This is a genomic window from Ruegeria sp. F12 (genome assembly GCF_056533885.1).
The window spans coordinates 288,357-370,754 of record NZ_JBQFOV010000004.1 but is presented as its reverse complement, the minus strand read 5'-3'; the positions used below and the strand labels follow the sequence as shown (position 1 = coordinate 370,754).

At 57.8% G+C, this 82,398-nt stretch carries 78 protein-coding genes, 2 tRNA genes and 2 pseudogenes (1 of these 82 cut by a window edge); 32 read left to right on the top strand and 50 right to left on the bottom strand.

Going from position 1 to position 82,398, the window contains the following annotated elements; translation table 11 throughout:
* Together ACR0CA_RS08385 and ACR0CA_RS08380 are read left to right on the top strand one after the other, a co-directional pair.
* Positions 1-104: pseudogene (locus tag ACR0CA_RS08385) on the top strand (2-hydroxyhepta-2,4-diene-1,7-dioate isomerase); the annotation flags it as partial.
* Between the two features lie 187 nt (positions 105-291).
* Positions 292-969, top strand: coding sequence for a GntR family transcriptional regulator (locus tag ACR0CA_RS08380; protein WP_170773079.1), 678 nt, complete (start codon positions 292-294; stop codon positions 967-969).
* Positions 970-971: 2 nt separating this feature from the next.
* On the opposite strand, the gene ACR0CA_RS08375 is transcribed toward ACR0CA_RS08380, so the two are convergent.
* The 7 genes from ACR0CA_RS08375 to ACR0CA_RS08345 all read right to left on the bottom strand — a co-directional run bounded on the left by ACR0CA_RS08375 (position 972) and on the right by ACR0CA_RS08345 (position 8,742).
* Positions 972-1,928 carry an ABC transporter ATP-binding protein gene (locus ACR0CA_RS08375; RefSeq protein WP_480878316.1) on the bottom strand — a complete coding sequence of 319 codons (957 nt, stop codon included), beginning with the start codon at positions 1,926-1,928 and terminating at the stop codon, positions 972-974.
* Positions 1,925-2,902, bottom strand: a complete 978-nt coding sequence (locus ACR0CA_RS08370) for an ABC transporter ATP-binding protein (protein WP_480898258.1) — start codon at positions 2,900-2,902, stop codon at positions 1,925-1,927. The genes ACR0CA_RS08375 and ACR0CA_RS08370 overlap by 4 nt, the downstream gene beginning before the upstream one ends.
* A gap of 4 nt (positions 2,903-2,906) precedes the next feature.
* Positions 2,907-3,809: an ABC transporter permease subunit gene (locus ACR0CA_RS08365; protein ID WP_170785567.1), complete on the bottom strand. Its 903-nt coding sequence runs from the start codon at positions 3,807-3,809 to the stop codon at positions 2,907-2,909.
* Complete coding sequence (locus ACR0CA_RS08360) at positions 3,809-4,816, bottom strand: ABC transporter permease subunit (protein ID WP_170789827.1); 1,008 nt, start codon at positions 4,814-4,816, stop codon at positions 3,809-3,811. The genes ACR0CA_RS08365 and ACR0CA_RS08360 overlap by 1 nt, the downstream gene beginning before the upstream one ends.
* On the bottom strand, positions 4,816-5,910 hold the full coding sequence (locus tag ACR0CA_RS08355) for a M24 family metallopeptidase (RefSeq protein WP_480898255.1): 1,095 nt from the start codon (positions 5,908-5,910) through the stop codon (positions 4,816-4,818). The genes ACR0CA_RS08360 and ACR0CA_RS08355 overlap by 1 nt, the downstream gene beginning before the upstream one ends.
* 67 nt (positions 5,911-5,977) lie before the next feature.
* Complete coding sequence (locus ACR0CA_RS08350; protein WP_480898252.1) at positions 5,978-7,561, bottom strand: ABC transporter substrate-binding protein; 1,584 nt, start codon at positions 7,559-7,561, stop codon at positions 5,978-5,980.
* 260 nt (positions 7,562-7,821) lie between these two features.
* Complete coding sequence (locus tag ACR0CA_RS08345) at positions 7,822-8,742, bottom strand: LysR family transcriptional regulator (RefSeq protein ID WP_480898250.1); 921 nt, start codon at positions 8,740-8,742, stop codon at positions 7,822-7,824.
* 341 nt (positions 8,743-9,083) lie between these two features.
* Here ACR0CA_RS08345 and ACR0CA_RS08340 point away from each other — a divergent pair, with 341 nt between their 5' ends.
* The 5 genes from ACR0CA_RS08340 (at position 9,084) to ACR0CA_RS08320 (ending at position 18,601) form a co-directional block, all read left to right on the top strand.
* A complete protein-coding gene (locus tag ACR0CA_RS08340; RefSeq protein ID WP_480898248.1) occupies positions 9,084-13,271 on the top strand; it encodes a beta strand repeat-containing protein in 4,188 nt (1,395 codons plus the stop codon).
* Positions 13,272-13,332: 61 nt separating this feature from the next.
* Positions 13,333-15,090: a type I secretion system permease/ATPase gene (locus ACR0CA_RS08335; protein ID WP_480898247.1), complete on the top strand. Its 1,758-nt coding sequence runs from the start codon at positions 13,333-13,335 to the stop codon at positions 15,088-15,090.
* On the top strand, positions 15,087-16,457 hold the full coding sequence (locus ACR0CA_RS08330) for an HlyD family type I secretion periplasmic adaptor subunit (protein ID WP_480898244.1): 1,371 nt from the start codon (positions 15,087-15,089) through the stop codon (positions 16,455-16,457). Before ACR0CA_RS08335 ends, ACR0CA_RS08330 begins: the two co-directional genes overlap by 4 nt.
* A 134-nt stretch (positions 16,458-16,591) precedes the next feature.
* On the top strand, positions 16,592-17,353 hold the full coding sequence (locus tag ACR0CA_RS08325; protein WP_480505890.1) for an HAD-IIB family hydrolase: 762 nt from the start codon (positions 16,592-16,594) through the stop codon (positions 17,351-17,353).
* Positions 17,354-17,371: 18 nt separating this feature from the next.
* Positions 17,372-18,601, top strand: a complete 1,230-nt coding sequence (locus ACR0CA_RS08320) for a glycosyltransferase family protein (protein WP_480898242.1) — start codon at positions 17,372-17,374, stop codon at positions 18,599-18,601.
* On the opposite strand, the gene ACR0CA_RS08315 is transcribed toward ACR0CA_RS08320, so the two are convergent.
* Positions 18,585-20,321, bottom strand: a complete 1,737-nt coding sequence (locus tag ACR0CA_RS08315; protein ID WP_480898272.1) for a sugar phosphorylase — start codon at positions 20,319-20,321, stop codon at positions 18,585-18,587. The genes ACR0CA_RS08320 and ACR0CA_RS08315 overlap by 17 nt on opposite strands.
* 131 nt (positions 20,322-20,452) lie before the next feature.
* Positions 20,453-21,073 carry a TetR/AcrR family transcriptional regulator gene (locus ACR0CA_RS08310; protein WP_170773104.1) on the bottom strand — a complete coding sequence of 207 codons (621 nt, stop codon included), beginning with the start codon at positions 21,071-21,073 and terminating at the stop codon, positions 20,453-20,455.
* A gap of 192 nt (positions 21,074-21,265) precedes the next feature.
* Between ACR0CA_RS08310 and ACR0CA_RS08305 the strand changes: the two genes are divergently transcribed.
* From ACR0CA_RS08305 to ACR0CA_RS08290, 4 genes are all read left to right on the top strand, one after another.
* Positions 21,266-22,195, top strand: coding sequence for an AEC family transporter (locus ACR0CA_RS08305; protein WP_170789836.1), 930 nt, complete (start codon positions 21,266-21,268; stop codon positions 22,193-22,195).
* Positions 22,196-22,300: 105 nt separating this feature from the next.
* Positions 22,301-23,134 carry an S-formylglutathione hydrolase gene (fghA, locus tag ACR0CA_RS08300; protein WP_480898240.1) on the top strand — a complete coding sequence of 278 codons (834 nt, stop codon included), beginning with the start codon at positions 22,301-22,303 and terminating at the stop codon, positions 23,132-23,134.
* 3 nt (positions 23,135-23,137) lie between these two features.
* A complete protein-coding gene (gene sthA / locus ACR0CA_RS08295; RefSeq protein WP_170785590.1) occupies positions 23,138-24,586 on the top strand; it encodes a Si-specific NAD(P)(+) transhydrogenase in 1,449 nt (482 codons plus the stop codon).
* A complete protein-coding gene (locus tag ACR0CA_RS08290) occupies positions 24,583-25,038 on the top strand; it encodes a YaiI/YqxD family protein (protein ID WP_480859297.1) in 456 nt (151 codons plus the stop codon). Before sthA ends, ACR0CA_RS08290 begins: the two co-directional genes overlap by 4 nt.
* A gap of 89 nt (positions 25,039-25,127) precedes the next feature.
* Here ACR0CA_RS08290 and ACR0CA_RS08285 read toward each other — a convergent pair whose 3' ends face one another.
* Positions 25,128-26,363, bottom strand: a complete 1,236-nt coding sequence (locus ACR0CA_RS08285) for an MFS transporter (protein WP_480878289.1) — start codon at positions 26,361-26,363, stop codon at positions 25,128-25,130.
* 147 nt (positions 26,364-26,510) lie between these two features.
* Here ACR0CA_RS08285 and zapE point away from each other — a divergent pair, with 147 nt between their 5' ends.
* A complete protein-coding gene (gene zapE / locus ACR0CA_RS08280) occupies positions 26,511-27,569 on the top strand; it encodes a cell division protein ZapE (protein WP_480551092.1) in 1,059 nt (352 codons plus the stop codon).
* Positions 27,570-27,645: 76 nt separating this feature from the next.
* On the opposite strand, the gene ACR0CA_RS08275 is transcribed toward zapE, so the two are convergent.
* Genes ACR0CA_RS08275 through ACR0CA_RS08260 form a run of 4 tightly spaced genes read right to left on the bottom strand, consistent with a single transcriptional unit; the run spans position 27,646 to position 33,896 of the window.
* Entirely contained in the window at positions 27,646-28,920 is a 1,275-nt protein-coding gene (locus ACR0CA_RS08275; RefSeq protein WP_480898236.1) for a bifunctional folylpolyglutamate synthase/dihydrofolate synthase, read from the bottom strand.
* On the bottom strand, positions 28,917-29,849 hold the full coding sequence (gene accD / locus ACR0CA_RS08270) for an acetyl-CoA carboxylase, carboxyltransferase subunit beta (RefSeq protein ID WP_170773120.1): 933 nt from the start codon (positions 29,847-29,849) through the stop codon (positions 28,917-28,919). Before accD ends, ACR0CA_RS08275 begins: the two co-directional genes overlap by 4 nt.
* 59 nt (positions 29,850-29,908) lie before the next feature.
* Complete coding sequence (locus tag ACR0CA_RS08265) at positions 29,909-30,811, bottom strand: CPBP family intramembrane glutamic endopeptidase (protein ID WP_170773123.1); 903 nt, start codon at positions 30,809-30,811, stop codon at positions 29,909-29,911.
* Entirely contained in the window at positions 30,798-33,896 is a 3,099-nt protein-coding gene (locus ACR0CA_RS08260) for an ABC transporter transmembrane domain-containing protein (protein WP_480898233.1), read from the bottom strand. Before ACR0CA_RS08260 ends, ACR0CA_RS08265 begins: the two co-directional genes overlap by 14 nt.
* Positions 33,897-34,140: 244 nt before the next feature.
* On the opposite strand from ACR0CA_RS08260, the gene ACR0CA_RS08255 reads away from it, so the two are divergent.
* From ACR0CA_RS08255 to ACR0CA_RS08245, 3 genes are all read left to right on the top strand, one after another.
* Positions 34,141-34,899, top strand: a complete 759-nt coding sequence (locus ACR0CA_RS08255; RefSeq protein WP_480898231.1) for a DUF6478 family protein — start codon at positions 34,141-34,143, stop codon at positions 34,897-34,899.
* Between the two features lie 10 nt (positions 34,900-34,909).
* Complete coding sequence (locus tag ACR0CA_RS08250; protein WP_170785606.1) at positions 34,910-35,269, top strand: hypothetical protein; 360 nt, start codon at positions 34,910-34,912, stop codon at positions 35,267-35,269.
* 77 nt (positions 35,270-35,346) lie between these two features.
* Positions 35,347-36,873 (top strand): MFS transporter, encoded by a 1,527-nt coding sequence (locus ACR0CA_RS08245; protein WP_480505869.1) that lies wholly within the window; start codon positions 35,347-35,349, stop codon positions 36,871-36,873.
* A gap of 39 nt (positions 36,874-36,912) precedes the next feature.
* Here ACR0CA_RS08245 and ACR0CA_RS08240 read toward each other — a convergent pair whose 3' ends face one another.
* The 7 genes from ACR0CA_RS08240 to ACR0CA_RS08210 all read right to left on the bottom strand — a co-directional run bounded on the left by ACR0CA_RS08240 (position 36,913) and on the right by ACR0CA_RS08210 (position 44,265).
* The gene (locus ACR0CA_RS08240; RefSeq protein ID WP_170789846.1) at positions 36,913-38,253 is read right to left on the bottom strand and encodes a S41 family peptidase; all 1,341 of its coding nucleotides are present in this window, start codon (positions 38,251-38,253) and stop codon (positions 36,913-36,915) included.
* A 6-nt stretch (positions 38,254-38,259) separates the two neighbouring features.
* Complete coding sequence (locus ACR0CA_RS08235; protein ID WP_480898225.1) at positions 38,260-39,390, bottom strand: murein hydrolase activator EnvC family protein; 1,131 nt, start codon at positions 39,388-39,390, stop codon at positions 38,260-38,262.
* Positions 39,387-40,904 (bottom strand): 2,3-bisphosphoglycerate-independent phosphoglycerate mutase, encoded by a 1,518-nt coding sequence (gene gpmI, locus ACR0CA_RS08230; protein WP_480898224.1) that lies wholly within the window; start codon positions 40,902-40,904, stop codon positions 39,387-39,389. Before gpmI ends, ACR0CA_RS08235 begins: the two co-directional genes overlap by 4 nt.
* Positions 40,905-40,993: 89 nt before the next feature.
* Positions 40,994-42,667, bottom strand: a complete 1,674-nt coding sequence (locus tag ACR0CA_RS08225) for a sulfatase-like hydrolase/transferase (protein WP_480898222.1) — start codon at positions 42,665-42,667, stop codon at positions 40,994-40,996.
* A 65-nt stretch (positions 42,668-42,732) separates the two neighbouring features.
* On the bottom strand, positions 42,733-42,975 hold the full coding sequence (gene nqrM / locus ACR0CA_RS08220; protein WP_170356551.1) for a (Na+)-NQR maturation NqrM: 243 nt from the start codon (positions 42,973-42,975) through the stop codon (positions 42,733-42,735).
* Between the two features lie 12 nt (positions 42,976-42,987).
* Complete coding sequence (locus ACR0CA_RS08215) at positions 42,988-44,013, bottom strand: FAD:protein FMN transferase (protein ID WP_480898219.1); 1,026 nt, start codon at positions 44,011-44,013, stop codon at positions 42,988-42,990.
* Between the two features lie 66 nt (positions 44,014-44,079).
* Positions 44,080-44,265 (bottom strand): hypothetical protein, encoded by a 186-nt coding sequence (locus ACR0CA_RS08210; RefSeq protein ID WP_170773143.1) that lies wholly within the window; start codon positions 44,263-44,265, stop codon positions 44,080-44,082.
* 110 nt (positions 44,266-44,375) lie between these two features.
* Between ACR0CA_RS08210 and ACR0CA_RS08205 the strand changes: the two genes are divergently transcribed.
* From ACR0CA_RS08205 to tviB, 3 genes are all read left to right on the top strand, one after another.
* Entirely contained in the window at positions 44,376-44,900 is a 525-nt protein-coding gene (locus ACR0CA_RS08205; protein ID WP_480898217.1) for a CBS domain-containing protein, read from the top strand.
* Between the two features lie 86 nt (positions 44,901-44,986).
* Positions 44,987-46,000, top strand: coding sequence for a GDP-mannose 4,6-dehydratase (locus ACR0CA_RS08200; protein WP_480898215.1), 1,014 nt, complete (start codon positions 44,987-44,989; stop codon positions 45,998-46,000).
* Between the two features lie 5 nt (positions 46,001-46,005).
* Entirely contained in the window at positions 46,006-47,289 is a 1,284-nt protein-coding gene (tviB, locus tag ACR0CA_RS08195) for a Vi polysaccharide biosynthesis UDP-N-acetylglucosamine C-6 dehydrogenase TviB (protein ID WP_480898212.1), read from the top strand.
* A gap of 36 nt (positions 47,290-47,325) precedes the next feature.
* Here tviB and nqrF read toward each other — a convergent pair whose 3' ends face one another.
* Genes nqrF through ACR0CA_RS08165 form a run of 6 tightly spaced genes read right to left on the bottom strand, consistent with a single transcriptional unit; the run spans position 47,326 to position 53,186 of the window.
* Positions 47,326-48,549: an NADH:ubiquinone reductase (Na(+)-transporting) subunit F gene (gene nqrF, locus ACR0CA_RS08190; RefSeq protein ID WP_170789852.1), complete on the bottom strand. Its 1,224-nt coding sequence runs from the start codon at positions 48,547-48,549 to the stop codon at positions 47,326-47,328.
* A gap of 10 nt (positions 48,550-48,559) precedes the next feature.
* Positions 48,560-49,168, bottom strand: a complete 609-nt coding sequence (nqrE, locus tag ACR0CA_RS08185) for an NADH:ubiquinone reductase (Na(+)-transporting) subunit E (protein ID WP_050603817.1) — start codon at positions 49,166-49,168, stop codon at positions 48,560-48,562.
* Positions 49,168-49,821, bottom strand: a complete 654-nt coding sequence (locus ACR0CA_RS08180; RefSeq protein ID WP_117873115.1) for an NADH:ubiquinone reductase (Na(+)-transporting) subunit D — start codon at positions 49,819-49,821, stop codon at positions 49,168-49,170. The genes nqrE and ACR0CA_RS08180 overlap by 1 nt, the downstream gene beginning before the upstream one ends.
* A complete protein-coding gene (locus tag ACR0CA_RS08175) occupies positions 49,821-50,636 on the bottom strand; it encodes a Na(+)-translocating NADH-quinone reductase subunit C (protein ID WP_480551114.1) in 816 nt (271 codons plus the stop codon). Before ACR0CA_RS08175 ends, ACR0CA_RS08180 begins: the two co-directional genes overlap by 1 nt.
* Positions 50,629-51,837, bottom strand: coding sequence for an NADH:ubiquinone reductase (Na(+)-transporting) subunit B (locus ACR0CA_RS08170; protein ID WP_170356560.1), 1,209 nt, complete (start codon positions 51,835-51,837; stop codon positions 50,629-50,631). The genes ACR0CA_RS08175 and ACR0CA_RS08170 overlap by 8 nt, the downstream gene beginning before the upstream one ends.
* Before the next feature lie 5 nt (positions 51,838-51,842).
* Positions 51,843-53,186 carry a Na(+)-translocating NADH-quinone reductase subunit A gene (locus ACR0CA_RS08165; RefSeq protein ID WP_480898210.1) on the bottom strand — a complete coding sequence of 448 codons (1,344 nt, stop codon included), beginning with the start codon at positions 53,184-53,186 and terminating at the stop codon, positions 51,843-51,845.
* A 288-nt stretch (positions 53,187-53,474) separates the two neighbouring features.
* Between ACR0CA_RS08165 and ACR0CA_RS08160 the strand changes: the two genes are divergently transcribed.
* The 8 genes from ACR0CA_RS08160 (at position 53,475) to ACR0CA_RS08125 (ending at position 59,342) form a co-directional block, all read left to right on the top strand.
* A complete protein-coding gene (locus ACR0CA_RS08160; RefSeq protein WP_480898208.1) occupies positions 53,475-54,590 on the top strand; it encodes a THUMP domain-containing class I SAM-dependent RNA methyltransferase in 1,116 nt (371 codons plus the stop codon).
* An 88-nt stretch (positions 54,591-54,678) separates the two neighbouring features.
* A tRNA-Pro gene (locus ACR0CA_RS08155) sits at positions 54,679-54,755 on the top strand.
* A gap of 222 nt (positions 54,756-54,977) precedes the next feature.
* A complete protein-coding gene (locus ACR0CA_RS08150; RefSeq protein WP_480898206.1) occupies positions 54,978-55,754 on the top strand; it encodes a helix-turn-helix domain-containing protein in 777 nt (258 codons plus the stop codon).
* Positions 55,755-55,773: 19 nt separating this feature from the next.
* Complete coding sequence (locus ACR0CA_RS08145; RefSeq protein WP_480898205.1) at positions 55,774-56,202, top strand: plasmid mobilization protein; 429 nt, start codon at positions 55,774-55,776, stop codon at positions 56,200-56,202.
* On the top strand, positions 56,196-57,758 hold the full coding sequence (locus ACR0CA_RS08140; RefSeq protein WP_170789858.1) for a relaxase family protein: 1,563 nt from the start codon (positions 56,196-56,198) through the stop codon (positions 57,756-57,758). Before ACR0CA_RS08145 ends, ACR0CA_RS08140 begins: the two co-directional genes overlap by 7 nt.
* Entirely contained in the window at positions 57,742-58,068 is a 327-nt protein-coding gene (locus ACR0CA_RS08135; RefSeq protein ID WP_480591108.1) for a hypothetical protein, read from the top strand. Before ACR0CA_RS08140 ends, ACR0CA_RS08135 begins: the two co-directional genes overlap by 17 nt.
* A 192-nt stretch (positions 58,069-58,260) precedes the next feature.
* Positions 58,261-58,722, top strand: a complete 462-nt coding sequence (locus ACR0CA_RS08130; protein ID WP_170759965.1) for a helix-turn-helix domain-containing protein — start codon at positions 58,261-58,263, stop codon at positions 58,720-58,722.
* Complete coding sequence (locus ACR0CA_RS08125; RefSeq protein WP_311201794.1) at positions 58,719-59,342, top strand: mobile mystery protein B; 624 nt, start codon at positions 58,719-58,721, stop codon at positions 59,340-59,342. The genes ACR0CA_RS08130 and ACR0CA_RS08125 overlap by 4 nt, the downstream gene beginning before the upstream one ends.
* Positions 59,343-59,558: 216 nt before the next feature.
* On the opposite strand, the gene ACR0CA_RS08120 is transcribed toward ACR0CA_RS08125, so the two are convergent.
* The gene (locus tag ACR0CA_RS08120) at positions 59,559-59,777 is read right to left on the bottom strand and encodes a GDCCVxC domain-containing (seleno)protein (RefSeq protein ID WP_237217120.1); all 219 of its coding nucleotides are present in this window, start codon (positions 59,775-59,777) and stop codon (positions 59,559-59,561) included.
* Between the two features lie 4 nt (positions 59,778-59,781).
* Positions 59,782-60,105, bottom strand: coding sequence for a hypothetical protein (locus ACR0CA_RS08115; RefSeq protein ID WP_170499188.1), 324 nt, complete (start codon positions 60,103-60,105; stop codon positions 59,782-59,784).
* A gap of 98 nt (positions 60,106-60,203) precedes the next feature.
* Between ACR0CA_RS08115 and ACR0CA_RS08110 the strand changes: the two genes are divergently transcribed.
* The 3 genes from ACR0CA_RS08110 (at position 60,204) to ACR0CA_RS08100 (ending at position 62,386) form a co-directional block, all read left to right on the top strand.
* Positions 60,204-60,593 carry a MerR family transcriptional regulator gene (locus tag ACR0CA_RS08110; RefSeq protein ID WP_170499190.1) on the top strand — a complete coding sequence of 130 codons (390 nt, stop codon included), beginning with the start codon at positions 60,204-60,206 and terminating at the stop codon, positions 60,591-60,593.
* Positions 60,594-61,093: 500 nt separating this feature from the next.
* Positions 61,094-61,300: a cold-shock protein gene (locus ACR0CA_RS08105; RefSeq protein ID WP_170430361.1), complete on the top strand. Its 207-nt coding sequence runs from the start codon at positions 61,094-61,096 to the stop codon at positions 61,298-61,300.
* A 72-nt stretch (positions 61,301-61,372) separates the two neighbouring features.
* Complete coding sequence (locus tag ACR0CA_RS08100) at positions 61,373-62,386, top strand: fatty acid desaturase (RefSeq protein WP_480898203.1); 1,014 nt, start codon at positions 61,373-61,375, stop codon at positions 62,384-62,386.
* On the opposite strand, the gene ACR0CA_RS08095 is transcribed toward ACR0CA_RS08100, so the two are convergent.
* The 10 genes and pseudogenes from ACR0CA_RS08095 to ACR0CA_RS08050 all read right to left on the bottom strand — a co-directional run bounded on the left by ACR0CA_RS08095 (position 62,378) and on the right by ACR0CA_RS08050 (position 71,764).
* On the bottom strand, positions 62,378-62,626 hold the full coding sequence (locus ACR0CA_RS08095; RefSeq protein WP_170452343.1) for a ParB N-terminal domain-containing protein: 249 nt from the start codon (positions 62,624-62,626) through the stop codon (positions 62,378-62,380). The genes ACR0CA_RS08100 and ACR0CA_RS08095 overlap by 9 nt on opposite strands.
* 73 nt (positions 62,627-62,699) lie before the next feature.
* The gene (locus ACR0CA_RS08090; RefSeq protein WP_480898200.1) at positions 62,700-63,389 is read right to left on the bottom strand and encodes a hypothetical protein; all 690 of its coding nucleotides are present in this window, start codon (positions 63,387-63,389) and stop codon (positions 62,700-62,702) included.
* Positions 63,390-65,104: 1,715 nt separating this feature from the next.
* Positions 65,105-65,305 (bottom strand): annotated as a pseudogene (locus ACR0CA_RS08085) (tyrosine-type recombinase/integrase); the annotation flags it as partial.
* 388 nt (positions 65,306-65,693) lie between these two features.
* The gene (locus ACR0CA_RS08080; protein ID WP_170759974.1) at positions 65,694-66,266 is read right to left on the bottom strand and encodes a hypothetical protein; all 573 of its coding nucleotides are present in this window, start codon (positions 66,264-66,266) and stop codon (positions 65,694-65,696) included.
* A gap of 379 nt (positions 66,267-66,645) precedes the next feature.
* Positions 66,646-67,767 (bottom strand): alanine/ornithine racemase family PLP-dependent enzyme, encoded by a 1,122-nt coding sequence (locus ACR0CA_RS08075; RefSeq protein WP_170772343.1) that lies wholly within the window; start codon positions 67,765-67,767, stop codon positions 66,646-66,648.
* A complete protein-coding gene (locus ACR0CA_RS08070) occupies positions 67,764-68,963 on the bottom strand; it encodes an N-acetyltransferase DgcN family protein (protein ID WP_480898197.1) in 1,200 nt (399 codons plus the stop codon). Before ACR0CA_RS08070 ends, ACR0CA_RS08075 begins: the two co-directional genes overlap by 4 nt.
* Before the next feature lie 93 nt (positions 68,964-69,056).
* Positions 69,057-69,821: a hypothetical protein gene (locus ACR0CA_RS08065; RefSeq protein ID WP_480778810.1), complete on the bottom strand. Its 765-nt coding sequence runs from the start codon at positions 69,819-69,821 to the stop codon at positions 69,057-69,059.
* Positions 69,822-69,900: 79 nt separating this feature from the next.
* A complete protein-coding gene (locus ACR0CA_RS08060) occupies positions 69,901-70,254 on the bottom strand; it encodes a hypothetical protein (RefSeq protein ID WP_170329075.1) in 354 nt (117 codons plus the stop codon).
* A gap of 3 nt (positions 70,255-70,257) precedes the next feature.
* Complete coding sequence (locus ACR0CA_RS08055; RefSeq protein WP_170329073.1) at positions 70,258-70,566, bottom strand: hypothetical protein; 309 nt, start codon at positions 70,564-70,566, stop codon at positions 70,258-70,260.
* 445 nt (positions 70,567-71,011) lie between these two features.
* Positions 71,012-71,764, bottom strand: a complete 753-nt coding sequence (locus ACR0CA_RS08050; protein ID WP_480898194.1) for a Crp/Fnr family transcriptional regulator — start codon at positions 71,762-71,764, stop codon at positions 71,012-71,014.
* A gap of 135 nt (positions 71,765-71,899) precedes the next feature.
* Between ACR0CA_RS08050 and ACR0CA_RS08045 the strand changes: the two genes are divergently transcribed.
* The gene (locus tag ACR0CA_RS08045; protein ID WP_480898192.1) at positions 71,900-72,133 is read left to right on the top strand and encodes a hypothetical protein; all 234 of its coding nucleotides are present in this window, start codon (positions 71,900-71,902) and stop codon (positions 72,131-72,133) included.
* 538 nt (positions 72,134-72,671) lie between these two features.
* Here the strand turns inward: ACR0CA_RS08045 and ACR0CA_RS08040 are convergent.
* Genes ACR0CA_RS08040 through ACR0CA_RS08030 form a run of 3 tightly spaced genes read right to left on the bottom strand, consistent with a single transcriptional unit; the run spans position 72,672 to position 73,894 of the window.
* Positions 72,672-72,878 (bottom strand): midas domain-containing protein, encoded by a 207-nt coding sequence (locus tag ACR0CA_RS08040; protein ID WP_170759983.1) that lies wholly within the window; start codon positions 72,876-72,878, stop codon positions 72,672-72,674.
* Between the two features lie 6 nt (positions 72,879-72,884).
* Complete coding sequence (locus ACR0CA_RS08035; RefSeq protein ID WP_480898190.1) at positions 72,885-73,460, bottom strand: hypothetical protein; 576 nt, start codon at positions 73,458-73,460, stop codon at positions 72,885-72,887.
* A complete protein-coding gene (locus ACR0CA_RS08030) occupies positions 73,460-73,894 on the bottom strand; it encodes a helix-turn-helix domain-containing protein (RefSeq protein WP_170417167.1) in 435 nt (144 codons plus the stop codon). Before ACR0CA_RS08030 ends, ACR0CA_RS08035 begins: the two co-directional genes overlap by 1 nt.
* A 358-nt stretch (positions 73,895-74,252) precedes the next feature.
* On the opposite strand from ACR0CA_RS08030, the gene ACR0CA_RS08025 reads away from it, so the two are divergent.
* A complete protein-coding gene (locus ACR0CA_RS08025; protein WP_170670437.1) occupies positions 74,253-75,347 on the top strand; it encodes a site-specific integrase in 1,095 nt (364 codons plus the stop codon).
* An 82-nt stretch (positions 75,348-75,429) separates the two neighbouring features.
* Positions 75,430-75,493: transfer RNA gene (locus ACR0CA_RS08020), tRNA-Ser, on the top strand.
* 151 nt (positions 75,494-75,644) lie between these two features.
* Here the strand turns inward: ACR0CA_RS08020 and ACR0CA_RS08015 are convergent.
* The 8 genes from ACR0CA_RS08015 to ACR0CA_RS07980 form a co-directional block, all read right to left on the bottom strand.
* On the bottom strand, positions 75,645-76,487 hold the full coding sequence (locus ACR0CA_RS08015; protein WP_480898189.1) for a hypothetical protein: 843 nt from the start codon (positions 76,485-76,487) through the stop codon (positions 75,645-75,647).
* Between the two features lie 42 nt (positions 76,488-76,529).
* Positions 76,530-78,413 (bottom strand): DEAD/DEAH box helicase, encoded by a 1,884-nt coding sequence (locus tag ACR0CA_RS08010; protein WP_480898187.1) that lies wholly within the window; start codon positions 78,411-78,413, stop codon positions 76,530-76,532.
* Positions 78,414-78,635: 222 nt separating this feature from the next.
* A complete protein-coding gene (locus ACR0CA_RS08005; RefSeq protein ID WP_480898185.1) occupies positions 78,636-78,764 on the bottom strand; it encodes a hypothetical protein in 129 nt (42 codons plus the stop codon).
* A gap of 120 nt (positions 78,765-78,884) precedes the next feature.
* Positions 78,885-79,643 carry a methyltransferase domain-containing protein gene (locus tag ACR0CA_RS08000; protein WP_480898183.1) on the bottom strand — a complete coding sequence of 253 codons (759 nt, stop codon included), beginning with the start codon at positions 79,641-79,643 and terminating at the stop codon, positions 78,885-78,887.
* On the bottom strand, positions 79,640-80,254 hold the full coding sequence (locus ACR0CA_RS07995) for a pimeloyl-ACP methyl esterase BioG family protein (RefSeq protein ID WP_480898181.1): 615 nt from the start codon (positions 80,252-80,254) through the stop codon (positions 79,640-79,642). Before ACR0CA_RS07995 ends, ACR0CA_RS08000 begins: the two co-directional genes overlap by 4 nt.
* Positions 80,251-81,537, bottom strand: a complete 1,287-nt coding sequence (bioA, locus tag ACR0CA_RS07990) for an adenosylmethionine--8-amino-7-oxononanoate transaminase (RefSeq protein WP_480898180.1) — start codon at positions 81,535-81,537, stop codon at positions 80,251-80,253. Before bioA ends, ACR0CA_RS07995 begins: the two co-directional genes overlap by 4 nt.
* Complete coding sequence (bioD, locus tag ACR0CA_RS07985) at positions 81,534-82,154, bottom strand: dethiobiotin synthase (protein WP_480898179.1); 621 nt, start codon at positions 82,152-82,154, stop codon at positions 81,534-81,536. Before bioD ends, bioA begins: the two co-directional genes overlap by 4 nt.
* Positions 82,151-82,398: the 3' portion of an 8-amino-7-oxononanoate synthase gene (locus tag ACR0CA_RS07980; RefSeq protein WP_480898177.1), read on the bottom strand. It continues 886 nt past the right edge of the window; 248 of the gene's 1,134 nt are visible here — the last part of the coding sequence; its start codon lies beyond the right edge, outside the window; the stop codon is at positions 82,151-82,153. The genes bioD and ACR0CA_RS07980 overlap by 4 nt, the downstream gene beginning before the upstream one ends.

Sequence of the window (82,398 nt, the reverse complement as noted above, 5' to 3'; positions counted from 1 at the left end):
TTGGGATGGGACAGAACCCGCAAACCTATCTGAAGCCCGGCGACAAGATGGAGTTGGGGATCGAAGGACTGGGCGTGCAACGGCAGGATGTTGTTCAGGGCTAACCCTGGCACCAAATCACTTACCAATGGACCCCAGATCGCATCAGCAGTCTGGGGTTTTATTTTAATGGCTGCATCAACCGAATGTCAGGTCAGCTTGGGTGCGCAAAATACTCATTCGCTAAGGCCTTGGAAATCTCGCCTCCAGTTTGTACTTTGGATACAAAATGCACTGCCCGAGATGAACACAATGCCAAGCACCCGCGCGATCCCACGGCAAAGCCTGCCAGATGTCATTACCAATGACTTGCGCGAGCGAATCCTCAGCGGCGAGATGGCCGAGGGTGAGACCATCCGCCAAGAAGCGCTGGCCGAGGACTATGATGTCTCGCGTATGCCGATCCGCGAGGCGCTCAAGCGGTTGGATGCCGAAGGGCTGGTACAATTGACCAACAATCGCGGCGCTGCCGTGACCACGCACTCGCTGGACGAAATCGCCGAGATATTCGACCTACGCGTGTTGCTCGAAGTTGACCTGTTCCGCCGCGCGATCCCACTTATGACCGAAGCCGATTTCGCCATATGCGAAAGGTTGCTGGATGAGATGGAGAAATCCTACGAAGCCTACGATGTCGGGCGCTGGGGCGGTCTGAACTATGAATATCATAAGGCGCTTTATGCAGCGGCAGGGCGCGGGCTTACCAATGACATTCTGCAACGGGTCAATGTGCAATCGGATCGCTATGTCCGTATGCATCTAAGCGTCATGGAACAGCGCGAACCCGCCAAGCGTGATCATGGCGAGTTGCTGGCCCTTGCCCGCGCGCGCGATGTGGAAGCTGGGTGCGATCTGCTAACCCGGCACATCCAACGCACCAAAGACCAGTTGCTGGCCATGGTCACGGCAACGCGAAACCCCGAAGACTAGGGTCAGTCCAGCGGATGCAGACAGGCCACGCGATGGGCTTCGCCTGACAGATCGGGCGGGGCTGCGCGGCATTCATCTGTTGCGAGCCAACATCTTTGCGCAAATGCGCAGCCTTTGGGGATGTTCATGGGTGAGGGCAACTCGCCCTCCAGCTTGATCCGTTCCTTGCGCGCCTCAGGGTCCGCGCGCGGCGTGGTCGATAACAGCGCCTTGGAATAGGGATGACGGGGGGCGGCGAACAGTTGGTCTTTCGTGGCGTGCTCGACCGCGCGGCCCAGATACATAACGATCACATCATCGGCGAAGTGTTTAACCACCGACAGGTCATGCGAGATGAACAGATAGGCAAGGTTCAGGCGCTCTTGCAATTCGACCAGAAGGTTCAGGATTTGCGACTGGATCGACACGTCCAAGGCCGAGACCGGCTCGTCCAGCACCAGTACTTTGGGGTTCAGCATCAGCGCGCGTGCAATTGCGATCCGCTGACGTTGACCGCCCGAGAACATGTGCGGATAGCGGTCATAGTGTTCCGACCGCAGCCCGACCAGATCAATCATCTCGCGCGCCCGTGCTTCGCGGTCGGCGGCAGACATGTCAGGGCGGTTGATGATCAGCGGCTCCTGCAGAATTTGCCCAATCCGCTGGCGTGGGTTCAATGAGCCATAGGGGTCCTGAAACACGATCTGCACCGTATCGCGCATCTGCGCCCATTTCGACGGCGTGATATCGACCCCGTCAATGGACAACGTGCCCGAGGTCGGCTCTTCGATCATCGTAACGACGCGCGCCAGAGTGGACTTGCCACAGCCCGACTCGCCGACGATCGCCAGTGTCTTGCCCGGTTGCAGCGCGAAGTCGACGCCGGACAGGGCTTTGACCGTAGCCGATTTCGACAACAACCCGCCCTTGACCTCATAGTGTCGCGCCAGCGCGTTTGCCTGAACGATAGGAGCTGTCATGCCATTTCTCCGGCTGCAATTCTTTCGACATGGTGACACCGCGCCTTGCCGAACAAATCGCTATGCGGTGTGGGCGGGATGGCCTGACAGGTGCCATCGGCGAACTGACAGCGTGGGCTGAACAGACAGCCTTTGGGGCGGTCGAACTGCCCCGGCACCACACCCGGAATCGTCGGCAACATTTTAGAGGTCGCCCGTTCCGGCAGTGCGCTTAGCAACGCAGAGGTATAGGGGTGGCGCGGGGTGCGGAACAGATCTTTGACCGGTTGTTCCTCGACCTTCTGACCGGCGTATTGCACCTGCACGCGTTCGGCGGTTTCGGCCACCACGCCCATATCGTGGGTAATCAGCACCAAACCCATCCCCTGTTCATCGCGCAGCCGCACCAGAAGGTCCAGAATCTGCGCCTGAATGGTGACGTCCAGCGCTGTCGTCGGCTCATCAGCGATCAGTAGCTTGGGGTTGCAGGCAATCGCCATGGCGATCATGACCCGCTGGTTCATACCGCCTGACATTTGGTGCGGAAAGGTATTCAACCGGCTTTCCGGCGCGGGAATGCCGACCTGATCAAACAGCTCGATCGCGCGTTGGTGACGATCCTTGCGGTTCAGGCCCAGATGGATACGCAGCGCTTCTTTGATCTGGAAGCCCACAGTAAAACAGGGGTTCAGCGACGACATCGGCTCCTGAAAGATCATGGCGATGTCCTTGCCGATGATCTTGCGCCGGTCACGAGCCGAAATTTTGGTCAGGTCGATGCCTTCGAAACTCAGCTGGTCGGCGGTGATTGTAGCGGTCCAAGGCAACAGCCCCATCAGAGCCAGCATCGACACGGATTTGCCCGAGCCGCTTTCGCCGACGATGGCCATCAGCTCGCCCCGGTCGACAGAGAGGTCCACCCCGTCCACGGCACGGAACTTGCCCGAGGCGGTAGCGAATTCGACAGTGAGGTTTCGGATATCCAACAAACTCATATCGTCAGCTCCGCTTCAGTTTCGGATCCAGCGCGTCGCGCAGGCCGTCGCCCATCAGGTTGATCGCCAGCACCGTGACCAGAATGGCAAGGCCGGGGAAGGTGACGACCCACCAAGCGCGCAGAATGAACTCGCGCGCCTCGGCCAGCATGGTGCCCCATTCCGGCGTGGGAGGCTGCGCGCCCATCCCCAGAAATCCAAGCGCGGCAGCGTCCAGAATGGCGGTCGAGAAAGACAATGCCGCCTGCACTATGATAGGGGCCAGACAGTTAGGCAGCACAGTCTTGAACATCAGCCGCGCCTTGCCCGCGCCCGCCACACGGGCCGAGGTCACATAATCTTTCTGCCGCTCAGACAGAACCGAAGCTCGGGTCAGGCGCACGTAATGCGGCTGAAAAACGATGGCGATGGCGATCATCGCATTGGTCAGCGACGGCCCAAGAATAGCCACCAGCACCAGCGCCAACAGCAGCGAGGGGAAGGACAGGATGATATCCATCACCCGCATGATCAGCGTATCGACCCATTTCGGCGCAAAGCCGGACAAAAGCCCGATGATCACGCCGCCCGTCACGGCCACACAGACAACAACGATGCCCACAAAGAAGGAATAGCGTGATCCCATGATCAGCCGCGACAGCATATCCCGCCCCAACGGATCGGTGCCCAGCGGAAAGGCCCAGCTGCCGCCCTCTTGCCACGCGGGGGGTTGCAGGATGTGGTCGCGGAACTGCTCAGTCGGGTCGTAGGGCGCCAGCAAAGGCGCAAAGGCCGCGCAGATTACGAAGGCCATGAACACATACAACCCGATCACCGCGCCGCGGTTTTCGCTGAAATAGAACCAGAATTCGCGCAGGGCGCTTGGGCGGTCCTCGGTCTTGGGGGTGGTTGCGGAAAGCTCGGCCATCACCGTCTCCGGATTTTGGGGTTGATGATGCCGTAAAGGACATCGACCAGCAGGTTCACCAGCATCACGATCACAGCGATCATCAGTAGCCCGCCCTGCACCACCGGGTAGTCGCGGCGGAAAATACTGTCGACCATCCACTTGCCGATTCCCGGCCAGCTAAAGATTGTCTCGGTCAGGATCGCACCGGCCAGCAGCGTGCCGACCGACAGGCCGATCACTGTTATCACCGGGATCAGAGCGTTGCGCAGCGCATGCAGCCCGTTGATCCGCGTGGGTGAAAGGCCCTTGGCGCGGGCGGTGCGAATGTAATCCTCGCCCAAAACTTCCAACATGGCCGAGCGAGTCTGGCGCGCGATCACCGCCAGCGGGATGGTGCCCAGTACGATGGTCGGCAGGATCAAGTGACGCACGGCTGACGTAAACGCCCCCTCCTGCCCTGACAGCAGGCTGTCGATCAGCATGAACCCGGTCACGCTGGGGAAGTAATACAGCAGGTCGATCCGCCCCGATACCGGCGTCCAACCCAGATTGCCCGAGAACACGATGATCAGCAGCAGGGCCCACCAGAAGATCGGCATCGAATAGCCAACCAAAGCCGAGGACATCAACGCGCGGTCAAAGAACCTGCCTCGGTTCACGGCTGCAATCACACCCGCAGGTAAGCCCAGAGCCACCGCAAAGATCATTGCGCAGATCGACAGTTCCAGCGTGGCGGGGAACAGGGCAAAGAACTCATCCCAGACCGGTTTCTTAGTGACAAAGCTTTCGCCCAAGTCGCCATGCATAACGCCGACCAGATAGTCCCAGTATTGCTGCAGCACCGGTTTGTCGAAGCCCAGCTTGACCACCATCTCTTGATAGCGTTCTTCAGTCATACCGCGTTCTCCGGCCATGACGATGATGGGATCGCCGGGCAGCACCCGGATGAACATGAAGGAAATCAGCGTCACGCCCAGAAATGTCGGAACGAACATTCCAAGGCGCGAAAGGAAGTAGCCAAACATCAGCGACCTATGATTGTGAGATCTTTGGGAAAGCGGGTCAGTGACCGGCAGCCATCCTGCGTCACCAGAACATCATCTTCGATCCGAACACCAAAATTTCCAAGGTCATAAAGCCCCGGCTCATTGGTCCAGACCATGCCCGGCAGGATGGCCTGATGGTTTCCACGCATGATATAGGGCGCTTCATGTACGTCGCGGCCCAGCCCGTGCCCGGTCTTGGTGCGGATACGGTCAGCATAGGGCGATGCCTCAAGTACTCGGGTGACAACATCGTCGATGCCATGCGCCGTCATGCCTGGGCGACAGGCGTTGAACCCTTCGAGGTTGGCCCGCAGGACGGTGTCGTAGACATCCCTGCCCTCGTCCGAAACTTCGTCCACAAAGAACGTACGGGTGATATCGGCGGCAAAGCCGTGTTTGCGCGCGCCAAAATCGAACAACAACGCATCGCCGGGTTTGATCTGGTAATCCGCTCGCGCCTTGCCATGCGGTTGGGCCGAATTGTCACCAGCCGCCACAATTGGTGCGAACGCCAACGAGGCCGCACCCTCGGCGAACAGTGCCTGAATCAGCGCCTGTTCGATCTGTTTTTCCGTCTGTCCGACGCGCACATCGGCTATCACACGCTCCAGCGCGCGTTCCGAGATATCAATGGCAGCTTGCAGTGCCGCGATATCGTCATCGGTCTTTATGATCCGCAAGCCCGAGATTTCGCGTTCGGCATCCACAATGCGCAGATCAGGTAGCGCGTTGGTGAAAGCCTTCGACACAAAGACCCGCATCACCTGCCCTTCGACAGCCAGCGATGTCAGCGGCATATGCGCAGCCAAAGCAGCAAAAGCGCTGTCATAGCCCGTCTGGTCCATCCAATCGAACACGGCACCGTCAAAGCCGACCAGCGCCCAGGTGCCAAGCTCCAGATTGGGGACAATCGCGGCGGGACTACCTTGGGCCGGGACAACGACCACAAAGGGTCGCTCGTGGCTCATGAAGGGTTTCCCCAACGCGCGGGTGAAATTGGGACCGGGCACGAGGGCCACGGCATCGACTGACATGTCCGTTGCCAGTTGACGGTACTCGGACAAATCCGGCATAGGGGCCGACCTCCAAAAAAGAAAACCGGAGCCGTCATACGGGCGGCTCCGATCCGTGAGTGATGATTTATTCGACGCTGACGCCGTAGAAGATGTGACCGCCCAGCGGGTGGACCTTGTAGCCCTGCACTTCGTTGCGCATCGGCATGTAAACGACCGAGTGTGCGATGGTGGCCCAGGGGGCTTGCTCTTTGAAGATGACCTGCGCCTCTTCATACAGCTTGGTGCGCTCGGCCTGATCGGTGGTCTGCTTGGCCTTCAGGATCAGATCTTCGAAAGGCTCGTGGCACCATTGTGCACGGTTCGAGGCTTCGCGGCCGTCACAGCCCAGCAGCACGGCCAGGAAGTTGTCCGGGTCGCCGTTGTCACCGGTCCAACCCAGCAGCACAGCTCCGTCGCGGTTCAGCTCTTTTGAGCGCGACAGGTACTCGCCCCATTCATAGGAGACGATCTCGACATCCACGCCGACCTTGGCGAAATCTGCCTGGATCAGCTCGGCCATGCGGCGGGCGTTCGGGTTATAGGGGCGTTGAACCGGCATCGCCCAGACTTTCATCGACAGATCGCTGACGCCTTCGGCTTCCAGCATCGCCTTGGCCGCTTCGGGATCATAGGCATCGTCGGTGATGGCCTCGTTATACCCCCACATGGTCGGCGGGATCGGATTCTTGGCCGCTTGCCCCGAACCTTGGAACACAACGTCGATGATCGACTGCTTGTCGATCGCCATGTTCAGCGCTTTGCGCACCTTCGGGTTGTCGAACGGCTCCATCGTGGTGTTGTAAGCCAGATAACCCACGTTCAGGCCTTCTTGCTCCATCATGTTGATGTCAGCGTCATCCTGCATCGCCTGAATGTCGGCGGGGTTCGGATAAGGCATGATGTGGCATTCACCCGCCTTCAGCTTTTGATAACGGACCGACGCATCAGGCGTAATCGCAAAGATCAGATTGCTCACATCCGCCGGTGCTTTCCAGTAATTAGCGTTCTGCGCATAGCGGATCACGGCGTCTTTCTGATAGGCCACGAATGAGAACGGGCCGGTGCCGATAGGCGCGGTGTTCAGCTTTTCAGGTGTGCCCGCTTCCATCATCGCATCGGCATATTCAGCCGACAGGATCGAGGCAAAGTCCATCGCCATGTTTGCGACAAAAGGCGCCTCGGGTTTGGACAGCGTGAATTTCACCGTGTAGTCGTCGATCTTTTCTATGGACTCGACCAGATCGGGCATACCCATGCCCTGGAAATATTCCCACGTACCGCCAGACACCTGATTATATGGGTGGCCTTCATCCTTCTGGCGCATGAACGAGAAGATCACGTCATCGGCGTTGAAGTCGCGGGTTGGGGTGAATTCGTCATTCGAGTGGAATTTGACGCCCTGACGCAGCTTGAACGTATATTCCAAACCGTCATCGCTTGCCTCGACGCTTTCGGCCAAGCCTGGGATCACATTGGTGGTGCCGGTCTCAAATTCCAGCAGGCGGTTGTAGATCGGGTGCGAGGACGCATCAAAGGTGGTGCCAGCGGTGAACAGCGCCGGGTCAAAACCTTCGGGCGAGCCTTCCGAGCAATAGACCAACGTATTTGCCTGTGCCGCAGCGCTGGACAACGCAATCGCTGCGGTTGCGGCCAAAAACTTAAGTTTCATGAGTTTCTCCCAGTAAATATTGCTTGGTTTTCGCTTAGCGCTTTTTTGTCAGAACACTCTTTGGCAACGCTTGCCGTCGCGAAATCACTGTTCAATGTATCCAAAATACAAAATCCATTGTCAACAAAGTTAACGAGTCCGCGAGCGCGTGCATACGCAAAGACAGCCATCCGGCGTGGGACGGCCCGGTTCTGTTCCTAGCTTTGAGGGGAATCAGTCGCGCCGACTTTGATACAGCGCAAGTTTTCGGATTTCCGCGATCACATCTGGAATGTTGGGGCCACACCGACCGGAGGCTGTTCCAGAACGAACGCCCCGATCCGATCCAAAAGCGGCCGTCTTGGACAACCCGGACGGGTCGCCGCGCCTAGATCGCGCAGGTTGCCCGGCGCGTCAAAGGGGATAAAGCACAAAGGCCAGCGGTCGCGTTTGAATTGCTCGGCCGCCAGGGCCGACACGATTGTACAATCGTCGGAATGACAAATATGCCGACAGATCGTCTCGAACCGCAGCGCGCTTAGGTCGAACCGCTTACTGGCGCGGTTTGCCGGGTCGATCTTGGGAAGACGGTTTTCCAGCTCATAGCCGAAACTATGCGGCAGGCGGATGAAATCGTGACGCGGCACTTCCTCAGGCGCAATCGATGGCAGGGTGCAAAGCGGATGCCCCTCGCGCACCGCAAGAAACAACGGCTCGGACCAGATCGACGTGAACTCCAGCGTCTCGGTGTTGTTGACCTTGGCGACCAGTGCAAGATCCAATGTGTGATCTTCTACCATGCGCAACATGTTATGCGGCAGGTCCTCGATCATCGTCACACGCATGTTCGGGAACAGGGCGCTGAACAGGTCCGAGAAATACTGCGTCAGATAAGGGGCCAGCGTCGGCGTCATCCCGATAGTGTAGGGAACCGCCTCGGGGTCGCGGAACTGGGTCGCCGTATCGCGGATCTTTTGCGCATCGTTCAGAACACGTTCGGCAATGCGCAGAACTTGTAGACCACAGGCTGTCGGACGCACTTCGTTATTGAGGCGCAGAAACAGTTCCGCTCCCAACTCTTGCTCAAGTTTCTTGACCTGATTGGACAATGCGGGTTGCGAGACATTGCAGGCCGCGGCGGCCTGACTGAACTGGCCATGTTTGGCGATGGCCAAGACATATTCCAAATCTCTGAAATTCATATTCGCAAACTATAAAAACCGAGTCGCACCCCTGCGGGCCGACCAATTCTTACCCCAATGCTACCCCTCGTGTATGAAAACACGATCACGTCTGGTCACATAAGTGTCAACTGTCGCAACCGAATAGTTTACCGAAGTGATCTGATTTCGGCTAAGTCATTGTTTTTAATCCAATCGACGCTGAAAATCTTCACGAATAACGTGAGTATTTGCGTTGGTTATACCCCCAATTCGAAGGATGAATTTTAGCTGACCGGCACGGCTGGCTACCCCTTTGATACGCGGAACGCCCATCGCAGCGAGCGATCTGCAAAACGAAACAATTTTTGACGGAGTATCCAATGCTGTCCCAACTTCTAAGCAGCCTTCGCGCACGTCTCTTGACGACGTCCACGCTGGCGCAAGAGACCTCTCGTGATGGTCAGACTCTAATTAACAACTTCGCGCAAAGCACCGTGGTTGATGACACCCCGGCTTTTGTACTGGCAAATGACTTTTCGCGTTTGCTGAACTTTGGTGAAATCATCACCAACAACGCAGTTGCCGCTGTTCAAGCCCAAGGCCAGGACGTCGACATCTTCAACTTCGCCACCGGCCGTATCGAAGCCAACAACGGCCCTGACGCGCTGGCAACCGGTGTTCAGGTCACAGGCAGCGCCTCGATCCGCAACTTTGGCGAGATCTTGGGCGAATTCAACGGCGTGCAATTTGCTGGCGCCGAAAGCTCGGGCAGCCTCGACAACTTTGCAGGCGGCGTGATCAGCTCGGACAGCCGGGCTGTGGACATTCAGGGCCAGGGAATCGACGTTCGCAACTTTGGTGACATCATCGGCACCGGCGATCAGCGCAACGGCACCATCTACACCAACTCGACCGCCGAGGACGTCTCGATCTCGAACTTCACGGGCGGCACCGTTGACGCAGGTGAAGGCAACCAGGGCGCAGGTGTATCGCTGCAGGTGGGTGACGAGGTCGGCGATCGTGTCGAAACCGACATCTTCAACGGCTTTGGCGCAACCATTCAGGGTCGCGGTCAGGCAGCATCGAACACATCGCTGGCCGGCGACGGCATCCGCGTCGACAACGGCGCCGAGGGCACCATCCTGGAAACCGAAATCGTCAACAGCGGCCTGATTACGTCGGAAAGCACCCAAGGCACTGCCGGTGGTATCCGCATCGCCGACGGCGCCAACACCGAAGGCGAAATCCTGAACACCTCGACCGGGGTGATCGAAGGTGCCGCGAACGGTCTGTATATCGGCCAGGGTGAACATGATCTTGACGTTCTGAACTTCGGCACCATCCAATCCGACAGCCGCGCCGTAAACATCGATGGCACAGGGGTTAACTTGATCAACGGTGGCGACATTCTGGGCACCGACGATCAGCGCAACGGCACCGTCTATGCCGATGGCACCGCCGATGATTTCTCGGTCAACAACCTCGTAACCGGGACCATCGACGCGGGCGAGCACAACCAAGGCTCGGGCTTTGGTGTTGAAATCGGTGACGCACCAGACGGCGTGACCTCGTTCACGCTGGACAACGCCGGTACGATCCAGGGTCGCGGCAACGCCGCAGCGGGCACAAACGCAGCCGGTGACGGCGTGCGGATCGGCAATGTCGGCAACATCGGCACCACCGATGCGGTCATCAACAACACCGGCACCATCGACTCGGAAGGCGCAAACGGTACCGTCGCTGGCGTACGTTTTGTAAACGGCGTCTCGTTCCAAGGTGAGTTCAACAACTCGGGCGATATCTCGGGCGTGCAGAATGGTGTCTATTTCGGCAACCCGGTCAACGGTGAGGGCGCAGATCACACCGGTGGTGTGTTCAACAACCTGGAAGGCGGAACCATCTCGTCCGACAGCCGCGCGTTCAACATTGATGGCATCGGTCTGGAAGTGAACAACGCCGGTGACATCCTTGGCACCGACAATCAGCGCAACGGCACAGTCTATGCTGATGGCACTGCGCAGGACTTTACCTTTAACAACCTTTCGACCGGTGTGGTCGATGCGGGCGAAGGCAATGAAAGTTCGGGCTTTGGCGCTGAGATTGCAGGCGAGAACAGCTTTGAGCTGAACAACGAAGGCACCATCCAGGGTCGCGGCAACGCGGCGGCAGGCACCAATGGCGCCGGAGACGGCATCCGTATTGGCAATGTCGGCAACACGGGCACGTTCTCGGGAACCATCACCAACTCGGGCACCGTTGCATCCGAAGGTGCAAACGGCACCGTCGGTGCGTTCCGTGCGGTGAACAACGTCAACTTCCAAGGTCAGCTGATCAACGAAGAAGGCGGTCTGTTCGAAGGCGGCCAGAACGGTGTGTACTTTGGCACAGGTGATCACACAGGCGGCTCGTTCGTCAACCGTGGCACTGTGACATCGGACAGCCGTGCGGTGAATATCGACGGGATCGGTCTGGATGTTGTCAACGAAGGCGAAATCCTGGGCACTGGCGATCAGCGCAACGGCACAGTCTATGCCGATGGCACTGCTGACAACTACAGCTTCACCAACTCGGGTCTGGTCGATGCAGGCGAAGGCAATAACGGTTCCGCCGTTTCGTTGCAAACCGGCGACGAGTCGGGGGACATCGTGTCCGCAGCAGTCATCAACGAAGGTACGCTGCAAGGTCGTGGCGATGCGCTGGAAGGCAACCAGGTCGGTGACGGTCTGCGCCTGTTCACCAGCCAGGACGACGCCTCTTTCGCGGGTGTTGTGGTCAACGAAGGCCTGATCGCCGGTTCCGAGGACTCGGACGCCGCAGCAGGTATCCGCGTTGATGGCGGCCTGAACCTGGTTGGCGCGATCCTGAACGAAGGCGAAATCCGCGGCACGGTCAATGCGATCGACGCATCGGATGCAGGCTTCGTGACCATCGTCAACGACGACGAAGGCGTGATCAACGGCAACGTTCTGCTGAGCGACGGCGACGACATCTTTGTCGACCTGGGCACCACCAACGGTGATATCTCGGGCGGCGCAGGAGATGACGTTCTGATCGCAGGCGACGCAGACAACGTCATCACCGGCGGTCTGGGCAATGACTTCATCGACGGTGGCGAAGGCATCGACACAGCCGATTTCTCGGATCTGGATGTCGCGGTCGAAGTCAGCCTGGATGCAAACGGCAATGGCACTGCCACCCGTGACACAGGCTTTAACGTCACCGTCACCGACGCGGTTGTTGCAGCACCGGATCAGTTCGGATCGTCCATCACCAACGGCGCCGAGTTCGTGGAGCAGGCAGTCCAGGGCAACCTGTACTACAACATCCACACATCGGACTTCCCGGCTGGTGAAATTCGCGGGCAACTGCTGGTTGACAGCGACGTGACCGAGAATGGCATCCGTACTGTCACGCTGAGCGGTGGTCTGGACGCCTCGCAGGAGCCTGGTCCTACATCCGACAGCGAAGCGACCGGTCAGGCGACCCTCGTCGTCACTCAAAACTTGGAAACCGGTGAAGTCACCTATTCCAGCGAGTTGAGCGTGACGGGCCTGAACGAAGCTGATCTGTTGACTCCGATCCCGGGTGTTGTCTCGGCTGTGCACTTGCACAATGCACCTGCTGGTCAGAACGGCCCGGTCGTGCAGGACACGCTGGTAGATGCTGGTGCAACGCTGGATACCGAAGCCACTGGTGGCACAGGTGTCATCGGCGAGGACGTCATCGACAACCAGATCGAAGTGGACATCCTGCGCTCGATCGAGCGGGTTGTCGGCTCGGATGACAGCGACACGATCGACGTCTCCAGCTTTGACGGTGTAACCGTTGATCTGGACCTCAGCGGTCCTTCGCCGAACCCTGCTGGCAGCGGTGATGAAGGTCCGCAGGACGGTGCCATCATCCAGAATGGCCAGATAGTCGCCGAAGTTGATGACTTCGAAAACGTTGTAGGCTCGGACGGGGATGACCTGATCCTTGGCAACAACGAGTTCAACATCCTCGACGGTGGTGCCGGCAATGACGCGATCCATTCCTTCGGAGGTGCCGACGTGATCATCGGTGGCGAAGGGATCGACACCGCGCTGTTCACTGCAGGGCCGGGCGTTGTTCTGGATCTGGATGAAGAAGGCAACGGCGTTGCACAGGTCAATGCACCCGATGGTGCAATCCTGGATCAGGTGTTTGGGTTTGAAAACATCAACGGCTCGAACAACGCTGGCAGCCCGAATGGTGGCGACGACATCCTGTCGGGCAACTCGGGGTCCAACACCCTAAACGGTCAGGCCGGCGACGATGTGCTGAACGGTGAGGGTGGCGATGACATCCTGATCGGTGGCGCAGGCAACGACACCTTCGTCTTCGAAGGCAACTTCGGCAACGACGTCATTCAGGACTTCGAAGTCGGTCTGGACCAGCTCCAGTTCGGCGAATTCGGACCCGACTTCGACGGCAGTGTCAGCGTTGCACAAGATGGCGACGACGCGGTCATCACCTTCGGCAGTGAAGGGTCCGTCCGCCTCGCCGGTGTCAACAGCACCGACCTGAACGACGACGACTTTGTCGCGTAACTGACCAACTGCGGGGCGGCCTTGGGTCGCCCCGTTCTTCAAACCGGAAAGGGTCAAAGAAATGTTCAAGCAAGCCAATCCCGTCAAAACTGCCTGGGGGTCACTGCGCAAGGGTTTTGTTGCGGTCGCCTTCTTCAGCCTGTTTCTGAACCTGCTTATGCTGGCCGGGCCGCTTTACATGCTACAGGTCTATGACCGTGTTCTGACCAGCCAGAACGTCGACACACTGATCGCTCTGTCCGTTCTTCTGGTTGGTGTTTTCATTGTAATCGCCTGCCTTGACCTGATGCGGATGCGCATCCTGGGCCGTCTGGCCGCCCGGTTCGAGCTGACCGTGGGTGCCCCCGTCCTCAGCGCTGCGATGCGCCGCCGAGTGCAGGGCGAAAGCGACGCCGGCGAGCATCTGGTCGAGGATGTCAACGGCTTCCGCGAGTTCATCTCGGGCACGACCCTGATCGCCTTTTTCGACGCCCCCTGGATCCCGATCTATTTGATGGTGCTGTATGTTCTGCACCCACTGCTGGGCCTGCTGGGTCTGGTCGGCGCGCTGACCCTGACCATCATGGCATTGATCAACAACTCGCGCGCCCGCGGCCCGATGGAGCAAGCCTCGCAGGCGCGTGGACGTTCTGACGCGCTGTTCAACATCAGCGACAAGAACGCCGAACTTGTGCATGCGCTGGGAATGAAGTCAGACCTGATGCGCCGTTGGACTGCCTTGCAAGCCGATGCGCACCAGTACAAGACGCGCGCCTCGGACCGTGTGGCCAGCTTCTCGGTACTGTCCAAAACAATCCGTATGGGCCTGCAATCAGCCATACTGGGTCTGGGTGCCGCACTGGCCATCACCGGGGAATCCACCGCCGGTGTGATGATCGCTGCAACCATCGTTCTGGCCCGCGCTTTGTCGCCTATCGACCAGTTGATCGGCCAGTGGCGCACCTTCCTGGCCGCGCGCGGTTCCTATGCCAAGATCAAGAAACTGACCGAGGATTATGCGGAAGCGCCGACCAATCTGAACCTGCCACGCGCATTCAAATCGCTGGACGTCAAAATCGCGCAGGCTGGTCCGCCGCGTGCGATGAACGCCACGGTCCGCGGTATCGATTTCAGCCTGCAACCGGGTGACGTGCTGGCTGTGATCGGACATAGCGGATCGGGGAAGACCACGCTGGGCAAGATGCTGGCCGGGATCTGGTTCCCGCAGCGCGGCGAGGTTCTGCTGGATGGAAGCCCGCTATCGAAATGGAACAACGAAGACCTCGGCAAACAGATCGGCTATCTGCCGCAGGATGTCGAGCTGTTCGACGGAACGATCCGCGAAAACATCGGCCGCTTCTCGATCGCCATCGACGACGCCGAAGTTCTGCGTGCCGCCCGCGAGGCCGGTGTGCACGAGCTGATAAGCTCGCTGCCCGACGGCTATGAAACGCGCATCGGCAAGGGCTTTTTCCTGTCCGGTGGTCAACGCCAGCGTCTGGCCCTGGCCCGCGCGCTCTATGGTGATCCGTTCGTTCTGGTTCTGGACGAACCGAACTCGGACTTGGATGCCGAAGGCGAACAGGCTCTGCGTGACGCTATTCTGGCCGCGCAAGCCCGCCGAGCGATCTCGATCGTGATGACGCACCGTCCGGCCACCCTGCAAACCGCCAACAAGGTCATGGTGCTGCGCGACGGTAACCAGACCCAATTCGGCGACAAAGACGACGTGCTGAAGGTTAACCGGCGCAACGTTCTTGATACCCCCAATCAACCCGGCGCTGCGACCCCGTCGCCACGCCCTGCAAATGAAATTCAGATCAGCGGAGCAGCCCAATGACAAACTTGGTTCCCCACTCCCAATCCTACGGTGCAGTTGCCTTTCACGAGGCGCAGCTGAAGGAAATCAACGACACCACATCAAATATCGGACGCTATATCCTGTTCGGCGTCTTCACCCTGATGGCCTTTGTCGGCGGCAGCGCCTATTGGGCCCTGGCCTCGAAACTGGACGGCGCAGTAGTTGCCCCTGCCTCGTTCGTGGTCGAAGGCGACCGCAAAACGGTCGAGCATCTGGATGGCGGCATCATTCACGCAATCCTCGTCACGGATGGCGAGTTTGTGCGGGCCGGGCAACCCCTCGTGCGGCTCGACAGCACCGAGATCGACGTCGATCTTAGCGTGCAGGGCAGCCAGTTGGGCGAGCTTTCAGTACGCCGCGCCCGTCTGCTGGCACAGATGAGCGGCCAAGGTCACTTCGACGAAGCTGCCGCATTTGCGGGTTTTCAGGAAGACATGGAGCGCCTGCATTGGGTCTCGCCCTATCTGACGCAGAAACAACTCTTCGATGCCGAGGCCCGCGCCCGCAACACCGAAGCCCAAATCAACGCGCAGCGCGTGTCGGGTCTGCGTGCCCAGATCGCGGGTTTGAATGAGCAACGCCAAAGCACCCAAAACCAGATCGAGATCACCAAAGGTGAGCTGACCAATCTGGAATCCCTGTTGGCCAAAGGTCTGGTTGCTGTCACCCGTGTCAGCGCGCGCCGGATCGAGTTGGAGCGTCTTAATGGTGTCGATGCCTCGCTGCGCACGCAAATCGCGCAAGCCGAAAACCAGATGCAGGAACTGGAATTGTCGCTGATCAGCCAGCAGAAACTGCGTGATGAGGTCATCGCCGGAGAACTGGCCGTAGTCGAAGCCCAGCTTGATCTGGTCCGTCCGCAATTTGCAGGAACGCTGGCCCGTCTGAACCGCACGCAGGTTCTGGCCCCGACCAGCGGCCGTGTGGTGAACCTGGCGGTATCAACAACCGGTGGTGTGATCCGACCCGGTGAGCCGATCATGGACATCGTGCCCGCCGATCAGGCCCTGATCGTCGAAGCCCGCGTCAAGACCGGTGACATCGACAAGCTGCATATCGGGCAAACCACGCGTATCCGCCTGTCCGCTTTCGCGCAGGCCGATGTCCCCGAAGCCAATGGTCAGATCTTCGACATTTCAGCCGACGCGCTGGAAGACGACCGCACAGGCGAGGCTTACTACAAAGCCCGCGTCAAATTGGACGCCGATCAGCCGCAGGCGATCGCGGCACTGGATCTGGTGCCGGGAATGCCCGCCGATCTGTTTGTGAATACCGGCGAACGGGCAGTCTTTACCTACCTGTCGCAACCTATCAGCGACCGGTTGGCCAAAACGTTTATCGAGTGACCTGGGTACCCCCGCGCCTATTTTTTAGGCGCGGGTTGTTCTTTTGGCGCATTTATCACCGCTATACATTTACTTCGCTGGGGCATGGTTTTCTAATTTCACGATATGAAACTCTGCACGACCCCTCCCCGGCCATGACACGCGCGCCTGATTTATTGGTTTTTTCCGATCTCGACGGGACGCTGCTGGATCATCACGACTATAGCTGGGCAGCCGCCAAACCCGGGCTTCAGCGCCTGTCTTATCTGAAGGCCGGTCTGGTCTTGGCCAGCAGCAAAACCGCGGCTGAAATTCTGCCTCTGCAACAGGAACTCGGGCTTGTCGGGATGCCCGCCATCGTTGAAAACGGCTCGGGCGTTCTATGGCCGGACCAGCCCAATAGCGGCGAAACCTGTTATGCCAAGCTGCGCGCAAGTCTCGCAGAACTGCCCAAGGGATTTGAAGGCTTCGGGGATATGTCCGATAGCGAGATCGCCAATTTGACGGGCCTCGACCCCCAGCAGGCGTCGCTTGCCCGACAGCGTCGGTTTAGCGAGCCGGGCCTGTGGACTGGCTCCACTTCAGGCCTTGAAGCATTCCTTGCTGCCGCGCAGGAACACGGATTGCACGCGCGTCAGGGTGGGCGATTTCTGACCTTGTCGTTTGGCTCGACCAAAGCGGACGCGATGCGCGAGGTTATCAGCCACTTTACCCCTCGTCTGACGATCGCTTTGGGGGATGCTCCGAATGACCGTGAGATGCTGGAGCTGGCCGATCACGGCGTGGTCGTGCACAACCCCCACAGCGTTGGGATATCGCAGTTTCCGTCCGATACCGAAGCCCGCATTCTCAGAACAAAACAGGCAGGTCCACAAGGTTGGTCGGACGCGATTTTGGCGCTGACCCGGGATCTTTGACAAAACGAGGCGCACGACATGGCCGATTTTCACCAGAACGGAAACATCACCACCCTGCATAACTTGCGCAGCAGGCCCGCTGGCCAGTTGGCCCATGAAATCTCGGTCTTTGCCGAGACGCGCAAGATCACTCTGATCCTGCCCTGCCTCTATTCAGAGTTGGCAGGTCCCGCATTGGCCGGGATTTTGCACGAACTGGCGCAAGTGCCCTATCTGCACCGCGTCATCATTGGATTGGATCAAGCGGATGAGACGCAATATCGCCACGCGCGGGCGTTCTTTGCCGATCTGCCGCAAAACCATGCCGTCATCTGGAATGACAGCCCCCGCCTGACTGCGTTGCAGGCGCATCTGCAAGAACTGGGACTGGCGCCGCAAGAGCCGGGCAAGGGCAAGAATGTTTGGTCCTGCATAGGGTATCTGCTGGCTTGCGCCGACAGTTCGGTGATGGCGATCCATGATTGCGATATCGTGACCTATGACCGGCAAATGCTGGATCGTCTGGTCTATCCGGTCGTGAACCCAACCTTTCCGTTCCAGATGGCCAAGGGCTTTTATCCGCGCATCGGGAACGGAAAGCTGAACGGCCGCGTCACGCGCCTGCTGGTTAGCCCGCTGCTGATCGCGCTTAAAAAGGTGATCGGGGATCGCGACTACCTCGATTACCTGCGCAGTTTCCGCTATCCGCTGTCGGGCGAGTTCGCCATCCGCACGCCCACCCTGCCCGACCTGCGCATTCCATCCGATTGGGGGCTAGAGATCGGCGTATTGTCTGAAGCGTGGCGTAATCTGGCCCCGAAATCCGTCTGTCAGGTCGAGATTGCCGACAATTACGACCACAAACATCAAGACCTTTCGCCCGAGGACGCAAATCGCGGCCTGTCGCGTATGTCCACCGATATCTGCAAGGCGATCTTCCGCAAACTGGCCGCCGATGGCACCGTGTTTACGCCCAATACGTTCCGCACGCTCAAGGCGACCTACTATCGCTCGGCGCTGGATCTGCTCGAGGGTTACTATACCGATGCCAAGATGAACGGGCTGGAACTGGACCGCCACAAGGAAGAGAAGTCCATCGAGCTGTTCGCCGAAAACATCATTCGCGCCGGGCAGGTGTTTCTGGACAACCCGCATGAGACGCCGTTCATCCCTACATGGAACCGAGTGCATTCGGCCGACCCCGAGTTTCTGCTGCGTCTCAAGGCCGCCGTATCCGACGATCTGGACGAATTCAGCCCGCGTTCGTGATCCAGCGGCACTGATACGGAGCCAGAACAATATCCGGGCCGTTGGTGGCTAGGATTTCGCCGGTCAATGCGTCGGTCCAGACCTCTTCGGCGATCATATTGATCTCGGCGGGGCTGACATGGACCAATTCAGCCGAGACATTGTGCAGCGCAAAGATCGATTGGCTGCGATCCAGACTCTGCCGCCAGATGCCAAAGACGCGATCATCCAGCCGCAGGGTAAACTGCGTGGCGTTGGGGTGAAAGGCCGGTTGCTGCGACCGCAGGTGCAGACGTTTGGACAGCGCTGACAATACCAGCGCCTGATTTGACCCCGGATCGGCCAGACGTGCCAACAAATCGGGATAGTGCCAGCGATGCCGGTTGATCGCCCGGTTCATGCAGCGTCGTTCGACCGCCTCGTGATCATTGGGCGTGGCCAGCAGAGAATGGATGTAGAAGGCCGGTATCCCTTCCAAAGACATCACGATGGTCTGCGAACAGATGAACCGTGCCAGATGATATTGATCGGACCCGTGGAACGTCTCGGACATAGCGTCGAAGTAACCGCAGTTAAGCTCATAGGGTTCCTCGCGCCCGTCGGGCAGCGCGCGCATCGAAACCAATCCGCCGATCCGGCGCACCGTGTCGATCATTCGGTCCTTTTCCTCGGGGGGCAAAACGCCCTCGGCGGGGCGCATCCCGATGCCGTCATGGCTGGCGGTGAAGTTTAGATAGGCGCAGCCCAGCTGCGCGGGTGGCATCGCGGCCTGCCATTCACGCAGATATTGCGCCGTACCTGATTGCATCGCATGCAGGATCAAAGGCGGCAGAGGGAAGTTATAAACCGCGTGCGCCTCGTTCCGGTTGCCGAAATAGCTGAGGTTTTCAGTCCGCGGCACGTTGGTTTCCGTAAGCAGAACCAGCGTTTCGGTGGCATAGTCGCACAACAGTCGCAACAATTGCACGATGGCGTGCGTTTGCGGCAGGTGGATGCAATTCGTTCCGATCTCTTTCCACACGAACGCCACCGCATCCAGTCGCAGTATACGCACGCCCTTGTCGATGTGCAGGCGGATGATCCGCAGCATCTCGATCAGAACCTCGGGGTTCGAGAAATCCAGATCGACCTGATCGTGGCTGAAAGTGCACCAAACGTATTTCTCGCCCTCGCTGGTATCGACTTGCCGCAACAACGGCGTGGTGCGAGGACGGACAACCGCAGACAGATCATCCTCGGGTGAAGCTTCGAAAAAGAACCGGTTATGTGGCGGTTTACCCTGCAGATAATTTGTGAACCACATACCCTGACTTGAGACATGGTTCAGCACAAGATCGGACATCAGGTGGAAATCACTGGCAATCCGAGTGATGTCCGGCCAACCTCCCAGCTGCGTACTGACGCTGTAATAATCCGATACGGCGAACCCATCATCGGAGGTGAATGGAAAGAACGGCAGGATATGAACGCCGTTGACCACCCCGTTCAGGTGACGGATCAGAAAATCATGCAGCAGATCAAGCGGCTTGTGCACTTGATCTTCGATCGAATTGCCGTAGGTGATCAGAACGCTGTCTTTCTCGGACCAAAGACCATTGCCCGGCTTGCGTCCTTGTTTGCGACGATGTGTGCCGGTTGGCCAGAACGCCTCGGACACGCGCTTCGCAATGTCCGGCACGTCCTTGTCAGGGTAGATCTGCGCGATAAGCTCAGCCAGCCGGCGCGAGAAACTGGAATTCACACTGGTCAAAAGTTCCGGGCCTTAGGTTTCATACACCCGATGGTTCGCTATTATTCCGGCGCAGTCAAACCCAGCCTTGAGGCGACGCGCAGAGCCACGTCCCAATGCCTAAAGTTTAACCAAATCCCGACCTATCGAACCCCGTAATTTGCCATGAACATGTCGACCGCCTGCAAGGCGACCGCATCTATTTCGTCCTGCGAAAACTGGTTCTGAATTCCAAAAACGGCCCGCGCCCAGATCCGCACCTTACACAACTCCGAGAACTGCTCGGCCGCGAGTTGCACATCCTCAATCGCCAATTCGCCGTTTTTGACTGCCAGTTGCAGATACTCCGCAATGTGGCCGGTACCGCGTTTCGGCCCGGCCTCAAAAAACGCGCGGCCCAGTTCCGGGAACCTGTCGCGCTCGGCCACGCAAATACGGAAAACCTGTTGCGCAAAATCAGATACAAGAAATGCGGTCAACTGTTTGGCCGTGATCAACAGAACGTCGCGCACCGGCAGCGTATCGTCCACCATCGACACGACGTGTTCGGCCATGAGGGTACATTCTGTCTGCGCAACTTCCATGAATAACAGACGTTTATCAGGGAAATAGCTGTAAAGCGTCGCCTTTGACACCCCGGCCGCGCGCGCGATGTCGTCAACACTTGCGCCTTCGAACCCATCCGCCATGAACACCTCGCGCGCACCGCGCAATACCTGATCGAACTTGCGTCCGGTGCGCAAAATGGCGGCTGGTTCTGACATGCTCACTCCGTTGATGAAGAGGTTAAAGTTTATAAACCGTTTAGTTCAGACACAACGATTCGCACAAAATGATGCCGCCGAAACCCTACAAAACCTGTAATTTTGTCTAGACGTATTCAACGTGGTCTTTGATCCCCATGACCATACATACGCGGCCTTGTCGTTCTGCCAAACCGTGCTAACACTTCGGCCATGGTCGATATCTTTTTGCGCACCCTGCCTTTTTTCGCGATCATCGGCCTGGGATACTGGGCCGGTCGCACCCGCTTTTTTACCGAAGAGGCGACGGCCTATCTGACAAAATTCGTGTTCTATTTCGCCCTGTCGGCGATGCTGTTTCGGTTTGCCGCCACTCTGCCTTTCGCCGAGATTTTCAACGCGCGCCTTGTCATCGGCTATCTTATTGGCACGGTGGCCGTCTACGGACTGGCCACTTGCGTCGCTTGGCTGCGCGGGCTCGACATTCCAACCGCCGCGGTCGAAGCACAGTGCGCGGCTATCGGCAACGTGGGGTTTCTGGGCCTTCCGATGCTCGCGCTTCTGTTCACCGAGGCCGCGATCGGCCCCGTCATGCTGGTGCTGACCGTTGATCTGGTGGTGTTCTCGTCGCTGATCGTGATCCTGATCAATGCAGGTCGCGACGGGCGGTTGGCCCCGGCCACGTTCAAACTAATCGGACTGGGTCTGGTAAAAAACCCGATGATCGTGTCCATCTCGGCCGGAATGCTGTGGTCCGCCATGCAGTTTCCTGTCCCAGCGCCATTGAATGACTTTCTGACCATTCTTGGCGGTGCAGCCACACCCGGCGCGCTTTTCGCCATCGGGGCGTCGCTGGCCTCCAAATCCGCCGAACGGGTTCAGGTCGCCGGGTGGTTGAGTTTTTGCAAACTGGTGGTTCATCCCGCCTGTGTGGCGGTGGCCTTGCTGTGGATCATGCCAATTGCCGCCTTTCCGGCCTCGGTGGCCATTGCCGCCGCTGCGCTGCCGGTCGCCGGAAATGTCTATATGCTGGCCGCGCATTATAACGTCGCCCCTCATCGGGCATCGGCGGCTATCCTTCTGTCGACCGCCGCAAGTATCCTGACCGTTCCACTGGTCATCGCGTGGGTCAGCACGCCCTGATCATCACCTTTCCGAAAAATGCGCGCACCCAGTGTCCACCGCACTTTACGTGCGGCTTTTGGGCGGTTAGCCATGGCGCAACCCCAATGTAAGGACACAAGCCAGATGGAAACCGTTTCGGAAAACACCTGCTTCGGAGGCGTACAGGGCGTCTACCGCCATGCCTCGACCGCTTGCCAATGCGACATGACCTTTGGCCTGTTTCTGCCTGCCGAGGCCAAGGACGGCCCAGTTCCAGTCCTGTGGTATCTTTCGGGCCTGACCTGCACCCATGAAAACGCGATGACCAAAGCGGGCGCGCAGGCGTGGGCGGCAGAACAAGGGATTGCGGTTGTGTTTCCCGACACCTCTCCGCGTGGTGAGGGCGTGGCCGATCACGAGGACTACGATCTGGGCCAAGGTGCGGGCTTTTACGTGAACGCGACCCAAACCCCCTGGGCCCCGCATTTCAACATGTGGGATTACGTGGCCGAGGAACTACCCGCCCTGCTGGCTGAAAACTTTGCCATAGACATGGAGCGTCAGGCCATCTCCGGCCATTCGATGGGCGGTCATGGCGCGCTGACGCTGGCAATGAACCTGCCGGGGCGCTATCGCTCAGTCTCGGCTTTTGCGCCGATCTCGAACCCGACGGGGGCCGATTGGGGTCGCAAGCAGTTGAGCGCCTATCTAGGTGATGATGAGGCCGCATGGACCAAACATGACGCCTCGCTGATGATGAAGGAAAAAGGCTTTGACGGCCCCATCCTGATCGACACCGGGGCCAGCGATCAATTCATGGACCTGCTGCGCCCCGAGGCGCTGGCGCAGGCGATTGCTGAGCGTCGCCAACAGGCAACCTTCCGGCTACAACCGGGTTATGACCATTCGTATTTCTTTGTGTCGACCTTCATGGAAGATCATATCAACTTCCACGCCGAGGCGCTGTACGGAGACTAACGCATGAGCGATTTCGACTACGACCTGATCATCATCGGGTCTGGCCCTTCGGGGCGGGCGGCTGCGATTCAGGCAGGCAAACTGCAACGCCGGGTGCTGGTGATCGACCGCAAAGACCGCTTGGGCGGCGTTTCGGTTCACACCGGTACGATCCCGTCGAAGACCCTGCGGGAAACCGTGCTGAACCTCTCGGGCTGGCGCGAGCGCAGTTTCTATGGGCGGTCCTATCGGGTGAAAGACCAAATCCGGGCCGAGGACCTCAAGGCCCGGTTGCACATGACGCTGGATCACGAGGTCGATGTTCTGGAACACCAGTTCAACCGCAACCACGTGGAAACGCTGAACGGTCTGGCGAAATTCGTCGGCCCGCATGAGATCGAGGTTGCAACGGATGCGGGCAAGACGACCCGGCTGACAGCCGCCAAGTTCCTGATCGCCACCGGAACCAAGACCTACCGGCCCGATTATGTGCCCTTCAACGGCAAGACCGTGGTGGACGGCGACGATTTTCTTGAAATGGACGAGATCCCCCGGTCGCTCTGCGTGATCGGCGCGGGCGTGATCGGGGTGGAATATGCCACCATGTTCTCGGCGCTGGATGTGCGGGTCACGTTGATCGAGCCGCGCGAGACCTTTCTGGACTTCATCGACAGCCGGTTGATCCACGATTTCACCCATCAGATCCGCGAAAACGGCGTGGACTTGCGGTTGGGTTCGGCGGTCGAAAAGATCGAGGATGCCGGCGGCCATGTGGAAGTCACGCTGGACAATGGCCGCCACGTGCGGGCAGAGATGCTGTTGTTTGCCGCCGGGCGCATGGGCGCGACATCGGCCCTGAACCTGTCGGCGGTGGGTCTGGAGACAGATCACCGCAACCGGATCACGGTGGATCGCAAGACTTATCAAACCGCTGTGCCGCATATATATGCGACGGGCGACGTGATCGGGCATCCCTCTCTGGCATCCACATCTCTACAGCAAGGTCGCGTCGCGGCCTGTCATGCGCTGGAGACCCCAACCCTGCCGGAAAGCCCGTGGTACCCCTACGGCATCTACTCCGTCCCCGAGATTTCTACCTGCGGCATGTCCGAGGAAGAGCTTCAAGAACGCGGTATCCCCTATGAGGTCGGCGTGGCGCGGTTCCGCGAAACCTCGCGCGGGCACATCATGGGACTGGAGCACGGGATGCTGAAGATGCTGTTCTCGCTGAAGACCCGCCGGGTGCTGGGGGTGCAGATCGTCGGTGAAGGCGCAACCGAGCTGATCCACATCGCGCAGGCCGTGCTGAACCTGAAGGGCACCGTGGACTATTTTGTGCAGAACACATTCAACTATCCGACACTGGCCGAAGCCTATAAAATCGCCGGGCTGGATGCGTTCAACCGAATGCCCATTCCCGAAGAGTTCAAGGTCAAGAAAAAACCCGCAGCGAAACAGGCGAAAAAGGCGTGACCACGCTTTATATCGATGCCGATGCCTGCCCGGTAAAAGCCGAGGCCGAACGTGTGGCGACCCGGCACAAGGTACCGATGGCACTGGTGTCAAATGGGGGTTTGCGCCCCTCGGCCAATCCTTTGGTACAGGTTGTGGTCGTATCTGAGGGCGCGGACGAGGCGGACAAGTGGATAGCCGAGCGCTGCGGTGTCGGCGATGTGGTGGTGACGTCCGACATCCCGCTGGCCGCGAAATGCGTCGACGCCGGTGCTCGGGTTCTCCGCCCCAATGGCGAGGCCTTCACCGCCGCCAATATCGGCCAGCAACTGGCGATGCGCGATCTGATGGCCGACCTGCGTGCGGCCAATCCGCTGGGCGCTGGTGGCGGAGGGAAACCGTTCAACAGGGCCGACCGATCCCGGTTTCTGGACGCTTTGGAACGGGAGTTACGCGCGGCACAAAGGGCGTAGCGCTCCCGCCCGTCGAAGCCGCATCAAAGATGCGTCACCTCCGGTTGGGCCGGGCAGCGCGTGTCGCGCTGCGGGTTTTAAGGCCATGGTCACGCTGGAACAGGGGTACGGTTTTCGCGGATGGGCAGGTGAACGATTGCGCTGAAAGCACCGATGGCAACGCCGATCCACCAGACCATCGTGTAGTCGCCATAAGCGTCATACATGCGGCCCCCCAACCAAATGCCCAAAAAACTACCAATCTGGTGACTGAAAAAGATGATCCCGTAGAGCGTACCCATATACCGCAACCCATAAAGATGAGCGACCAGCCCTGATGTCAGCGGGATTGTGGCCAGCCATAGCGACCCCATGACCAGAGAAAAGACGATGACAGAGATCGGTGTAATCGGAAAGACGATGAAGACAGCGGCCGCAAGTGTCCGCGCCGTGTAGACCCCGGCCAACAGATATTTCTTGGGAAAGCGGCTACCCGCCCAACCCGCTACCAGTGTGCCGCCTATATTAGCCAGACCGATCAGAGAAATCGACACAGCCCCCAGCGCCGATGTTGTCGTGATCCCGACGGCGTGCAGTACTCCTCCTGGTTGGATCGGCCCACACATCTCAGTCACGAAGGCGGGGAAATGGGCGGTGATGAAACCCAATTGGTAGCCACAGCTAAAAAAGCCTAGAAAAATGAGCGCGTAAGATGGGTCTCGGAAAGCGCGCGCCAGGATTTCACCCATGCTGTCCTGCAACTCGGCCTTGGTGGCCGCTTGCGGCGCGCGCATGAAAGGCAAGGTCAGGACAAGGGCCAGAATAAGCAGCGCAAAGATGATGAAAACCTGCTGCCAGGGCAGAAAGCTCAGCATCCATTCGGCTGCGGGGGCGCCAAGGACCTGTCCAAAACTGCCCGCTGCCGTCACGATAGCCAGAGACATCGAGCGGTTCTGATCCGAAGACGCCCGCCCGACAACAGCCAGGATTACACCAAACCCGGTTCCGGCAATGCCAAAACCTACAAGCCAAGCGTATAGTTGATGTTCGAACGGTGTCACCGACCACGCGGTCAGGACCATGCCCGCGGCATAAGTCAACGCTCCAAGAACAATCGCGCGCCTGTCACCAATTTTTTCCGCAAGCGCACCAAAGATCGGCTGGCCGATCCCCCAGGCCAGGTTCTGAATCGCAATCGCCATCGAGAAGTCGGTGCGCAACCAGCCGAATTCGTCGGCGATCGGAATCTGGAACACCCCGAACGACGCGCGTACGGCAAAGCTAACCGTGATGATGATGCAGCCAACGATCAGGATCGGGTTCAGCAGGCGTTCGTATTGCGGCATTGGGCCCTCGGACGGTTCGGTCCAAGGACGGTAGAGGAAATCTTGACGTGGTCAATTCAGGAGTTTTGGGACTTCGGATCAGCAAAATTGATGCGTCGCGGGAATGGCCGCTTTTCAACGGGCTGCGCGGCGGGTATGCCTCGGAATATGACGGATTTGATTTCGCTTTACGAGGCACGCATTGCCGATGGCAGCCTGACCCGAGACGATGCGCAAGAGGCTGTTCTTCCTCATTTCGAACGTATCCGTCAGGCTCTGGCCGCCCCGGTTAAACGCGGATTTTTCCGCAAGGCCCCACCTGCACCGCAGGGGTTGTATCTGTGGGGCGGCGTTGGGCGCGGCAAGTCGATGCTGATGGACATGTTTGTCGATGCGCTCGAGGATATTCCCGCACGACGCGTTCATTTTCATGCCTTCATGCAGGAAATCCATGCCGGGATGCACAAAGCCCGCGCCGATGGGGTCGAGGATGCGTTGGCCCCGGTGGCCGATGCGGTTGTGAAATCCGTCCGCCTGCTGGCTTTTGATGAGATGCAGATCACCGATATCACCGATGCAATGATTGTGGGACGTCTGTTCGACCTGCTGCATGCGGGCGGGGTGGCGGTGATCACGACCTCGAACAGGCACCCGGACGATTTGTATAAGGATGGCCTGAACCGGCAGCTGTTCCTGCCGTTCATCGCGCATATCAAGGAACAGCTTCAGGTGTGGGAGTTGGTCTCGCCCACCGACTATCGCCAGAACCGTTTGGAAGGAGCGCCGGTCTATTTCACCCCGATTGGACCTGAGGCGCGGCAGAGCGTTCGGGCTGTGTGGCAGGACTTGTCCGGGGGTCAGGCTGATCCCTTGGTTTTGCAGGTCAATGGTCGCGCGGTCGAGCTACCGGCGTTTCGGAATGGGGTGGCGCGCGCCAGCTTCTACGATCTATGCGGGCGGATGTTGGGGCCTGCGGATTATCTGGCCATTGCAGAAGCCATCAAAGTGCTTGTGTTGGAGGACATTCCCCGCCTGTCGCGCAACAATTTTAACGAGGCGAAACGCTTTGTGACGTTGATTGACGCGCTTTACGAGGCGAAGGTGCGATTGATTTGCTCGGCGGCCGCGGAACCTGAGATGTTGTATGTCGAGGGTGAAGGGACGTTTGAATTTGAACGGACTGCCTCGCGTCTACGTGAGATGCAAGCACAAGATTGGGGGACATAGGGGGCTCTGCCCCCGACGCGCTTTGCGCGCCTCCCCCGGGATATTTTTGGCCAGATGAAGCGGCACGGATCGGGAGTTAGCCGTTTTCGCGTAGGATGTGACCAGCCAGATAGAGCGAGCCGCAGATCAGGACGCGGGCTTGCGGGTCATCCGTGACGATGGCGGTTAAAGCATCCATGACACTGTTTGCAGTAGTGGCCGGCAGATTGACTTTGGCGGCCGCGGATGCGGTGTCTTCGGCGCTAAGCGTGGCGGCTTCTCCCGGTATGGAAACGGCAGTCAGGCTTTGGGCCTGTGCGGCCAGTGGAGCCAGGTATCCGGTGACGTCCTTGGTGTTGAGCATCCCGCAGATCATATGGGTGGGGCATTTAGGCAGTTTCGCCAGCACATCGGCCAAGGCGATCCCGGCGGCGGCGTTGTGGCCTCCGTCCAGCCATAGCTCTGCTTGGGGAGCGGCATCAACGAGCGGGCCGGTTTTCAGGCGCTGCATCCGGGCTGGCCATTCGGCGCGGGTGACGGCGGCCTCATAGGCGTCATCGCCCAGGTTCAGGTGGCGCAGGACCGCCAGCGCGGCACCTGCGTTCTGGATCTGGTGCGCGCCCAACAGGTTTGGCAGAGGCAGGTCGCGCAGACCCGTTTCGTCCTGATAGATCAGGCGTCCGTTTTCCTCGTGTACATGCCAGTGCTGGCCGTAAACCAGCAGCGGCGCGCCAAGACGGGCGGCGGTGTATTCTATGACCTCGAGCGCTTCATCGGGTTGGGGTCCGACGATGCAGGGCACGCCGGGTTTGATGATCCCGGCCTTTTCCGCCGCGATCTTGCCCAGCGTATTGCCAAGGAACTGTTCGTGGTCGATGGACACGGGCGTGATCACCGTAACTGCGGGTTCGTGGATCACATTGGTGGCGTCTAGACGCCCGCCAAGACCCACTTCGAGCAGAGTGTAATGGGCCCGTGTGCGCGCAAAAGCCAGAAGGGCGGCGCAGGTCGTGATCTCGAAATAAGTGATGTTTTCGCCGTTATTGGCGGCGTAACACTCGTCGAGCACCTCGGTCAGGGCCGGTTCCGAGATCAGCTCTCCGGCCAAGCGGATACGTTCGTGGAACCGGGCCAGATGCGGCGAGGTATAGGCATGCGCCGACAGCCCTGCTCCTTCGAGCCCTGCGCGGATCATCGCCTGGGTTGAGCCTTTGCCGTTGGTCCCGGCGATATGGATCGCCGGGGGCAGCATTTCTTGCGGGTTATCCAGCGCGGCCAGCAGACGCCACACCCGATCCAAGGTCAGGTCAATGATCTTGGGATGCAGTGCCATCATCCGGTCGAGGATGACGTCAGAAGACGGTGAGGTCATTTTTCGTCCGCAGGTTCAGCCAGTGCTTCGGGCTGTGCTTCTTCCGGAGCTGGCGCGGGCAGATCGCCTTTCACTGCCGGCGGCTGGTTCAGCAGCATCCGGGTGATGGTGATCAACTCGTCCCGCATTTCGGTGCGCTTGGTGACGCGGTCCAGCATACCGTGATCCAGCAGATACTCAGCGCGCTGAAAGCCTTCTGGCAGTTTTTCACGGATGGTTTGTTCGATCACGCGCGGCCCGGCAAAACAGATCAGCGCGTTGGGTTCGGAAATGTGCACGTCACCCAACATTGCATAGGACGCGGTGACGCCACCGGTGGTCGGGTGAGTTAGGACGACGATATAAGGCAGACCCGCCTCTTTCAGCATCTCGACCGCCACAGTCGTGCGCGGCATTTGCATCAGGCTGAGGATGCCTTCCTGCATCCGCGCACCCCCAGCAGCAGAAAACAGGATCAACGGGCGTTTCAGCTTCACAGCCTCTTGCGCGGCGGCGATGATGGCGTTGCCAACATACATGCCCATCGAACCGCCCATGAAGGAAAAGTCCTGCGCCGCAGCGATGATCGGAGTACGGCCGATTTCACCAGCAGCGACCAGCATCGCCTCTTTCTCGCCGGTCTTTTTCTGCGCCGCCTTCATGCGGTCGGGGTATTTCTTCTGATCGCGGAACTGCAGCGGGTCGTCTTTGGGCGCAGGGACCTCTACCTCGGTAAAGATACCGCCGTCGAACAGGTGAGCAAAGCGTTCCCGTGGGGTGATCGCCATGTGATGATCGCATTGGGTGCAAACATTCTGGTTTGCCGCCAGTTCGCGGTGAAACAACATCGTTCCGCATTCATCGCATTTGTGCCAAAGGTTTTCGGGAACCTCGCGGCGCGAAAAGATCGAATTGATCCGGGGGCGGACGTAGTTTGTGATCCAGTTCATGTCGGAACCTTGCTAATGCGGCTTTGACGTCAAATAAGGCGCAACGGAAAGAAATGCAATCAACGCCTGAGTGCCAGGCGCGCGGTCAGCCAACTGACGGTCATGATGGCGAAATCCACGTAAAGCCATTGCCGCAATATACCGGTATCGGACATGTCGTAAGGCAGGTGGAAAAGGGCAAGGCCGCTTAGGCTGTCGGGCAACGATATGAACAGCAACGCCACGGTATTGTTGAAGAAATGGAGTGCTATCGCAGGGCCCAACGTGCCTGAGCGCGCGGTGAGATCAGCCGCGAAAACGCCAAACATGATAGACCAAAGCGCAATCAGCCCGGCGTTCCCTTCGGCGGTACCGGGGGCGTAGTGGCCTATTCCGAACAGCAAAGATGGGACGAGTATCCACACCGCAGGCGACCGGAATCGCGCAGCGAGGGCTTGTTGCATATAGCCGCGAAACAAAAACTCTTCTGCGCTGGTTTGAATCAGAACTGCACCTAAAGACAGGGGCAGAAACAACAGCCATGTCGACAAGGCCAGATTCGGAACGAAAGCGGCCCCCATATCATATGGCGGCAACACCGTGATGACGACACCAAGCACCACCAATGCGCGCAAGACGACCCAGAACTGTGCAACACTTTGACCTAGTGGGCCCAAAACAGACGCGAGCGACCTTTGGTGAAGACGGCGGACCGCCAGTCGAACGCCCAATGTCACAAAGGCGAAACTGCTCAGCAGAACCAACATGGACAACGGTGAGGAACCGGACAAAAACGCCTCGGCCCATTCGTAGGACCCTATAGCTGAAATGACGATCAGAAGCGCCAGATTCAGGGCAATGACAACGGCTGCGACGATGCCCAACCCCGCCAACAGACGCCAAATCTCAGCGCGCGCCCGAGCCGGGGCCACAAGCTGTTCATGCGACCCGTAGCGGGGCGAGCTGATCTCAGGCACGTTCATTTACGCTCTCGGGCTGGCCGGGATCTTCCAGGAAGATGGTTGGGTCCTTGGTCTCGTTCACCCGGTTGGCCAGTGAGGTCAGATACCCGGCAACAGTTTCAAGCAACTGAACGGCAACACCCGCGTCGCTGTCGACCACGGCGCGGAACTCTTCGGCACCAATGCGCAGGAAGGAACACTCCTCCAGCGCCACAAGGTCCAACTGACGGGGGTCCCGAGTGATGATGGACAAATCCCCGATCAGACGGCCCGGTTCAATAACCGAAACCTGCCGCGAGGTGCCGCCCTCAATGGGCCATTCCAGGCTGGCTCGGCCCGAGATGCAAAGATAGGCCGCATCCGGTGCCTGACCGCATGAAAAGATGACCTGACCAGCCGTGGCATGGTACCATTGCGCCGAAAAAGCCAGCAGGCGCTGGTTGCGGCCATCCATGCCGGCGAACAGCTCGGTCGAGGATATGATCTTGAGCTTGCGGCTGAGATCTTCAGTCGTGTCCACCTCGTCCAGGGTTCGCGTCTTGGAGACGCCGTCGATACGGCCATCCTTGATCTCGACAAACAGGTCGTAAGCCTCGGGATGGGCAAAGTGATCTTCCATGAAGATCATGATCGAGTCAGGCAACAGCTCTCGCAGTTTCAACCGCGTCCGCAGTCGGCTTTCGGAATCGTGGCTGGCCAGCGCCTTGTCCAAGATTAAGACATCGGGCCGCTTGATTCCAGCGCGCGAAAAGGCGGCGCGCTCTTGAAACACCGTCGGCAGGTTGTTTCCGCCCAGCCCCGAGGGCAAGTCATAGATGATCGCCGCCGCACGACGGCGCAGACCGGCCTCGTTCAAGATATCGGCCACCACATCCTCGATCTCATCCGCATGCGCGCCCGCCATCAACGAGATACGGCCAAAGAGCGCATTCTCAATGACCGTCATACGCTCGATATAGGCGTCAGGCGTGACGGGGATGAACATGCCCTTCAGATGCGCGCGCAGACGGTCCGCCTGTCCGCTGCGGATGGCCAGAATTTTCTCTTTGTATTCGTCGGGGAAATCGGGGCCAATCTGTTCCGCCGTTAACAGGAAAGGAACGGTCAACAGCAGCGCGCGTTCTTGATCGGTGATCCCGGCCTCACCCTTCAGCTTGCGCCGTTCCTCGATATCCAGCAGGCGGTAATACATGTCCTTGGTCATGCCCAACCTCAGGAATAGCGGGTGATCGGTGCCATCCCGTCCGAACGTTCGGTTCAGTGTCTTCAGCACCGCGCTGGAGATCCCCATCGCGTCGTCATCCAAATCATGTGCCCGCAACATCGACATGAACCGCCGGTCGCCCGCCAGAATATCGGGCGAAATATCATGCGACGGCGCGGCGTAAAGCAGGTTGCCCCCCAATGGAACCGCCGGGTTGAACAGATCCGGGTCGAAGCGGTAGACATACCGGTCCAGCCCCTTTTCCTGTAACCGCTCGGCCACGCGGCCGCGCAGATCGACAATTTCACGCGCCAACGACGGGTGCTGCACCGGATCGAACTGAGACCGCAACGTCCGACGGAACATGAACTCGTCAATGCCCATGGATTCGACCAGCTGGAACCACCAGTCCCGGATGTCGTCGATATCCTCCAACCCGGCCAGCGCGGGATCGATCCACTCGTCCGACAGGGAATCTACCGGGTTTCCGGCGCGTTCCGCTTCGATCTGCCAACGTGTCGGCGCTTTTTGGGCCTCTTCTGCATGTTTCGGACGGGTGCGCAGGGGCATCAGCAGATTGTCCCCCAAGGTCCCGTCGAACAGATAGGGCCGCGAATAGGCATAGCCTATCCGGGCCGCGATCACCGCCTGATGCAACCCTTGCAGATCGTGCCCGCCAATGGTCACATCGCCTTGCACCGGAAGCAACTCGCGCGTGAGGACCTGAGCCAACGCACTGCGCTCGGCCGCGTTCGAAGATTGGATCGCAACCCGCGCGCCCTTGGGGATCGTCAGGTCGATATCTTCAAGGATCGTTTTGCCGTCATCGTCGCGGACTGTCACGTTGCGCAACTGAATTACGCCCGTAAGGTGTGGAATCGTCTCTGGCTCGCCCACGAACAGGTTTTCTGGAATCATATTGTCCGGCGCGAACCGCTCGGTCACGATTTCCCAGCGCAGAGACATATCCTGCACCTGATTGTAATAAGTCAGCAAATCCTTCCACGGGCCGCTCAGATCCTTGTAGGCCCCCAGCGCCGCAACCAGCGCGCCCACCGTAACCTCTCCTTTGATCGCCAGATAGCCGCCAACCGAATAGAACAGGAACGGCGTCATCTGAGTGATCAGATTGTTGAGAAATTTCATGAAGAATTTCTTGTTGTAGATCTTGAACCGGATCTCGAACAAGGTGCCCAACCGATGACTGAACAGCGCCAGACGATATCGCCAGCCCCCATTGGTGCGTAGATCACTGATGCCCGCGGCACTTTCGCCGATTTCCGAACTCAGATGACGCACCTCCTGGATGCGGTCCTTGTTCAGCAGGTTGATCTGCCGTTGCAGCTTGGGAATGATCCACGCTTGCAGCGGGATCAGCGCGATGCTGGCCAATCCGAACCAAACGCTTTGCATAAACAGAAAGGTGACGATGGTCATCATCTGCCCGAACTGGAACACCGGCTGGGCAATCGCATCGCCCATCAACCCTCCCATCGGCTCTGCCTCGGAGGTGATCATCGACACCAGCTCACCCTGGCTGGTGGTCTGGAAATAGGATTTTGGGAAGCGCATGGTACGGTGGATCAGTGTAAACCGCAGCCGACGCAGCATCCGTTCGGCCAGAATGCCCTTCATCGTGTTGATGCGCATCTTCATCAGCCCGCTGATGATCACCGTCAGCAAGAACGCGCAGCACAGAATCAAGAGATACTGGACCTGTGTGAACGAGATCCCCAGCACCGTCACCGTATCGCTGGGCGCACCGATGGCATCGTTGATGATCTGCTTGGGCAACTCCAACGAGGCGTAGAGAAACGGGAAGGACAGAACCGTCAGCACCAACAGCACAACCTGTTGTTTCTTCGAATACTTCCAAATGAACGAAAAAAGAGTGGGTTCCATACCCCGGCCTTGCCTCAAGTTTTTTGATACGCGCTTTTTCGGATGATCTACAGCAATCAGGTGCCGGACGGTACGCATTGGTCCACGCGATTGCAAGAACGGCCCTGCGGGTATCAGATCGCAACCCGCCTGCCCAGCCGAAACCCGACTGTTCCGTCGGAATTAACGCGATATTTCCGGGTTTCGGCTTTATCCTAACCACCGTCATTGACTAAACAGTGGTCAACAAAAGATGACGGGGACCATGGGCAAATTTCTGGATCGCTATATTTTCCGCAAGGTGCAGGCCCGTTGGCGGCAGGCCGCACAGATGGCCGGGCACACACCCCCCGCCGAGTTGCGCCACCAGCGAGACGAAGCGCGCAAGCTGCGCGCCGATCTGGACCGGTTGATCCATGCGGCGGATGGCCGTTTGACGCGGCCCCTGATCGGATCAAACCAATTCGCCAAACCCCTTGGCACAGATTGGAGCTGGCGCCCCGACCTCTGGCGCGAACCGCTGTCGCGCAGCGGGCTGGCCTCGGCCCCGCGCAGAACACCGTTGGACGGTCAGACTACCTTGTTTCACGACTGCGCGCTGTCGGAAATCAGCCTGCGCCAGACGCGCAACCGGCGCGACAATGATCTGGCACCCTTTGGGCTCAGTCTCGAGGTGTTCGAATTCGCAGGCTCCTTTCTGTCCCTGTCCGTCGCGTTGCCCGCAGATGCCGCGCAGGGTCTGACCAAGCAGCACCTGATACGGGTCGATGCGCAGATCGAGGCGGAACGCGATACACACGGAATGGCCCGTTTGAACATCCAGCACGGCCCCAATACCGAACAGGTTCTCAGGGAGTTAGACCCAAACCGAACAGGCGGGGTCGATTTCGATTTGGCCCACCTCCCCCTGAACGAGCGGCGGATCGACAAGATCTGGCTAGATCTCATCTTTGACGCCCCGACGATGAACCGCATTTTTGTGCGCGAACTGACCTTCTGCCGCCACCATCGCGCCGATTTATGAGGCCCATATCATGACGCACCCCATCCTGACGCCGCTCAGACTGGAAAACGGAATCTGGCAAGGGCTGATCACATCCTCAGCCGAGCCGCACGTCTCAGTTCACTACCGGGATGAGGTGTTGGACGGCGTAACTCTGACCGCCTCGCCCGATGGCTGGGCGCTGGCTATTCCCGTCCCGAACTCGGCTCTGTCGGACGGGGTGCACAGCTTTGTCATCCTAGATCGGGACAGTTCGGAAAAACTGGGCGATTTCACCATCATTGCAGGGGTTCCTGCGGCGGACGATCTGCGGGCCGAGATTGACCTGCTGCGCGCGGAACTGGACCTTCTGAAACGCGCCTTTCGCCGGTCGCAACAGTCCGATACCTGACGCCTGCGACCCAAGCCCCTATCTTTCCAGCGTTTTCCGTGCATCATGAACCGATAGGCGATTGGTGGAGTATTGGTATGGACCGGACGAGTATTATCAAGGTCATCGCCCTGATGGTGACAGGGTTTGGCATCGGGATCGACTTTACCGGCGCCTTGATACTGGTCCCCGCGATCGAAAACAGCTTTGACGCGGACATCACCTCGACCCAATGGGTGTTAAACATCTACGCCCTGTTCTTTGCCATGACCATGGTGGCCGGAGGCCGGATGGGGGACATGTTCGGCCACCGCAAAATGATGCTGATCGGGCTGTCGATCTTTCTGTTTTCTTCGGTCATGTGTTTTCTGTCCCCCAGCCTCGATTTCCTGATCCTCTCGCGCGCCTTGCAAGGTATCGGCGCAGGTTGTGTTTGGCCTTGCGCGCTGGCCTTTGGCGCCACCAAGATCGCCAAGCCTGAACAGCGGGCCTTGGTCATGGGCATGATCTTGGCGGGTGTCACCAGTGGCAATGTGTTTGGTCCCTTGATCAGCGGCGCAGCGGTCAGTTTCGGTGATTGGAGGCTGTTCTTCCTGGCCAATGTCATATTCTCGACCATCTCGATGATTACGGCACTGATCCTGATGGAGCGTGAAAAACAGCACAAACAGGGTGAGCATCTGGACATCGCCGGAATGGTTCTATTGTCCTTGGCGGTCCTGCTGCTGCTTTACGGACTGGATGTGGGCGCGGATTGGGGTTGGGCCTCCCCGCCACTGCTGATGGTGTTCTTCGTCAGCGCCGTGCTGTTCCTGTCTTTCCCCATAATCGAAAAGCGTGTGAAAGAGCCGCTGCTGCTGCCCCAAATGATGCAGAACCGAGAGTTTCTGATCACGCTGGGTCTGAACATGTTCAACGTCTCAGCCGCCTTTGTCGGGCTGCTGTATTTCCCGCAATATATGCAGAAGGTTCTGGGCTGGTCGGTCTTTCATTCAGCGCTTGGGCTGGCCCCGCTGACTTTACTGTTGGCGATCGGGTCGATCGTTTCTGGGACGCTTTATAACGACTTCGGGCCGAAGCGGCTGTTGTTCTGGGGCTATCTCATTGCCACCGTAGGGGCGCTCAGCATCGTGGTGATGCCTGCAGGGCTGGGCTATTTCCAGATCCTGCCCGGCATGGCCATGATCGGGCTGGGCGCAACGCTGACAGTGGGGCCATCGGGTACGGCTGCGGTCAGTGCGGTCAAACCCGAACGCGCCGGGCTTGTTGGCGGGTTAAGCTTCATGACCCATCTCGTCTATGGTGCCATCTCAGTCGCGTTCGCCACCGCGATCATGTATGCCACCAGCCTCTCCAGCCTTGGCAAACAGCTTGCGGTGGATGGCATCAAAATGTCCGATGCGGATCAAAGGGCCATCAACGGCGGCACGCTGACTACCGATTCCGCCAAAACCGTGATGGCCAAGCTGACCCCGACAGAGGCCGAACAGGTGAAAACCGCTATCGCATCGGCGTTTGACAGCGGCATGAACATGGCCTTTGTCTTCGCCGCCATCTCGGTCTCGGTCGGTATGATCCTCGCGACGATGCTGGATGAAGAGAAGCTGCGGAAGGTCGAAAGCTAAGTTCATAAGAAAAGGGCCGCCCTGGAGCGGCCCTTCGATTTACTGGGACGGGCCGTTGGGCCGGAAGGCCGACAGACCTTTGAGGATGTCGATGGCATAGGCCAATTGGTAATCCTCTTCCCGCAATTCGGCGGTTTCTTCAGCCTTGGCGCGGTCTTCCTCGATCTGACGGATCTCATCCTCGCTGAGGCTGTCATTGTTCAGGCTGCCACGCAGATCGGCCTCGGACCGGGTGCGGGGGTTTGTTTCCTCTTCCTCGGTATCCGCAGCGCGACGCGGTTGTTCCACAATAATGTCCGGGCTGACCCCAAGCGCCTGGATCGAGCGTCCCGACGGCGTGTAATAGCGTGACGTCGTCAGACGCATCGCACCATCCCCGCGCAGCGGCATGACCGTCTGGACCGAGCCTTTGCCAAAACTCTTCGTGCCCACGACAATCGCCCGGCGATGGTCTTGCAGCGCACCCGCCACGATTTCCGAGGCTGAGGCCGACCCGCCATTGATCAGCACCACGATCGGCTTGCCTTCGGCCAGATCGCCGGCGGTGGCGTTGAACCGCTCACCCTCGCCCGGGTCACGACCACGGGTTGAAACGATTTCGCCCTCGTTCAGGAATGCGTCTGAAACCTTGATCGCCTGCGTCAGCAGACCACCGGGGTTGTTGCGCAGGTCCAGAACAACGCCGTTGACCTTGTCGATGCCGCCGATCTCTTCGATCTGCTCGTTCAGGCCCTCTTGCAGATTGGGGAAGGTTTGGTCGTTGAACGTCGTCACACGCAGAACGACACTGGTACCTTCGGTCCGGGCGCGCACGGCAGTCAGCTTGATCGTGTCGCGGACAATGGTGATGTCAAAAGGCTCCTGCTCGCCCTCACGAACTACGGTGATCACGATTTCCGAGCCCACCGGCCCACGCATCAGATCGACCGCCTTGTCCAGCGTCAGGCCCAGAATGCTTTCGCCATCCACATGGGTGATGAAATCGCCCGCTTCGATCCCGGCCTCATCAGCCGGCGTGTCGTCGATGGGTGAGACCACTTTGACATAACCTTCTTCCTGCGTAACCTCGATCCCCAGCCCGCCAAACTCACCGCGCGTCTGAACACGCATCTGCTCTGCATCGCTAGGCGACAGGTAGCTGGAATGGGGATCAAGCGAGGTCAGCATTCCGTCAATCGCCGCTTCGATCAGATCTTCGGGCTCAACCTCTTCGACATATTGCGAACGGATACGCTCGAAAATGTCCCCAAAAAGGTCAAGCTGCTGATAAACGCTCGCCTTGTTCTCGGCCTCTTGCGCCAGCAAGGGGCCTGCAATCTGAGTGGTTGCGATAATGCCTGCCACGGTTCCGGCCAAACCGGCCATCACAAATTTCTTCATACTCGGTTATCCATCCTTGTCGGTCCGAAACCACGATTCCGGGTCCACGGGGCTGTTTTCTTGTCTTACCTCTATATAGAGCGTTTCTGAGCGGTCAGTTCCAGTGCCATCACTGCTTGTTGACAAAATAGCGCCGATTTCCGGCGTTTCACCTGGCATCAACCCAACGGGTGAGCCTTGCGGGATCACCTGACCCGTCTCTCCATACACCTCTTGCAAGCCGGAAAAGACGAACAAAAGACCCGGTTGCGGCTCCAATATCACCAGATTGCCCAAATCCAGCAGCGGCCCGCGATAGCGGATCGTCGCGGCCGTGGGCGATGTAACAATCGCGCGGGGCCGGGTGCCCATCACAATGCCGGGGCGTGTCACGCCTGCGGCATCGGTCTCGCCCGCGCGATGCAGGATGATCCCTTGCGTTGGCAGGTCGATCTGACCCTTGCGGTCGGATACATCGGCATTGGTAGCGGCAATTTCACCCTCGGAAATCTCAGACAGACCGCTTGCGAAGCCTTCCAAAGTCTCGGTCGAAGAAATCAGGATGGCGGTACGAATAGGGTCTTCGACAAAGCGGCGCGGCAGGTCTGTACGGTCGGCAATCGCGGCGCTTAGTTGGGTTCGGGCAGATTGCACACCCACCAACCCTTCGGTCAGGGTTTCAGTCGCACTTTGCTGCAATTGGCGCAGCGTCTGAACCTCTCGCAGGTCACTGGCCAGCGCCTGAGCGCGGGCGTTCAGGCCCGGCGTGACCTCGGACAACATCATGCCCGCCCTCGCGGATCCCAACGGGCCCGACGGGTGCAGCATCAAAACCGGCGGCGCTGTGGTCTCGATCGTTTGCAACACACCCAACAGTTGCGCCACATCCTTTTCCCGCGCGTGCAATTCGGCGGTCAGCTTCGCCTCGCGCGTAGCGGCCTTGCGCAAGCCTTCGCGCATCGCCGTCAACCCGGCCTCATAAGCCTGCACCGTGGTGGTCAACGCCCGCACCCGATCCCGCGCGCTGTCGGCTTCGGTCAGCGCGATCGAGGCCGCCTCGAGCTGGCGCGCCGCGTTCAGCGCCGCAGTGGACGGGTCCGTCTGCGCGTAAAGCGGGGCTGCCAGAAGGGCTGCGAGCAGAACAGGAAGCGCCCTCATGACAGCAAGCTGCGCCCGGTCATTTCCTGAGGCTGCTCCAGTCCCATCAGGTCCAACAGTGTCGGTGCCAGATCCGACAGCCGCCCCTCGCGCAGCGTAGCGCCCTCGGGTCCGCCGACCAAAGCCACGGGCACCGGGTTCAGCGTATGCGCTGTATGCGGCCCACCGGTTTCAGGGTCGACCATCACCTCGCAGTTGCCGTGATCCGCCGTCACGATCATCGCGCCCCCTGCTTTGGTCAGCGCAGAAACGACCTGTGCCAAGCCCTGATCCACCGCCTCGCACGCCTTGATGGCTGCTTGAAGGTCGCCGGTATGGCCGACCATATCGGGGTTGGCATAGTTGGTGACGATCAGGTCATAGCCCTCTTCAATCGCCTCAACGAATTTGGCCGTCACCTCGGCCGACGACATCTCGGGCTGCAAATCATAGGTCGCCACTTTTGGCGATTTGGGCATATAGCGGTCTTCGCCCACCTCGGGGGTTTCCTTGCCACCGTTGAGGAAGAAGGTGACATGGGGGTATTTCTCGGTCTCAGCCAAACGGAACTGACGCAGACCTTGTTTGGCCACCCATTCACCGAGGGTGTTCACGATGTCTCGCTTGGGGAATACAGTGGTCATATAGGCGTTGTGGCCGTCTGAGTATTCCACCATTCCCAGCAAAGCCGACAGATGCGGACGCGGCCCGGTGTCGAAATCGGCAAAACCCGGCTCGCCAATCGCGCGCAGGATTTCGCGGGCGCGGTCGGCGCGGAAGTTCAGACAGAAGAACCCGTCGCCATCCGTCACCCCATCGAACCCGTCCAGCACCGTGGGCACGATGAATTCATCGGTTTCCGACTGGTTGTAAGCGTGGTCGATGGCCCCATGCGCCGTGCTAGCCGCCCGCCCCTGCCCGTTGATCATGGCAGCATAGGCCTGACTGACCCTTTCCCACCGATTGTCGCGGTCCATGGCATAGTAGCGCCCGCTGACGGTGACGATCTGCGCGCCTTCGGGTAGTCGCTCTTCCAGTTCGGCGACAAAGGGCGCGGCCGATTTCGGCGCAACGTCCCGCCCATCCGTCACCGCGTGCAACGCCACCGGCACGCCCGCATCCGTGATCGCCTTGGCCGCCGCGACGATGTGGTTCAGGTGCCCATGCACGCCGCCATCCGAGACCAGACCCATCAGATGCGCCGTGCCGCCCGCCGCCTTCACCTTGGCGATGAAGGCCTGCAACGCCTGATTTTCGAAAAATGACCCATCCTCGATCGCCAGATCAATCTGCCCAAGATCCATAGCCACCACGCGGCCTGCGCCAATATTGGTATGGCCGACCTCGGAATTGCCCATCTGGCCGCTGGGAAGACCCACGTCTGGCCCGTGTGTGATCAGTTGCGCGTGCGGCCCTCGCGCCATGATCGCGTCAAATGTCGGGGTCTGCGCCAGATAGGGGGCGTTGGCCTCGGTGTCCTCGGACAAACCCCAACCATCAAGAATGCACAGGACGACAGGTTTGGGGGCGGTCATTCGGACTCTCCGGGATTGCTGCTCTTGCCTGACCTTTTACCCCTTGGCCGACGCCGGGTGAACCGCCTTTTGGCGTAGACGCGGCGAATTTAATCCTTGCCGACAATCTCCCGATACGGGCGCGCTTTGCGGCCTCGGTATTTCACCGTCAACTCCAACGGCATGTCGTTTTCGTCGTAGATGCCGACAACAACCCCCCGGCCCCGGCTTTTGGTCCGCATCTCGATCAGTTGCGCCTCGGACCGCGTGGTGCGCTGAGATTGCCTGCGGGTCCACGTAAACAGATGCTCATACATCTGCGCGATGACGTCGGCGTGGTCGGCGCTGTCGCCCAGATCGGTCAATTCCTGTGGATCGTTTTCCAGATCAAACAGCAAAGGACGATGGCCACCCTCGCAATGGATCAGCTTCCACTTCCTGTCGGCGACCATGAACATCACCGCGTCGCGGACCGAGGCATTCAGTTTCTCCGCTAGCGGCGAGGCCGAATAATCATATTCGCAAATCACCACATCCCGCGGAGTTTCCGCCTGTGTCCCATACAGGATCGGCAACAGGGAATGCCCTTCGAGGATATGCGAGGCATCTGCGCCACCGGCCACGTTCAGAAAGGTCGGGGCAAGATCGATGGATTCCACCAACGCATCACAGGCCGTGCCGCGCGTGGCGTCAGCGGCGGACGATGGATCATAGATGATCAGCGGCACTTTGGTCGAGGCATCGTGGAAGAACGTCTTCTCCCCCATCCAGTGATCGCCCAGAAAATCGCCGTGATCCGAGGTCAGCACGATCATCGTGTCCTCCATCCGGCCGGTTTTTTCCATCCAGTCGAACAGGTGGCCCATCTGGTCATCCGCCTGTTTGATCAAACCCATATAGGCGGGGATCACCGCCTCGCGCACATCCTGCCGCGAGAATGTCTGGCCGATCTTTGTGTCCATGAAAGCGCGCAGAACGGGATGCGCGTTGTCACGCTCAGCCTCGGACCGGTTTACCGGCAGCACGTCATCGGGGCCGTACATCGAGGCATAGGGCTCGGGCACGATATAAGGCCAATGGGGCTTGATGAAGCTCAGATGGCAACACCAGGGGCCGTCATGAGTATCCATGAACTCGATCCCGCGCCCGGTCAGGTATGGGGTTTCGCTGTCTTCCTCGGCGATATTTGCCGCCTCGGTCGAATGCTTCAGGAACCAGCCAGACAGTACGTTGCCATCTGCGTCCAGACCAGAATTGGCAAAATCGTGCCACGGGTTGTCACTCTCATACCCTTTGGCAGTGAGGTACTTGTTGTACTCTTTCGCACCGTCCGGATCGTAATAACCATCCGGTCCCTCGGGCAGCATCCCGTCATCGCGTTCGAACACGTCAAAACCGCATTCGGCCACACGGGCCCCAATCAGGCTGTCAGGCTCCAGACCCAGTCGGGCCATCCCCTCGGCATCCGCGCGCATATGAGTTTTGCCGACCAGCCAGCACTCCATTCCGGCCCTGCGCAGGTGATCGCCCATCGTCATCTCCCCAACCTTCAGCGGGATGCCGTTCCAGGATGCGCCGTGCGAATGCACATAGCGCCCCGTATAGGTCGACATGCGAGAGCTGCCGCAAATGGGTGATTGGATATAAGCCCTGTCAAATCGCACACCCCGCGCCGCCAACCGGTCGATATTCGGAGTATGCAGATGCGGATGGCCGTAGCAGCTCAGATAATCCCAGCGCAGCTGGTCGAACATGATGAACAGGATGTTTTTGGCTTTTGCCACGGATACGCCCCTTTGATCGTCCGGGGCTTAGGCTAACCAATTCGGCGTCAGCGGCGAAGCGGAATTTACACCTGCGCTTCGCGTTCCATCTGTTCCAGCATCTTCTTGGCGCGCTTGCACTGCAACTGATCACGCAGCGGGCTGTTCGGGTCGACATCTTTCTGACAGACGACGCATTTATCCGCACCCGAGATCGCGTTCAGACCGCCACAGCTGCCCTTGATGGTCTTGCCCATCAGCATCACGCCCAGCGACATGCCGACCATCACAAGAGCCAGCAGTATGAAAGCCAGAATAAAGGTGCTCATGATCCGTATCCGTCAGTTGCTGCCCAAGGCGTCTTTGAACGCGCTGCTATGGACCGTGATATAGGCATCTTCGCCTCCTGTCACATCCCGCGAGATGAAATACACGGCAAGTTTATGCTTTTCGGCCAGTTCCAGCCCTTTTTCCTGCCCCAGCGCCAACATGGCCGTGGCCCAGGCATCGGCCATCATCGCGTTTTCCGCCAGCACCGTGACCGAGGTGGTCCGATGCGTGATCGGGCGGCCTGTCACCGGGTCGATAATATGCGAATAGCGCACGCCGTCCTGTTCGAAGAAGTTCTTGTAATCGCCCGAGGTCGCCATCCCCAGATCGTCAAGCTGAACGATCAACTGAATGGCCTGCACGCCAGTTTCAGGTTTTTCGATCCCGATCCGCCAGGCCTCGTCCTTGTCATTCTGACCCATAGTGACCAGATCGCCGCCGATCTCGACCATGTAGTTCTCGATCCCAGCTTCGCGCAGCGTTTCGGCCACCGCATCAATGCCATAGCCTTTGGCGATGGCCGACAAGTTGATGCCTACATCCGCATCCGATTTGGCCAACGTCCCGGCCTCGCGGTCCAGCGTCAACAGGCGGGACTGACCGACGCTGTCCAGCGCGGCCTGAATTTCGGCATCCGATGGCACAGGATCTTCGGGTTTGCGCGGGCCAAAGCCCCACAGCTCAATCAGCGGGCCAAGGGTGACGTCAAACGTGCCGCCCGTTTTCTCGTGCACGTCATTTGCCGCATCAATCACCAACGCAAATTCGTCAGATACGGCCACGGCATCGGTGCTGTCCGACGCAGAAAAGGTGGACACCTCGGAATTCGGATCCCAGTTGGACATCTTGGCGTTGACCTCGGCCAGCGTCTGATCGACTGCACCTGCCAGCGCCTCTTCGTCCAGGTCCACGCCGATGGCGGTGATGTTGAAAGTCGTCCCCATGGTTTCGCCAGACAGGCGCACGACCTCTGGTTCTTTGTCGAACAAACAGCCAGACACCAGCGCGGCAACAGCCAAAACGGGGACAAGACGCATCACGGCACCCTCTTAGGAAAACGTGCCCGGCATATGCCAGCGCCTCGGATCAGAGTCAAACCTGCGTCAGAGTTTCAGCGGCATGAAGCCCAAAACCAGCAGGCCAATTCCGGCAGGCACCCCAAACAGCCACGCCTTTTTCTGCCACCCCGGCGCTTGTTGTTTCCATGCCATGCGAAAATTGTGCCCGCATACAACCACGGCGAAAAAGATCAGCGCTGCAACAGGCGGGGTCAGAGAAAGGTCGGACAAAAGTTCGGATATCCTTGGTTTTCGGCAGTTTTCCACGGAACGGGCAATTGCACCCTATACAGGTCGTTTGGCTGCGCTAAGGTAAATAACAAAGCAGAAGGAGAATGCCCATGGCCCCAAGCTCTTACCAGCCACCGACCCGCGGCGACAAGGCCGCGACCAGCACGCGCAGCCAGTCGGCCGATTCGAACCTTTCACACTCGCAGACGACCGTGGCGAAACTGCTTGAGGGCAAGGGAAATGCGGTGTTCTCGGTGCGTCCAAACGACACGATTCACTCGGTGGTGAACACGCTGAAGGAAAAGAAAATCGGGGCGGTTCTGGTGACAGACCAAAACGGCGCACTGCAAGGCATTCTGTCGGAACGCGATATCGTGCGCCGCATGGCCGACACCCCCGGTCAGACGCTTCCCCAATCGGTCGAGGACCTGATGACGCGTGAGGTCAAAACCTGCGCACCTGATGACCCGCTGAACGACGTTCTGAAAACCATGACCGAGGGGCGGTTCCGCCATATGCCGGTTCTCGCCGACGGTGCCCTGCGCGGCGTGATCACCATTGGTGACGTCGTTCATTTCCGCCTGAAAGAGCTGGAATACGAAGCCCTCCGCATGAAACAGATGATCGTCGGCTGACACTCTAAAGTGCGAAAACCGCTTGACCTCGGGCCGGTGACAGTATCCCTGATGCAGCATCAAACGGCGATGAAACAGGGGGTTGCATGAAACGGGTTCTTGTCACCGGAACGGCCGGGTTCATCGGGTTCCATCTGGCCAAGCTTTTGCTGGCCGAAGGCTTTCGTGTGCACGGCTATGACGGGATGACCGACTATTACGACGTCACCCTCAAACAGCGCCGCCATCAGATGCTGCTGCAAAATCCGGGCTTTTCCGCAACCGAGGACTTGCTGGAAAATCACGACCGCCTGAAACAGATCGCCGATGACTTCAAGCCCGAGGTCATCGTTCACCTCGCCGCACAAGCCGGGGTTCGCTACAGCCTGGAAGACCCGCGCAGCTATATCAACTCGAACGTCGTGGGCACATTCAATGTCATGGAGATTGCCCGCGAACATGAAGTTGCGCATCTGCTGATGGCATCGACCTCATCCGTTTACGGTGCGAACGAAGAGATGCCGTTTACCGAGGTCGAAAAGGCCGACACCCCTCTGACGATCTACGCAGCCACGAAGAAAGCAAATGAGGCGATGGGCCATTCCTACGCTCATCTGTGGAACCTGCCGACGACGATGTTCCGCTTTTTCACTGTTTACGGCAGTTGGGGGCGTCCCGATCTGGCGCTCTACAAATTTGTGGACGCCATTCTGGATGACCGACCGATCGACATCTACAACAACGGCGACATGTACCGCGACTTCACCTATGTCGAGGATCTGGTGCGGGGTATCCGCCTGCTGATCGACGTGCCGCCCGTGCGCCCGGACAGCGCGGATCAGATTGCCGAGGGCGACAGCCTGTCTCCGGCAGCGCCGTGGCGGGTGGTGAATATCGGCAATGGAGACAAGGTGCGGCTGATGGACTTCATCGAGGCCATTGAGGATGCCTTGGGCAAAAAGGCTATCCGAAACTACATGCCTATGCAGATGGGCGATGTGCCTGCGACATGGGCCGATAATGATCTGCTGCAATCCCTGACAGGGTACCGCCCGCAAACCGATTTCAAAGAGGGCATTGCCCGGTTCGTCGCGTGGTTCCGCGACTATCATGGAAAATGACGGCGATGTTTGAAACAGACCCCAACGCCCGCAAGATCGCCGTGATCGGACTGGGCTATGTCGGCCTGCCGCTGGCAGTGGCCTTCGGCAAAATAGGCCCTGTGATTGGCTTTGACATCAACACAGCCCGGATAACCGCCCTGCGCGCCGGTCAGGACGCAACCCATGAGGTCGAGCCCGAGGACCTGCGCGCCGCAACCGGCCTGTCCTTCACCACCGATGCGGCAGAAATCGCCGGATGCGACACCTATATCGTCACTGTCCCCACCCCGATCACGGCAGGCAAGCAGCCTGACTTAACACCGCTGCTCAGCGCGTCTGAAACCGTTGGACGCGTGCTGAAACCCGGTGATCTGGTTATCTACGAATCCACCGTATACCCCGGCGCGACCGAGGAAGACTGTGTGCCAGTGTTGGAACGCGCCTCGGGCCTGGTGTTCAACCGCGATTTCTTTGCAGGCTACAGCCCCGAGCGGATCAACCCCGGCGACAAGACCCATCGGATCGCGGATATCTGCAAGGTTACGTCCGGCTCGACCCCTGAGGTGGCCGATCTGGTGGATGCGCTTTACGCGCGGATCATCACGGTAGGCACCCACAAGGCGGAAAGCATCCGTGTGGCCGAGGCCGCAAAGGTGATCGAGAACACCCAGCGCGACCTGAACATCGCGCTGGTGAATGAGCTGGCGATGATCTTTGGCCGGATGGATATCGACACCGATGCAGTTCTGCGCGCCGCGGGGACCAAGTGGAACTTTCTACCCTTCCGCCCCGGTCTGGTGGGCGGGCATTGTATCGGCGTCGACCCCTATTACCTGACCCACAAGGCCGAGGCCGTGGGCCATCACCCTCAGATCATTCTCGCCGGGCGTCGGTTGAATGACAGTATGGGCGGCTATGTGGTTTCGCAACTGGTCAAGCGGATGATGCGCGACGGGATCAATGTGGCCGCCGCCCGCGTGCTGGTGATGGGTCTGACCTTCAAGGAAAACTGCCCCGACCTGCGCAACACGCGCGTTGTCGATATCATTGACGAGTTGCAAGACTATGGCGTCACAGTCGATGTCCACGACCCCCATGCGGATGCAGTTGCCGCGCAGAAGGAATACGGGATTTCATTGACTTCGCAGCCTGAAACCGGTGCCTATGACGGTATCGTTCTGGCAGTTGCGCATCAGGAATTTCTGGCGCTCGCCCCAGCCGAGATACGCGCCTTTGGCAAGGATCAAAGCGTGTTGTTCGACGTCAAATCCTGTCTGTCGCCAGAGGCCAGCGACCTCCGGTTGTAAAAAAACCGGCGCTGTGCTGCGCCGGTTTATCCTGTCTTATCCGCCGAAATCGTCCAGCATGATGTCTTCGCGGTCCACGCCCAAGTCCAGCAGCATGTTGATGACCGACTGGTTCATGATCGGCGGTCCACACATGTAGAACTCGCAATCCTCGGGCGCGGGGTGGTTCTTGAGGTATTCCTCGAACAGAACGTTGTGGATGAAGCCGGTATAGCCTTTCCAATCGTCCTCGGGCTGCGCATCCGACAGGGCGACATGCCATTCGAAATTGTCGAACTCTTCGGCCAGTTGGTCGAAATCCTCGACAAAGAACATCTCTTTCTTCGACCGCGCGCCGTACCAGAAGCTGATCTTGCGATCGCGGTTTTCCAGACGCTTGAGCTGATCGAAGATGTGGCTGCGCATAGGGGCCATGCCCGCACCACCACCGATAAAGACCATCTCTTTCTGCGTGTCGCGGGCAAAAAACTCACCAAACGGACCCGAAATCGTGACTTTGTCACCCGGTTTCAGGTTGAAGATATACGACGACATCTGACCCGGGGGGATACCATCCGAACCCGGAGGCGGCGAAGCCACTCGGACGTTCAGCATGATCATGCCTTTTTCGTCCGGATAGTTGGCCATGGAATAAGCCCGCTCAATCGGTTCGGCCACGACGGATTCGTATTGCCACAGATTGAACTTGTCCCAATCTTCGCGATATTCCTCTTCCACGTCGAAATCGGTGTATTTCAACGCGTGCGCGGGGGCCTCGATCTGGATATAGCCACCGGCGCGGAAGTTCACGTCCTCGCCTTCCGGCAGGTCCAGGGTCAGGGCCTTGATGAAGGTCGCCACGTTTTCATTCGAGCGAACGGTGCATTCCCATTTCTTGACGCCAAAGACCTCTTCGGGGACTTCGATGTCCATGTCCTGCTTGACCGCGACCTGACAGGACAGACGGTCACCGCACGAAGCCTCACGCTTGGTGATATGGCTTTCCTCGGTTGGCAGGATCGAGCCACCGCCCGAATGCACCCTCACCCGGCATTGCGCGCAGGTACCGCCGCCGCCACAGGCGGAGGGGACGAACAGTTTCTCGGCCGCCAGCGTTTGCAGCAGTTTGCCACCTGCTGGGACCGAGATGGTTTTCTCACCGTTGATGGTGATGTTCACGTTCCCGGTCGACACCAGCTTGGACCGCGCAGCCATGATGATGGCCACCAGCCCCAACACGATCAGAGTAAAAAGAACGACGCCTAAGCTAAAAGTTTCCATGCGCCCCTCCTTACAGTTTCACGCCTGAGAAGGACATGAAGGCCATCGCCATCAGACCCGCGGTGATGAAGGTGATCCCAAGCCCTTGCAGGCCGTCGGGGATATCCGAATATTTCAGCTTTTCGCGCACACCCGCCATCGCGGTGATGGCCAGCGCCCAGCCAAAGCCCGATGACAGACCGTAGGTCGCGGCCTCGGCAAAGTTATAGTCGCGTTCGACCATGAACAGCGAACCACCCAGAATGGCGCAGTTCACCGTGATCAGCGGCAAGAAAATCCCCAGCGCGTTGTAGAGCGGCGGGAAATACTTATCCAAAACCATCTCAAGGATCTGAACCATCGCCGCAATCACACCGATATACGAGATCAGGCCAAGGAAGGTCAGGTCCACATCCGGGAAACCCGCCCAGGCCAACGCCCCCGGTTTCAGCAGGTAGTTCAGCAACAGGTTGTTCGCGGGCACGGTGATGGCCTGCACAACCATGACCGAGATGCCCAGACCCAGCGCGGTCGAAATCTTCTTGGACACGGCAATGAAGGTACACATGCCAAGAAAGAAGCTGAGCGCAAGGTTTTCGACAAAGATGGCCTTTACGGCCAGTGAAATCAGACCTTCCATCAGTGGGCCTCTACCTGCTGAATTTTATATTCACGCTCTTCCACCTGGTTCGGCTTCCATGTGCGGAAGGCCCAGATGATCAGACCGATGATGAAGAACGCTGACGGAGGTAGCAGCAGCATCCCGTTGGGCACGTACCAGCCACCGTTGTTGACGGTCTCCAGAATGGTAATGCCAAACAGCGACCCGGCCCCGAACAGCTCGCGGATGAAGCCCACCAGCAGCAGGATCAGGCCGTAGCCCATACCGTTGCCCATGCCGTCGATGAACGACGCGACGGGCGGGTTCTTCATCGCAAACGCCTCGGCCCGGCCCATCACGATACAGTTGGTGATGATCAGGCCGACAAAAACCGACAGGGTTTTCGAGATCTCAAACGCATAGGCCTTAAGGATCTGGTCCACCAGGATCACCAGCGAGGCGATGATCACCATCTGCACGATGATCCGGATCGAGCCGGGAATCTGGTTGCGCAGGCACGAGATAAAGAAGGACGAGAACGAGGTCACGAAGATCACCGCCAGCGCCATCACCATCGAGACCTGCAGTGACGAGGTCACCGCCAGCGCCGAACAGATGCCCAGCACCTGCAGAGTGATCGGGTTATTGTCGACAAGCGGGTCGACCAGCATCTCTTTCTTAGTCTGAGACATCAGAATTCTCCTGCTTGCAGTTTGGCCAGAAACGGAGCGTAACCCGCATCTCCCATCCAGAACCGTACAAGGTTATCGACACCTACCGAGGTCAGCGTCGCCCCGGCCAGCGCGTCGACATAGAAGTCGGGGCCAGCGGCGGGCTGCGATTTGGCGACGGTGATCTGAAGCTCACCCGCGTCATCACGCAGACGTTTTCCATTCCACAGTGCCTTCCAGCGTGGGTTGTCCACCTCGGCCCCAAGGCCCGGCGTCTCACCATGCTGATAGAATTGCAGGCCGAAGATATCGTTGCCGTTGTTCTCCAGTGCGATAAAGCCATAGAGCGTGGACCACAGGCCATAGCCATGCAGCGGTAGGATCACCTTGTCCAACTCGCCCGCATCGTCGCGCAACAGGTAGATCACGCGATACTTAGACTGACGCCCAATACCTGCCGGGTCATTGTCCAGCGCAACGCTCAGGTCGGGATCGCTGGCCGCAGCGATGTCATCAAACGTGGCAGCGTCGAACTGATCGTCGACGAAAGCGCCCGTCGACAGTTCAAGTACATGCGGTTCGAACGCAGCGAACGCTTCGGAGACATCGACGCCCGGCTCATAGACACCGGCGACTTGCAGAACGTTGACCTGCTTGTCCTTCAGCGCGTTGGCTTCTTGCACCGGGCGCAGGCTGACCGCTGCGGCGGATACGACCATCGAGGCCACAAGGCAGACAGCGACCGCGACGATTATCGTTTTACCGACAGAATCCGGCGAGGCGGCCAGAAATTTTGCAATCGCGCCCTTTGGTTCTTGGGACTGCGTATCAGACATGGCGACGCGCCCTCCGTTTGATGTTGGCTTGCACGACGAAATAGTCGATCAGCGGCGCAAAGACGTTTCCGAAGAGGATAGCCAGCATCATGCCTTCGGGGAAAGCAGGGTTAATGACGCGGATCATCACAACCATGACACCGATCAGCGCACCGTAGATATAGCGGCCCATGTTAGTGTGGCTGGCGGAAACCGGCTCGGTGACCATGAAAGCCAGACCAAAGGCGTAGCCGCCCAGAACGATGTGCCAGTACCAAGGCATCGCAAACATCGGGTTGGTGTCCGACCCGATCAGGTTCAGCAACAGGCTAAAGCCGATGGTCCCCGCCAAACAGCCCAGGATCAGGCGGTAGTTGGCAATTTTCGTTGTCAGCAGGAAGGCCAGGCCGATCATACAGGCCAGGGTCGATGTCTCGCCAAAACTGCCCTGAATGGTGCCGAAAAACGCATTGGCCCAAGTGATACCGTCGGCCGCCAGCGCCTGAACGCCCTCGGCTGCGGTGATCCCCAACGCGGTCGCGCCCGAGAACCCATCCACAGGAGTCCAGACCGAGTCCCCCGACATTTGCGCGGGATAAGCGAAATACAAGAACGCCCGCCCCACCAATGCCGGGTTGAGGAAGTTCTTGCCGGTGCCGCCAAATACTTCTTTGCCGATGACAACGCCAAAGATGATGCCCAAAGCGACCTGCCACAGCGGTGTCGATGCCGGCAGGATCAGCGTGTAGAGCATCGATGTGACAAGAAAGCCCTCGTTCACCTCATGCCCGCGCACGGTGGCAAAGATGACCTCGAAAATACCACCCGCGACCAGCGTCGTGATGTAGATCGGCAGGAAATAAAGTAACCCGTGCAACACATTGGCAAACAGGCTGGACGGATCCAGCGAGATGCCGAACATCTGCAGCAAAGCAATACGCCAACCGGTCGCGGCATCCGGACCAAGCGTCGCAATGGCCGAGTTCGCCTGATAGCCCGTATTCCACATCCCCCACAGGATACAGGGGATCGTGGCGATCACGACATAGGTCATGATCCGCTTCATATCCACGTAGGACCGCGCATGCGGGGCCACGGTGGTTACGGTTTTCGGAGTGTAGATAAAGCTTTCGACCATCTCGTAGATGGGGAAATACTTCTCGTACTTGCCGCCCTTGGTAAAGTTCGGCTCAATCCGATCGAAGAAGCTGCGCAAACCCATGTGGATCAGCCCTCCTTTTCAATCTTGGTCAGGCAGTCGCGCAGCGCCAGCCCGTATTCATATTTTGCCGGACAGGCAAAGCCCACAAGGCCCAAATCCTCTTCATCCAGCTCCAACGCACCCAACGCCTGCGCCGTGTCCGTGTCCATGACAAGCAATGCGCGCAGCAGTTGCGTTGGCAAATAGTCCTGCGGCATCAGCTCTTCGAACACGCCCGTCGGCACCATCGCACGACGGCCGCCGTTCAGGTTAGAAGTGAACGCATACAGCTTTTTCGCAAAGGCCGAGCCCAACACGGGCTGTACGGCGAATTTCGACGGCATCGGAAGAATCCAACCCATCGTGTGTTGATCGTGATCTTCACGGATGATCGAAACCTGCCGCGCAAAGCGGCCCAGATAAGCGGTCGGGCCTTCAGCCTGTGCACCTGACAGGATCGAACCCGAGATAATCCGGGGCGTCCCGTCCACATCGACCTCGTCACGGGTCAGATCGTCGGTCGATGCGCCCATGACCGTGCGGATCAAGCGCGGCTGACGCGCGCCCGGACCGGTCAGAGCGATCACGATATTGGGGTCCAGATGGCCGGTCTGCATCAGGCGACCAATGGCGATGACGTCCTGATACCCGATGGTCCAGACCTGCTTGTCCCCTGCCAGCGGCTCGAGGAAATGGATATGCGTCCCCGCCAGCCCCGACGGGTGCGGCCCTGCGAATGCGGCGGCTTCAATTCCTGGCACATCGGCGCCCGGTACCGAGTCACCCTCTTTGTGGCACAGATAGGTCTTGCCTTCGGTCAGGTTCGCGATCGCCGCCAGACCCGCAGCGAAACCATCCCCTGCGTCAGCGATGATCACGGCTGCATCACCCGCCAGAGGCTCACTGTCCATCGCCGTCACGAAAATCGCTGCAGGTGTGGTGCCGGGTGTCGGCATTTTGGAATAGGGCCGCGTTCGGAAGGCCGTCCAAAGACCCGCAGCACACAGCTTGGCCGTCACGCCCTCGGCGCTGTCGGCATTCCCGGTGCCCGAGAAATCAACCCCGGTGTCATTGGGGTCTGACACCTCGATCACGACGCTTTGCAGCACGCGCCGAGCACCGCGATTGACTGCGACGACCTTGCCGGTCAATGGCGCTACCATCATCGCATCGGGCGCGTCTTTGTGACTAAACAGGGGCGTGCCGCGCTGGACGTCGTCACCCTCTTGTACCAGCATCTTGGGTTTCAGGCCAATATAGTCGCCGCCCAGAACCCCGACGGTCGAAAACTCGGGTCCAGGATGAATCGTCTGATCCGGCGCACCCAGCACCGGCAGCTCGAACCCTTTTTTCAGTTTGAAAGTTTGCATGTCGCTACGGTCTTCCAAGCCTCTTTGTCTGCGCCAACTCTGCCGACGTCCTTTCGGAATCCTGCAATAGCACGGTTTTTCGGGATCTCCGTCGCAAAAGCGCCGAAAACGGTCCAAAATCCGCAGGCATATTTTCGATCATGGACCCTTTACGCGGGGATGGTCATAAACGCAAACCTGTTACCGCTCAAAGCCGCAAGTAATTGTCACATTCCTATCACGTTGCGCAGTTTCGATGCGTGGAAAATGCATGTCGCACCCGGATCGCATCCGGTGTAAGCACCCAAAATGGAACACAGCGACAAATTCGAGATATTTCTGGTGGCCACGCCCGGCCTCGAGGCCCCCTTGCTGGCCGAGACTGTCGAAAACGGATTCGAAAACGCCAGAATCGTACCCGGTGGTGTCAGCCTGCGCGGCGGATGGACCGATGTCTGGCGCGCCAATCTGTGTCTGCGGGGTGCCAACAAGGTCTTGCTGCGCATGGGTAGCTTTCCTGCCGTTCACCTGGCCCAGCTCGACAAACGTGCCCGCAAGTTTCCATGGTCAGATTTTCTGCGCCCCGATGTGCCGGTCAAAGTCGAGGCGACCAGCCGCAAATCCCGTATCTACCATGCAGGCGCCGCAAAGCAGCGGATCGAGCACGCAATTACCGAAACTCTCGGCGCGCCAATCTCGGGCGATGCCACCCTGCGGGTCCTGCTACGCATTGAAAAGGATATCTGCACTTTTTCAGTCGATACATCCGGCGAGCCGCTGCACAAACGCGGCCACAAACCGGTAGTTGCCAAAGCCCCAATGCGCGAGACCATGGCCGCCATGTTCCTGCGCGAGTGCGGATACACCGGATCCGAACCGGTCCTGGACCCGATGTGTGGCTCCGGCACCTTCGTCATCGAAGCCGCCGAGATCGCCTTGGGGCTGAACCCCGGTCGCGGCCGCAGCTTTGCCTTCGAAGACCTTGCCGGGTTCGACCCTGCCGCTTGGGGCGATCTACGCGCCAACGGGGATATGTCCGAAACCGATCTTGTTTTCTCGGGCTCCGACCGCAATTCGGGCGCGGTTGAAGCCGCCCAAGCCAATGCGACGCAGGCCGGAGTGAGTGAGGTCACAAAGTTCCAAACCCGCGCCGTCAGCGACATCAAGCCCCCACCCGGCGACGCCGGTCTTGTCATCGTCAACCCGCCCTATGGTGCACGAATCGGTGATGAAAAACGCCTGCGCTCTCTCTACGGGGCGTTGGGCAAGGTGCTTGCCTCTCGATTCAGCGGCTGGCGCGCGGGGATCGTGACCAGCAATGCGGGGCTTGCCCGCGCAACTCGCCTGCCTTTGCTGCCGCCCGGACCGGTGGTTGACCACGGCGGCACCAAAATCCGCCTCTACCGCACGGACGCCCTGCCCTGACACCAATCGCGACAATGAGCGCAGGGTTTGAACTCGCAAAATCCCTCTTGCACATCCAAATTGCCGGGTATAGACCCGCCGCCACGGTCGGAGTGTAGCTCAGCCTGGTAGAGCACTGTCTTCGGGAGGCAGGGGTCGGAGGTTCGAATCCTCTCACTCCGACCAATAAATCCAGGTACTTAGTCGGTTTTGTCATTACCCTTGTTAAGGCTCGGTCCGGATTTGATCCGGATTATGCGGCTTTTGAGGCGGGTTTCGGTGAGTCCAGCCCCCTCAGAAATCGAAAGGCCGCTGACTGGGCTGGCACCCGCGTCAACGGCCAAATCGAAAAGTTTGCACAGAATGGATACCAGATCGCGGGCGTGATCGCAATCGCGGGAGGGGCCGATGTCTGAGCTTCTGCCCTTCTGCAAGATCAAGCTGCAATACTTGCTGGAGATGGTCACCGACCACGAACTGGACGACAACGCCCTGCGCGTGGCGCTCTATCTGGCACTGGCACATGCCAATCATGAGACCGGCGAGAGCCGCCCGTCTTTCGAGACCATCGGCGCGGCAATCGGCAAGCACGCCAAGTCGGTCAAGCGAGCGCTGAACAAAGTCGAGGCGGCGGGTTACATGACCATCGAGCGCGGGACCAACAAGGGGAACGCGTCCCGTTATCGCCCGACCGACGCGGCTCTGAAACGAGCCACGGATCGCCGCCGGGAGCGGGACAAGGTTGTCCCGCTTAGCCGCACCAAAGGGGGACAATCCTGTCCACAAAGCGGGACAGACCTGTCCGGGAAAGGGGGACAGGATCGCCCCCCGAACAGAGAACAAGAACTTAGAATAGAACGAGGGCACGCGTCCGCGCCGGATTTGCTCGATGAAGGGCAATCCGGCGGAACACGCTCAAAACGAGCCCCGGATGGCCAGCACCTGGTCTTCGTCTCGAGGGGCATCTGCTTTGTCCGGGACTGGAACGAGAGGCTGGCCAGGGAGGGTATGACCACGCTGGAACGCAGCGTTCCCCTGTCCCCGCATGAACATCACCTGGGATTCTGGCTTCCAGCGAGAACACCGGCCCCGTTGGGCAGCGCTGAGTGGCAGGACCAGCTCCAATTGCTCAGAGATTTGATCCGCGAGACGTCAGAAAACGCGGAGCACCGCCATGCGGTCTGAGCAAACAGCAAGGCGACCCATGTTATACGCTGGCGCGGATGACATGGGACCTTGCGAGGGGCGGCAAGCCTCCCCTTCGAACCCCACCGGCGCGAGCAAGCCCCGCGCGAAGGAGCCGCTGACAGAGACCTTCGTCTTCCGTTGCACGGCGACCGAGAAGGCCGAGCTGCGCGCCAGAGCCGAGGCCGCTGGCCTGCCCGCCGCGACGCTCCTGCGGGAGGCACTTGGCCTGACCGAGGCCCGCCGTCGCAAGCCCGTGCCGCGCGTCGATCCGGCGCTGGTGCTGGCCGTGGGGCGTATCGGCGGCAACCTCAACCAGATCGCGCGTTGGCTGAACCGGGCGATGCTGGTGGGTCGCACCGACCTCGACAGCCTGGCGGTTGCTCGCCGCCTGTTGGTGATCGAACGCCAGCTTGCCCAGCTCCTCGACGAGGCGCGGCGGTGCTGATCAAGTTCTTTCCCAACGGCAAGGGCGCGGGCGCCGGGCCGGTCGGCTACCTCGTGGCTGAGCGCGTGCTGGCCTACGATGGCAACCGTGACCTGATCCGCGATGCAGACGGCCAGCCGCTGACGGTGACGCGCGATCCCTTGCCCGAGGTGCTGCGTGGCGATCCCAGCCGCACCGAGGCCCTGATCGATGCGAGCCGTCACCAGTGGACCTATCGTGCAGGCGTGATCAGCTTTGCCGCCGAGGATGCTCCCAGCGAGGCGCGGCAGGCCGAGGTAATGGACGCCTTTGAGCAACTAGCCTTCGCCGGGCTGGACGGCGAGCAGTATGACATGCTCTGGGTCCGTCACAGCCACGAAGACCGCGTCGAGCTGCATTTCTGCACCCCGCGTCTGGAGCTGACCACCGGGCGCAGCCTTAACATCGCGCCACCGGGCTACCAGGACGCCTATGACAGCCTGCGCGACCTGATGAACCAGCGCCACGGCTGGGCCGATCCAATGGAACTGGAGCGCACCCAAGAAGTGCGTGACACCATCGAAGCTCCGAACCGCGCCCAAGGCCGCGACGAACTGCATGCGTGGATCCTCGATCAGATTTCCATGGGTCTGATCGAGGATCGCGCAAGCATGATCGAGGCGCTTACCGACGCGGGCTTCGACCTACCTCGTGCGGGCAAATCCTATCTGACCGCCCAAGACCCCGCGTCCGGCGAACGCTGGCGCCTTAAAGGAGAGATTTTTCATGAAGACTGGCAAGCCGACGCGGCTGAGCGAGAAACTGAACGCGGAGCTGGACACGATACGCCAAGACTACGCCGCCTCGATGGCATCCCAGCTGGAGAGCTTCAGAACCGATTTGACAGCCATTGTGAGCGACGCGCGGCGTACCATCGAGAGCGATACGCGTCACTTCCTGAACGAGAGCAGGAGCTTGTTCGAGACACGGACCGAGCAGATCAGGCGCTGGCTGACGATCTCTCCTTGGGTGATCTCAGGGCTGATCGTGACGGGGATCGCCTCGATGATGGCCGCGAGCTGGTTTTGGATGGTTCTGCTGACACGTTCGGAGCTGGCGGAACTGGGCCTGACGCGGATCGACCAAGGGGAACAGACCTGGCTGACGCTGGACCCCGACCAGACCGAGCTGAAGACCTGCACGATGGCTGGGAGGCCGGTCATTTGCATCAAGATCGAGGAGAGATGAATGACAACGCCCCTGACAGCCTTGGAACGCGACTTGCTCGCCTGCGTCGAGCGGTTGGTGACGGCCTGCGAAACCTCAGCCAAAGAATTGAGCGGATTAGAGGCACGCTCAACGAAGAGGCTGCAAGCCCAATTGGATGGTATCGCGGCCTGCACGACGTTGCTCATACGCTCGCAGATCGCGTCAATGAGGGCGTTGCGTGGCTTGCTGAACGAAGAGGCCACTTACAACGCGCTGGACACGAAGTTGAACGAGAGCTTGAGCTTAGTGAAGGCCGCCGAAGAGAAGCTGAAGCAGAGCTGAACGAATTGCAGATCGAACGAGGCCGCAGCCATGGTCTGGAACTTTAGCGAAGAAGGGAAACCAATGAGTTTTGCACACGACCACTTCACCATGAGCTATCATCAAGCCCGCGAATACGGCATCGACTATCGCGGTTTTGAAAAGGTGGCTTGCCTTCCAGAAGGGGTTCCGCTTATTGCCGTAGCGGGTGTCTGGGGCGACTACCAGAACATCCGCTGCTTGTTTGTGGACGTTGCTGGAAATGGCTACATGCGAAATATTCGTTGGTGGGGCGATAAAGGCTATCCGATCAAGGAGTTGGGTATCAATGCGAAGGAAATTGCCGTTGGACAGCAATTTCTCCTCGCGGAAACTTAGTGATTTCTGCTCGGCCTTCCCAGCACATCAATGAGTTTGAGTGTTTCCGATTACGAAAACTTTTGGTAATTCTGCAATGCTATGGCATGGCAAAATCAAATTACTTGGCATATTGTAGTATTGCAAATCGTGTTATAATGACATACTAAAGTATTACAATAGACGTAAATATGCAAAACCATAGGTTGGCAGATGTCCGTATCAAGCGCAAAACAGCGGCAAGCCGAAGGCAAGATAAACCAGGCTAGTCAAGTGGCTCAGGTCTTCGCCAAGCCACTTGGAGGTTGGATCGCAACCTTCCAGGAAGCCATTGGCATGAGCGCACCAACGCTAGCCGAACGGCTAAGCGTATCCAGGAACAGCGTTTACAGCTCTATCCAAAAGGAAAAAGCTGGAACAATCTCCCTTAACCAGCTGGACAAGATGGCTGAGGCGATGGGCGGTAAACTGGTCTACGCGATCATTCCGCGCAAAGGAGCGGTCGAGGAGATCGTCATGGCGCAGGCTCGCAAGAAGGCCAAACGCATCATACAACGCACCCGCGCGCACATGGCCTTGGAAGAGCAGATCGAAGGCTTGCGCAGCCAGGAAGAGATGATTGAAGAGCTTGCGAAGGAAATCGCACGTGAGAAGCCGCGGGATTTCTGGAAGTGACCTTGGAACTGCACGAACCCACCGGCGCAACACCACTGACACCGGACGAGTTGCTTGGCCTTAAGGCCAAGCACATCACCACGCGCGGCGAGCTGAATGAGCTGGAGGGTGAAAACATTATCGAAGGGCTTACCTGGCTAGATCGGCGGCCCAAGTCATTTGAAGTTATGACCGACGATGCAGCACGAGAGGTCCACAAGCGATTGTTCGGCCAAGTCTGGGATTGGGCAGGCGTCTACCGCTTGACCGAGAAGAACATCGGCGTGCCGGTCTGGCACATCTCGACCGAGATGCGCACCTGCCTCGACGATGCCCGATACTGGTGCGACAACGGCACCTACGAGCCGCTGGAAGCCACCGCGCGCTTCCACCACAAACTGGTATGGGTTCACCCCTTCGCCAACGGTAACGGACGCTGGGCTCGGATCATGGCGGATGCCTACCTAACCACGATTGATCCGGACATATTCCTCGACTGGTCAGGCAGTGGGACACTGACTGCGGACGGTGACCACCGCACACGTTACATCGCGGCACTACGGGCTGCTGATGGGTTTGATTTTGAGCCATTGATTGAGTTTGTGGGGTCGCTTAAGGCTGGGGGCGATATAGTACGCTAGCGCCGGAACGGCCATTCATGGTGTGCGCAGAGAAGGTCAGTTGCGAGCCCAACCTGTACCCTGGATTTTATTGCTGCATGCGCTTGTAGCAGTAACAACATTGCAACTGCCGAATATCTTGTGCGGCCAAGCAGCGGAAAGAACTGTCATTCATGCAAATAGCAGCGATGCTCGCGGCGGCAGTTCACAGTTTGCTCAACAAAGCCGTCCTTCACTTCATCCGCAACAGCTATCGCCTAGCTGAATTGGTGGACACGGGACCGTGGCATATGAACAGTAAACACAACAGTCGCCTTCCAACGGCTTCAAAACTGTTTTGCACGACTTGCATTCATAGAACCACTGGCAAGCATCCGTTGGCATTTGCTCGGTTTCGCTGTGGCCGCACTTCGGGCAAATCAGGGTGCTTTCTAGGACTACAGTTTGTTTTGTCATAGTCTCACATCTGCATGATCAGGTAATCGTTAATCCGTGCCTCGTTAAACACAACGACCCAAGCCACGCCGGTGATTAGAGTTGTTCCTGCAAGCCGCCATTTTAACGTCGGTAAGGAACCGCGCCGATAAGATACCAGCCACGATATCGCGACGAGCGCCGTTGAAATCGTCAGCACATAGTAACTCGCTGCCGCAACCTTCCCAAAGATTGCCAACCAACTGCCGCCCAGCCCCAGTAACATCATCATCATGGGCAAAACGCAGCAAGTCGCGACGCCAAGCGCTGATAGCGATCCCAAATAGCTGAGGCTAAGGTACTTCTGCATTCTGTTTCCCTGATGGACTACGTCGCGCGGAGTTGTAGAGACAACAACCTCTCGTATAACTTCTGTAGCCACTACAGGATCAAGACAGGAAATCTCACATGTTTGCGATTGGGGAGGCATCCCGGCAAAGCGGTGTCGGAATTGAAACTATCCGCTACTATGAACGCGAAGGGATCGTGCCGAAACCAGAAAGGGCATCGAATAATCGACGCATGTACTCTGCGCACGATGTGGGACGGCTTTGTTTTCTAAGGAAGTGCCGAGACTTGGGTTTTGCGCTTGCCGATGCAAAGGTGCTTCTCAACCTGTCCGAAGGTGATAGCGAGGATTGCCAATCCGTTAAGGAACTGGCCGAGCTTCATATCTCCAATGTGCGTATGAAGATAATCGAACTTAAGCGATTGGAGGCCGCCCTGAATGAACTTACGGCCAACTGTAACATCGGTAACGTTTCTTGCCCGATGCTTACGCAGATACGGACCTACTAATGGCACTTTGAGGCTCGCAGTCGCCCTATGCCAACGCAGCATGACCCAAGATTCGGGCCGCGCAGAATCTACCGTTCGTTAGAGAGGTCAACTCGTTGATTTAGTAATGTTTCAATCAATGAACATTTGTGCCTGGCCGCGGTGTTCTTGAAGCACGCGGCGATTTCGGACAGTGAGCCCTACCTGCCGTGCCTGAGCAATCAATTTGCTGCATACGCATTCGGCAGGTTTTATCAGAAGCCGACCTCTGATTTCCGAAACGCAGAGCAATGCGTTCTGCCTATCTTTGTCCCAAATTGGGCTAGGCAGACTCAGATCTTCTGTTGCTTTCCATTGTATCAAGGCTTGTATCGTGTGTACTCAAAGTCCATATACACAAGGCTTACGTTTTTCTTTTTCGACCTGCTGTCTCCCAAACTCGGCGTTCAGTCTTTCGATTCAGACCGACCACGCCGAGTCGCCGCAATGATGCGGGCGGCAAGTATTAGGAGACTTCCACCATGGCAAATGGCACAGTAAAATGGTTCAACTCGACCAAAGGTTTTGGCTTTATCGAGCCTGAAGATGGTAAGCGCGATGTGTTCGTGCATATCTCAGCACTTGAACGTTCCGGCATCAGCGAATTGAAAGACGGCCAGAAGGTCACTTTTGACGTCGAAGCTGGCCGTGACGGACGCGACAGCGCCGCCAATCTGGCACTGGCCTGACCTTTTACGGGCACCCTTATGGGGTGCTCGTTTGCACAACGGGCTGCTAAAAGCCCTTGGAGAACAAGTCAGTTGCAACAGCAGGAATTGACCCGGGCGCTCGCGCGATACCGTGTGCCCGATGCTAAGCGCAGTGTCATTGAACTTGCGATTACTCTTTTACCCTTATTCGCGTTATGGGCCCTAGCGTGGTTTGCGTTATCTTTTAGTGTCTGGATCGCAATATTGCTGGCCACCCTGAATGCCGCGTTTTTGGTCCGTATCTTCATCATTATGCATGATTGTGGTCATGGATCTTTCTTTAGAAACCGTGCCGCATGCAATTGGACTGGCCGGGTTCTGGGTGTTCTCGCCCTGACACCCTATGACGTCTGGCGGCAAAGCCATGCGATTCACCATGCCTCAACTGGAAATCTTGATCGGCGTGGCATGGGTGACATCCCGACATTGACCGTTGAGGAATACCTGAAACGCAATTGGTTCGGGCGTGCCGCGTATCGTCTGACCCGGAACCCCGTCTTCCTGTTCGGTGTTGTGCCGGTCTATACGTTCTTTATTCAATACCGCTTACCTGTTGGTTTCATGCGGTCGGGCTGGCTGTACTGGGCAAGTGCGATGGGAACAAACGCGGCAATTGCAGGGTTATTGGCTCTGATTTTATGGGCCGGAGGCTTTGAGGTGTTGGCGTGTGTTTTCTTGCCAACCGTGGTTGTCGCATCATCAATTGGCATTTGGCTCTTCTATATTCAACACCAGTTCGAACACACGACTTGGGATCGGGAAGAAGAATGGAACCTTCAGAACGCCGCGTTCTATGGCAGTTCTCACTATGCGCTGCCAGGCATCCTACGGTGGTTCTCTGCCAACATCGGTGTGCACCATGTTCACCACCTCGCCAGCCGCATTCCGTTTTATCGGCTAAACGAGGTATTACGTGACCATTCTGAGTTAAAAAATTGCCAGCGTATCACTCTATATGAGAGCCTCCACTGTGCAAGATTGCACCTTTGGGATGAAGAAAATCAGCGCCTGCTGACATTTTCCGAGGCCCTGTCGAACGCCAATCTCAACAAGAATCTAGTGTAGCCTGGCGCGCACCAAAAAGGCTTCGACAGTATCACCGCCGAGGGCGCGAATGGCCTCTAGTCGGTGAAGGCCTTCAATCAGCACGAACCTCTTGTTGTCCGCGCGTATCTGGATCGGGGTCTTCTGGCCGTTCTTCAGAATATCTTCGGCCAGCGTCAGGACTTTTTGCTGATCAAGTGTTTTTGCACGCTTCACAGGTACATAGATCAGGTCGAGCGGGTATGGTTTCTTCTCCAGCATAAGCTACGTGTGCAACCTTTCTTGCATTTATTCCGGTACAGAGCTCGCTTCAAAAGCGGGGCGGGAACGCACGTCAAAGAACCGAACGAACAGCATCGCGCAGTTCCCGATGCATGATCCAAGTGGCTGGCTCATCGTCATTTTCGATGTGAGAAAATGCCAGAACTTGCGCGGCGCCATCATTCTGCACCGATCCGGCTTCGGGAAGTTGGAGTTCCAGATATTCAGCGATCAATAGTCCGATTTTCTTGAAGACCTTGATGGACGCCTCGCGCGATTTGTAACCGGCTGCCTGTGACAAGTGACCAATAGTCAGACCGTCCTTGCCTGCGATTGTAAGTGCTTTGAGCATTGTGACTTGCGCAGGGGTGAGCCTGATCTGGCGCAATGCCTCGGCATATTCTCTTTCACTGGGAACGAGGGTGCCGGAGTTTCCCTCCAAACGGCGTTGACCGCTACGCTTCCTGTCTCGTTCTTCGAGAACTTCTTTTAAGGCTTCAATGGCCAATGCCGGCGTTTCGCCAACTGCATCGGCAATCATTGCCTGCGTTTTAGCTGGTGGCATGGGAAATGCCCGTGCAACACTATTACCGCTCAGAACGCCAGCCTTAATCAAGTACTTTCCAAATTCTACTTCAATCACTCCTGATACGTCAGCGTTCCGCGACTTACGAACACTGCGGTCCTGAAATGCTCTTTGTTCCAAACCACGAGCTGACATATTGTAGTCCGGAAGGGTTACTTGAGGGGCATTTTTGCGCATCAGAAAAACACCACAACAATTATCGCCGTAACAAATACCGCTATCGCGATAAACATCTTTACATTGTAGGACCAGCGATGCGCCCTTTCCGCCTTGAGCCTTTTGCCCAGATTTTCGTTAATCGAGTTATGGTTCACGCTTGGTCCTTCCGGATATTTCAGGCGGTATTGATTTCCACCAACCTATTGTCGCGGCACATTTTCGGCGCACTTGTCATTCTGTCTCGTGAACGGCCGATTACATTCCCAACCGTCACCTCTCCGATTTAAGTGAGCGTTGAAAGGGACAAAGATCGCAACACACCTGTCCTGGTTCGCGCGAAAACCACGTTCGCATTTCCATCCGGAATAGGTTTCAGGCGCAAGATATGCATGCTGTGGAACAGCCACTGGCTCACAGCCGCTCTCCGCTGCCCTGTAACCTCTGAGGCATACCCAACCATCCGAGCTTCTTTTGTCGCTCAGACGACCGTTTTTTGGGACAACTATTGCAACACACTCCTGGCTTTCCTTACGAAATCCCCAGTTGCAGTGTACTTCTTGCGCACCAAACCGCGTTTCGACGTACCCATTTTGAGGTGCAATCAGTTCTTCGCATTCTTCTCCAACACGCCGGAACAGCCGATTGCATTTCCACTGATCTCCGGTTGATACAAGAAAGGCATTTTCAGGAACTCTTATTTCCTCACAGAGTTCTCCGACATTCTGAAAACCGTGATTGCATTCCCAGCCGCTGCCATAGGAGCTACCAGTTAAATATGCGTTTTCTGGTAAGTCTATTCTTTGGCACGATCCGTTCTTGTTTTCGAAACCTTCGTCACAAACCGATCCATCGGCATTGCCTGCGACTTGGGCAGGAAGCTGCGTTCCTGAGAGCAACACCAAAAGTGTCGGGATCAAACAAAGAATGCAGCGCGTAAACACGATGAATGACAGATTGATACGGAGCGTCAGACTTGATCTATCTGGCATCAAGTACGCAATTTATGAGCCATGTGCTGTTCATACGGCGCCTTCTTTCATGGGTCACGCGATGACTGGGGCTTGTCAGGTGACGGTTGCGAATGCTTGCGAGGAACGAGCTCATAGCGAAGACCCCAGCGAAACCCGTTCCTATGCTGGGGCACATGCTACAGTTAGTCTGAAGGCCATTGGATTATCGTAACCGGCAGCATCGCGGCGGCGAGTAATTTTCACCAATGCGCTTTTGTGGTCCTTACCCAGAATAGAGTCAAGGAAGTTTCCCTCATCGCAATGGGAGCACCGCTACGGCTAGTAGTATTTGAAACTGCCGGTGACCAAGGTTCCTGGTGAACTACCGAAAGAAATTGTCTGGTATTAGTTTTTCGTTGTGTCGAATTGGGGCCAGGCTATCAGCGGGTGGCAGTTTAAGTCCGCGTTTCAGTTGCCGGGCCTGAGTGCGGCGAGAGAGGAGTATGTGATCAAGGCTTCCTCGTAACTAGGAATGACTGGCCGGACGACATTGGCTGTCAGGCGGGGATGTTCGCGCCGCTTCTGCACAAGTACCCGCGGTGCGATCAAATGGCCGCTCGGTCCGGTACCCTGTAAATTGCGCCTGTGCCGAGAAATCTGTGCTGCGAGCGCATGCAACAAGATTTTGACACTTCCGCTCAGGGCTCGCTACGTCCCCCCCCTGCGTAAAAGAACTAGAACCGCTATGGATTGGCGACCGACAGTGCCGAACGCCAAACTGTCTCAGATGTCTATGCGCTCTGCAATGCTTAGCGCGTCTTCCAATTCAACGCCCAAGTATCGCACGGTGCTATCGACTTTTGTGTGCCCGAGCAGAAGTTGGACCGCGCGGAGATTTCCTTTCTTGCGGTAGATCTCAGCTACTTTGGTTCGGCGAAGCGAATGCGTGCCATATCCGCTCGGTTCCAATCCGATTGCGGTTACGCTTCGTCTTCAGCGCCGATTACCGACCTGGTTCCACACTAAAACGGCCCGGATTAGCGGGCTGGGTCAGCACCAATGAGGTAAAATGAGATATAATCAGAAAAGCTGGTAAGACCGGCGTCAGGTTATCAGCGACGCCGAGCTAACCCGGGGCTTACCGATACGCCATTTCGCCACGCGCTCAACCCCTTGCAGCGTCGACAAATCCGCTCTCCGAACCCTTCGCTCCAGAATGGCGTTCTGCAACGTAGGCACGGGCGTTCTTGCGGCACATCATTGTGGGCGCGAGCCACGATCGGATCTGCTTCGTTGTCGAAGTCTTCCATCAGTTCTTGGCCTCGATTTCTGTTTTGGTTTATACAGCGACTGGAAAAGAAAGTTCCGAGCCCTAAGCCTTGAGATTGAAGGAGCTGCCTGGTTCAGACTGTCCGATGGGACGGCCTGTAATCCGAGGGGTTTTATTAGGACGAACTGGCATTCCTTCGTTCTCAGCAGCTTGGACAGCGAAAGTATACCGAGAACCGTTTCCGCATCCTCGCGGTAGGGCTCGTTGATCTGATGATATGTCGTCTGCCTCAGAGATGATCGACTCCGAGTAGAGGTGCCGAAGTTGAGTCTCTGAAACGCCATCCGCTTCCATAATCAATTGCACCATGGGATCGGCCAAAAGCTGGTCGAGCAGGAATTGCGACAACTCCTTCGCAGACAATTTATCCCTTGCGCGGGCTCTCTCCAAATCAGCAAGAGAAACGGTCAAGGTTCGCGCCAGACCGGGGTGAGATTTCCGTGGATGCAGAAAGATTAGCACTGATGCTTTCCAGGCTTCTGGATCCAAATAATCTGGTGGTGCGGAAAGTTCAGTTTCTATGTCGTATTCGCCCGCCGGGAGTAATTCGTCAAAGCCAGGGAAAGTAAACGGCCTGGAAAAGACTGCGATTGTCTTGCTGATTAGTTGGTTCATTTGGGTAGTTCTCCTTTGCTGATACCGCTCGCTCGGAGATGCAGACAAGAACAAGCCACCCACTCCCGGCAGGGTATTATCAGTTTTGGGGTTTAGGCTTTGGTTTTTCGGGGACGGTGTCCTGCCCTTTCGACGTCACTTCTTTTTTTGACGCGTCCGCATCGTTTTCCTTCAGTGCGGCAGCCGCTCTGGTCGTCAGGTCTTTGAAAGACATCATTTTGATCCTTTGATTGTCCGCACCACCCACAAGCCCAGATGGGGTGTGAAAAGTGAATGCGGCTACATCCAATATAGGGATTGGGTGCCTCATTTACTACGTAAAGCCGTAGAATAAGACGGGTGGCTGAAGCAGAGCCGAGGCGGCGGCAACCCTGGCGCGCTACTTTCGCTTCGAATATGGGCGATCAGTGTTCGCTGCGGTGCAGTCAACCAATGCGCCATCACCATGGAAGACTTTTGCTACATCGGGTGCAGCCATGCCGCGCGAGAGCGCGCTATAGTTCAATTTCAGTTTCATCTCGCCACCAGCGCGAAGCAGGCAATTGGTGGTTTCAACAACGATATGATCACTGGTGGCTCCGACGAACGTGACGCCAGTAGGGAAAATTAGACCCGCCGCATCGGTGTCCTGGTGTCCAATGGCAAGGATCGACCGAGTGTTCGAAGGACTGTCTAAAGTCACACACCGCATTGAAGGCATAGGATAAGTCATTTGCACGGGATTTGAATTTGCTTTGGTCTTCGTTTCGATCACTTCCGCCCAAAGCGTGAAAACATCTGTGTATAGCCCGTCGATCGTGTACCCCGAAATGGGGTCAGTACCCAGCAGGATGGCCTCACCCAGACGCAGGTTGTTGATCTTTCCGGTCGCCCCCTTGCCAAGCGCCCATGGCAAACTGGCTGAGCCGCCGCCTGACACTGTTTCCAGAGCGGGTCCATTTGCAAGTTCGGTGCCGACGGCAAGCGACGAAAGCAATTCCATTGCTCCTGCAGAGGGTGCCACATGACCCAGACAGGCAAAATTTGCACCAATCCCCTTCAGAGAAATCCCTTCCATTCTAAGAATTTGAGACACAGTGCTTTCAATGTGTTCAGGCAAGATGCCTTCCCGCATATCCCCCATTTCCACCATCAGGATAATATTGTGAGTAATGTTCTTTCCCAGCGCACTCACGGCCAGGCTTGCGATAATGTCCATCTCTGTGTTGAAGCTGACATTGCAGTTATCAACAACTTGCGCGACCTGGCTCAGCATGGGCGTTCGGATCAAGGATATGGAGCACGAGATCCCAGCATCGCGCATACGCATGATATTGCTGATCCGCGCGTCCGCCAGCCCTGTCGCGCCACCTTCAAGCATAGCATTCGCAATTTCAGGATGACCGCACACGGCTTTGGTCACACCTGTCACCGTAATTCCGCGGGGTCTAAGGTGGTCGACCAGGAACCGTGTGTTGTACCGAATTTTGTCCAGATCAACGTCAATACGCAGCTTGCTCATTCAATCGTCGTAGCACGTACGGGTTGCAAGCGCGGAAAGGCAGATAGAACCATATTCACCAAGTTTTTTGGAGGACGGTTCAATGCGTCAGTGACCGGGAGATACAATTTGCGGTTATAGTCTGTGATGGCCTTTGAAATCTCAATATCATTCATTCCTTCATGGTTGATCGTCATGCCAATTACCTCTGTGTTCGCAAAAGCCTCGATCAGGGTGATTTCATCGCAAGGGTCGGGCATTGTCATGTTGGGGAAATCACATCGACGTTTTCGTTTGGGCGCGTGTTGAAGAATAACTGCATGTGGCTGACTGCCTCGCAGAATGAAGGCTGATGTGCAAAAGGCCGGATGGCTTAGCGCGCCCTGGCCCTCGATCACTATGACATCCGGGTGTTCATCTTCAGATGCTGCAACAACAGCGCGCTCAAGCTCGCCACAGCAAAATTGCGGCGGCACCGAATCCATCGCGACACCATACTTGGCGCCCTGCATCAAACCAGTTTGGCCGGTACCGACCAAAACTGTTTTGATCCCATGCGCGTTAAGGGCACTTGTCAGGATTGTCGCGGTTGTACGCTTTCCAATTGCACAATCGGTGCCGAACACCGCGATGCGGATCGCCTGGACGTCTCCAACACTGCCATCTAACAGGCGCAGGTGGCGATTAGGCCGCGGCTTGCGAATGTCGCGTATCGTGACATCGTGAATTTTGGCAAATCCGGCGAGCTCTTTGTCATCGCAAAGAAATTCATGCAGCCCACTGACGATGTTCATTCCGAGCGTTATCGCATCCACAACAACTTCGCGATCCTCAAGGGACATTCTGCCGCTGGCCGGCGCCATTCCGTAAATAAACGTGTCCGGGATCGTAGCTTCATTAGCGACGGCGGCATCAAGATCATCGAAGATGGGAACCTGATTTGCGACATTGTCAAGCACTTTGCCACTGTCACAACCGCCATACGTGCTGTCGATCACCGAAAGAACGCGATAGGCCTGTGAATGTCGAACGAGACCATTAGCCGTCTTGCCATCGATCTTTGCGAAGTTTCCTTCGCAATACACAATTGCAGTCGGTGTATCTGTCACAAGTGTCTTGCGGTGAAGCTCTGGAAAAACTGCTTGTTCAGGCGGCAGCTTTTGCGCATCGCTGGCAATGAACTGCTTGGCATCCGACGCAATGGGTACGGGTTTCATATCTGTTCCTTTTTGGAGTGTGAAACGCGCCGTCCTTGGTAAGAACGGGCACAAATTGTGAAGTTTGGAAAAATGGGCTCTCTGCCTGAAACCTCAATTGTTCAGAACACACTGACCTTCTGACTGATGATAATTTCTGTGGCATTCCCACCTATTACCGGATCGGTCGATATGGGCATTTTCTGGTAACTCGATTGCATTGCAGCGATCACCGGACGCCTCGTAACCACGTTCGCATTTCCATCCAACTCCATGGATCGCGTCATCGTAGAAAGCATTTTCAGGCACAAACACGGCATCGCACTGTCCGTCGCGCTCGAAATACCCACGCTCGCACGTCCAGGGACGCCCGCTGGTTGATGCGTTCAGAAAAGCGTTTTCCGGCACCGCTACTGCCACGCATGCTTCTCCGTCTTTTTCGTAGCCACGGTTGCAACGCCATGCAGATCCATAAGTGCTATTCGTTAGGTAAGCATTATCCGGCACCACGATTTTCTGGCAGCTATCGTCTACTCTTGTGTATCCACGCAGGCACCGCCACCTCTCACCTGATGGATCGAGATATCCACCCTCAGGCACAATCACTTCAGTGCATGAGGTGCCGCCAACTTCAACAAAGCCATGCATACATGCCCACCCTGAGCCATAGGTTCTGTTTGTGGGGTAGGCATTTCCCGGCACGACAATGGCCACGCATTCTTCGCCTTTCAACCGATAGGACAAATCGCATTCCCAACCGTCGCCATACTTTTTGGGATGCGCGTTATCCGGGATCGAATTTGTTTCGGCCGATGCGGGACTTGATGAGATAAAGGAGCCCGCCAAACTGCTGAAGACGACAACAAACAACGCAGCCATTAAGTGAGCGCAAAACCGGTACTGATTTTTTCGATTTGCCCTGATGCAAACGGCGTTGTCCGAATGTTGAGTGATTGAGTTACGATCCATCCAGGTTCAGCCCCTCGATACAGGCCTGCGCCAGGTCTTTGTTAGGAGTTTGGGATCCCGGCACCGTTGCCCAGCCAGCCGCCATGACGGCATCCTTCTGCTTGAAAGAAGAAGCCTCTTTGATCGTCGTTATTTTTTCGGCGCGTTGGGCGTCAGTTCTCGCCATGTCGACGCAGACCGGAACCAACGCAGCGATTACATTATCGCGGGACATGGCGTTGGCCATCTTGTCCGCGCTACCGCCGGTCATCCATCCACCCCATGAAAATCCAACGACGCCTACGAAAACCCCGCCGATCAGAGCACCGTAGATTCCGGGTTTAAGCCATTCGGGCGTGTTCATAATCTATTCCTCCTGCGGGGAAAGCGCCGCATCGCTGTCATTGTTAGATGTGGCCAAGGTCTGGTCGTGCTTGAGCGCCAGTTCAAAATCTTCTGGGTCAATTGGGCGCATTTCCGTGCGGCCTGGCTTGCTGCCTTTGCCCCGAACTGTCAGGTAGGTTCCGGTTCTGCGATATGCTTCGAAACTCAGGCCCTGCAGTAGCTCTTCTTCGACAACTACTTCATACTCGCCTGCAGGAAGTACATCCGGGTAGCCGGACAAAGAGAACGGATTTGAAAACGTCACCAAAGAACTGGACGATCTTGTGCTCACCTTTGTCCTCCATTTAGTTTGTTGGATCTTCCCCGCGCAGTCTGCCGCGGTACACGCTCGTAAGCGCCGCGGTAGTACTGGCGTTGTAATTTAGAATAATGTGCAAATGGCAGGCGCGCGCTGATCGATGTTAGTCGGCGGCCAATGACCTGAGATTTTATTGGAATCTCAAATGCATTTGGTGTCCGAGGATCAGGTGACGCCGAAAACGAACTAACCTGCGTCAGTGCAACGATGTTTGAATTCCGGCAACGTGATGTGTGTTGGCGGGATATTTGCTAGCGTGTTCTTAACGAGTATTTAAGAAGCGCAGGAAATCCAGTACCGCAATCGGACTGTATTTATCTTGCGCTTCTTTTTCAGTGAAATCCCAAATCTGCCGAAGCGAATTCCGTCTCTAACAGGCAACGATCATCAAAATCCCGGCATCGCTGTAGGGGTGAACTTATTGCTTCAATAGTGGCCCGGCCTGATCCAGATAAGTGGGGTCAAAACCGGCCAACGTCACCAGTCCTTCATAATCATCAAATACCACTTGCCCGGATTGAAAAGTAACCAGCCCCTTCTCCCGCAGTTGCCGTAGGACACGATTAACATGCACGGCACTCAGTCCCAGCGCATCGGCAAGGTGGTATTGTGTCAGGGGGCAAGTGTATCCCGTCTTGTTTGCCATCCCGACCTGAGTCAGCCTCACACCAAGTTCCAAAAGAAAATGCGCCATGCGCTCACCCGCATCGCGCCGTCCTATGTTGACCAGGTGCTCAACCACCATCGCTTCATCTCGGGAGACCGCCCAAAGAATTGCTGTCGCCAGCCGGGGCGTCTGCGCAAATGCTTCCAGGAGATCATCCACTACAACTTCAATGGCTTGGATTTCCATGATTGGTTCTATGCTGTGATCCGAGGTGTGCAACAGAACGCTTCGCAAGCCCAGAAAGTCACCCGGTATTTGGAAATCGACGATCTGACGCGACCCGTCAGTCTGGGTTTTGTAGGAACAAACCCAGCCCGAGGCCAGAATGTAGGCCGCCTGCTCTGATTGCCCTTGATGCACAAGGTCACGTCCGGCTTCAAAGGTTCTGCGACGCATGTGCAGGCGTGCCAATACCGCAAGTTCAACCTCAGTCAGAGCGACGAAGTTTGAAAGCTTTCGGGTGAGTGGACTATTTTTGATAGTGCGCAAGTGTTCTTCCTTCATCGATGAGCAGCCCGCGAAACTATCCGACGCCAAGACTGCTTTCGATCAGTTTAGTATACAGCAATCTATGCCAGTATGGTGCAATTCATCGTGGCGCTTCCATGCTTGGACGCCTGTTAAAAAAGGACGTCTACCATGGCTGACCGGCAAGACCATTCAGGAGTGGCCGCACTCTCAATTTGTGAAGCGCTTTTGCTTGCAATTAAAGATCGTGAGCTTCTGCCCGAACATGAAATTGTGGGAGTTCTGCATGACGCAGCTGCTGTCCACGAAACAGCGGTCGGCAATAACGATGAAAAGGACATGCACCAGGCCGCCGCTGTTCTGATAAACAAGATCATTGCTTCCGGCTATCGCGTTCGGCAGTAACGTTAATTTCCTGTCAGAAAAACAAGATTACGCTCGTCAAAAAAGCATAACAACAAATAGAAGCACTATTGGTGCTTCGTTCCCGATCAATTCAAACACGAAGCAAGAACCAAAGATCCAATCTCTGCAATATCTCAACTTAATGAAAAATTCCACGACCGCGAATTACCCCCTCTTCCCCGCCACCTGCATGAGCCACAACGAGAATTTGCTTACTGGCTGAAGGCCCGCATGGCCTGTCCTGCTGCACTGCCTGCGACAACGCAAACGTTGGCTTTGTTCGGCGTCTAAGTTGCTGATCCTATGTGCCTCGAAACTACAGTTTGATAGTATCGCATCATCATAGCTTTGAATGACCGGTCTGGCGACAACAGCTGCAACGCAGCGATGAATGTGCTGCGACAGCAAATCAATGCTGCGTCAGCAATTGCCGCAATCGCACAAGTCCGGTTTGTCCGCATCTTACCAGTTCGCTCCTGTTGAAGCGAACGGCAGGTGTACGATTATGGCCCTCGCTCTGTTAAAGTCCCCGTACCAGCTAAATGATACGCGTCTGAGGATAAAATCTGTGGTCAGAAGGAAAAAGAGCACCGCCGAAGTCTGCATTCGTGCCCGTCAAATCCTGAACATGATAGTGTGACGACTCGGTGAGCACTGACCAAAATTCTTCGAGTCTGGCATGTTCGCTCCCACCGGTGTATTTCCAGTGCGCGACGAACTCGTCGATCTGTGGGGCTTTGCTCATGTGAAGTTAGTTGTTCGAAACGGGAATGCGCTCAGTTAGAAATTGTTCGAAGGTGGCGGTTTCGACCGCATATGCGCTGGTATCGCGCTTCCGGGTAATAACCTTTTCGATCACGGCACACAGGCCAAGAATTACCATGCCCGGGAAGAACCAAAGCCCCGTCGCCAATGGCATTTGCTCACTGTAGAGCAAAGTTTGGAGAAGAGGCCAAATCAAGAATGGCATGGCAGCCAAGGCTGACCACTTGACTGGTTTCATCTTTTCCTCGGCTTCCGCAGCCAACCGGGCATGAATCTCGACCAAATCGCGCTCCCATGCTAGGAATTCGTCCATGACTTGGCCAGCGATGTAGTGGTCACAACGGCAATAATCGCGTGTGATGTACTCAACCTGTCCGCAGGCTGCGCAGCGGACCGTATTGATACTATCCGCTTTCGGGCGCAGGTGTTTCTTCTGACCTTCGCGATCGGGGACTTCTTCAGCCCCGCAGACGCCTTCGAGCAGGCGCTCTATATCCTGACCAAGCCGCAGCTTTCGCGGGCGTAGTTTCAGCACTTCATCGGGAAATTCTTCATTCAACATCAGCTTACAAGCCTCAATACGCTGTCGATCCTTGTTGTGTCCGGTTCCCCGCCTTCAATCGTCAGGGCATCGGTGTTCAGGAACTCATCGAAGAGAAAATCGATGGCATCCCACTTCTTTTCAGGGGTCACAGTCAGCCCGCGTTCATTGATCCGGCGCTCGACTGCGATGCCGATCTTACGATAGGCGGCGGCGATCTCTTCGTGCCTTCGGCTCTTGCCATCTTCCGAGTCGCCTTCGAGCATCCAGAGCGGATCAACGTCGAATTCCTCGTAGACTTTCAACAGTAGTGAAGCCGTCAAATCCCGCTGGCTGCGTTCATAGTACTGGTATGCGCTCCGACTGGCGCCAAGGCGCTGCGCCATCTCCTCTTGGGAGAGGCTTGCCATGTTTCGCACAGCCGCAAGGCGATGTCCCAAACCGGGAACTGTCATAGAAAACCTTCTTAATGGTTGCATTGACCACGATACTGGTTATATGAATCACATATGACCATAAATCGTATCAACACGCTCGATTCACGTAAGATCAGCGTATGTTTGTTTCATTCTGAACGCAAAATGAAATTAACTGCCTCGATTTGTGAGCAAAGAGTTTGAGGAGGTGAAGCGTGGAAAAGCTCTTGGAAACCCCGAAAGAACTGGCCGAGCGCGTTGGCATTCCTGTGTCCAATATTCGCTACCTGATCCGCGAAGACATGCTGGACCACATCTATACGGCCCCTGGGCGTAGAAATCCGAAAATCCCTTCCGGCGCGTGGGAGCGGTACGTCGACAATTTCACGGTGAAAACATGCCCAGAAAGCCATCCCCGCCGCGCCTCGAGCGCGACCGCAAGCGTCCGTCCGAGGGCAACTGGTACATCTACTGGACCGAGGGGGGACGCAGCCGCGAGCACTCGACTGGCACTGGGGATCGCGACCAGGCTGAACTCTACTTCGCAGAGTGGAAGCTAAGGCGCTTTAGGCCAGATCGAGCAGTCGAGCCTTACGAATTCTATGTGGCCGACGCAATTTCGCACTACCTGGCAAAACGGCTTGATGACGTCTCCGATCCGGAGCGCTTGGCCAATGCGGCCAAGCCGATCATCCGATTTTTCGACGGCTACGCCGTTGGTGACATCAATGATGCGCTCATCAAGGAGTATTGCCAGAAGCGACGAAAGGGCCGGGGTGAAAAGGGGCTCAAGGACGGCACGCTCAGACGAGAACTCAGCCTGTTGTCGACCGCTATCAGGCGCGCCGAAGAAGATCAGCTGATCACGCGCAGGATAGCCGTTCGACTTCCACCGAAGCCCGAAGGTCGAATCCGGTTCCTGACGTGCGATGAAGCGATAAAACTTATAAAAGCCTCGCGAAGCTTCGATACCCCTTTGGAAGATGGTGTGCCGACGGAGTCAAAAACCGAACACCTGACCCTGTTTCTCCGTATCGGTTTACTGACGGGCCAGCGGAAGGAAGCGATCCTGTCCTTGCGTTGGTCCGATATCGATTTCAACAGCAACATCATCTACTGGAATCCGGTCGGGCGTCGACGGACCAAGAAGGAGCGCCCGAGCTCAAGGTTGCCCGCGCGCCTGAAGAAACACTTGTTGCGCAGGCGGAAGCGATTTCCGGAAGACGAATTCGTTGTCACCCATCGCGGCAAGTCCCTGCAGAATATCAAGCGTGCGTTTCGATCCGCCGTTGTAGCGGCTGGCCTCGAAGGTCAGGGAGACCGGAAAGTCGTGCCGCACACTCTGAGGCACACTTGCGCAACCTGGCTCATGCAGAAGGGTGCGCCAAAGTGGGACGCCTGCGGCTTTCTGGGGATGACCCTCGAGACGCTCGAAAAGAACTACGGGCACCACCACCCAGACCATCAGCGCGGGGCGGCGGATGCCATCTGACATCCGGATCATTTCCGGAAATAGACCATCACAAACGTTAACAAAGGAGCAGTCAAATGACAACGCATCATAATAAATACAGGGGGTTAGGCTCCGGCCTGATCCTTCGGAAGGCAGGGGTCGGAGGTTCGAATCCTCTCACTCCGACCAATAAAACAAGGCGCCCAAGGGCGCCTTTGTCGTTTGTAAGACTGCAATCCGAGGTCCATTGAACCTGAGCATTATTCGAACTCTAAAGCATTGGCAGCTCTGCCAGGGTTCTAAGGCCATAGATGTTCAACTCTAATGCAGCAAGCTTCAAACAGGCACAAAAACCGCGTAGTTCTCATCGATAACGTAGTCGACGCGTCTTTGATGTCCGGTTAAGTGAGTTTCTAGCAATTCCACTGGGGGAGAAATACACGGCTTGGGAAAGTCTTCCTCCCTCAAGGTCTCGCCTTTGATTTCCGCTTCCTTCTTCGCTTTCTCAAGCATTTTGTCAGCGTATTCATAACTCTGTTGAAGCAGTTGATCTGGATCACCGCGCTGAAAGTCATTTTGCTCAACTAGGAGGTTATTCTGTGTATACGGTCGCGACTTGTTTCGCGCTTCGATCACGCGAAGAGGGATCAGTCCACCTGAGTCAGACGAGTTTCCTCGGGATGTCGGCCTACCACATGCATATGGTCCCTGTAGGCAACCATAAGCGTACATTGCAACTGCAACGTCACAGTCATCATGATCTAAAATCCAAGTTACAACATCGATGTAACCTTTGATGTCAGGATTTAGAGACCTAATCAATCCGATCCATAACCATTGGTCTCTCTGCCCCTCCAGGAAAGGTATCATATCCGCCAATTCGACAAACACAGCATGATCGGGAGTTTCCCATCGGGCTTCGTAGAGTTCTGCTGCGGTAAATGGTCTAAATTTTAACGGGTTATACTTCATAACAAAAACTCGTGTCCAAGTAACACACAGAGCAGCCTTATCTGACTGTTCCAATACGATTGCTAATTCGTCATTGATAAATTTCCCAGACCCGCTCTCAATTGTTTTTTGCAAGCTGCCTAGAGCTTCAGCTAATTGTCCATCCCTATCGCCGCGCACAGGGAGAGTACGGCGCAGCAGACTGCGGCTGCCTCGGAACCGAGGCACGACCTCTGCAAAGGTGCTCCGCAGCGCGACTAACGCCCCAATTTACGTCCGGCGTTTCGGAACCGCATTGCCGCCCTTGGCCGCCGCAGCCCGCGCGCGGTTCTTCTTGCTGCTTGGCTTGCCCTTGGGCGGCGGAGGACCTTTGGGGCGGCGATCCGGTGTCTTGCCCGACCAGGCATCCCCGGCCTTGCTGCGCTTGGGTTTGGGGTCGGCTTTTCCCTTGTCCGCAGGTTTCGGTGTGTCCTTCTTCCGCGTCTTTGCCGGTTGCGGTTCGACCAGACGCTCCGGACGCTCAGTTTTTCCCCGTTTCTTGTCCTTCATCCCACGTTTGGGGCCCGGTTTTGCGGGTCGCGACAGGTCTGGGGCCGAGTCCAGTCGAACGATCTCTTTCGCTCCTTCGACCTTCATCTCGGGCCCAATGGCTTCGATAAAACCGGGCACGCTGCTTTCGCGGATTTCGATATAGGTCACATCGTCGGCAATGCGGATCGCGCCTATATCGGATTTCGTGATGTTCCCGGCCTTGCAGATCATAGGCAGAACATAGCGCGGCGAGGCGTGCTGATTGCGCCCCTCAGACAGGGAAAACCAAACGCTGGGACCAAATGGAGCGCTGGGTTTGGCTGCTGCGCTAACCTCGCTCAGTTCTTCGGGCGCGGAGTGTTGGCGCGTGTACTGGCGCACGTACGCTGCGGCCAGTTGTTCTGCCGAGAACCGCGCGACCAGTTGCTCGACCGAGGCGCGCTCGGTCTCGGGAACCTCGGACTGCCAGTCCTCGGACGCAAACATTCGTTGCAAGTCCTGCGCGTTGACCTCTTCGGCCGACGGCGCGCCCCCCCATTCAGCCGTGAGTTTGGCGAATTTCAAAAGGCGCTGTGCCTTTTTGAACGCCGCCGGTGGCACGATCAGCGCACTGACCCCTTTGCGGCCCGCCCGCCCGGTACGGCCCGAGCGGTGCAGCAGGGTTTCATGACTGTTGGGCAGTTCGGCGTGAACGACCAGATCCAGGTTCGGCAGGTCGATCCCACGCGCCGCGACATCGGTGGCCACACAGACACGGGCACGGCCATCGCGCATCGCCTGCAGCGCGTTGGAGCGTTCGCTTTGCGTCAACTCCCCCGACAAAGCGACAACCGGGAACCCCCGGTTGGACAAGCGTGCCGTCAAACGGCTGACCATGGCGCGTGTGTTGCAAAAGACGATGGCGTTCGGGGCTTCGTAATAGCGCAACACGTTGATGATCGCGTTCTCGCCATCGCGCGGCGCCACATTCAGTGCACGGTATTCGATATCCGCGTGCTGCGTGCGTTCGCTGACCGTGCTGACCCGTTCAGCATCCTGTTGATAGCGCGCCGCAAGGCTGACAATCGCGCGCGGCACCGTGGCCGAAAACAGCAGCGTCTGACGCGTCTCGGGCGTTTGTTCCAAAATGAACTCCAGATCCTCGCGGAAGCCCAGATCCAGCATCTCGTCAGCTTCGTCCAGCACCACCGCCCGCACATCAGTCAGATCGATCGAACCGCGCATGATATGATCGCGCAACCGGCCCGGCGTTGCGACAACGATATGCGCGCCTCGGGCCAAGGCGCGGCGTTCGTCGCGCATATCCATTCCGCCCACGCAAGAGGCAAGAAACGCCCCCGCTTCAGCATAAAGCCACGCCAGCTCGCGCTTTACCTGCATCGCCAGCTCGCGCGTAGGCGCAATCACCAGCGCCAAAGGTGCTGCGGCCGCGTCAAAGACATCGCCCTCACCCAAAAGCGTCGGCGCGATGGCCAGCCCAAACCCGATGGTCTTACCCGAACCCGTTTGCGCGGAAACCAACAGGTCGCGCCCCTGCAATTCGGGCGCGGTCACGGCCTGCTGTACCGGGGTCAGCGTTTCATATCCTTTGCGCGTGAGCGCATCCTGCAATGTCTGTTTCATAGATCGGCTCGCTCTGGTGATGCTGTCACCCTCAGAGCGTCCAACACACGGATCATCGTCGAAGCGCCGCTCATAGCGAGAGACGACGGGGATGTATAGAGCGGAAATGAGGCACGCATACCTGCCGCGCGCAGGAAGCAAACCGACCAGAATGCCCTATCCCGTCTTGGGCAGACGGTCAGGAAAAGCTGGGCCGAAACCACCTGGCCCAGCCATTAGGCATCAGCTGCCACGATTGCGGAAGCTCTCTTCGAAGTCCTGAGTTTGATTTTCAGCGCTGCCGCCACTTGGGCCGCTGTCGCAGGCGGCGATGAGTAGCAAGCTGGCGGAGATGAGGACGGCTCTGATCATTTGGGGACCTTTGTGTTCGGAAGATTCAGGTGGAAACACGCGCGCCTGTCCTGCCTAGCACGGAGGCGCGTAACCAACGGGTCAATCCTGTGTGACAGTGCTGTGATCCCGGTCGATTGCTCAGATCGGCTTGCGGGCGATGATCCAGATCGGGTGATAGGTCAGCGGCACAGTGTCGCCGCAGCCATGGCGCGCGACATACGCGTCCGAGAACCGCCGCAAATCCGAGCGTGTCCAAACCCCGCGGGCACGGCCGTTCACCCCGGTGCTGCGCAAATGGCGCAACAGGTCGTGGGGTGAGGCAAACCGAATGGTCCGAATATCCTCGTCTGCCACCATCACTTCCAACTCATCGCAAATGGCCGCGCTCAGATCCTCGGGGCAACACAGGCCCGGCGCTTCGGCGGATGACCCGATCTGCGTCAACTCGTGAAACTGCCGTGGCCCAAAGCCCGAAACTGCCAGCCAACCACCGGGTGCCAGCGCACGCGACATGCGTCGCATCAGGGCCGCCGGATCGTGCAACCACTGGATCATCGACGCCGAGCAGATCAGATCGGGCCGCTGCGGCCAAGCAATCCGTTCCGCATCGCCACATACAAACCGCGCCTTTGCAGCGGTCGCGGTTGCTGCGGCCTCGGGCGCAAGGTCATTGAGCGTCAGAGCCTGAAACCGGAACCTGGCCTGTAACTCATGGGTCAGATGTCCGGTACCGCAGCCCAACTCCAGCCCATGGTCAAACTGCGCAGGCGCGTCGTGGGCGTGCAACGCGTCGGCCAAGTCTGCGGCGATCTGCGCTTGCAGACCCGCCGCCGCATGATAGCTGCCAAAACTGCGGCTAAAACTGCGTTGAACTCGGTCGGTGATCACAGCGTTCATGCCAGCCACTCCGCCCAGCTTTGACCAGTGCGAAACGGTACGTGTGGCCCGTCAATGCGTCGAATGGCCGAGCTCTGCCACGCTACTTCTTGCGCTTTGGTGGGAATGATCCGGTCTTTCTGCGGAATCCACACTCGGTCAAACCGACGCGCCAGAGCGGGGCCGCGCTGAAGGATCGAACGCAGTTCCGTTTGCGCCGCGTTGATGTCGATCTGCGGGGCTGGCCCTTCGAACCCGGCGCGGCGGCAGAACTTGGCAAAGCTGGCCACGCTCAGATTGTCGGCAGTGGCGTTGATCATGTCCGGCGCGATGCCTTTTTCCACATCCGCAGGAAACAAGGTGCCGCTGACCGCAACCAGACGATCCGGGTTGACCCCCGCCCCCTCTAACCAGTGCACAGCCGAGGCGACACCGAAGGAAAACGCCAGCACATCGAGCCGATCATAATCGGCCAGTTCGGGCAGTTCAGCATCAAGCTGGGTATAGTCGTCGACAAACAGGACGTCCCCGCCGCGCTCCAGCCCGGCAAACGGGTCAGGCCCCAGCGCCCAACCACCGAACACCAGTGTCAGGTTTTCAACACCAGAGCGGGACAGCCAAACCGCCTTCATGCCTCGCCCCGCGCCAGATTAACCATCGCCGCCGTCACCCGGCTCAACTCATCCCCCGAGATCACGAAAGGCGGCATACAGTAGATATTGCGCGCAAAGGGGCGCAGCCAGACACCGGTCTTTGGCGCTTGTGCATGCGCGATCCGAGGGTCAACCACGCTCTCCATCTCGATCACGCCAATTGCCCCCAGAACCCGCACATCGGCTACGCCCGGTATGTCGCACGCGGGCGCAAGCTCATGCTCCATCTGCTTGGCAATTGCGCTGACCTCATGATGCCAGTCACGCTGTTTCAGTTGGTCGAGGCTGGCGATGGCCGCCGCGCACGCCAGCGGGTTGGCCATATAGGTCGGCCCGTGCATCAACACGCTGGCCTCGCTTTCACCAATCCCGCGCGCAACGGCTTCGGTCGCAATTGTAGCGGCCAGAGTGATATGACCGCCGGTCAGCGCCTTGCCCACGCACAGGATATCCGACACCACATCCGCATGCTGCATGGCAAAAAGCTGACCCGTCCGCCCAAACCCGGTGGCGATCTCGTCAAAGATCAGCAACACCCCATGGGCCGAACACAGCTCGCGCGCGCCTTTCAGCCAGGACGGGTGATAGAAATACATCCCGCCCGCACCCTGTACCACCGGCTCAAGGATCAACGCGGCGATCCGGTCGCCCTGACGGTCCAGCAACTCTTCCAGAGCGGCAAGCCCATTCAACGCCGGATCCTCCGGCCAGTCCTGTCCCAACGCCACAGAGGGCCGGGGCAGGAAATGCTGGATCGACATCGCCCCCCGGAACAGCCCATGCATTCCATTGACGGGGTCGCAGACGCTCATCGCTTTCCATGTATCGCCGTGATAACCGCCCCGGATCGTGGCAAATTCAGTCCGGCCCGAATGACCCTTGGCCATCTGGTATTGCACCGCCATCTTCAACGCGACCTCGATCGCGACCGAGCCGCTGTCGCTGTAGAAAATCCGGTCCAGCCCATCGGGCAGCATGTCGATCAGCCGCTTGCCCAGCTCAATCGCAGGCGCATGCGTCAAGCCGCCGAACATGACATGGGGCAAGTGATCCAACTGCGTCTGCATCGCTGCGATGATGGCCGGGTGACGATGGCCGTGCACCGCACACCACCAAGATGACATGGCGTCGATCATCTTACCGCCGTCCTCGCGCGTCAGCCAGACGCCCTCAGCCGAAGAGATCAGGTGCATAGGCCCCGGATCCAGCACGTTGGTATAAGGATGCCACAGATGGCGCGCGTCAAAATCCAATGGGGTCACAGCGCACCCCGTATCGTGGTCAGGTCCATCCCCGCCATCGCATCAGCCACAGAGGCACGCGTCACGGTGTTAAGAACCGGCAGCCGTCCCAGATGGCGCGTCTCGCACATCTCGACAATAGTTTGTTCGACATCCGGCTCGGCGTCTCCGATGAATGCCACGCCGACCACGTCGACACCCTCGCCGCGCAAGGCGCGCAAGGACAGCGCGGTGTGGTTGATTGTGCCCAAAGCCGTGCGCGCCGCCAGAACGACCGGCGCCTGCCAACGGGCAAACAGGTCCAGAAAGAAATGCTGCCGGGTCAGAGGCACCATCACGCCACCCGCCCCTTCCACAACCAACGGGCCGGGAACCTGAGGCAAAGTCAGTCGCTCAAGGTCGATCTCAACCCCCATATCCTCGGCCGACAGATGCGGCGAGGCGGGCAGGTTCAGCCGATACGCCTCGGGCAAGACCGGCGCGCCAGACAGGGCCTGCACGGTTTCGGTATCCGTCGCCTCTTCCAACCCGGACTGGACCGGCTTCCAATAGCTGGCCCCAAGGGCAGCGGCCAGCCCGGCGGACAGGACGGTCTTGCCCACACCGGTATCGGTGCCGGTGACGACCAGAGTGCTCATGCGGCCTCCTTCCGGTAGCGCGACAGTGTTTCGAACAAGGCGCTGATCTCGGATTTGGTGACATTCCCGGTGATCGAGATTCGCAACCGCGACGTGCCCTTCGGCACGGTCGGCGGGCGGATGCCGCGGATATCAAAACCTTGTTCCTGCAAGCGCGCCGCCATTGCCATGGTGCTGGCGTCATCACCCAGAATGACGGGGATAATCTGACTGGTCAGAGCTTGCGGCGCGATCCCAGCACTAT

What these genes read in the sequence shown, in the direction of transcription:
- ACR0CA_RS08260 (WP_480898233.1), bottom strand. Translation starts at nt 33,896, where the DNA reads ATGGAACCCACTCTTTTTTCGTTCATTTGGAAGTATTCGAAGAAACAA.
- ACR0CA_RS08035 (WP_480898190.1), bottom strand. Translation starts at nt 73,460, where the DNA reads ATGTTGAATGAAGAATTTCCCGATGAAGTGCTGAAACTACGCCCGCGA.
- ACR0CA_RS08105 (WP_170430361.1), top strand. Translation starts at nt 61,094, where the DNA reads ATGGCAAATGGCACAGTAAAATGGTTCAACTCGACCAAAGGTTTTGGC.
- ACR0CA_RS08255 (WP_480898231.1), top strand. Translation starts at nt 34,141, where the DNA reads ATGGGCAAATTTCTGGATCGCTATATTTTCCGCAAGGTGCAGGCCCGT.
- ACR0CA_RS08025 (WP_170670437.1), top strand. Translation starts at nt 74,253, where the DNA reads ATGCCCAGAAAGCCATCCCCGCCGCGCCTCGAGCGCGACCGCAAGCGT.
- ACR0CA_RS08345 (WP_480898250.1), bottom strand. Translation starts at nt 8,742, where the DNA reads ATGAATTTCAGAGATTTGGAATATGTCTTGGCCATCGCCAAACATGGC.
- ACR0CA_RS08340 (WP_480898248.1), top strand. Translation starts at nt 9,084, where the DNA reads ATGCTGTCCCAACTTCTAAGCAGCCTTCGCGCACGTCTCTTGACGACG.
- ACR0CA_RS08160 (WP_480898208.1), top strand. Translation starts at nt 53,475, where the DNA reads ATGGAACACAGCGACAAATTCGAGATATTTCTGGTGGCCACGCCCGGC.
- ACR0CA_RS08065 (WP_480778810.1), bottom strand. Translation starts at nt 69,821, where the DNA reads ATGGCTGCGTTGTTTGTTGTCGTCTTCAGCAGTTTGGCGGGCTCCTTT.
- ACR0CA_RS08245 (WP_480505869.1), top strand. Translation starts at nt 35,347, where the DNA reads ATGGACCGGACGAGTATTATCAAGGTCATCGCCCTGATGGTGACAGGG.
- ACR0CA_RS08285 (WP_480878289.1), bottom strand. Translation starts at nt 26,363, where the DNA reads ATGCCGCAATACGAACGCCTGCTGAACCCGATCCTGATCGTTGGCTGC.
- accD (WP_170773120.1), bottom strand. Translation starts at nt 29,849, where the DNA reads ATGAACTGGATCACAAACTACGTCCGCCCCCGGATCAATTCGATCTTT.
- ACR0CA_RS08205 (WP_480898217.1), top strand. Translation starts at nt 44,376, where the DNA reads ATGGCCCCAAGCTCTTACCAGCCACCGACCCGCGGCGACAAGGCCGCG.
- ACR0CA_RS08165 (WP_480898210.1), bottom strand. Translation starts at nt 53,186, where the DNA reads ATGCAAACTTTCAAACTGAAAAAAGGGTTCGAGCTGCCGGTGCTGGGT.
- ACR0CA_RS08325 (WP_480505890.1), top strand. Translation starts at nt 16,592, where the DNA reads ATGACACGCGCGCCTGATTTATTGGTTTTTTCCGATCTCGACGGGACG.
- ACR0CA_RS07995 (WP_480898181.1), bottom strand. Translation starts at nt 80,254, where the DNA reads ATGAAGGCGGTTTGGCTGTCCCGCTCTGGTGTTGAAAACCTGACACTG.
- ACR0CA_RS08355 (WP_480898255.1), bottom strand. Translation starts at nt 5,910, where the DNA reads ATGCCGGATTTGTCCGAGTACCGTCAACTGGCAACGGACATGTCAGTC.
- ACR0CA_RS08005 (WP_480898185.1), bottom strand. Translation starts at nt 78,764, where the DNA reads ATGATCAGAGCCGTCCTCATCTCCGCCAGCTTGCTACTCATCGCCGCC.
- ACR0CA_RS08375 (WP_480878316.1), bottom strand. Translation starts at nt 1,928, where the DNA reads ATGACAGCTCCTATCGTTCAGGCAAACGCGCTGGCGCGACACTATGAG.
- ACR0CA_RS08135 (WP_480591108.1), top strand. Translation starts at nt 57,742, where the DNA reads ATGGTCTGGAACTTTAGCGAAGAAGGGAAACCAATGAGTTTTGCACAC.
- ACR0CA_RS08180 (WP_117873115.1), bottom strand. Translation starts at nt 49,821, where the DNA reads ATGTCTCAGACTAAGAAAGAGATGCTGGTCGACCCGCTTGTCGACAAT.
- sthA (WP_170785590.1), top strand. Translation starts at nt 23,138, where the DNA reads ATGAGCGATTTCGACTACGACCTGATCATCATCGGGTCTGGCCCTTCG.
- gpmI (WP_480898224.1), bottom strand. Translation starts at nt 40,904, where the DNA reads ATGACCGCCCCCAAACCTGTCGTCCTGTGCATTCTTGATGGTTGGGGT.
- ACR0CA_RS08200 (WP_480898215.1), top strand. Translation starts at nt 44,987, where the DNA reads ATGAAACGGGTTCTTGTCACCGGAACGGCCGGGTTCATCGGGTTCCAT.
- ACR0CA_RS08000 (WP_480898183.1), bottom strand. Translation starts at nt 79,643, where the DNA reads ATGAACGCTGTGATCACCGACCGAGTTCAACGCAGTTTTAGCCGCAGT.
- nqrM (WP_170356551.1), bottom strand. Translation starts at nt 42,975, where the DNA reads ATGAGCACCTTTATTCTGGCTTTCATACTGCTGGCTCTTGTGATGGTC.
- ACR0CA_RS08120 (WP_237217120.1), bottom strand. Translation starts at nt 59,777, where the DNA reads ATGACAAAACAAACTGTAGTCCTAGAAAGCACCCTGATTTGCCCGAAG.
- ACR0CA_RS08235 (WP_480898225.1), bottom strand. Translation starts at nt 39,390, where the DNA reads ATGAGGGCGCTTCCTGTTCTGCTCGCAGCCCTTCTGGCAGCCCCGCTT.
- ACR0CA_RS08030 (WP_170417167.1), bottom strand. Translation starts at nt 73,894, where the DNA reads ATGACAGTTCCCGGTTTGGGACATCGCCTTGCGGCTGTGCGAAACATG.
- ACR0CA_RS08275 (WP_480898236.1), bottom strand. Translation starts at nt 28,920, where the DNA reads ATGACCTCACCGTCTTCTGACGTCATCCTCGACCGGATGATGGCACTG.
- ACR0CA_RS08360 (WP_170789827.1), bottom strand. Translation starts at nt 4,816, where the DNA reads ATGTTTGGCTACTTCCTTTCGCGCCTTGGAATGTTCGTTCCGACATTT.
- fghA (WP_480898240.1), top strand. Translation starts at nt 22,301, where the DNA reads ATGGAAACCGTTTCGGAAAACACCTGCTTCGGAGGCGTACAGGGCGTC.
- ACR0CA_RS08150 (WP_480898206.1), top strand. Translation starts at nt 54,978, where the DNA reads ATGTCTGAGCTTCTGCCCTTCTGCAAGATCAAGCTGCAATACTTGCTG.
- tviB (WP_480898212.1), top strand. Translation starts at nt 46,006, where the DNA reads ATGTTTGAAACAGACCCCAACGCCCGCAAGATCGCCGTGATCGGACTG.
- ACR0CA_RS08250 (WP_170785606.1), top strand. Translation starts at nt 34,910, where the DNA reads ATGACGCACCCCATCCTGACGCCGCTCAGACTGGAAAACGGAATCTGG.
- ACR0CA_RS08320 (WP_480898242.1), top strand. Translation starts at nt 17,372, where the DNA reads ATGGCCGATTTTCACCAGAACGGAAACATCACCACCCTGCATAACTTG.
- ACR0CA_RS08115 (WP_170499188.1), bottom strand. Translation starts at nt 60,105, where the DNA reads ATGCAGAAGTACCTTAGCCTCAGCTATTTGGGATCGCTATCAGCGCTT.
- ACR0CA_RS08080 (WP_170759974.1), bottom strand. Translation starts at nt 66,266, where the DNA reads ATGAACCAACTAATCAGCAAGACAATCGCAGTCTTTTCCAGGCCGTTT.
- ACR0CA_RS08370 (WP_480898258.1), bottom strand. Translation starts at nt 2,902, where the DNA reads ATGAGTTTGTTGGATATCCGAAACCTCACTGTCGAATTCGCTACCGCC.
- ACR0CA_RS08060 (WP_170329075.1), bottom strand. Translation starts at nt 70,254, where the DNA reads ATGAACACGCCCGAATGGCTTAAACCCGGAATCTACGGTGCTCTGATC.
- ACR0CA_RS08330 (WP_480898244.1), top strand. Translation starts at nt 15,087, where the DNA reads ATGACAAACTTGGTTCCCCACTCCCAATCCTACGGTGCAGTTGCCTTT.
- ACR0CA_RS08380 (WP_170773079.1), top strand. Translation starts at nt 292, where the DNA reads ATGCCAAGCACCCGCGCGATCCCACGGCAAAGCCTGCCAGATGTCATT.
- ACR0CA_RS08350 (WP_480898252.1), bottom strand. Translation starts at nt 7,561, where the DNA reads ATGAAACTTAAGTTTTTGGCCGCAACCGCAGCGATTGCGTTGTCCAGC.
- ACR0CA_RS08310 (WP_170773104.1), bottom strand. Translation starts at nt 21,073, where the DNA reads ATGTCAGAACCAGCCGCCATTTTGCGCACCGGACGCAAGTTCGATCAG.
- ACR0CA_RS08010 (WP_480898187.1), bottom strand. Translation starts at nt 78,413, where the DNA reads ATGAAACAGACATTGCAGGATGCGCTCACGCGCAAAGGATATGAAACG.
- ACR0CA_RS08305 (WP_170789836.1), top strand. Translation starts at nt 21,266, where the DNA reads ATGGTCGATATCTTTTTGCGCACCCTGCCTTTTTTCGCGATCATCGGC.
- ACR0CA_RS08145 (WP_480898205.1), top strand. Translation starts at nt 55,774, where the DNA reads ATGTTATACGCTGGCGCGGATGACATGGGACCTTGCGAGGGGCGGCAA.
- ACR0CA_RS08075 (WP_170772343.1), bottom strand. Translation starts at nt 67,767, where the DNA reads ATGAGCAAGCTGCGTATTGACGTTGATCTGGACAAAATTCGGTACAAC.
- ACR0CA_RS08265 (WP_170773123.1), bottom strand. Translation starts at nt 30,811, where the DNA reads ATGAACGTGCCTGAGATCAGCTCGCCCCGCTACGGGTCGCATGAACAG.
- ACR0CA_RS08090 (WP_480898200.1), bottom strand. Translation starts at nt 63,389, where the DNA reads ATGCGCAAAAATGCCCCTCAAGTAACCCTTCCGGACTACAATATGTCA.
- ACR0CA_RS08335 (WP_480898247.1), top strand. Translation starts at nt 13,333, where the DNA reads ATGTTCAAGCAAGCCAATCCCGTCAAAACTGCCTGGGGGTCACTGCGC.
- ACR0CA_RS08175 (WP_480551114.1), bottom strand. Translation starts at nt 50,636, where the DNA reads ATGTCTGATACGCAGTCCCAAGAACCAAAGGGCGCGATTGCAAAATTT.
- ACR0CA_RS08170 (WP_170356560.1), bottom strand. Translation starts at nt 51,837, where the DNA reads ATGGGTTTGCGCAGCTTCTTCGATCGGATTGAGCCGAACTTTACCAAG.
- ACR0CA_RS08215 (WP_480898219.1), bottom strand. Translation starts at nt 44,013, where the DNA reads ATGCGTCTTGTCCCCGTTTTGGCTGTTGCCGCGCTGGTGTCTGGCTGT.
- nqrF (WP_170789852.1), bottom strand. Translation starts at nt 48,549, where the DNA reads ATGGAAACTTTTAGCTTAGGCGTCGTTCTTTTTACTCTGATCGTGTTG.
- ACR0CA_RS08365 (WP_170785567.1), bottom strand. Translation starts at nt 3,809, where the DNA reads ATGGCCGAGCTTTCCGCAACCACCCCCAAGACCGAGGACCGCCCAAGC.
- ACR0CA_RS08040 (WP_170759983.1), bottom strand. Translation starts at nt 72,878, where the DNA reads ATGAGCAAAGCCCCACAGATCGACGAGTTCGTCGCGCACTGGAAATAC.
- bioD (WP_480898179.1), bottom strand. Translation starts at nt 82,154, where the DNA reads ATGAGCACTCTGGTCGTCACCGGCACCGATACCGGTGTGGGCAAGACC.
- ACR0CA_RS08130 (WP_170759965.1), top strand. Translation starts at nt 58,261, where the DNA reads ATGTCCGTATCAAGCGCAAAACAGCGGCAAGCCGAAGGCAAGATAAAC.
- ACR0CA_RS08240 (WP_170789846.1), bottom strand. Translation starts at nt 38,253, where the DNA reads ATGAAGAAATTTGTGATGGCCGGTTTGGCCGGAACCGTGGCAGGCATT.
- ACR0CA_RS08110 (WP_170499190.1), top strand. Translation starts at nt 60,204, where the DNA reads ATGTTTGCGATTGGGGAGGCATCCCGGCAAAGCGGTGTCGGAATTGAA.
- ACR0CA_RS08050 (WP_480898194.1), bottom strand. Translation starts at nt 71,764, where the DNA reads ATGAAGGAAGAACACTTGCGCACTATCAAAAATAGTCCACTCACCCGA.
- nqrE (WP_050603817.1), bottom strand. Translation starts at nt 49,168, where the DNA reads ATGGAAGGTCTGATTTCACTGGCCGTAAAGGCCATCTTTGTCGAAAAC.
- ACR0CA_RS08070 (WP_480898197.1), bottom strand. Translation starts at nt 68,963, where the DNA reads ATGAAACCCGTACCCATTGCGTCGGATGCCAAGCAGTTCATTGCCAGC.
- zapE (WP_480551092.1), top strand. Translation starts at nt 26,511, where the DNA reads ATGACGGATTTGATTTCGCTTTACGAGGCACGCATTGCCGATGGCAGC.
- ACR0CA_RS08045 (WP_480898192.1), top strand. Translation starts at nt 71,900, where the DNA reads ATGGCTGACCGGCAAGACCATTCAGGAGTGGCCGCACTCTCAATTTGT.
- ACR0CA_RS08095 (WP_170452343.1), bottom strand. Translation starts at nt 62,626, where the DNA reads ATGCTGGAGAAGAAACCATACCCGCTCGACCTGATCTATGTACCTGTG.